This is a genomic window from Streptomyces sp. CA-179760, from assembly GCF_050937045.1.
Classification (GTDB): Bacteria; Actinomycetota; Actinomycetes; order Streptomycetales; family Streptomycetaceae; genus Streptomyces.
Genome location: NZ_JBNJLZ010000001.1, coordinates 9,220,384 through 9,333,931, shown reverse-complemented (window position 1 = coordinate 9,333,931; position 113,548 = coordinate 9,220,384). Strand labels below are relative to the sequence as shown.

At 69.5% G+C, this 113,548-nt stretch carries 97 protein-coding genes and 11 pseudogenes (1 of these 108 cut by a window edge); 50 read left to right on the top strand and 58 right to left on the bottom strand.

The genetic code is table 11. The features are described 5' to 3' along the window. Positions 1 to 487: 487 nt before the first annotated feature. Both ACQEV8_RS42225 and ACQEV8_RS42220 read left to right on the top strand, forming a co-directional pair. On the top strand, positions 488 to 1,381 hold the full coding sequence (locus ACQEV8_RS42225; RefSeq protein ID WP_432972208.1) for an alpha/beta hydrolase: 894 nt from the start codon (positions 488 to 490) through the stop codon (positions 1,379 to 1,381). 407 nt (positions 1,382 to 1,788) lie between these two features. Continuing rightward, positions 1,789 to 1,968, top strand: a complete 180-nt coding sequence (locus ACQEV8_RS42220) for a hypothetical protein (RefSeq protein ID WP_432972205.1) — start codon at positions 1,789 to 1,791, stop codon at positions 1,966 to 1,968. A 383-nt stretch (positions 1,969 to 2,351) separates the two neighbouring features. Here the strand turns inward: ACQEV8_RS42220 and ACQEV8_RS42215 are convergent, their stop codons facing one another. Continuing rightward, positions 2,352 to 2,567: a hypothetical protein gene (locus ACQEV8_RS42215; RefSeq protein ID WP_432972202.1), complete on the bottom strand. Its 216-nt coding sequence runs from the start codon at positions 2,565 to 2,567 to the stop codon at positions 2,352 to 2,354. A 933-nt stretch (positions 2,568 to 3,500) separates the two neighbouring features. Here ACQEV8_RS42215 and ACQEV8_RS42210 point away from each other — a divergent pair. After that, on the top strand, positions 3,501 to 4,166 hold the full coding sequence (locus tag ACQEV8_RS42210) for a hypothetical protein (protein WP_432972199.1): 666 nt from the start codon (positions 3,501 to 3,503) through the stop codon (positions 4,164 to 4,166). Positions 4,167 to 4,178: 12 nt separating this feature from the next. On the opposite strand, the pseudogene ACQEV8_RS42205 reads toward ACQEV8_RS42210, so the two are convergent. Beyond that, positions 4,179 to 4,456 (bottom strand): annotated as a pseudogene (locus ACQEV8_RS42205) (IS5/IS1182 family transposase); the annotation flags it as partial. A gap of 154 nt (positions 4,457 to 4,610) precedes the next feature. Here ACQEV8_RS42205 and ACQEV8_RS42200 point away from each other — a divergent pair. Next, positions 4,611 to 4,721 (top strand): annotated as a pseudogene (locus ACQEV8_RS42200) (IS21-like element helper ATPase IstB); the annotation flags it as partial. Between the two features lie 147 nt (positions 4,722 to 4,868). Here ACQEV8_RS42200 and ACQEV8_RS42195 read toward each other — a convergent pair. The 3 genes from ACQEV8_RS42195 to ACQEV8_RS42185 form a co-directional block, all read right to left on the bottom strand. Further along, on the bottom strand, positions 4,869 to 5,321 hold the full coding sequence (locus ACQEV8_RS42195; RefSeq protein ID WP_432972196.1) for a hypothetical protein: 453 nt from the start codon (positions 5,319 to 5,321) through the stop codon (positions 4,869 to 4,871). 392 nt (positions 5,322 to 5,713) lie between these two features. After that, entirely contained in the window at positions 5,714 to 6,229 is a 516-nt protein-coding gene (locus tag ACQEV8_RS42190) for a DUF4760 domain-containing protein (protein ID WP_432972193.1), read from the bottom strand. Between the two features lie 107 nt (positions 6,230 to 6,336). Next, positions 6,337 to 7,197 (bottom strand): hypothetical protein, encoded by an 861-nt coding sequence (locus ACQEV8_RS42185; RefSeq protein WP_432972190.1) that lies wholly within the window; start codon positions 7,195 to 7,197, stop codon positions 6,337 to 6,339. 174 nt (positions 7,198 to 7,371) lie between these two features. Between ACQEV8_RS42185 and ACQEV8_RS42180 the strand changes: the two genes are divergently transcribed. Next, positions 7,372 to 8,187 (top strand): SAM-dependent methyltransferase, encoded by an 816-nt coding sequence (locus tag ACQEV8_RS42180; RefSeq protein ID WP_432972187.1) that lies wholly within the window; start codon positions 7,372 to 7,374, stop codon positions 8,185 to 8,187. A 977-nt stretch (positions 8,188 to 9,164) separates the two neighbouring features. Here ACQEV8_RS42180 and ACQEV8_RS42175 read toward each other — a convergent pair. From ACQEV8_RS42175 to ACQEV8_RS42160, 4 genes and pseudogenes are all read right to left on the bottom strand, one after another. After that, positions 9,165 to 9,560, bottom strand: coding sequence for a hypothetical protein (locus ACQEV8_RS42175; RefSeq protein WP_432972184.1), 396 nt, complete (start codon positions 9,558 to 9,560; stop codon positions 9,165 to 9,167). Between the two features lie 707 nt (positions 9,561 to 10,267). Continuing rightward, a pseudogene (locus ACQEV8_RS42170) lies at positions 10,268 to 10,363 on the bottom strand (IS5/IS1182 family transposase); the annotation flags it as partial. A 314-nt stretch (positions 10,364 to 10,677) separates the two neighbouring features. Next, positions 10,678 to 11,004: a hypothetical protein gene (locus ACQEV8_RS42165; RefSeq protein WP_432972181.1), complete on the bottom strand. Its 327-nt coding sequence runs from the start codon at positions 11,002 to 11,004 to the stop codon at positions 10,678 to 10,680. Between the two features lie 278 nt (positions 11,005 to 11,282). Then, positions 11,283 to 13,592 (bottom strand): FG-GAP-like repeat-containing protein, encoded by a 2,310-nt coding sequence (locus ACQEV8_RS42160; protein ID WP_432972178.1) that lies wholly within the window; start codon positions 13,590 to 13,592, stop codon positions 11,283 to 11,285. Positions 13,593 to 14,116: 524 nt separating this feature from the next. Between ACQEV8_RS42160 and ACQEV8_RS42155 the strand changes: the two genes are divergently transcribed. Next, positions 14,117 to 14,494, top strand: a complete 378-nt coding sequence (locus ACQEV8_RS42155) for a nuclear transport factor 2 family protein (protein WP_432972175.1) — start codon at positions 14,117 to 14,119, stop codon at positions 14,492 to 14,494. 127 nt (positions 14,495 to 14,621) lie between these two features. Here ACQEV8_RS42155 and ACQEV8_RS42150 read toward each other — a convergent pair whose 3' ends face one another. Both ACQEV8_RS42150 and ACQEV8_RS42145 read right to left on the bottom strand, forming a co-directional pair. Then, positions 14,622 to 14,882: a hypothetical protein gene (locus tag ACQEV8_RS42150; protein WP_432972172.1), complete on the bottom strand. Its 261-nt coding sequence runs from the start codon at positions 14,880 to 14,882 to the stop codon at positions 14,622 to 14,624. Then, positions 14,879 to 15,184, bottom strand: coding sequence for a DUF6247 family protein (locus ACQEV8_RS42145; RefSeq protein WP_432972169.1), 306 nt, complete (start codon positions 15,182 to 15,184; stop codon positions 14,879 to 14,881). The genes ACQEV8_RS42150 and ACQEV8_RS42145 overlap by 4 nt, the downstream gene beginning before the upstream one ends. A 191-nt stretch (positions 15,185 to 15,375) precedes the next feature. Between ACQEV8_RS42145 and ACQEV8_RS42140 the strand changes: the two are divergent. Continuing rightward, positions 15,376 to 16,011, top strand: a pseudogene (locus tag ACQEV8_RS42140) (class I SAM-dependent methyltransferase); the annotation flags it as partial. A gap of 74 nt (positions 16,012 to 16,085) precedes the next feature. Here ACQEV8_RS42140 and ACQEV8_RS42135 read toward each other — a convergent pair. From ACQEV8_RS42135 to ACQEV8_RS42125, 3 genes are all read right to left on the bottom strand, one after another. After that, entirely contained in the window at positions 16,086 to 16,409 is a 324-nt protein-coding gene (locus ACQEV8_RS42135) for a hypothetical protein (RefSeq protein WP_432972166.1), read from the bottom strand. A 364-nt stretch (positions 16,410 to 16,773) separates the two neighbouring features. Beyond that, positions 16,774 to 17,745, bottom strand: coding sequence for a phosphotransferase family protein (locus ACQEV8_RS42130; RefSeq protein WP_432972163.1), 972 nt, complete (start codon positions 17,743 to 17,745; stop codon positions 16,774 to 16,776). Positions 17,746 to 18,232: 487 nt separating this feature from the next. Continuing rightward, entirely contained in the window at positions 18,233 to 19,000 is a 768-nt protein-coding gene (locus ACQEV8_RS42125; RefSeq protein WP_432972160.1) for an AraC family transcriptional regulator, read from the bottom strand. 111 nt (positions 19,001 to 19,111) lie between these two features. Here ACQEV8_RS42125 and ACQEV8_RS42120 point away from each other — a divergent pair, with 111 nt between their 5' ends. Continuing rightward, positions 19,112 to 19,903, top strand: coding sequence for a sulfite exporter TauE/SafE family protein (locus ACQEV8_RS42120; protein WP_432973388.1), 792 nt, complete (start codon positions 19,112 to 19,114; stop codon positions 19,901 to 19,903). A 281-nt stretch (positions 19,904 to 20,184) separates the two neighbouring features. On the opposite strand, the pseudogene ACQEV8_RS42115 reads toward ACQEV8_RS42120, so the two are convergent. From ACQEV8_RS42115 to ACQEV8_RS42105, 3 genes and pseudogenes are all read right to left on the bottom strand, one after another. Beyond that, positions 20,185 to 20,922, bottom strand: a pseudogene (locus ACQEV8_RS42115) (MFS transporter); the annotation flags it as partial. A gap of 33 nt (positions 20,923 to 20,955) precedes the next feature. Beyond that, positions 20,956 to 21,426: a transcriptional regulator gene (locus ACQEV8_RS42110; protein ID WP_432972157.1), complete on the bottom strand. Its 471-nt coding sequence runs from the start codon at positions 21,424 to 21,426 to the stop codon at positions 20,956 to 20,958. A 271-nt stretch (positions 21,427 to 21,697) separates the two neighbouring features. Next, on the bottom strand, positions 21,698 to 22,720 hold the full coding sequence (locus tag ACQEV8_RS42105) for an ArsR/SmtB family transcription factor (RefSeq protein WP_432972154.1): 1,023 nt from the start codon (positions 22,718 to 22,720) through the stop codon (positions 21,698 to 21,700). Positions 22,721 to 22,950: 230 nt separating this feature from the next. Between ACQEV8_RS42105 and ACQEV8_RS42100 the strand changes: the two genes are divergently transcribed. The 5 genes from ACQEV8_RS42100 to ACQEV8_RS42080 all read left to right on the top strand — a co-directional run bounded on the left by ACQEV8_RS42100 (position 22,951) and on the right by ACQEV8_RS42080 (position 25,449). Continuing rightward, positions 22,951 to 23,247 (top strand): hypothetical protein, encoded by a 297-nt coding sequence (locus ACQEV8_RS42100; protein ID WP_432972151.1) that lies wholly within the window; start codon positions 22,951 to 22,953, stop codon positions 23,245 to 23,247. An 87-nt stretch (positions 23,248 to 23,334) separates the two neighbouring features. Then, a complete protein-coding gene (locus ACQEV8_RS42095) occupies positions 23,335 to 23,742 on the top strand; it encodes a VOC family protein (protein WP_432972148.1) in 408 nt (135 codons plus the stop codon). A 70-nt stretch (positions 23,743 to 23,812) separates the two neighbouring features. Further along, positions 23,813 to 24,202: a hypothetical protein gene (locus tag ACQEV8_RS42090; RefSeq protein ID WP_432972145.1), complete on the top strand. Its 390-nt coding sequence runs from the start codon at positions 23,813 to 23,815 to the stop codon at positions 24,200 to 24,202. Between the two features lie 111 nt (positions 24,203 to 24,313). Then, positions 24,314 to 24,862, top strand: coding sequence for a winged helix-turn-helix domain-containing protein (locus ACQEV8_RS42085; RefSeq protein WP_432972142.1), 549 nt, complete (start codon positions 24,314 to 24,316; stop codon positions 24,860 to 24,862). Further along, on the top strand, positions 24,859 to 25,449 hold the full coding sequence (locus ACQEV8_RS42080) for an IS630 family transposase (protein WP_432972139.1): 591 nt from the start codon (positions 24,859 to 24,861) through the stop codon (positions 25,447 to 25,449). The genes ACQEV8_RS42085 and ACQEV8_RS42080 overlap by 4 nt, the downstream gene beginning before the upstream one ends. Positions 25,450 to 25,555: 106 nt before the next feature. Here ACQEV8_RS42080 and ACQEV8_RS42075 read toward each other — a convergent pair whose 3' ends face one another. Beyond that, on the bottom strand, positions 25,556 to 25,927 hold the full coding sequence (locus ACQEV8_RS42075; protein WP_432973385.1) for a winged helix-turn-helix transcriptional regulator: 372 nt from the start codon (positions 25,925 to 25,927) through the stop codon (positions 25,556 to 25,558). 169 nt (positions 25,928 to 26,096) lie between these two features. Here ACQEV8_RS42075 and ACQEV8_RS42070 point away from each other — a divergent pair, with 169 nt between their 5' ends. Both ACQEV8_RS42070 and ACQEV8_RS42065 read left to right on the top strand, forming a co-directional pair. After that, the gene (locus tag ACQEV8_RS42070) at positions 26,097 to 26,942 is read left to right on the top strand and encodes an NAD(P)H-binding protein (protein ID WP_432972136.1); all 846 of its coding nucleotides are present in this window, start codon (positions 26,097 to 26,099) and stop codon (positions 26,940 to 26,942) included. Positions 26,943 to 27,115: 173 nt separating this feature from the next. Beyond that, positions 27,116 to 28,360 (top strand): IS630 family transposase, encoded by a 1,245-nt coding sequence (locus tag ACQEV8_RS42065; RefSeq protein WP_432972133.1) that lies wholly within the window; start codon positions 27,116 to 27,118, stop codon positions 28,358 to 28,360. On the opposite strand, the gene ACQEV8_RS42060 is transcribed toward ACQEV8_RS42065, so the two are convergent. Further along, complete coding sequence (locus ACQEV8_RS42060) at positions 28,321 to 29,139, bottom strand: IS5 family transposase (RefSeq protein WP_432972130.1); 819 nt, start codon at positions 29,137 to 29,139, stop codon at positions 28,321 to 28,323. The genes ACQEV8_RS42065 and ACQEV8_RS42060 overlap by 40 nt on opposite strands. Positions 29,140 to 29,217: 78 nt before the next feature. Here ACQEV8_RS42060 and ACQEV8_RS42055 point away from each other — a divergent pair. Next, positions 29,218 to 29,430, top strand: a pseudogene (locus tag ACQEV8_RS42055) (IS5/IS1182 family transposase); the annotation flags it as partial. A 9-nt stretch (positions 29,431 to 29,439) separates the two neighbouring features. Here the strand turns inward: ACQEV8_RS42055 and ACQEV8_RS42050 are convergent. Next, entirely contained in the window at positions 29,440 to 29,742 is a 303-nt protein-coding gene (locus tag ACQEV8_RS42050) for a hypothetical protein (protein ID WP_432972127.1), read from the bottom strand. A gap of 259 nt (positions 29,743 to 30,001) precedes the next feature. Between ACQEV8_RS42050 and ACQEV8_RS42045 the strand changes: the two genes are divergently transcribed. Next, positions 30,002 to 30,841, top strand: coding sequence for an arginase family protein (locus tag ACQEV8_RS42045; RefSeq protein ID WP_432972124.1), 840 nt, complete (start codon positions 30,002 to 30,004; stop codon positions 30,839 to 30,841). Between the two features lie 461 nt (positions 30,842 to 31,302). Here ACQEV8_RS42045 and ACQEV8_RS42040 read toward each other — a convergent pair whose 3' ends face one another. From ACQEV8_RS42040 to ACQEV8_RS42025, 4 genes are all read right to left on the bottom strand, one after another. Then, positions 31,303 to 31,428 carry a DUF6336 family protein gene (locus tag ACQEV8_RS42040; RefSeq protein WP_432972121.1) on the bottom strand — a complete coding sequence of 42 codons (126 nt, stop codon included), beginning with the start codon at positions 31,426 to 31,428 and terminating at the stop codon, positions 31,303 to 31,305. Further along, the gene (locus ACQEV8_RS42035) at positions 31,425 to 31,706 is read right to left on the bottom strand and encodes a DUF6336 family protein (RefSeq protein WP_432972118.1); all 282 of its coding nucleotides are present in this window, start codon (positions 31,704 to 31,706) and stop codon (positions 31,425 to 31,427) included. The genes ACQEV8_RS42040 and ACQEV8_RS42035 overlap by 4 nt, the downstream gene beginning before the upstream one ends. A 627-nt stretch (positions 31,707 to 32,333) precedes the next feature. After that, positions 32,334 to 32,948 carry a class I SAM-dependent methyltransferase gene (locus ACQEV8_RS42030; protein WP_432972115.1) on the bottom strand — a complete coding sequence of 205 codons (615 nt, stop codon included), beginning with the start codon at positions 32,946 to 32,948 and terminating at the stop codon, positions 32,334 to 32,336. Positions 32,949 to 33,096: 148 nt separating this feature from the next. After that, complete coding sequence (locus ACQEV8_RS42025; RefSeq protein ID WP_432972112.1) at positions 33,097 to 33,729, bottom strand: TetR/AcrR family transcriptional regulator; 633 nt, start codon at positions 33,727 to 33,729, stop codon at positions 33,097 to 33,099. 132 nt (positions 33,730 to 33,861) lie between these two features. On the opposite strand from ACQEV8_RS42025, the gene ACQEV8_RS42020 reads away from it, so the two are divergent. Beyond that, positions 33,862 to 34,983 carry a serine hydrolase domain-containing protein gene (locus ACQEV8_RS42020; protein WP_432972109.1) on the top strand — a complete coding sequence of 374 codons (1,122 nt, stop codon included), beginning with the start codon at positions 33,862 to 33,864 and terminating at the stop codon, positions 34,981 to 34,983. 1 nt (position 34,984) lies between these two features. Here ACQEV8_RS42020 and ACQEV8_RS42015 read toward each other — a convergent pair whose 3' ends face one another. From ACQEV8_RS42015 to ACQEV8_RS42005, 3 genes and pseudogenes are all read right to left on the bottom strand, one after another. Next, a complete protein-coding gene (locus ACQEV8_RS42015) occupies positions 34,985 to 35,551 on the bottom strand; it encodes a transposase (RefSeq protein ID WP_432972106.1) in 567 nt (188 codons plus the stop codon). Between the two features lie 102 nt (positions 35,552 to 35,653). Then, positions 35,654 to 36,073, bottom strand: a complete 420-nt coding sequence (locus ACQEV8_RS42010; protein ID WP_432972103.1) for a RacP protein — start codon at positions 36,071 to 36,073, stop codon at positions 35,654 to 35,656. Positions 36,074 to 36,075: 2 nt separating this feature from the next. Then, positions 36,076 to 37,061: pseudogene (locus ACQEV8_RS42005) on the bottom strand (DUF6192 family protein). Positions 37,062 to 37,172: 111 nt separating this feature from the next. On the opposite strand from ACQEV8_RS42005, the gene ACQEV8_RS42000 reads away from it, so the two are divergent. Further along, positions 37,173 to 37,604: an NAD(P)-dependent oxidoreductase gene (locus tag ACQEV8_RS42000; RefSeq protein ID WP_432972100.1), complete on the top strand. Its 432-nt coding sequence runs from the start codon at positions 37,173 to 37,175 to the stop codon at positions 37,602 to 37,604. 33 nt (positions 37,605 to 37,637) lie between these two features. On the opposite strand, the gene ACQEV8_RS41995 is transcribed toward ACQEV8_RS42000, so the two are convergent. From ACQEV8_RS41995 to ACQEV8_RS41975, 5 genes and pseudogenes are all read right to left on the bottom strand, one after another. Beyond that, positions 37,638 to 38,381, bottom strand: coding sequence for a VOC family protein (locus ACQEV8_RS41995; RefSeq protein ID WP_432972097.1), 744 nt, complete (start codon positions 38,379 to 38,381; stop codon positions 37,638 to 37,640). A 186-nt stretch (positions 38,382 to 38,567) separates the two neighbouring features. Next, on the bottom strand, positions 38,568 to 39,125 hold the full coding sequence (gene tpg, locus ACQEV8_RS41990) for a telomere-protecting terminal protein Tpg (protein WP_432972094.1): 558 nt from the start codon (positions 39,123 to 39,125) through the stop codon (positions 38,568 to 38,570). Positions 39,126 to 39,128: 3 nt separating this feature from the next. Next, positions 39,129 to 41,246, bottom strand: coding sequence for a telomere-associated protein Tap (gene tap, locus ACQEV8_RS41985; RefSeq protein ID WP_432972091.1), 2,118 nt, complete (start codon positions 41,244 to 41,246; stop codon positions 39,129 to 39,131). A 147-nt stretch (positions 41,247 to 41,393) separates the two neighbouring features. Next, positions 41,394 to 41,986 (bottom strand): annotated as a pseudogene (locus ACQEV8_RS41980) (response regulator). Continuing rightward, the gene (locus ACQEV8_RS41975) at positions 41,983 to 46,326 is read right to left on the bottom strand and encodes a HAMP domain-containing protein (protein ID WP_432972088.1); all 4,344 of its coding nucleotides are present in this window, start codon (positions 46,324 to 46,326) and stop codon (positions 41,983 to 41,985) included. Before ACQEV8_RS41975 ends, ACQEV8_RS41980 begins: the two are co-directional and overlap by 4 nt. Positions 46,327 to 46,489: 163 nt before the next feature. On the opposite strand from ACQEV8_RS41975, the gene ACQEV8_RS41970 reads away from it, so the two are divergent. Next, a complete protein-coding gene (locus tag ACQEV8_RS41970) occupies positions 46,490 to 48,322 on the top strand; it encodes a SpoIIE family protein phosphatase (RefSeq protein ID WP_432972085.1) in 1,833 nt (610 codons plus the stop codon). A 30-nt stretch (positions 48,323 to 48,352) separates the two neighbouring features. Here the strand turns inward: ACQEV8_RS41970 and ACQEV8_RS41965 are convergent, their stop codons facing one another. Next, the gene (locus ACQEV8_RS41965; RefSeq protein ID WP_432972082.1) at positions 48,353 to 48,727 is read right to left on the bottom strand and encodes a transglycosylase family protein; all 375 of its coding nucleotides are present in this window, start codon (positions 48,725 to 48,727) and stop codon (positions 48,353 to 48,355) included. Between the two features lie 213 nt (positions 48,728 to 48,940). Between ACQEV8_RS41965 and ACQEV8_RS41960 the strand changes: the two genes are divergently transcribed. Then, positions 48,941 to 49,612 carry a pyridoxamine 5'-phosphate oxidase family protein gene (locus ACQEV8_RS41960; RefSeq protein ID WP_432972079.1) on the top strand — a complete coding sequence of 224 codons (672 nt, stop codon included), beginning with the start codon at positions 48,941 to 48,943 and terminating at the stop codon, positions 49,610 to 49,612. 173 nt (positions 49,613 to 49,785) lie between these two features. Further along, the gene (locus ACQEV8_RS41955) at positions 49,786 to 50,064 is read left to right on the top strand and encodes a hypothetical protein (RefSeq protein WP_432972076.1); all 279 of its coding nucleotides are present in this window, start codon (positions 49,786 to 49,788) and stop codon (positions 50,062 to 50,064) included. 132 nt (positions 50,065 to 50,196) lie between these two features. Here the strand turns inward: ACQEV8_RS41955 and ACQEV8_RS41950 are convergent. Beyond that, a pseudogene (locus ACQEV8_RS41950) lies at positions 50,197 to 50,840 on the bottom strand (DUF998 domain-containing protein). Between the two features lie 62 nt (positions 50,841 to 50,902). On the opposite strand from ACQEV8_RS41950, the gene ACQEV8_RS41945 reads away from it, so the two are divergent. The 3 genes from ACQEV8_RS41945 (at position 50,903) to ACQEV8_RS41935 (ending at position 53,739) form a co-directional block, all read left to right on the top strand. Further along, entirely contained in the window at positions 50,903 to 51,697 is a 795-nt protein-coding gene (locus tag ACQEV8_RS41945) for a DUF817 domain-containing protein (protein WP_432972073.1), read from the top strand. Positions 51,698 to 51,847: 150 nt separating this feature from the next. After that, on the top strand, positions 51,848 to 52,678 hold the full coding sequence (locus ACQEV8_RS41940) for a PP2C family protein-serine/threonine phosphatase (protein ID WP_432972070.1): 831 nt from the start codon (positions 51,848 to 51,850) through the stop codon (positions 52,676 to 52,678). Positions 52,679 to 52,737: 59 nt separating this feature from the next. Continuing rightward, positions 52,738 to 53,739 (top strand): MASE1 domain-containing protein, encoded by a 1,002-nt coding sequence (locus ACQEV8_RS41935; protein ID WP_432972067.1) that lies wholly within the window; start codon positions 52,738 to 52,740, stop codon positions 53,737 to 53,739. Between the two features lie 480 nt (positions 53,740 to 54,219). On the opposite strand, the gene ACQEV8_RS41930 is transcribed toward ACQEV8_RS41935, so the two are convergent. The 3 genes from ACQEV8_RS41930 to ACQEV8_RS41920 form a co-directional block, all read right to left on the bottom strand. Continuing rightward, on the bottom strand, positions 54,220 to 54,882 hold the full coding sequence (locus ACQEV8_RS41930) for a YceI family protein (RefSeq protein WP_432972064.1): 663 nt from the start codon (positions 54,880 to 54,882) through the stop codon (positions 54,220 to 54,222). Positions 54,883 to 55,069: 187 nt separating this feature from the next. Beyond that, a complete protein-coding gene (locus ACQEV8_RS41925) occupies positions 55,070 to 55,882 on the bottom strand; it encodes a transferase (protein WP_432972061.1) in 813 nt (270 codons plus the stop codon). Then, a complete protein-coding gene (locus ACQEV8_RS41920) occupies positions 55,879 to 57,144 on the bottom strand; it encodes a glycosyltransferase family 4 protein (protein WP_432972058.1) in 1,266 nt (421 codons plus the stop codon). Before ACQEV8_RS41920 ends, ACQEV8_RS41925 begins: the two co-directional genes overlap by 4 nt. A gap of 218 nt (positions 57,145 to 57,362) precedes the next feature. On the opposite strand from ACQEV8_RS41920, the gene ACQEV8_RS41915 reads away from it, so the two are divergent. Then, on the top strand, positions 57,363 to 59,081 hold the full coding sequence (locus tag ACQEV8_RS41915; RefSeq protein ID WP_432972054.1) for a VanW family protein: 1,719 nt from the start codon (positions 57,363 to 57,365) through the stop codon (positions 59,079 to 59,081). Between the two features lie 117 nt (positions 59,082 to 59,198). Further along, entirely contained in the window at positions 59,199 to 60,587 is a 1,389-nt protein-coding gene (locus ACQEV8_RS41910) for a Tat pathway signal sequence domain protein (protein ID WP_432972051.1), read from the top strand. A gap of 45 nt (positions 60,588 to 60,632) precedes the next feature. Here the strand turns inward: ACQEV8_RS41910 and ACQEV8_RS41905 are convergent, their stop codons facing one another. The 4 genes from ACQEV8_RS41905 to ACQEV8_RS41890 all read right to left on the bottom strand — a co-directional run bounded on the left by ACQEV8_RS41905 (position 60,633) and on the right by ACQEV8_RS41890 (position 65,415). Beyond that, positions 60,633 to 61,406: a carbonic anhydrase gene (locus ACQEV8_RS41905; protein WP_432972048.1), complete on the bottom strand. Its 774-nt coding sequence runs from the start codon at positions 61,404 to 61,406 to the stop codon at positions 60,633 to 60,635. Between the two features lie 165 nt (positions 61,407 to 61,571). Beyond that, positions 61,572 to 63,788 (bottom strand): catalase/peroxidase HPI, encoded by a 2,217-nt coding sequence (katG, locus tag ACQEV8_RS41900; RefSeq protein WP_432972045.1) that lies wholly within the window; start codon positions 63,786 to 63,788, stop codon positions 61,572 to 61,574. 51 nt (positions 63,789 to 63,839) lie between these two features. After that, positions 63,840 to 64,277 (bottom strand): Fur family transcriptional regulator, encoded by a 438-nt coding sequence (locus ACQEV8_RS41895; protein ID WP_432972042.1) that lies wholly within the window; start codon positions 64,275 to 64,277, stop codon positions 63,840 to 63,842. A 256-nt stretch (positions 64,278 to 64,533) separates the two neighbouring features. Beyond that, positions 64,534 to 65,415: a hypothetical protein gene (locus ACQEV8_RS41890; RefSeq protein ID WP_432972039.1), complete on the bottom strand. Its 882-nt coding sequence runs from the start codon at positions 65,413 to 65,415 to the stop codon at positions 64,534 to 64,536. A gap of 146 nt (positions 65,416 to 65,561) precedes the next feature. Here ACQEV8_RS41890 and ACQEV8_RS41885 point away from each other — a divergent pair, with 146 nt between their 5' ends. After that, positions 65,562 to 67,007, top strand: coding sequence for a glyceraldehyde-3-phosphate dehydrogenase (locus ACQEV8_RS41885; protein ID WP_432972036.1), 1,446 nt, complete (start codon positions 65,562 to 65,564; stop codon positions 67,005 to 67,007). Between the two features lie 52 nt (positions 67,008 to 67,059). Here ACQEV8_RS41885 and ACQEV8_RS41880 read toward each other — a convergent pair whose 3' ends face one another. Beyond that, positions 67,060 to 70,221, bottom strand: coding sequence for an RICIN domain-containing protein (locus tag ACQEV8_RS41880; RefSeq protein WP_432972033.1), 3,162 nt, complete (start codon positions 70,219 to 70,221; stop codon positions 67,060 to 67,062). A gap of 217 nt (positions 70,222 to 70,438) precedes the next feature. Between ACQEV8_RS41880 and ACQEV8_RS41875 the strand changes: the two genes are divergently transcribed. Genes ACQEV8_RS41875 through ACQEV8_RS41860 form a run of 4 tightly spaced genes read left to right on the top strand, consistent with a single transcriptional unit; the run spans position 70,439 to position 75,890 of the window. Continuing rightward, positions 70,439 to 71,980, top strand: coding sequence for an ABC transporter substrate-binding protein (locus ACQEV8_RS41875; protein ID WP_432972030.1), 1,542 nt, complete (start codon positions 70,439 to 70,441; stop codon positions 71,978 to 71,980). Between the two features lie 13 nt (positions 71,981 to 71,993). Next, on the top strand, positions 71,994 to 72,920 hold the full coding sequence (locus ACQEV8_RS41870; RefSeq protein ID WP_432972027.1) for an ABC transporter permease: 927 nt from the start codon (positions 71,994 to 71,996) through the stop codon (positions 72,918 to 72,920). Between the two features lie 14 nt (positions 72,921 to 72,934). Then, entirely contained in the window at positions 72,935 to 74,896 is a 1,962-nt protein-coding gene (locus ACQEV8_RS41865; RefSeq protein WP_432972024.1) for a dipeptide/oligopeptide/nickel ABC transporter permease/ATP-binding protein, read from the top strand. Next, complete coding sequence (locus ACQEV8_RS41860; RefSeq protein ID WP_432972021.1) at positions 74,889 to 75,890, top strand: ABC transporter ATP-binding protein; 1,002 nt, start codon at positions 74,889 to 74,891, stop codon at positions 75,888 to 75,890. The genes ACQEV8_RS41865 and ACQEV8_RS41860 overlap by 8 nt, the downstream gene beginning before the upstream one ends. Before the next feature lie 9 nt (positions 75,891 to 75,899). On the opposite strand, the gene ACQEV8_RS41855 is transcribed toward ACQEV8_RS41860, so the two are convergent. From ACQEV8_RS41855 to ACQEV8_RS41830, 6 genes are all read right to left on the bottom strand, one after another. Further along, a complete protein-coding gene (locus ACQEV8_RS41855; protein WP_432972018.1) occupies positions 75,900 to 77,000 on the bottom strand; it encodes an XRE family transcriptional regulator in 1,101 nt (366 codons plus the stop codon). A 163-nt stretch (positions 77,001 to 77,163) separates the two neighbouring features. Further along, a complete protein-coding gene (locus ACQEV8_RS41850; protein ID WP_184586600.1) occupies positions 77,164 to 77,337 on the bottom strand; it encodes a CsbD family protein in 174 nt (57 codons plus the stop codon). A gap of 107 nt (positions 77,338 to 77,444) precedes the next feature. Then, positions 77,445 to 77,822, bottom strand: coding sequence for an antibiotic biosynthesis monooxygenase family protein (locus ACQEV8_RS41845; RefSeq protein ID WP_432972014.1), 378 nt, complete (start codon positions 77,820 to 77,822; stop codon positions 77,445 to 77,447). A 58-nt stretch (positions 77,823 to 77,880) separates the two neighbouring features. Next, a complete protein-coding gene (locus ACQEV8_RS41840) occupies positions 77,881 to 78,990 on the bottom strand; it encodes a serine hydrolase domain-containing protein (RefSeq protein ID WP_432972011.1) in 1,110 nt (369 codons plus the stop codon). 538 nt (positions 78,991 to 79,528) lie between these two features. After that, the gene (locus ACQEV8_RS41835) at positions 79,529 to 80,404 is read right to left on the bottom strand and encodes a sigma-70 family RNA polymerase sigma factor (protein WP_432972008.1); all 876 of its coding nucleotides are present in this window, start codon (positions 80,402 to 80,404) and stop codon (positions 79,529 to 79,531) included. Beyond that, entirely contained in the window at positions 80,401 to 80,784 is a 384-nt protein-coding gene (locus ACQEV8_RS41830) for a VOC family protein (RefSeq protein WP_432972005.1), read from the bottom strand. The genes ACQEV8_RS41835 and ACQEV8_RS41830 overlap by 4 nt, the downstream gene beginning before the upstream one ends. Before the next feature lie 697 nt (positions 80,785 to 81,481). Between ACQEV8_RS41830 and ACQEV8_RS41825 the strand changes: the two genes are divergently transcribed. The 5 genes from ACQEV8_RS41825 (at position 81,482) to ACQEV8_RS41805 (ending at position 87,776) form a co-directional block, all read left to right on the top strand. After that, positions 81,482 to 82,498: a LacI family DNA-binding transcriptional regulator gene (locus ACQEV8_RS41825; RefSeq protein WP_432972002.1), complete on the top strand. Its 1,017-nt coding sequence runs from the start codon at positions 81,482 to 81,484 to the stop codon at positions 82,496 to 82,498. 46 nt (positions 82,499 to 82,544) lie between these two features. After that, entirely contained in the window at positions 82,545 to 83,504 is a 960-nt protein-coding gene (locus tag ACQEV8_RS41820) for a 2-hydroxyacid dehydrogenase (RefSeq protein ID WP_432971999.1), read from the top strand. After that, positions 83,501 to 84,730, top strand: coding sequence for a D-mannonate dehydratase ManD (gene manD, locus ACQEV8_RS41815; protein WP_432971996.1), 1,230 nt, complete (start codon positions 83,501 to 83,503; stop codon positions 84,728 to 84,730). Before ACQEV8_RS41820 ends, manD begins: the two co-directional genes overlap by 4 nt. A gap of 1 nt (position 84,731) precedes the next feature. Further along, on the top strand, positions 84,732 to 86,255 hold the full coding sequence (locus tag ACQEV8_RS41810; protein ID WP_432971993.1) for a mannitol dehydrogenase family protein: 1,524 nt from the start codon (positions 84,732 to 84,734) through the stop codon (positions 86,253 to 86,255). Between the two features lie 132 nt (positions 86,256 to 86,387). Further along, positions 86,388 to 87,776, top strand: a complete 1,389-nt coding sequence (locus tag ACQEV8_RS41805) for an MFS transporter (protein WP_432971990.1) — start codon at positions 86,388 to 86,390, stop codon at positions 87,774 to 87,776. Positions 87,777 to 87,829: 53 nt separating this feature from the next. On the opposite strand, the gene ACQEV8_RS41800 is transcribed toward ACQEV8_RS41805, so the two are convergent. Then, a complete protein-coding gene (locus ACQEV8_RS41800; protein WP_432971987.1) occupies positions 87,830 to 89,512 on the bottom strand; it encodes a hypothetical protein in 1,683 nt (560 codons plus the stop codon). Between the two features lie 147 nt (positions 89,513 to 89,659). On the opposite strand from ACQEV8_RS41800, the gene ACQEV8_RS41795 reads away from it, so the two are divergent. Together ACQEV8_RS41795 and ACQEV8_RS41790 are read left to right on the top strand one after the other, a co-directional pair. Beyond that, positions 89,660 to 91,039 (top strand): GH1 family beta-glucosidase, encoded by a 1,380-nt coding sequence (locus ACQEV8_RS41795; protein WP_432971984.1) that lies wholly within the window; start codon positions 89,660 to 89,662, stop codon positions 91,037 to 91,039. Positions 91,040 to 91,177: 138 nt separating this feature from the next. Next, complete coding sequence (locus ACQEV8_RS41790; protein WP_432971981.1) at positions 91,178 to 92,005, top strand: SAM-dependent methyltransferase; 828 nt, start codon at positions 91,178 to 91,180, stop codon at positions 92,003 to 92,005. Between the two features lie 66 nt (positions 92,006 to 92,071). On the opposite strand, the gene ACQEV8_RS41785 is transcribed toward ACQEV8_RS41790, so the two are convergent. Continuing rightward, a complete protein-coding gene (locus ACQEV8_RS41785) occupies positions 92,072 to 92,986 on the bottom strand; it encodes a helix-turn-helix domain-containing protein (RefSeq protein WP_432971978.1) in 915 nt (304 codons plus the stop codon). A gap of 107 nt (positions 92,987 to 93,093) precedes the next feature. Continuing rightward, a complete protein-coding gene (locus ACQEV8_RS41780) occupies positions 93,094 to 93,324 on the bottom strand; it encodes a DUF397 domain-containing protein (protein WP_432971975.1) in 231 nt (76 codons plus the stop codon). A 229-nt stretch (positions 93,325 to 93,553) separates the two neighbouring features. Here ACQEV8_RS41780 and ACQEV8_RS41775 point away from each other — a divergent pair, with 229 nt between their 5' ends. The 6 genes and pseudogenes from ACQEV8_RS41775 to ACQEV8_RS41750 all read left to right on the top strand — a co-directional run bounded on the left by ACQEV8_RS41775 (position 93,554) and on the right by ACQEV8_RS41750 (position 100,730). Further along, positions 93,554 to 94,006, top strand: coding sequence for an ATP-binding protein (locus ACQEV8_RS41775; RefSeq protein ID WP_432971972.1), 453 nt, complete (start codon positions 93,554 to 93,556; stop codon positions 94,004 to 94,006). A gap of 28 nt (positions 94,007 to 94,034) precedes the next feature. Then, complete coding sequence (locus ACQEV8_RS41770; RefSeq protein ID WP_432971969.1) at positions 94,035 to 94,580, top strand: hypothetical protein; 546 nt, start codon at positions 94,035 to 94,037, stop codon at positions 94,578 to 94,580. Positions 94,581 to 94,876: 296 nt separating this feature from the next. Next, a pseudogene (locus ACQEV8_RS41765) lies at positions 94,877 to 97,506 on the top strand (SpoIIE family protein phosphatase). A 128-nt stretch (positions 97,507 to 97,634) separates the two neighbouring features. Next, the gene (locus ACQEV8_RS41760; protein WP_432971966.1) at positions 97,635 to 98,999 is read left to right on the top strand and encodes an FAD-dependent oxidoreductase; all 1,365 of its coding nucleotides are present in this window, start codon (positions 97,635 to 97,637) and stop codon (positions 98,997 to 98,999) included. 148 nt (positions 99,000 to 99,147) lie between these two features. Continuing rightward, the gene (locus ACQEV8_RS41755) at positions 99,148 to 99,642 is read left to right on the top strand and encodes a lamin tail domain-containing protein (protein WP_432971963.1); all 495 of its coding nucleotides are present in this window, start codon (positions 99,148 to 99,150) and stop codon (positions 99,640 to 99,642) included. Between the two features lie 107 nt (positions 99,643 to 99,749). Further along, entirely contained in the window at positions 99,750 to 100,730 is a 981-nt protein-coding gene (locus tag ACQEV8_RS41750) for an alpha/beta fold hydrolase (protein WP_432971960.1), read from the top strand. Here ACQEV8_RS41750 and ACQEV8_RS41745 read toward each other — a convergent pair. From ACQEV8_RS41745 to ACQEV8_RS41725, 5 genes are all read right to left on the bottom strand, one after another. Then, positions 100,702 to 102,276, bottom strand: a complete 1,575-nt coding sequence (locus ACQEV8_RS41745; RefSeq protein WP_432971957.1) for an FAD-dependent monooxygenase — start codon at positions 102,274 to 102,276, stop codon at positions 100,702 to 100,704. The two genes, ACQEV8_RS41750 and ACQEV8_RS41745, sit on opposite strands and share 29 nt — an antisense overlap. A 99-nt stretch (positions 102,277 to 102,375) precedes the next feature. Continuing rightward, a complete protein-coding gene (locus ACQEV8_RS41740) occupies positions 102,376 to 102,750 on the bottom strand; it encodes a hypothetical protein (protein ID WP_432971954.1) in 375 nt (124 codons plus the stop codon). Between the two features lie 103 nt (positions 102,751 to 102,853). Beyond that, complete coding sequence (locus ACQEV8_RS41735; RefSeq protein WP_432971951.1) at positions 102,854 to 103,375, bottom strand: roadblock/LC7 domain-containing protein; 522 nt, start codon at positions 103,373 to 103,375, stop codon at positions 102,854 to 102,856. A gap of 38 nt (positions 103,376 to 103,413) precedes the next feature. After that, positions 103,414 to 104,256, bottom strand: a complete 843-nt coding sequence (locus ACQEV8_RS41730) for a hypothetical protein (protein WP_432971948.1) — start codon at positions 104,254 to 104,256, stop codon at positions 103,414 to 103,416. Beyond that, positions 104,253 to 104,657, bottom strand: a complete 405-nt coding sequence (locus ACQEV8_RS41725; RefSeq protein ID WP_432971945.1) for a hypothetical protein — start codon at positions 104,655 to 104,657, stop codon at positions 104,253 to 104,255. The genes ACQEV8_RS41730 and ACQEV8_RS41725 overlap by 4 nt, the downstream gene beginning before the upstream one ends. Before the next feature lie 546 nt (positions 104,658 to 105,203). On the opposite strand from ACQEV8_RS41725, the pseudogene ACQEV8_RS41720 reads away from it, so the two are divergent. Next, positions 105,204 to 105,470 (top strand): annotated as a pseudogene (locus ACQEV8_RS41720) (IS630 family transposase); the annotation flags it as partial. A gap of 276 nt (positions 105,471 to 105,746) precedes the next feature. On the opposite strand, the gene ACQEV8_RS41715 reads toward ACQEV8_RS41720, so the two are convergent. Next, positions 105,747 to 106,655, bottom strand: a complete 909-nt coding sequence (locus ACQEV8_RS41715; RefSeq protein WP_432971942.1) for a squalene/phytoene synthase family protein — start codon at positions 106,653 to 106,655, stop codon at positions 105,747 to 105,749. 1,074 nt (positions 106,656 to 107,729) lie between these two features. On the opposite strand from ACQEV8_RS41715, the gene ACQEV8_RS41710 reads away from it, so the two are divergent. Both ACQEV8_RS41710 and ACQEV8_RS41705 read left to right on the top strand, forming a co-directional pair. Continuing rightward, positions 107,730 to 107,864, top strand: coding sequence for a hypothetical protein (locus ACQEV8_RS41710; protein WP_432971939.1), 135 nt, complete (start codon positions 107,730 to 107,732; stop codon positions 107,862 to 107,864). A gap of 328 nt (positions 107,865 to 108,192) precedes the next feature. Beyond that, on the top strand, positions 108,193 to 109,227 hold the full coding sequence (locus ACQEV8_RS41705; protein WP_432971936.1) for a ketopantoate reductase family protein: 1,035 nt from the start codon (positions 108,193 to 108,195) through the stop codon (positions 109,225 to 109,227). 318 nt (positions 109,228 to 109,545) lie between these two features. Here ACQEV8_RS41705 and ACQEV8_RS41700 read toward each other — a convergent pair whose 3' ends face one another. Beyond that, positions 109,546 to 111,645 carry an alpha-galactosidase gene (locus ACQEV8_RS41700; RefSeq protein WP_432971933.1) on the bottom strand — a complete coding sequence of 700 codons (2,100 nt, stop codon included), beginning with the start codon at positions 111,643 to 111,645 and terminating at the stop codon, positions 109,546 to 109,548. 239 nt (positions 111,646 to 111,884) lie between these two features. On the opposite strand from ACQEV8_RS41700, the gene ACQEV8_RS41695 reads away from it, so the two are divergent. Together ACQEV8_RS41695 and ACQEV8_RS41690 are read left to right on the top strand one after the other, a co-directional pair. Then, on the top strand, positions 111,885 to 112,955 hold the full coding sequence (locus ACQEV8_RS41695) for a LacI family DNA-binding transcriptional regulator (RefSeq protein WP_432971930.1): 1,071 nt from the start codon (positions 111,885 to 111,887) through the stop codon (positions 112,953 to 112,955). Positions 112,956 to 113,217: 262 nt separating this feature from the next. Beyond that, positions 113,218 to 113,548: the 5' end (the start) of an extracellular solute-binding protein gene (locus ACQEV8_RS41690; RefSeq protein WP_432971927.1), read on the top strand. The gene runs 836 nt beyond the window's last position; only the first 331 of its 1,167 coding nucleotides appear in the window; its start codon is at positions 113,218 to 113,220; its stop codon lies beyond the right edge, outside the window.

Below are 113,548 nucleotides of genomic sequence, written 5' to 3'. Positions count from 1 at the left end.
GCACGGCTCTATCGATCGGGGGCTGGTGGAAGGGATTCAGCGGGCATTTCGTTCTCGCCGCCGCCCGGCCCGACCTGCTGCGCCGTGAACCGCCCGCCCGCGGCACCTGAGGCGAGGGCGAGATCGCATCGGCCCGTGAGATCACTCCTTCACAGTCCGCCGCCTTCACAGTTCGGCTGCTCAGAGCCTCGCTCCTGCTTCATGTCGCAACGGCCCACGACGCATGCCGAACTGCTGCGTCCCATGGCGATTCGCCCACCCCGCCTCCGGCAACACCATCGGCGCTTCACGAACTCGGCAAGGTCGACGTGCTGTCGCTCTGCCTCTCCCCGACCGTCTTGCTGATCACCTTCCTCACATCGCCGCCTTTGCCGCGTCCCGCCGTCTGGTTTCGCCCGGCTCCCTATCCGCCTATTGCGCGAAGAAGGGTGAGCGTCCATTATCAGGAATCCTGTTATTTTAAAGTTGTAGCGAAGGGGGCCGAATCATGCCATTGAGTCCGCGAGTCCAGGCCAGAGGGATCCAATTGCTGCTCGGTCGGATGATGTCGCGGGTCCACAAGGACCTGCGCTTCGCGGACATCCCGCAACGCACCGAAGCCCTCCTCGTGGAGACCGGCGCCGGCCCGGTGCCGTGCACGGTCTACCGCCCGCCGTCCGACACCGGAACCCCTCCCCCTGTGTACGTCAACTTCCACGGCGGCGGCTTCGTGGTCGGCCGCCCGGAGCAGGACGACCACATCTGCCGTTACATAGCCGCCACGGCCGGCTGTGTCGTGATCAACGTGGACTATGCCGTCGCCCCGCAGCGGCAGTTTCCGGTGCCCGTCACTCAGGCGTACGACGTCACCGCGTGGGTCGCCGAGAACGGTCCCGCGGGCGGCTGGGACGGCTCGCGCCTTGCCGTGGGCGGACACAGTGCCGGGGCCAATCTGACTGCCGCGGTCTGCCGCATGGCCCGGGACCGCGGAACCTTCTCGCCCCGGCTCCAGATCATCGACTCCGCACCGCTCGATCAGGTCGCCGACCCGGCCACCAAGCAGTCCCTCATCGCCAAGCCGCTGCTCAGCCCTCAGCTCATGCGGGTCTTCACGGCCGCCTACGTCCCCGACCCCGCCCACCGTGCCGATCCCCTTGTCTCACCGGCACTGGCCGATGATCTCGCCGGGCTCCCTCCCGCCCTGGTCATCACGGCGGAGAACGACCGCTTGCGCGAGGAGAACGACGCCTACGCCAAGGCTCTGGAGGCCGCCGGCGTTCCGGTCATCCACCGTGTCTTCGAGGGAGTCGATCACTACTTCACCCACACCGGTCCGGTACCGGCGGGGAAGGCCGCCATCGACATGATGGCAACCACCTTGCGCACCGCACTCAGCGTCTGATGCCAGCCGGCCGAGTTAGGCGAAATGGTGCTGGGAAGGCGCGCGGCTGACGAGTGCGGCCCATGCGCCGGCAGGGAGTTACTCCGGCCGGGTCAGCACGCGGAAGGCACCCCGTTCGTCCACGCATGTTCACCTCCGTGCATGAGCACAATCCCCCTCCCGACGGCGAGATTTCACACTCGAAGCTGGCCGAACCGCCCTCGAACGGCGAACTGGTCGCGTCCATCCGCGCGACTCCCTGACCGTACGTGGTCGGCATACCAAGATCGCTCCATTGAGGCCATGCGCATCACCTCCCACGAGTCCCACATCGAGATCCGCGCCCAGGCCCCAGATGGTCACGGTCAACGCACTGCTGCTGGTGCTGACCGTCGTGATCGCGTGGCAACCCTTCGGCCCGTACTACCGTGCCGCCGGCCGACAAGACTCAAGAGTGGCTGGACCTCGCCACCCGCGTCCTGGCCTACCGCGCCACCTACGAGATCACCGATCAGGTGGTCGCGCTCGGACCAGAACCCGACGACTACGTGCCACGCCGGACACTGTGGTTCAACGACCTGACCCGGGAACTGAAGAACTGGGCATAGCCCCACCTCACCGCACGGGCTTCGACAGGTGCCGTCGGCCCCGCACGACGTGAGGGGGCAGGTGCGGCATCGGGCGGCTGCCGCAGCCGCCGCCCCACGGCAGCGGGTGCTGGTTCAGAGGAGGGAGGTGAGGTGACGCAGTTGTTCGACGAGCGGCAGCTGGGGGAGGGACAGCGCCAGGTCGCCCTTGGGCGTCCCACCAGGCCGCACCGCGACACCTCGCCGTGGGTCCCCTAGCCGGTCCTTGCCCGAGCCGCTCGTGTCACGCGCTGCGGTTGGCTGGCCAGAACTCCAGCAAGTAGGCCTCGCTATAGGTATACAGCGAAGGCTGATGGTTCGAGGATGCCCGGCTATGGGGACGGCAGGAAGACAACCCCGCCGATCTAGGCGGCGCTGCCGTGGCCGGCTTCGCGCGGGTCCCCCATCGGCCGCGTCAGCCCGGTGTCCTCGACCACCCGGCGGCCGCGTTCCGTCTCGTCCAGCTCCCAGTGGTGCTGGCACTCCTCACACCGCGGCCCCTCCCCGATGTCGAACTGCTCTCCGTTCGGGCAGTCCGTGCCATCCCCACGCCCCGCACACGCTTCCCCGGTATCCCCCATGCGATCGACCGTGCGGCCCGTCTGAGCGTGCCGGAAGGGTGCCTGTGGGGGCGCACGGGCGCTCGGCCCTGGTGCAACGCCTCAGCGGTCCTCAGTGATCCCACAGGCGCGTGACGGGACGTCAACGGCCGGTCGTTCGCCGGGGATCCTAGACCCGACCCCGTCCAGCACATTGCAACGCCACGCATCACGGGGTAGGGGCGCCGAACCTCCGGCACCTTGAGAACCAACGGGCGGAGGTTGCGCGGCTAACCGCGGCATGCCACACGCTTCCTGTCCGTCGTAGGCGTTCGACTCGCTCGGATCTTCTCGACACCAGGGAACGGCAGAGGACTTGCGCGCCTAACTACGGCCTGCTGCACAGTCCGGGCCCGTCGCTGGCGTTCGACTCGCTCAGTACTCATTGAGAGGTGCTGTCCGGAGCGCACCCCACGACGCAAAGAGGCAAAGGGACGTACTCCTTCGCTGTCCCACCGTTCCTGAGACTTGAGGGGAAACCACGATGACCACGGCTCAGCCGACCCTGCCGCGGGTCCCGGATCCCGAACCGCACCGACTGCTGCACCGACTCGTCACGGGGCTGCTGGTGCTCGGCTTCCTCGCCTACGGCAACGTAGCGTGCAGGTCCGACACCCCTCCCTCGACCGTTCAGCACTTCGGAACTACTCGTCCAGGCCAGCGGGGCCCTCCCCAACTGCGGCACATGACATGCCTATTAAGGTGACAGGCGCTGCACAAGGCGGGCTGCTGGGATCTCTTCCCAGGGCAGGATGGAGGGGCATAACTATGGCAACGCCAGGAAACAGGAGGGCAGACAGCAACGCGGTATTACGTCGCGCCAGACAGCCCCACCCCTCGAAAAGGGAGCCAGGGGTAGATCGTACGAGCGTCTTCCGCAGTAAAACGTTCTGGGCTGGAGTCGTCGGTGCCGCGGTGTCTGGGGCCGGCGTCGTCGTATGGCAATCTGGGTGGGGTTGGTTTCAGGAAGAGATCGCTGGCCCGCCAGAACTCAAGGTCTACGCAACCGATGCCCTTGGATGCCGCCCGGGCTATTTTGGTGAGTCGATAAGCTCACTGCAAAAGCACGCAGATGAAGTTGGGGCGAAGGGCGGCGTACGCATACCGACTGCGGACGATCCCGTAACGATTCACGCCACTCTGCAAGGCGAGTCGGGTCAGGCCATCGTTGTGACCGGCGCCGAGGTGACCGTCCTCTCAAGCGAGCCGCTGCCCAAGACCGGCTCCGTGATCGACGGTGAATGCGGAGGAGGGATCGATGAGCGGACTTTTGACGTTGACTTCAGTCAAAGCCCGGTGACTGTCGAACCGCAGATACGTAGCGTGGCGAATGGAACCACTATGGGTCGAAATTTTCCATTCAAAGTGTCGTCCGGAGATCCCGAACAGTTCACATTCGACCTGAAGAATGTCAGCCGTGACGTGAGTTTCGCCATTACGTTGAAATGGGTTTCCAATGGAGAGCCCGGAAGTACCAGGCTTGACAATGGAGGGCGAGGGTATCGGGTAATGGGATTGCCTACCAAGGTGCCTCGGTACCCACTGGGTGCCTTGCATAAAGAAACAGACAATAAGGACTAACAGTGGCAACGGCTAACGCAATGAGCCGAGTTGTCGGTAGGTGATGAGACGACAGGCGCGTTTGAAGAACGCTTCGCTGATGTCGGCTTCCCATCGGATGCGCAGATCTCGGAAGCTGTGCAGCGCGCAATACTCCTCTCGATGCCCCCGCGGTAGGTGCCCCGTCCCGTGCCGTGCAGGGTGCCGCGGCGGGCGGTTGCGGGCACGATGCCGCAGGCACGGACCTGGTCGCGGTAGATGTCGTGGTCATAGCTGTGGCCGGCGAACAGCGACTCCGGCTTGCGGCGGGGCGCCCGTCGCCGGACTGCCCTCACACCAGCAGACCGCCACTCTCCACCGGCCTTCCAGCATGAGGATCGTCAGCACCGCAACCCTCGCGCCCACGCCAACCGTGCACGAGGTCGTTAGGGCTCGCAGAGAATCAACATGCTGATTTGATCTCCGTACGCGGGTTTCCTCGCCGAGTTGCTGATGGCCGAGTGCGAGGACCGGGACCGGCGCCGGGCCGAACGCCGCATCAGGGCAGCTCACTTCCCCCGCGAGAAGTCGTTGCGGGAGTGCCACTGGGCCGCTGTGGAAACCTGCCAGGACGGCTGCAGCGCCAGAGATGACGCGTGCGCATGCACTCCCGAGGAGGCCCATCTGGTCACGAGGATAGCTGGCCTGTCCGGTTAGGGCCCGTCGCACTGAGTGCGATCACCCCTATCCGCAGCTTTCCAGTGATGCGGCAGTTTTCCCCTTGCGCCAGGGGTTAGCCTTGGGTGCGATATTTTCTCGGAAGAAGTCTTCTTCGGTCTTCTCGACTTTCCCGGACTTGTCTCGACGCCAAAGCTGGTCGGTGGAGTCCCTGAAGTAGAGGTATGAGACGCTGATCCATCCAGATAGTGGCTCACTCTCCTCCGAGCAGGCATTTACCAGGTCAAATCTCCAGGGCTGGGGAGGACGCTCGCCCTCCTCCGCATAAAAAACTACGTGGACGTCGCGAACCGGTGTTGTTCCGGTATTCCTGACGACCAATTTATCGAAGGCTCGTCCGCCGTTTTTGAAGGTGACAAGGTGGACCACCTTTGACGCTTCCCTCTTCTCAGCAGATGCCGCCGCCTTGTGCCCGTCCTGGTACGCAATGATGGAAACAACAAGGGCGGCTACGGACACGATAGCCGTCGCCACCGTAGCCACCGTGTTATTACGTTGGTACCGCCGTTCCCACCTGATCGACGGCTGTGCCGGAGTCATGCACTAGTTGTAGCGGAACCGCTCGCCTTCTGACAGCAGTTCACATTGATTGCCTCGCACAGGTAGACCGCGACCAGACCAGTAGGCACTGGCCATCCGCCTCCACCGTGCCGGTCTCCAACACGCTGCGATATACCACCGCGGTGACCCGAGGGACCGCAGCCTACAGATGACCGGCACCCCCAGGCACCATGCGAGCGATGCCAGAGTGAATTGCGCTGCACACGTCGAGAGCATCCCGACGACTACGTGACCACGCGCCCCTCGCACCGGTTCAGCCCGGTCACGGCTTGCGCTGGCGGGAGCACCAATCACGAACGGGGGAGCCGCCACAGGTGAGTTCCCGCGCGCGCCTTCTCCGCCGGCAGCTCGCGCACCAGGTGGTAGAGGTTTTCGAAGTACTCCTGCCACCGGTTCGGGTCGGGCAGATCGTTCCTCGCCCGCTTGGCGCGCTCAGCCTGCACCAGCGGCTCCAGTCGCTCCCATACCGAGATCACCGACCCTCCGAGGTAGCCGGAGACGGGCTCGATGTCTACTACCCCGTGCGTGACCAGCGCCCCCAGGTTGTCGTAGAACCAGGCCAGTTCACGCATCAGGTCCCGCTCGGACTCGGGTAGTCCCTCCAGCCCCGCGGACAGATCCCAGGTCGGCGACTGCTCATACACCACTTGCCGGGCTTGGGCAAGACGCGCACTGCGATGCTCACGGAACAGATCAACCAGGACGGGCAGCGTGTTCGCATGCTCCGTCAGCCGCAACTGCCGCACGGAAACGAGGCCGGACACCCCCAGCGCCACGACCGATACGAGCACCGCCGCAATCTCCACATCGTCCCCTGGCCCTTCTCACGCCTCACGCCCGTCGTTCCCCTACCACGACAGCGCCAACCCTCCTCCGAATGCCGTTGCAGCCCTTGCCCAGTCGTCGCCACGTACTACCTCTGGCGCGCGTTCTGGCTGGACCAGCAGGACCGCCCTGCGGCCGACACCAACAAGGCCCTGGCCGGCAAGAAAACCGGGCGGCCGGCCGCCTCGGCAACGTCGCGGCGGGCCATTTTGCCAACCCGGCGGGCCGCCAGCATCCCGACCGGTGCGGCTGACGTCCCTCCTAGACGGGCACTTGCTCGCCAGGGGTGAGACCGACCCACGTGTTCGCGTCTTCGAGGACGACGTAGATGGGGTCCTTGCCTGCGTCCCAGTCCGTCGGTACGACGAGGTAGCGGCCGTTGCGTTCCTGGAGCAGCCGTAGGCCGGTGTCGCGGTAGCGATGGCGCCATCCTGGCTCCCTGGCTGTCTGCCTCGCGGCGCATCAGGTCCGGGCGGCAGTCGGCGAGAGCGAAGGCCCGTTGGAGCCCTTCCACCAGAGCACGGTCGATGCGGTAGAGCCGCGCCTGCTCGTCCCGCTGAAGCAGTTGCCCCGCGCCAGCCGGGCCGACGCGGCGCTGCACCACCTTGACACTCGTCAGGGAGCCGCCGATCTTCGCTCGCGGTATCCGGGCCGTCGGGTGCTCGGCGAAGTACTGCTGGACGTCGTCATACGACGCCGTGCCTCCCACCTCCACGATGCGACGCAGCACCGCCCGGGCCCCAGGCATCAGGGACGCGATCATCTGGAACAGCAGTCGATCCGTCCAGCCATCCCCAAGGTCGTCACCGCCGAGGCCTTCCGGGCCCGTACGGCGCTCGGCCGTCGGCGCGTCCGACCAGTCGGCACCAGGACGGAGCCCGTAGGCCGCCTGCACAGCGGCGATCGCCTGCTCATAGCTGTCGGCCGCCATGTCGATGATCAGCCGCACGCCCCGCCCCTTCGTGGTTGCTGTGGCCATCCTGCCGCACGAACCAGGCCTCACCGCTCCTGCCCTCGCTGCCGCCCAGACCGCCGGATATGTGAACTGGCGTACGGGGCACGAGTGTCGGGCCATAAGTTGTGACCAGAACTCCTCTCTTCGGCTGAAAGACAGACGGAAGACATGACTGACCACGCGACCACGCCTGGACCGGCGGCGCATCAGAAGATCGACACCTCGGTGCCGCACTCGGCTCGTATCTGGAACTACTGGCTGGGCGGGAAGGACAACTACCCAGTCGACGAACAAGCCGGCGATGCCTACACCGCCCTGTTCCCCGGCATAGTGACCATCGCCCGCAGCAGTCGTGCCTTCCTGCGCCGCAACATCACGTACTTGGCCGCCGAGGCGGGCATACGCCAGTTCCTCGACGTCGGAACAGGCCTGCCGACCGCCGAGAACACTCACGAGGTCGCCCAGCGGATCGCCCCAGAGACCCGGATCGTGTACGTCGACAACGACCCGATGGTCCTGGCCCACGCCAGAGCCCTGCTCTACTCCACTCCGGAGGGAGCGACCGCCTACATCGACTCGGACGTGCTCGCCCCAGACCGCATCTTGGCGGCCGCCGCCGACACACTGGACTTCAGCCGCCCGACGGCCCTGATCCTCAGCAACATCCTGGGCCACGTCGCGGACTACGACCAGGCACGCTCGATCGTCACCCGCCTGATGGGCGCACTGCCGCCCGGCAGCTACCTCTCCATCAACGATGGTTCGCGCTTCATCGACCCAGTCTTCGAGCAGGCTCAGGACGCGTACAACGAGAGCGGCGCCGTCCCATACAACCTGCGCACCGTCGATGAGATCACCTCGTTCTTCGACGGTCTGGAACTCCTGGACCCCGGCGTCGTCTCGGTCCCCCACTGGCGGCCCAGCCCCACCGACCCGGCCCAGGAAGTCATCGCCGAACACGGCGGCCTCGCCCGCAAGCCGTGAGGCCACGCTGTGATGCTGTGATGTGACACCGACATAGGGTGCGGGTGCTGCTGGACCTGCTCATCCAGCCAGGCAAGAGCCTATCCAGTACCGGGTCGCCTTCGGCGCGGCTCATGTACGTGAGGTCGATGAGTACCGATCCTGGGATCGGTACTCATCGACCTCACGTACATGAGCTCTGGTTCTGGGAACCGTTCAGGTTGCGCGGCGCAGCGGCACGACGACGTCCTCGCCGGTGCATTTTGCGCTGACCCTTGGTGCGGCCACTTCCTCAGGACTCCAGGGGCGGGAGGGGAGGTAAGGTCCCCCGTTCATGGTGTTCAACTTGCTCAACCAGCCCGCCACACGCTCGTGCAGCAGTCCCCTCGCCACGTATGCCTCCATCAGCCCTGCCGGACCTCAGCCACGCGGCTCGTTGACACCCCAACAAGCCGCGCCCGCCTGAGCAGCGGCGAGCCCCGTCGGTGCACCGGAGGCTCCCTTGGCCGACGGCGTACCGACCCGTAGGCGCGTAGAGCCGCCTACAGCGCTGGAACCCGCAGGAGCCGTGCTTCCTCCGGCCCCTGCAAATGCTGCGCTGCGACGGACGACACCACAGCCGCTACCCAACAACCGCTACTAGGACCACGAGGGGCACCACCCGGATGACTCCGCTCCGACCGAACAGCACGTCCAGAAGCAGCATTAGCCGGCCGGCACACCCGCCCCACTCACCTGCTGAAACAAGCTGTCTGCCTCACCGCAGCACCGGTTACAGGACGGTGCCACCGTGCACTGCGCGGGCGCTGACGGGTACAGGGTCCGCGCAGTGCCGGGTCCCACACCACTCGGACCGATTCAGCAGACTCCCCGCCGTCCCCGGGGAAACAGCGGGGCGTCGTCGGCAGTTCCCGTGCTGCGGTGTGAGGGTTCCCGCTGGCGCGCTGGCGCGGTAGACGGCGGGCATAGCTGGGCGGCCGCGCGGGGCGCGGGGCTTTTCAGTCGGCGGCCGTACCGGGTATGTGCTTCGCGACCTGGTTGATTGGTCCGATGAGAAGCCAGAGCGCTGCCACACAGGCGAGTGCACCTGTCCAGGGAGCCTGCCGACCGGACAGCCACGGCACGGCAAGCAGGAATGGCACCGCGTACACCATCAGCCGCCGCACGGCACCGCGCGGCGTCCAGCACCCCTCGCTGGAGGCCACCAGACCGAAGGCCAAACCACCGATAATCCCGCCCATGAGCCCGGTCATCAGCAGGCTGAACCCGGAAATCCCCCACCGTACCCAGCCGGACCACGCTCCCGCCTCCTCGGGCATCACCGCGCTCACCAGCGCAAGGACCAGCCCGGCCAGCGGGACACACAGCAGCACCAGGTGCGCCAGCCGCAGCATGTCCCACAGCCAGTCGCGCTCCCCTGGTTGTCAGGCTCCAGCCCGGCTACAACCTGCGGCTTGCTACCCCTGTCGGCGATCATGCCGCGCCTCACCCAGCAGGCCGCGCACCAAAGCACCATCACCCACAGCACCCCGCAGCCCAGCGCCGCACCGCCAGTGGCCAACGCCTGCTCCTGCCCTGCCTGGTCCGGCCGCCACCACAACAACGCCCCGGCCAGTAGCCCCAGCAGCACCGCGGCGGCCGCAACGAGCCGGGCGGCCGCGATGAAGCACACCCCGGTCCGCCGCGCACGACCCCTGTCGGCGTGCAGCCGGCCCACCCGGTACAGGCTGACCAGCTCGCCTCGCTCCCGCCGGCGCCGCTCGCGCAGCCGCGCTTTCACCATGGCCCCGCCCCCTCCACGCAGCGACTCTGACCTACGCAAGACCGGATGCAGAGTACGGCTCCAACCTGCCAGTCCGTCAGTACACAGCATGAACTTCCGTACCCCGGTATCGTCGGGAAGAGCAGAAGCAGCCCGAGGGCGGCCCGGTCAACGTGATCGGCCAGGCCGCGGCCTGCATGAGCCAGCCGACGCCGGACAACTGACGGCCATCAAGCAGGGCAGGGCGACCTGTCCGGGATCTAGTCGCTGCAAGAGGCGCAGGTAGCGCCTCCGGGGGCGACCAAGATTCGCAACTCCCCCGACTCAGCCGGAGCCCGAGCGGGTGGGCACCAGGATGCCGTCCACGATCAGCACTACGTCCTTCGCGAACCGTTTGCGTGGAACGAGCGCGAGTTTCGGGCCAAGGTGGTCGAGGGTGTGGGCCGTGTCCACTCGGGGCCACGCGGCCCGGACGATCCGAGGCTGCCGGCCAGGGTGGAGCGGCTGGTGCTGTTCCAGCGCAGCACGCGGCCGATGCTCACCCCTGCGGTACTGGAACGCCCTGCCCCGGCACTGCGGCTGCCTGGGCAGGGCCACGTTGCAACGGGCGGCTACCCGATCCAGATGACGTCCAGGACGGACAGGTACCGGGTGAGACGGTTGATCACGTAGACGACGGACAGCTGCCCAACCGACGCGGCGCGGACATCCTCGCCTTCCGGGTCGCCGGCGTTCCACTGGGGCCAGCCTCACGGGGAGCACACCGCGATGTCCAGGACATCACGGACCATCTCTTTCCCCGGCAGCTGCATGCCGGGAACAGGGCGCCTTGGTGTGCGGGTCAGGCCGTGACTCGTTCGATCGCGATGGCGAGGACGCCCAGGGCCTCCTTCTCCAGGCGGTAGAAGCGGCAGATGTTCGTCATGCTGATCGCGCAGGGAGTCGGGGTTGACGTTCTGCGGGCCCTCGGTGTCGAGCATCTCCTCGAGCGCGGCGTAGCGGGCGACGCGGACCAGCCAGACCATGGCGCCGACGTAGTTGTTCACGCTGCCGTCCCAAGCGGTGGCGTCGAGCATCCACGGCGTGGCGCCCGGCGGGAGTGAAGATGCGGGGCGGGGCGCCCACCACTTCTTCGGCAGGTGACGTGGACGCTCTCGCACCAGGTCTGGGTACCCTGCTTGCCGGTCACCACCTTCCACGACGCGTTGGCGGTCAGCGCCGACTCGTTCACGCCTTCGGTCAGGCCAGGTCCGAGGAGCCGTAGTAGCCGGTCTTGCCCCGCAGGATCACGGTGAATCCGGCTGGGACGGCATGGGCTTCGAGCCGGGCCTGACCGCACCCGCGGTGACGGGCCCTACACGTTGCCGCCCCGGTTGAGCCAGCACCGGACGGCGCCGCCGTCGTAGACGACGATGTAGTCGGCCTTTCCGTCGCCGCTGATGTCGCGGAACGTCGACTTCTCACCGGGGTAGTCGGTCTCGTTGACGAAGTACCGGTGCTCGGTGAACCCTCCGGCGCCCCGGCCGCCGTCGTTGACGTACGCGTGGACGGCACCGGTGGAGCCGACCATGAGGTAGTCGGCCTTGCCGTCGCCGTTGACATCCGCGAGCCGGAGCTTGTCCCGGGAACCGTAGGAGACGCCAGGGGCCCAGTTCAGGATTTCCTCGAAGCGGTACCCGCCGTCCTGCGCTGGGTGGTTGACGTAGGCGTGCACGGCCCCGCTGTCACCGACCCGGAGATAGTCGTCGCGGCGATCGCCGTTGATGTCGGCGAACCGGACGGCTTCGCGCGGCACACCGGCGGCCTTCGGATTGACGGCCAGGACTGCTCGGCTCCACGTGACCCGGCCGCTACGCACCCCCTCGTTCACGTAGTGGATCAGAATCTCGGTGGAGCTCCCGGTCGGGCGGACCTCGACGAGGTCGTCGCGGCCGTCGCCGGTGAGATCGGCGAAGCGGAGGCTCTCAGCCTCGGCGCGGTTGTCGATGTCGAAGTCGGATTCCACTTCCACCCAGTGCGGTTTGCCGGGCTCGGCCGGGGTGTTCAGGGCGATGCGCATGCGGCCGTCGTCGGGGACGCGTATGTAGTCGTCGCGGCCGTCACCGTCGATGTCCGCGAGGTCGGTGCGGCCCTGCGGAGACGTCATCCCTGGAGCGACGACGCCCAAGGCGCGCCAGCCCGGACCGGCCGCGCTTCCCTCTTCCACGTTCGGGGCACCGGCGTCGTCGCACCGCGAGCCGGTCCCTGTGACGGGTTCTCGCAGCCACCCCTCGTCCTCGACACGCAGCAGCGCCTCGGCGAAGGCCTGGGCCACCTTGCGGTAGCCCTCGTCATCGGGGTGCGAGCCGTCGACGTCCTCGGTCGTCAGCTCGCCCATGCTGACCAGCCTGACGTGTTCGCCCTGCCGCTGGCGCTGCTCGACGATCCGGGGCAGTTCGGCGTTGTACCGGTCGATCTTGGCCTGCATTCCCGACTTCGTGGAGGGGACCAGCGTGGCAACCAAGACCGTGGCCTCTGGGGCGTCGCGCAGGATCTGGTCGATGAGAGCGCCGAGCCGCTCTGGGGCGCCGGCGAGCTCGTGATCCTGGTTCATGTCATTGGTCCCGGCCATCAAGGTGATCACATTGGGCCGGTACACCTCGACGGTGCAGTCCAGCACGCGGGCGATCTGGTCGATCCGGTACCCCGGGTGGCCCTGGTGGTCGTGGTCGGCACCGTCCGTCTTTCCCGAGCGCTGGGAGCCGACCATGTCCACGTCCCGCTTCTGGAGCAGGCCCGTGTCGTCTGCGACATATTTGTACTGAGTGGACTGTTCGAATTCGGCGCGGTACCCGTCGCCGTGGGTGCTGTTGACCCCGTTGCTGATGGAGTCGCCCGCCGCCATGACTCGTGCGGGAACGGGCTGCCACACAGGCCTGGACGGCGGGGTCTCGTCCGCGGACTGGTCCGGTCCCACCTGTACGCCCCAGTGGTCCGAGCCGACCTGGTCCAGCCGCCTCACTCTGAGGTCGTAGAACCACTGGTCGGCGACCACGTAGTCCAGTTCGTGGCCGCTGTTCTGCGTCCGCTGACGGGTGCGGTAGATCGCTGCCGAGGGGAAGTCCCTACGTGTGATGAGGGTGTCCGGCTCGACGTTGAAGTCGCCACCTACCGCCCACCGGTAGACCTCGCCGTCCTGTCTTGCCCATTCTTCGACGTGGTCGTCGATCTCGTTGAGCATGGCCGCGGAGTCACCGCCGCCGCCGGACAGGCCGTGGAAGGTGAAGTACCAGTGCTGTCCGAAGCGCACGCCCAGGGCCCGCCGGCCGGCGTCCACCGGATTCTGGACCACCCGAACCTGGTCCGCCGCCCCGCGGACCACGATCGCGATGTTCACCCGGCCTCCGGTGTTCGTCCCCCCATTGGTGTCCGTCTGGAGGAAGTAGACCTCGTACGGCCCGCCTTCGTGCGTCTCGGTCTCCGGGTTCCAGGTGCTGTTCTCGTACGTGTCCCCGTCGACCGTCGTACGGGTGATCGACCTGACGCGCTCTCCTGTGTCGTCGACCAAACTGGACGGCGGCCCCGCGCCTGCTTCCTGCAACAACAAGACGGACGTCCGCGTCATGTACTCACGGACCCGTTGCCACTTGATGCCCGCCTCACCGGCCAGGCCCTCACCCTGCATGTTCCAGGTGATAACCGTCCTACGGTCGATTCCTGCGGCACGCGCGGGGCCCGCTGTCAGGGCCACCACGGCCATCGACGTCGCCAGCATGGCCATCATGAGGGCAGCCGTGAACAGCGCCCGTAACGGCCGGGAACGTAGGTATATGTGTCTCACGCCAGTCTGACGGTCCCCCGACCTCATCGGTTGTCCCCCGTCCACCGTGACGGCGCTCACAGTGAACAGGACGGCTCGCCCGGTTCCTGCCCAGGCGGTGAGCGCGGCCCGGTTATGTCCCGTGGACGCGGCTCCACCAGGGAAAACGGGGTGTGCGGATCAGAGTAGGAGTCGGTCAGTGAGCGGCGGCGGTGGCAGGATGGGAGCAGGTCGTACGGGCCCAGGTCAGTTTCACAACTCACCCAACCCGTACGGCCTTTCTCATGTCACGGTCCAAGCCGACCCGCATTGCCCCGAGGGCGTAACGACCTCGGGAGCGATCGACTCCCGGTGCGGCTTCTGTCAGACCGCTGTGGGAGGCTCCGTCGATGGAATCTTCAAAGGTGATTGAGGCACTGTGGGACCGGATCCAGGCTCGGGACTGGGCAGGCGTCGCCGAGTTGATCGCGGAGGATGTCGTTGTCGAGTGGCCGATCAGCCTCGAACGCATCATTGGCCGGGACAACTTCGTCGCGGTGAACCGTGAATATCCGGAGGGCTGGTCGATTCGGGTGCTCAAGGTGGTGACCGAGGGCGACGAAGTCGTCTCCGAGGTCGAAGTGCCACATGACAGTCTTGGCGTCTTCCGCGCGGCATCGTTCTGGACTGTCCGTGACGGGCAGGTCGTCCGTGGGACGGAGTACTGGACGAGCATGGGAGCGGACCCGCGGCCTGAATGGCGGGCCGCCCTCGTCGAACCGATGTAGCACGGCGGGCCCCTCTGAGCCCGGACCTCTATTGCTCCCAAGGTCGTGGTTGGTGGGCCCTGGCTACGATGCGAGACGCCCTGACTCCGGCAGTTGCGATGCCGGGTCAGGGCGTTGTCACCGGTGGCTATCCGAGCCAGGTGATGGTGAGGACGGACAGACGGCGCAGGGGCCGGTTCACCCAGTAGGTGAGAGAGAACTGGCCGACGGAGGCGTGGCGGACATCCTCGCCCTCAGGGCCGTCGGCGTTCCACTGCCGGAAGCCCCACGGGTCACCGGCGGCGGCGTCCAGGACGTCCCACACCATGTCTTCGACGTGCTCGGGCAGGGTGGCGAGGACCTTCGCGGCCGAGGCGGAGAAACGGACCGCGTACGGCTGATCGGTCACCGGCGTCGCCCGCGGAGCTCCGCCATGTCGATGAACTCGCTGTCGTCGTAGCCGGAGGCGACGAACGCGTCGACGGCCGGGGCGGAGGCGAGGCGGCCCTGCCAGTCCCGAACGACCTCGTAGAGCCCGGCGAGAGAGAACGTGCGTCGCGATTCCTCGAGGGCGGCGGCCCACTCCCGTTCGAAGGCCGGCACCCACGTGTTCGCGCGCTTGTCGGCGCGCAGTTGGACGAGAAGTTCGGCCGGTGCCCCGGGGGCGGGGGCGTACGGCGTGACGGGTGCGTGGTCGGGCTGCGCGCTCATCTGGTCCTCCCGACAGGGGTCATGACCACAGTACTCGCGACGCAGTCTGTGGTTGTCCTACTGCTGAGGTTGCGGGGTGGAAGTGCTCTGTTCTGCTGGCTGGTCAAGCTGCTGCTGCCGTCGCCGTTGCTCGTTTCGAAGGGATTCGACGCGTTGTGCGAGCCGTCACGTTGGGGGCTGGGTTCCGGCATCACCCATTCGATTGTTCGTGCGGAACCGGACAGTTGGCGGTTGGCCTCGCCGGTCGTGGCATGCAGGTTGTCGCAACTGACGCCAGCGATTCGATGGTTCCTCGGACTGCAGAGTTGTCTGAGGAGTTCGGGGCATCCGTCCGGGCCGTACAGGCGAACTGGGGTGAGTTGCCCGACCATTTCCAGGACAACACGTTCGACATGGTGTTCTGCGTTGGCAACTCGCTTCACCATGCCGCGGGCGCGACAGGCAGGGGTGCTGCTCTGGAGTCGATGTCACGGCTTCTGCGCCCCGGCGGGCGCTTGGCACTCACATCCCGCACTTGGGAACTCGTGAGGGCCAGAGGTTCCCGGCTGGAGATCAGTGACCGACTCGTCCGCCGGAACGGTCGCGATGCCGTCGTGGTCTACCGCTGGGAGATTGCGCCGCATTGGGAGGAGGAGCACCACATCGAGATTGCGATCGCGCAAGTTGATGCGACCGGGTTGGTTCTTGTCCGCTCGGAACTGCTGTCCTGCTGGCCCTACCGGTACGAGGAACTCGAAGTCGAGCTGCACCGGGTCGGACTCCAAACGGAACTGGGCACGTTCGATCTTGAGGCCGAGAACTACATGGTGGTCGCGAGCAAGGTATAAACACCGGACTCTCAGTCCCTGGCCGGACCGCGCGGTTGCCCGCAGGACGCTTGCGCCCTCTCATCGGTGCGGGTTCAAGTGGTCAACGCAACGCCTCGGACGAGGAGTGCTCGTCGATCAGATGGCGGTAGATCCGGGGTGACGGTGTGGCGCTGTTTCCTGGTCGCGTCCAGATCAATGAGCAGGATCTCGTCGATCAGCAGTGTGAACGGATCCAGCTTCGACGGCCGCGCCGAAGCGGTTGTCGTGCGTGGCTGCGGCCAAGCCGAGGTCAGGGCCTTGTTGACCGTGCTCCAGGTGACGCCGTACTTGCACTGCAACGCCCGGTTCGACATGCCATCGCGGGAGTCGCGCGGAAGCGCGGCGTACAACTCGACCTTCGACTGGCCAGGCGGCATCGGGTGCTCCTTTACAGAGCACATCCAGCTTGACACCGCAACCCCGATGGTGACGTCAGAATTCGCGAACATCTTTCTGGGCCATCACCTGGTGCCGTCAGCTTTCACGGGCGACTGACGTCACCAACTAGGCTCTGGTCCACTTCGTGTGGTCGAGTACGCAGGGTGACTGTTGATCTTCGTGTGATAGCGCTTCAGGTCGCCCGAAAATCGCCCGGCTGGATGGTGGTACGTAGTCGTCCCCGCGCCCGCGGGGGTAGCTCTTCTGATGGGGATTTCCGAAATTCCCCAGGGTCTGCTCAATTTCCCCACTTGGTTGAGCGGTGAATGATGAGGTCGAGGCCGCGCCCCGGACCGCCTTGGATCAGCCCAGCGCGTCCATCAGGGAGGTGACATAGGCATCCAGCCGCTCCTCCACGGCTCGTGTCTTCAGCTCGGTCCGTCCTACCTCCCGCCACGGCTGAGCCACCGACTGCACTTCTTCCGAGAACGCCAGTGGCTCCCGCACCTGCCAGTACAGCCGCTCGGCCGCGGCCGCGGCCAGCCTCCCGCCGGCCTCCTGGTACGCCTCGGTGAAGCGCATGCCCCACTCCGGGCCGTGCAGCAGCGCGAGATTGGTGGAACAGTGCGCCACGTCGAGGTCCGCCGGGCCCCAGGAAGCCGCCGCCCAGTCGACGACGCCGGTGATCCGGGCACCGACGGCACCGGCCGGGTCCTCGGGCGGCAGGTCAAACAGCAAGTTGGTGGGCTGGAAGTCCCGGTGTAGGAACCGCCCTTCGTAGCGCGGCGCGGGCTTGCGGATCACGTCGATGGCGGCGGCCCAGACCGCAGCGTCGGCGCCCTCGGGCGTCACGACCGTGTCGGCGGTCGTCAGCGCCACGTACTCCCGGGGCCGGTCGGCCGGCCGCACCGCGTGGACCGCCACGAGTTGACGGGCCAGCAGGGGCAGGCGCGTCTCCAGCCCCTCGTCGCCGAGGACCGTCCGGCCCGGCAGGTGCGTCATGAGGAGCGAGGGATACTCACACAGCGCGGCGGTCGGGTCGACGGCGACGAGTCCGGGAGCCGGCACGCCGGTGCCGGTGAGCGTGGTCAGGGCGTCGGCCTCCCTGTGCAGGAGGTCCTCGGCCGGCCCCTGCCGGGTCGGGCCGACGAAGGAGCGCAGCACCAGGTGCCGGGTGCCTTCGTCCCGCGTGCCGATGGTCAGCCTCCGCATGTCGGCGGTGGCGCCGCCGTACAGCGCCTCGGCTCCGACGATTCTCTCGCCGGCCTCCAGGTGCCGGCGCACCCAGGCCAGTGTCAACGGTCGGACAGTCGCCGCCTCATCATGATTGGTCACCGTGCCACCTCATCATCCGGACGGCGGCACGCACGAACCCTTACGGGCCTGTCCGCAAATCAGCGTGCAGGTGGCGGGTGGGGAAGTTGGGCGAGCAGGTCTGGCCGCACTCATAGCGAGGGGTGGGGAATTTCAAAGAGCCCTATCACTTCGGCGTAGTCGACGACGGGAGCCGCCTGGACGTCGTCCCCGCGCCCGCGAGGGTAGCTCGCCGATCCACTGGGCGTCCGCGCGAGTGGGAGCCGTGCTGCACCTGCTGGAGTGCCGTGGCTGTCTGGCGCGGCGGACCCTGCCCGACCGGTACCACGTCGCCCTCGCCCAGAAGCATCTGGAAGCGACCGAGCACCACCGTCACCGCGGCCACCGATGCCGACGTCAGACATGGGTTCGGCACGTGGACTCGCCCACGGCGCACATCGCTTCGGGCTGGAATGCTGGGGGCACAGCGAGACGTGGACGAAGGGCGTCACGGTGCCCGAGACCGTGGCTATCCGGCGGCCCGGTAGGCGCTCGGTGGGCGGCCCAGCAGGGTGCGGAAAGCGGTGGTGAACGCCGCCGGGCTGTCGTAGCCGAGGCCGGCCGCGATCCGGGTGACCGGCGCACCGGCGGCCAGGTGCCGCAGGGAGTGCACGATGCAGGCCCGTTGCCGCCACTGCGCGAAGTTCAGCCCGGTGGCGCCGCGGAACCGCCGGCCCAGGGTGCGTTCGCTGATACCCAGGGCCGCGGCCCAGCGGGCGGGCGGATCGTGGACGTCGGGGTGGCGCAGGAACGCGTCACACAGCCGCCGAAGTGCCGGGTCGGCGGGCAACGGGATGCCCAGGGGCAGCGGTGCCAGGTCAGCCAGTTCGTGCAGGAGCAGGCCGACCAAGGCCGCATCGCGGCCGTGCTCCGGATAGCGCGGCTTCATGTCGACGGCTGCCAGGAGCAGTTCGCGCAGCAGCGCGGAGACCTCGACAACCCGGCAGCGGGTGGGGAACCACGGCACGGCAGCGGGCTCGATGTAGAGGCTGCGGGTGCTGACCCCGGGCATGGAGACCTGGTGCCGGGTCCCGGCCGGGATCAGCACCGCGCGATCAGGGGGCACCGTCCACGTGCCCTCCGCCGCCGCCAACTCCATGACGCCGGTCGCGGCGTACAGCACCTGGGCCCGGCGGTGCTTGTGGTACGGCAGCAGGTGGCCGGGCGGGTAGTCGGTGCCGATGGCCAGGACGTCACGGTCGAAGCCGTCGACCTCGTCGATGCGGACGTTGCGCACACCGCCAGACTAGGGCTCCGCTGTCGGATCCACAAAGGTATCTGGCGTTCATTCGATTGCCCGCCATACGGCCAGGTCCGTAGCGTCGTGGAAGTGCTGACCTCATACCTCATGCTTCTTCTGTTCGGCTGCTTGACCGGGATTACCACGGTGCTCTTCGGGTTCGGCGGTGGCTTCGTCACCGTCCCCGTCGTCTACGGCCTCTGGAGCGTCACAGCGCACTCCGGCGCCGACGCGATGCACGTGGCGGTGGCGACGTCGACGGCGGTCATGGTCGTCAACTCAGTCCTCGCCACCCTGGCGCAGTGGCGCCAGGGTCGGCTGCGCCGGGAGTACATCTGGCCGATGGCCGCATTCGTACTGGTCGGCGCGGTGGCCGGGTCGTTCGCGGCGACCCAGATCGGCGACGCCGCGCTGCGGGTGCTGTTCTCCGCGTATCTGCTGGCGACGATCACCGACAGCCTGCTGCGCAAGGGCTTCCTGTCCGTCCCGCAGGCCCGAAAGCCGCGTCCGCTGAGCCGCCCGGCCAGGACGCTGGGCGGGGTCGGGATCGGCTCGGTCGCCGCGTGCCTGGGCGTGGGCGGCAGCGTGATGACCGTGCCGCTGCTGCGCCGCCGGGGCCTGCCGATGGCCGAGGCGACGGCGATGGCCAACCCGCTCAGCGTGCCCGTCGCCGTGGTCGGCACCGCCGTCTACGCCCTCGCCGCCCCCGCCCTGCACGCCAAGGCCGGACGGCTCGGCTACATCGATCTGCTCGCCTGCGCCGCGCTGCTCGGCGGCTCGCTGCCCACCATCGCCCTGGCCCGCCGGGCCGCGGCCCGCGTCCCGGACCGGGTGCACTCCGTCGCCTACGTCGCCCTGCTGGTGATCGTCCTGCTCGTCATGCTTGTCATGGGGATCTGAACGGCAGGTTGAAGGTCACCACGTCCTCGTCGTCGACGAGGACGTGGTGATGTACCCCAGGCAGTGCGGGCTTGGTCATGGACACGTCGGCAACTCGCAGCGGGCGCTGCATGGAGTATGTACAGGCAACTCGCCAAGGATCGGCGCCGCTGGCAGGCAACACGCAGCCTCCTGAGTCCACACTCCTGAAGCAGAGGTTCCAGCGCTCGTGAACCCGCCAGTCTCGCACGAATGCAGCCCAGGGTTCAGAAACACGTACTGAGCTTGTTCCTTAAGGTCTGGCCCAGTTCACAGATGGCGCCAGCGGCGACGAGCGGGCCGAGGAGGCGGTGGCGGCGGATGTAGCGCAGGCCGTCGAGCAGGTCCTGCCGCGCGGTGCCGAGCTCCGTCCGTTCGGCATCGCGCGTCACGAGGGGCCGTATCCGTATCGTCAGCAGGAGCGGCAGAGACAATGCGATGAGCAGGCCAGCGACGGTGAAGGCGGCAGCGGGACCCCCAAGTCCCATGGCAAGGCCGCCGATCGGCGGGCCCGCGATCTGACTGAGGCGCGTCGAAAGCGAGCGCATGCCGGTGACCCGGGCCAACTGATCAGGGGCGGTGATCCTTGGCGGAAGGGCGCCGACCGCAGGTACGAACAGCGCGTCGACGGCGCCGAAGACGAGCGCCACCGTGACCAGGATCCACAAGGCGGGCGCCGTCAGTGCGATGCCGGCGGCTACCGCCAGGATGAGGAGACAGCGCAGCGCGTCACTGCCGAGAATCACCCGACGGGGATCAAACCGGTCGGCCACCACACCTCCGCCGAGCATGAGTAATGCCCGTGGTAACGCCCCGGAGGCCATGACGAGGCCGACTTCGGTAGGACCGGCGGCCTTCTGGGCGGACCAGCCCAAGGCGACGAAGTACACGCTGTCGCCGATGAGAGAGACGGTGTATGCGGTGAGCCAGCGCAGTACGTTGCCGTCGCGGTGGGCCGGTGTGGGAGCGCGTTCGGGCAGGACTGTCTCTGTGGCGTCCATGGCGGGCTCCAGTAAGTCGGGGAGACGGCCGGATCAGGGCCGGAAGGGAAAGCCGTAGAGGTGCACGGACACGTGCTCGCGATCGTCGGTGTCACCGGCCGCCTTGGCGGCCTTGCCGCGATCCCGCCAGCGCCGGGCCAGCTCCTCAAGTTCGTCGCTCATCTCGGCGAGTTCGGCCGGGGTGAGGTCGAGCAGCCACTCGGAGCTGAAAGAAGCGTCACTCCACGCTTTGCCCCAGGCGGCCTTCTGGTCGAGATACGAGCGGTACTGGGCGACACGGGTGTCGAAGATGCCGCGGGTCACCGCGCCGACTGCGGCGGCACCCTCAGGTGTGTCCGCGAAGTCCGAGTCACGAAAGCCCCAGCCCGCTTCGGATACCACCTTCCACCACCGCTCGCGCCCGTCGGCGCCCTGGCCGCTCGCCTGGGCTACGAAGCCGTGCTCGGCCAGCTTGCGCAGGTGGTAGCCGAAGGCGGCGGTCACCGCTTCGACGTCGGTCTGCATGACCAGCACCGTCACCGCCCGTTGCGGTCACCGGATAGGTGGAACACAGAGCTGACAGAACGTCACTCCCCGCTGCAAGGCGGGAAGGCGTACGCGGTCTCACCCGAATCTGGGTCCTTGCAATCGAGCGCCGCGGTGACGCTCCGCGACCGCTCCCCAAGATCTGTGCCAGAGTCCGCTACTCACGCGCATAGCCACCCGCCCTCTGGGTAGCGGGTGGTCACCGTGACGAGCCCGCCTGCCTCTGTCGTCCAGACCGCCGTCATACCGCTCACGGATTCGGCAGCTCGGAGGGTGGAGTGGTCAGAAGGGCGGGGCGCAGGATGGTGCGGGCCCGAGCGGTGTGGCGGTAGTGCACGTGCCGTCCATCCCGTCTGCGTTCGACCAGGTCGGCGGCCAGGAGACGGGAGAGGTGGAAGGAGACCGTCGCGGGTGCGAGGTGGTGCAGCGTGGCCAGCGCCGTGGTGGTGCGCGGTTCGGCCAAACTGTGCAGGATCGCCAGCCGCGTTGCACCGAGAACCGGGGCGATGTGGGGAATGGCGTGGGCTGAGGCGGCGATGGGTATCGCGAGTTGGGCTTCTCCGGGGAGAAGAGGCGCGTGCAGGCCCACGCGGTCCAAGAAGAGGCTCGGGATGAGCGTGATGGGGTGCTCACCGCGCACCTCCCCGTCGAAGTCGGAGGCGACCTTCAAGGCACCGTCCTGCCAGAGCAAGGAGGAGTGCAGGGCCGCGAGGGCGCTGCCGAGCCCTTCACGAGCCGCCATCGCGCCGTGCCGTTCGACGAATCCCTCGAAGCCCGCCGTGATCTGCGACCAGTGCGGTGCTATCGCCTTCGACCAGAGCCAGTGAAGCTCGCACGCGAGCCGCTCTCTCAGCTCGCTCTCGCCGACCTCGAGACGGGGCCGCACCCGTTCGTCAGCGCGTGCGAGCTGCCCGTCCCGCAGCCACGGGCAGCGGCCGCTGCGTGCGTTTCCTCCGGTGAGGAAGGCGGTGAACTGGGTGCCTACCGTGCTCGCCGGTGTCGTGGCGACAGCATGTAACTGGTCCTCGACAGTCGGCAGGAAAGTACGGGGTGCCGGGGTGAGGAGTTCCGGCAGGTAGGTGGTGTATCCGCGCACGACGGCCGCGAGGGTCGGCAGGTGACCCGAGGACAACAGCGCCCGGATGTGGCGGTGCCTGCGAGATGCCTTCGGTGCCTCGGAGACGGCGACCAAAGCGGCGGCTAGCTCCCCCACAGGTGAGACGGCCCAGCGAAGACCGGCCAGCCGTTCAGCAGGCATGTGCAGGTCGATCACGGAAACGCCCGTCCTTTGCGTGGCTCAGTCGCGCGGTCACGTCGCAGGTCAGTATTCGAACCTGATCGAATCAACGCCTGAGAGGAAGCCCCGGTTCCTAGGCTCCAGGGGCCGTAGGTGGTGCGCGTGACGCGTGCCTCTCACTACCGAGAGCGGGACGGGGCCCATGCCCCTGTCCCGGAAAAGGATGATCGATGAGGTGGCGGTCTTGACCGCGGTGACCGTGCTGGGTGTTCCCGTCCGCTCATGCGGCACCCGCGAAGAACTCCGTGTCCCTGGCCTGGACGGCCGCGGCCTGTCAGATCGGCGACGGGCACACCGATTTCAAGGGCACGAACATCAATATGCGCAATAGCCCCGGCGGCACCATCATCGGGCGAACCGGCCGCGGGGACTACGCCTACATCTACCAGACGGACTCCGGCCCGCGAGTGACGTGCCCTGACGGCTCCTCGACCCTTGCCTGGCATCTGGCGGTCAACAAGCGCACCCGCGTCGTCGGCTACGTCTCCGCATGCTTCGTCTGACGCAGTCCCAGCAGGTGGTCTCGCGAAACCCTTCGTCCACTCCCCCCGTTCGCCTCACCATCGCACCCAAGGGAAAGGCCCAACTTCGTGCACCAGCAGATGATCTTTGTGAATCTCGCCGCTCATGACCTCGCCGCATCGAAGAAATTCTTCACCGCGCTGGGGTTCTCCGCCAACGACCAGTTCAGCGACGACACGACGGCCGCGATTCCTCTCAGCGACACCATCAACGTCATGCTGCACACCCACCAGAAGTACGCCGAGTTCACAAAGAAGCAGATCGTCGAATCGAAAGCGTCGAGCGAAGTACTCCTTGCACTGAGCGCCCCCAGCCGGGAGAAGGTCGACGAACTGGTCGACAAGGCGATCGCTGCGGGAGGCTCACCAACCGGCGAGCCTCAGGATCACGGCTTCATGTACGGCCGTGCCTTCGACGACCTCGACGGGCACACCTGGGAGGTCATGTGGATGGACCCGACGGCAACGCAAGGATGAACGAGGACAGCATGGCGGCCGGCTCACCCAGGCCGCCCGACAGCTGGCCACCTTCCAGCCGCCTGAGCCGGTGACCACCGCCCAGCAGCTCACCAACGAGCTGACCAACTGGACCCTCATGCTCGCCCATGTACTGGCCCGCGGCGAGATCGCCCGCGCCCACGCCCTGCTGCACACCGTCATCGCGCCCCAGCAACTGCAGCTCTGCCGCCTGTTGCGCAACAGCACAGCCCACTGGCTCACCCCCAGCCGCGCGCTCGAACAGGACCTGCCCGACACCGACCGCCATCGCTACGCCGCCACCACAGCTGCCGCCCGCGACCAGGACGTGCGCACGGCGGCACGCAACAGCTGGCGCTGGAGCCGCGACCTGGCCGCCGAGGCCGCCGACCGCTGGACCATCCACCTGCCGCACGAACTCCACGAACAAATCAGCAGCCGCCTGAACGACCCTCGCTGACCACATCCGGTGGGGCTACCGGACTCATCCGGTAGCCCCAGCCTGGCGGCCCCGGTCGCCGCACAACGCCAATTGAGATCACCTCTACTGATCTTTTCGTAAGTTCGGTGGGTGTGGTGGGCGTGTGGGTGGGAGGCTGTCGGGGTGGCATATCAACCTTCCCCTTCGGTTGCCGGCTCCTCCCTTGCTCCTTTGTCGCGGCCTCAGTTGGCGGAGGCGCGTCGTGTCCGGGCAGTCGAGTTGTTAGAGGGCGGCGTCTCGAATGCGGAGATCGCGAGGGCGGTGGGGGTGTGTGCCGAGAGTGTGCGGCGTTGGCGGCGGGTGTGGGAGCAAGACGGTGCTTCGGGCCTGCGGAGACGGGCAGCCACCGGACGCCCACCCAAGCTGGACGACACCCAGGTCGAGATGGTCCGGGCCGCGTTGGAGCAAGGCGCCCAGACTCATGGTTTCGAGGCCGAGCTGTGGACCCTGGAACGAGTCGGCGCGGTCGTCACCCGGACAACGGGGGTGGCGTTGTCAAGGGCGTCGGTGTGGCGGCTGCTGACCGGCCGGCTCGGATGGAGCCTGCAACGGCCCGAGCGGCGGGCGGTCGAGCGGGACAAGTCGGAGATCGCCCGCTGGATCGCGCACGAGTGGCCGCGCATCAAAAAGGGGCCGTGAACACACGTGCCTGGATCGTCTTCCTCGACGAATCAGGCGTCTCCCTGCTCCCTCAGATCCGCCGCACCTACTCGCCCCGAGGGCGGACTCCGCTTCTGCGGCACCGCCTGAACTGGAAACGCGCTTCGATGGCCGGAGCCTTGGGCTACCACTCCACCGACCCCGATCGCGGGGCCCGCCTGTGCTTCCACCTCAAGCCCGGCAGCTACGACACCGCCGGGCTCATCGAAGTCCTGGAGCAGGTGAAGGTGTTCTACCGCGGCGAGCGAGTGGTCCTGGTCTGGGACGGCCTGTCCGCCCACTGGAGCCGGGCGATGCGCGCCTGGGTCGCCGAACAGGACTGGCTCACCCTGGGACGATTACCCGCCTACGCTCCCGAGCTGAACCCCGTGGAACTGCTGTGGTCCTCACTCAAGAAGCGGGAACTCGCCAACCTCGCCGGCGACCACCTCGCCGATGTCGCCGACGCCACCGAGCAAGGCATCCACCGCATCAACGCCAACCCCCGACTGCCATGGTCATTCCTCGCCCATACCGGTCTGACCATCCGCCCACCACACCCACCGAACTTACGAAAAGATCAGTAAGTGGTCGGCTCTGGAAGTCCTTCGGGGGTTGATTCCGGAGCCGGTCGAGGGCATGTGTGTTGTGAGGTGTCGAGGGCTGTGAGGTGGAGCTGGGTGGCGCAGCCGACTACCGCGCCGAATCGGTGTCGTAGTCGTCCCGGGCCCGCTCGACCTTGTCGAGGTTGGCGGCGGCCCATTCGGCGAGATGGGCGAACAGCGGGGCGAGGCTACGGCCGAGTTCGCTGATCTCGTACTCGACCCGAGGCGGGACCTCCGGGTAGTAGGTGCGCACGACCATGCCATCGCGTTCGAGTTGCCGCAGCCGCTGAGTCAACACCTTGGGTGTGATCGCGGTGATCCGTCGTTCCAGCTCAACGAACCGTTGCCGACCATGCGCGTTGAGGGTCCACAAGATCGGCGTGGTCCACCGGCTGAACACGATGTCCACCACTGGGCCGATCGGACACGCCTGTTCAGGGTCGGTCGGCGCAAGTGCCATCCAGGTCGCATTATCGGCCACTTGGTTCCCTTATCCATAGTCACTTTCCTGTAGGTACCTACTATACCGGCGGTGTTAGCTTCACCAGGTCGCGACGAGGCCCCCCGGCCTGCGATGTTCTCGCCTGCTCGGGCGTGAAGAACACAGTGAAGTGACACGGGAGTTGTTCATGATCGTAGTGCTGGGCGCGACTGGCAACGTTGGCCGACCGCTCGTGCAGGCGCTCGCGGCATCCGGTGAGCAGGTGATGGCGGTGTCCCGAAGGGGCTCGGACGCGGCCGTGCCGGCGGGCGTCCGACACCGGCAGGCGGACGTGACCGACCCTGAGAGCCTTCGGCCTGTTCTCGACGGCGCTGACGCGCTGTTCCTCCATGACGGCGGTGGCAGTGCGCACCCGTTCAACCCACGAGACATCCTCGACGTCGCGAAAGCCGGCGGAGTCGGACGCATCGTGTTGCTGTCCTCCCAGGGAATCGCGACCCGACCGCAGTCGTCGTCCCATGGCGTCGTGGGACGGTCCGGGGAGGACGCCGTCCGGCAGTCGGGCATGGACTGGACCATCCTGCGGCCTGGTGGCTTCAGCTCCAACGCGTACGCCTGGGTCGAGTCGGTCCGCTCCCAGCGGACGGTTGCCGCGCCGTTCGGTGACGTCGGCCTGACGACCATCAACCCCGCCGACATCGCTGAGGTCGCCGCAGCGGCCCTGAGCGAGGACGGTCACGCCGGGCAGTTCTACGAGTTGACCGGGCCCGCCCTCAGCACACCCCGGCAACGAGCCGAGGCGATCGGCGACGCGCTCGGCGAGCCCATCCGGTTCATTGAGCAGACCCGCGATGAGGCCCGCGCACAGATGCTGCAGTTCATGCCCGAGCCTGTGGTCGAGACCACCCTCGACATCCTCGGCGAACCCAACCCCGCCGAGCAACGGATCAGCCCCGACGTCGAGCGGGTCCTGGGCCGCGCACCCCGTACTTTCGCTGACTGGGTGCGGCGCCACATCGCCGCCTTCCGGTAAGACCTGCGCTGTCGGCTTCGGCCGAAACTCCCGGCGGCCTGCGCCGACGGTGCCACCCTGATGCCCCGGTTCAAGCGGACAGCGATCCCGGTCAGGCAGAAAGCCCCGGCGCCGCCCTCCAGGAAAGGGCGACCGCCGGGGCACCCCTTCTACTACTGATCGGCCTGCCTGCCTTGCCCGTTGCCGCCGCCCGTCCGATAGTCCTGACCGCCACCGAGCGGCACCGGTTGAAGAAGGCGGCCTTCGGCCACAAGACCCCGCACCAGGCCCGAGTCCGGGCGCAGATCGTGCTCTTGGCGGCTCGGGGCAGGTCCAATGCGCACACCGCCGTCGAAGCGGGCGTGCACGTGGACACCGTGCGCACTTGGCGGGGCCGGTTCGCCGACCTGGGCCTTCCAAGCCTGGTCGACCGCAAGCGCCCGGGACGGCCCGCATCCTTCACCGTGCTGCAGACCGCGCAGGTCAAGGCCCTGGCGTGCCAGCTTCCCAATGAGGCAGGCGCGCCGCTGGCCCGCTGGAGCTGCCCTGAGCTGGCCCGCGAGGCTGTCGCGCGCCGCATCGCCCGCGCCCTGTCGGCCTCCACCGTGCGCCGCTGGCTGGATCAGGACGCCATCAAACCCTGGCAGCACCGCTCCTGGATCTTCATCACCGATCCAGACTTCCGCCCCAAGGCCGAGCGCGTCCTGGACCTGTATGCCCGCACCTGGCGGGGCCGGCCGCTGGGCGAGGACGAGTACGTCGTCAGCGCGGACGAGAAGACCTCCATCCAGGCCCGCTGCCGCTGCCACCCCACCCTCGCGCCGGGACAGGCACGGGCGATGCGGGTGAACCACACCTACGGGCGCGGCGGCGCGCTGGCCTACCTCGCCGCCTACGACGTCCACCACGCGAAGGTGTTCGGCCGCACCGCACCGCGCACCGGCATCAACCCCTTCATGGCGCTGACCGCCCAGGTCATGAGCCAGGAACCGTACGCCAGCGCCAAACAGGTGTTCTGGATCGTAGACAACGGCTCCTCCCACCGCGGCAAGAAGGCCGTCGATCGGCTGGCCGCCGCATTCCCGAACGCGGTGCTGGTGCACACCCCGGTCCACGCCTCCTGGCTGAACCAGGTGGAGATCTTCTTCTCCGTCGTGCAGCGCAAGGTCGTCTCGCCCAACGACTTCACTGACCTTGCCCAGGTCGTGGACCGGCTCCGAGCCTGGATCGCCACAACGCCACGGCACAGCCGTTCCAGTGGAAGTTCACCACCTCCGACCTGGACGATCTGCTGGCCAGGCTCGACCGGCACACCGCCGATCACCCAGAAGAATCCTCCATCGCCCAGACAGCTTGATCAACCCCCGAAGGACTTCCGGCCGACCACTAAGGGGTCCTGTCAGAATGCCGGGTGCTTGCGGGCGAGGGTCATGCAGTGAGCGAGCTGGAGGAATGCGTCATGCATGTCGTCTCGGGCTTCCCAGCGAGTGCGTAAGCGGCGCGGGCCGTGGAGCCAGGCGATGGCGGACTCGGCAACCCATCGCACACGGCCCAGGCCCGATCCATGCGGCTGACCGCGGCGGGCGATCTTCGGGACGACGGCACGCTCACGCAGGCGGCGGCGGTAGATGTCGTGGTCGTAGCCCCGGTCGGCGTACAGGATGCGGGGTTTGTGCCGGGGCCGGCCCCGCTTGCCCCGTACCGGCGGCAGGCCGTCGACCAGCGGCAGGAGCTGGGTGACGTCGTTGCGGTGCCCGCCGGTGTGCGACACCCGCAGCGGGGTGCCGTGCGCGTCGGTCAGCACGTGGTGCTTCGAGCCCGGCCGTGCACGGTCAACCGGGCTCGGACCGACTTTTGGGCTGCTTCGCCCCCGCTTGGCCTGCACGTGCGAGGCGTCGACGGTGACGCGGGAGAAGTCCAGGCGGTCCGCTGCCCGCAGCCGGTCCAGCAGCACGCGTTGGAGTTCTTCCCACACCCCGGCCTGCTGCCACTCGGCCAGCCGCCGCCAGCAGGTAGGGCCGGAACCGAACCCCAACTCCTGTGACAGGTACTCCCATTGGATCCCTGTGTAGAGGACGAACAGCACACCCTGCAGCGTTTTGCGGTCATCGATCCGCCTGCGCCCCGGGTGCCGGAGCCGCCGTTCATGCTTCGGCAGCAGCGGCTCGATCACCGCCCACAGCTCGTCACTGATCTCCCACGGCTTCCGCCGTGCCACAGGTCACCCCCACAAGGACGAGATCACTTCCACCTCCACCGTGCCACAAGAAGATCATTCTGCAAGGACCCGAAGACCGACCAGCAACGGCACCGGCTGAGGCGCGGGCGCCACGGCGGCCGACCGCCAGGGTTCGACCGGGAGACCTGCCGGCGGCGCAACATGATCGAGCGCTGCTTCAACCGACTCAAGGGCTTCCGCGGTATCGCCACCAGATACGAAAAGACCGCCACCTCCTACGAAGCGGCGGTCACCCTCGCATCGTTCCTGCTCTGGGCAAGATCCGTTTGAAGACGGACCCTAGTACCAAAGACCCCCGGCCAGGGTGCAGCGCCCGGACACCGTCGGCGGCTCAATGGCCTCGGCCAGCAGGACTTCGGCGCGGGTGTTGCAGCCGTCGCGGTCGGCGTCGATCCAGTCGCCGAAGGCCTGCTTGCGGTTGTAACCCGTGCGGTCCTCCGCGGCGACGGGGATCGTGTTCACCGCGTTCGTGAGCGGCAGGGTGTAGGAAGGCTCCGCGGCCTGGGCGGCGGGCATGGTGTGGAGGGTGGACAGGACAGCGAGAGCGGCAGCCCCGAGGGCGCGCACAACGGTCTTGATCACCTCACCTTGATAGCCAGCCGCCACCACGGCGCGGGAGTGAACAGCCGCAGAATCACCCGCCCGTGCACAACAGTCGTACCGGCGAAACGAAACGCCGGGCACAACCCGGATAGCGGGGCTGCCGCAGCCCGCACTGCGCCGCCCCGCGACGAGACTGCGGCTGCGCACACCTCTCCATCCGTGCTGGACAACCTGGAGGCTTGCAAGAGGGCCGGTGACGCGGCATAGGCTGAGTTGATCACCGTGAGGGGAGATCTTCGTGTCCGGTCAGGTCGTACTCGAGGTGGCGCAGTGGCAGGGGTCGGGGGCCACGACCGCTGGTCGATTGCGCAATGGTGCTGCCCGGCTTGCCGAGCTGATTCCCGAAGTCCGGCGGCGCACGGTGGCGACCGACAGCGGCTCCGGGAACTCGCGGGGCGGCGTACGAAACGCCGACGTGCTGGAGCGGCACCTGCGAGCAATGCGCGAAGCCCTGGCGGAGGTTCCGCCGGGTGAAACGACGGTGACCATCGGCGGCGACTGCGGGGTGGACCTCGCCCCGATCGAAACCGCGCTCTCCGTCTACGGGGACCGGCTGACCCTGGTGTGGTTCGACGCACACGCCGACCTCAACACGCCGCAGTCGTCGCCATCCGGAGCCTTCCACGGCATGGTGCTGCGCGCGCTCCTCGGCGACGGACCCGAGGGCCTACGCCCCGTGCGGAGCCTCTCGGCCGACCGCGTGGTGCTGGCGGGCGCCCGGTCACTGGACCCGGGCGAACGGGACTTCGTGGAGCGTCGCGGCATGCGGCACATCGGCGTCGAGCACCTTACCCAACCGGGTCCGCTCCTGGCCCTGGTACGCGCGACCGGGGCCGAGGCCATCTACGTCCACATCGACCTCGACGTCCTCGACCCGCAGATCTTCCCGGCCGTCGGCACTCCCGAACCCGGCGGCCTCGGCGTCGAAGACCTGCTCGCAGCGGTACGGGCACTGACGAACGAGTTCACGCTCGCCGGCATCGCGCTGACCGAGTACGAGCGGACGGAAGACACCGGCCAGGAGGAAGCCGTACTGCGGCGAATCGTCGACGGTCTGTTCGGATCCGCCCGACGCTGAGCGCTGCCCCGGTACTCGCACTCCCCCGTCTGCCGTGGCGTGGGAGTGGTGCGCCTCGGGTGGACTCGGTGCGGTGGAGCGGGCCGGTGAGGGCGGCGCGTTTGCCCTTGGCACAGGCCGTGGTGAAGGGGAGATGTGACGGGTGCGCATCGGATGGATGCACGGCATCGTCCCGGCGAGGTCGTCCACTCCCAGCCGGTGGACTCCACTCGAGGTGGAGTGGATGCCGTGCATCGCCGGTGCACACTACGGCATCGAGTGCGCGGCTCGGGTGCACTCAGCGGCCCGCCTCCCGGCCGAGGTGCGGTCCATGCTCTTGCGGGCGGTGCGCCTGCTGATTGTCCTCGCGCACCGGGTGCGCTCCGTCGGCATCGTCCTGTTCGGCGTAGCGGTCCGCGCGGGCGCGGGAGTCGTCGGCCGCCTGCGTGAGAGCGTCGCCTCCGCGCTGCCACGCGCGTGGCTCAGTCGCAGTAGAGCCAGCTGTCGTACCCGGCGCCGTCCACCAGGTGATATATGCCGAAGGCGCCGGGGAACAGCACCAGGGCCAGCACCCCGATCCGCAGCAGGACCGGGGCCGCGACGGTCACAGGCCCGGCCTGGCCCCTGACGGTGTGTCAGTCGTGGCAGCGCCGGATGTCTCCCCCGCAGGCCCACCAGAAGAAGCGCCCGGCGAGCATCCCGACCCAGCCATGGCGGCGGCGAACCCTCCGGCGACGGCGAGGAACGTAGTCCGGTCGTGGTGGTCGCCGACGAACAGTGAGGCCACCCCGGGCTGGGGCACGGCGGCCAGCCCGTACAGGGCTCCGCACACCGCCACGTCCCGGATCCGGAGCAGGGGTCGGATGATCGCGTCCTCGGTGCGCATACGCGGCACCGTAACCCAGCCCCGCGCCGCGATCACACCGCCTCCGGCCGCCCCGGCTTGACCTTCGAGTTGCTCGCGGCTCGACGATGGCGGGGTGGCGCGTCGGGAATCCAAACATCACCGGGCGTGGCTGATCAGTTACACCCGGGTTGTGAAAGGCGGCTGCTGGTGCACCGCCACACGGCTGTCCGGGCATGCGCGAGCGATAGGGAGGGGTGCCCGGGCGCAGGACCAGACCCGCGCTTAAGCCTCATGCTTCGCACTGCCCGGCGGGGTGGCGCCTTTGGCCTCCTGCGGTGCCACCCCGGTCCGGTTCTGGCTGCGGGCGGGTTGTCCTCGCCCTCAGTTATCCATCTCCTCGATGCCGCCCTCGGGCTGGACGGGGTCCGGCGGCCAGAAGGCGATGGCCTGTTGATGATGGGGCGGATCGGGCCCGGCAGGTAGAAGGCGATGGGCTCTGCCCATCGGCCTGCCGAACCACGGGGCGAGGAACACGGACAGCTCCGCGACGACCAGGTCGCTCGGTCCCGGACTCCGCGCCACCCATGGCCAATAAGGAGGAATCGGCACAGAGAATCACACAGCGTTCAAACCGCCCCAGATGGTGAACCCGGTCATCGTGCCGGCTCAGTGGGCGGGTTTCTCCCAGGTCAGCGAGTAGCGGCGCAGCACATGTCGGCGGTAGCGCACGCCGGGCAGCAGTCGCCGGGCGGCAGCCCGCACCTGCCCATAACTCATCTGCGGGTCGGCGACCGGCATGCCCTGCGGGCCACGCGCGCGACGCAGCACCTTCGTGATCCGCACGATCGGGGCAGCCGCGATCAACGCCGCCCACTCCGTCAGGCTCGCCTCGCGGGCCAGACCGACCACCACCAGCGTGCCGCCAGGCCGCGGCAGCTCACGCATGCGGATGAGGGCCGCCTCGAAGTCCATGTGATGGATCGTGCTCACCGAACAGACGAAGTCGTACTCCGCACCGGGGAGTTCTGCGGTGAGGAAGTCCCCCTCGATGAAGGTGAGGTGCGGGTGGCGGGCAGCGGACTCGCGTGCGCAGGCGATCATCTCCGGCGACTTGTCGATCCCGGTGACGTGTTTCGCCCGCCCGGCAAGCTTCCGTGCCAGCAGCCCGCCCCCGCAGCCGACGTCCAGGGCGTCGCCGCACCCCTCGGGAACAGCCCGGAGGATGCCCGGGTGCCGGGCAACGTTGGTGTTCCAGTACGGCTCTGCGGCGGGCCGGCGCATCGGATCATCGTAGGGGCCGGTCATAGTCTGCCGAGTGCACACCGACGGATTCGCCGTCCCCATGGGGAGTCGTGATCGCCGGGATGGGGAACTACGTGAAGCTGATCATGTAGATCGTGGGGAATTGCCTGATCGTCGACACGGATCTCTAACTGAGCTGGGCGCGTCGGCAGGTTCCGGTGAATACGCGGCTGAGTTGGTCGCCCAGCGCGGCGAGGATCGCCGGCTTCGGTGTGCCATCGGGGTCGATGTGCGTGTGCAGGGCGAGTCCTTCGGCGAACGCGACGATTTGCAGGGCCTGGTCAGCCGCGTCGATCCCTTGAGCGACCTCGCCGCATACCGTGCCATTTTTGATGGCTTGGGCGACGCGTGAACGGATGCCCACGAGGGTCTCTCTCTGGACGTTGGCAAGGCGGGCGTTGTGCGCGGCCTGGTCCGCGAAGGCGAGACGGACCAGGAATTCGGCGCGGCGGGCGTCGTCGAGCGGTATGAGCTCGGTCAGCGCCTGCCGCAGCATCTCGGCGATGGTGCGGCCCTCGGCCTCGCCTCGGTTCACCAGCTCGTCCACTCGTGCGGTGAAACGTCCGTTGACGCGGGTGAACGTGGCCAGCAGCATCTCGTCCTTTGCCGTGAAGTAGTGCTGCACCAAGCCGACGGACATGCCCGCTTCTGCGGCAGTCCGCGCCACGGTCACGGAGGTGAGGCCGTGTCGCACGATCAGGCGTTGGACGGCGTCGGTGATCTGCCCGTGGCGGGCGTCATGGTCGGCAACTCTCGGCACGTGAGGACGGTATCGCGTGCTATAACCGTACGTCTATATTGCTACCGGAGAGGGGCCCTTGCGATGATCCGACGACGCTCAACCCGCTTGTTAGGCCTGGGACTTGCTCTTGCTCTCCTGCTGCCACCTGGTATGGCCTCCGCGGGCCAGGCCAGTGACGGACAGACTGTTGGCAGCCGCCGTGACCCGGCCCTGCAGGCTTTGGTCGACCAGGTCGTGGCCGACCCGAACCCCAACCCAGGCGCCTTTCTGCGAGCCCGCCGCGGCTCGGACGACCGCTTCGGCGCGGCCGGCGTCGCCGACCGGTCCACCGGCACGCCGATGGCACCGGACCTGAAGTTCCGCTCCGGGAGCATCACCAAGACCTTCACCGCAACGGTCGTCCTGCAACTCGTCGCCGAGCACCGGCTGCGACTCGATGACACCGTGCAGAGCCTGCTGCCCGACCAGGTCCGCACTGACAACGCATTGTCCGGTGCGCCCATCACTGTCCGCCAGCTGCTCAACCACTCGAGTGGGCTGTACGACTACATCGAGGGGCTGCTTCCCCACTTCCGCAGGCTTGACCAGTACTGGCCCCGCGACCAGCTGATCAGCATCGGTCTTGCCCAGCCCCGGTACTTCCCAGCTCCCGGCACCCGGTTCCGGTACTCCAACACCAACTACCTGCTGCTCGACCTGATCGTCGAACGGATCACCGACCGCGACCTGCGCACCAACCTCGAACGCCGCATCTTCGCCCCCCTCGGGCTGCGCGACACTTCGTACCCGTTGGCACAGACCGCCATCGACGGAGCCCATGTACACGGCTACGCGGACGTCTCGCTCCTGCTTCCGAATGCGCCGGACGCAACCCGTTTCGACGTCACGGCGTTCAGCCCATCCGAGGCCGGTGCATCGGGCGCCCTCGTCTCGACTGCGGCCGACATCGCACGCTTCTACCGGGCCCTGCTGCAAGGACGTCTCCTGCCCCCAGGCCTGCTTCGCCGGATGCTCACCGACACGGTCCCCACAACCGGCAGCGCCCCGCCCGCTGTCGCCTACGGCCTGGGTGTCTACGTCTATGCCACCAGCTGCGGCCGTGCGTACGGCCACGGCGGCAGCGCGCCCGGTTACCTGACCTATGTCCTTAACAGCCGCGACGGGCGCGACCAACTCGTCGCCCACACCAACTGGAACTCGTTTACCGGCACCGGGATCGACGAGGACTTCTGGGCTGCCTTCCAGCAGGGTTACTGCGCAAAGCCTGGTTAGATCAGGCTGCCTCCGGCGCCCGGTAGTAGGGACTGACGTCGCGAGGGGCTACGGTGCGGCTCAGCTGGCCGGCGCGGGCTTTCTTGTCCAAATGGGAGTGGCGCCTTTCCGGGCGAGGCGCCTGCTCATAAGGGCAATGGCTGCCCAGGTGATCAGGGTTTCGGAGTGCTGGATGAGCCGTTCGTAGTCCCTTGCGTGGCGGCGTGCATGCATCATCCACGCAAGGCTGCGTTCGACGACCCACCGGGCGGGGCAGCACGACGAAGCCGGAGGCGTCCTGGAGGCGGCTGACGGGCTTGATGGTGAGGTTGAGGTGCTGTTTTGCCCAGTCGACGAGCTTTCCGGCGTAGGCGGAGTCGGCCCAGACGATCGTGATCTCGGGGTGCATGAGGCGGAGGCGGAAGAGGACTTCCTTGGCCGCAGCGGCGTCGTGCAGGTCGGCGGGGGTGACCATGACTATGAGGGGGAGCCCGCGGGTGTCGACGACCAGGTGGCGCTTGCGGCCGTTGATTTTCTTGCCCGCGTCGTAGCCGCGGGTGGCCATGGAGACGGTTTCCGCGGCCTTCACGCTCTGGCGTTGGTGGTGTCCGAGGGGTAGCGGCGTCGGCGCATGGCGGGGTGCCTTCGAGCGAGTGCGGCGAGGCCGCCCGCAGGGCGGTCCCGCCGCAGGTCAGGAGCTGTTGATGAGGTCGAGGGTGGACTCGATGGAGTTGAGCTGGGCGACGATGTGCTTGACCCATTTGTCGCCAGGGTGGGCAGCGGCGTGCGGGGCGACGGTGCCGTAGATGAGCCGGCGGAACTCGGTCAGCTTCTCCCTGACCACCGCCCGTTCGTATGCCTCCAGCACCGCCCGCTCCGCGCCGAGTTGGTAGCCCGCCTGCCGGGTCCAGGTCAGCGGGGTCCAGCCCTTCTCTGCGGCCTGGTCCTTCAATGCCGCGAGCCCGGAACGGACCTGGCTGGGGGACAGATCGCTGGCGCGTACCAACTGGCGGAACTCAAGGCCGACGGGTCTGGGCTCGAACAGCACGAACCGGACGGTGTCCGCGTGACGTTTGGCTGCGTCGCCCCGCCGCCGTGAGGCGCGGGACATGCCTACTCATCCTTCAGTAGACGCGCCAGCTCGTCGTCCACGTCCACCTTGCCCGTGTCCACGGCCGTCTCGACCCAGTCGAGCGTCGCCCGGCAGCGGGCGACGTTCTCGTGCACGATCGCGCGCTCGTCGTCGCCGAAGACATGGTTGCGCAAGGAGGGGACGATACGGCCGGCGGCCGCGACGAAGGAGTGCAAGGCCGTGACCAGGTCCAGGAACTCCATGCTCCGCTCGATGTGCCTCACTGCCAAAGTGACAGGGCTGGTGCGGTCGAAGCCCTCGCGGGCCTGTCGGCTGCGTTCGTTCTGAGCGTGGTTGACCTGGAAGCGGGCGGTGTCGTCGCCCATCGCCTTGAACGCGACGTCCGGCCTGCGCAGCAGGCTGGTCGCGGCGGTCGCCGCGACCTTCTCGTCGCGCGTGAACTCCTCGACCGCCCTAACCTTGTTCTCTGTGGAGACTTTGGCCGCGACCTGCGGACGCTTCAGGAAATCGGTGGTCACGGTCGCGGCTACTTCCTCGTCCTGGGCCAGGTGGTGGATCGCGGTGATCTTTTCCTGCGGGGTCTCCGGGCTGTCGACTGTCCACCCCACCCGCCGCTTTGCGTCGTCCGCCGTCCAGCGCGGCCGTCCCTTGGGCGCGGCCTTGACCGCCGCGAACCGCTCCTCGTCATCCTCGATCCGCGCCAGAATGCGGTGGATCGTGAACGACACACCCGCCTGACGCTGTTCTTTCGGCCAGCGTGATGCGGCCCACCTGGCGTTCTTGACCGTGCTGAACGTCAGGCCGATGTCCTCGGCCAGCCTCATCAGGGACTGCTTGATCGTCCATTCGGTGTCCGGGACGCCCCGCGGGACCTGACTGGCTCGACCTCCAGGGCGCGGTCACCGATCGTGAACGAGCCCCGGCTCTGCTGTTCAACGACTCCACGCAGTTCGGCGACGATCTGCTCGTAGCGAGTCTGGCTGACCGACCCGATCGTGCTGGGCATGGCGATCACCACCCCTGCATGCCGGGGGCGGCTGATACCGACGGTGACACCGGCATGCGAAGTGGCGCCAGTCTGGACCCGCGGATTCCGGGTAAACAAGCCTTACCGCACATGGCGGCGATGAGCCGACATGGCCTGCGGCGGCTGGTGTGCGTGACCTCGATCGGCGTTCACCCCGAGCTCCCGCCTGAGGAGAGGTTCTTTTTCCGTAAGGTGATCGGGCCGATTCTGCTGGCCATGGGGCGCCCTCTGTACGAGGACGCGCGCCGCATGGAGGAGATCGTGCAGGCCGCCGATCTCGACTGGACGATCGTCCGCCCTTCCGGACTGTTCGACGCCACGACCGTCACCGAATACCACATCGCCGTCGCGCCACAACGGCTGCCCGGCATGTTCACCTCCCGCGCCGACCTGGCCGACGTGCTCCTGCGCGAAGCCGCGGACGACCGGCACGTGCGCGCCTGCATCGAGGTGATCACCACCCAGGGCACCCCGAACTACGCCACCGTGTTCCTGAAGGAAGCGTTGCACACGGGTAAGTGATCCGGTGCCGGGAGATGGTCGTGGGGCTTGGTGTCAGGACGAGCCGAGGACGCAGAACTCGTGGCCCTCCGGGTCGGCCAGGCACGTCCACGGGACGTCGCCCTGGCCGAGGTCGAGGTCGGTGGCGCCCAGGGTGCGCAGCCGGGCCACCTCCGCCGCCTTGTCGTCACCGGCGTACGGCAGCAGGTCGATGTGAACGCGGTCCGGCACACTCTTCACGCCGGGTGTGCGGAGGAACTCGAGATACGGGCCGATGTTCTGGGCGGAGCGCAGCACCGCCTGATTGTCCGTCACCTCGTGCAGGGACCAGTCGGTCGCCTCGCCCCAGAACCGGGCCATGGCCCGCGGATCCACGCAGTCGACCACCACCGCGGCGATCGGCCCGGTGTCCCGGTAGATCTCCCGGGGCTCCAGCACACAGAACTCGTTGCCCTCCGGGTCGGCGAGAACCGTCCACGGCACGTCGCCCTGCCCCACGTCGGCCGGGGTGGCGCCGAGATCCTTCAGGCGCGCGACCAGCTCCGTCTGATGGGCCACCGATGTGGTGGCGAGGTCGAGGTGCGCACGGTTCTTCGTGGCGGTCTTGGGCTCCGGGACCGTGACGACGTCGACGCAGACGGCTTCCGGGTCCGGCCATACGTAGCCGCCGACCGGTTCGACGTTGGTCACGCCGGGTCCCTCGCTGGAAACACCCCAGCCGAGCGCCTCCGCCCAGAACCGGCCGACCACCGAATCGTCGAGAGCCTTCATGTTCACGTTGACAGGTCGCAGCGCCATACCGACGATCCTATGCACCCGCACCGCCGGACGTCCGCAGGCACCGTCGCCCAACGGGGATCAGAAGCCCCGCAGCTGTCGCTGTCGGCGGCTGCTGACCTGTGGCTCCGAGGGGGTCGAGGCCTGGTGGGCACTCGGCGCCGTCGCTCAGCGCCGTGTGGTCAGCTGTGCTGTCCGGGGGCCGCGTCAGTAGTCGAGATCCAGGTAGTCGATGTCATTGAGGGCGACACCCGACAGACCCGTCGCGCGGACACCGCCGTCCTGGAAGTACACGTCCTTGAAACCGTCGGCGATGATCTGCCGCATCTGCTGATCACCGGCTCCGGCATCGCGAGCATCGAACAACCGGCCTGCGTACTCCGGGGGAAGATGGACCGTCAGGCGGCGGAAGCGGCCGTCGTCGGTCGTGCCGACCGGGGCGGTGTAGCCGAACCGGGCCCTCGTCTCCACCGTGATGCCGCCCGTGGTCGCGGCCTGCCGCCTGCGGCGGGCGCGTACCTGCGGCTGCCAGCGCGCCCGCACCGCCTCGTCGATCTTCGCGGCGACGTCGGCTCGGGGGTGTTTGCGGGCGCCGCGGCGGTAGCGGTTCACGGAGTCGGCGGTGACACCGATCTCCCGCGCGACGGCCTTCGCGCTGCCCAACTGCCGGATCAGGTAACCGATCTGCGCCTTCGGTGTCTTGGGTGGCTCACGGGTGAAGGACTCCCGGTCCGCGCGTTCGATCGCATCCTCGATCTCCCCCACCGGTCACTCCCCTTCTTCCAGGACGGCGTCGCCGCCCTTGATGTGCCGGGCGGGGTTGTAGCCCGCTTCCATCGCATCGACCGCCCAGGACATCTCCTGGACACCCTCGAACTTCGCCAGGCCCGGGGTGGGCCCGAGACGGAAGGTGCCGGGGATGGGCTTGCCCGATGCGCTGTAGGGGATGATGTCGATCGGTGAGCGGGACGGCGAGGGGTAGACCACGCAGTCGGACAGCACCGCCAGCGGGTACAGGCCCGTCATCCTGGCCATGTTCAGCAGCTTGCGGTGCATGTTGACCCGCGCCTTGGAAATGACCGCGGCACGGATGTCCGGACGCCACGTCGGGCGCTCCATCGCCGGCCACGCATCACCCTCCCGGTACTCCTTGCCCTGCGGCCGCTCGCGGAGCTTGCCGATCCCGCCCTTCACCGTGGCCTTGATCGCGGCCAGCACGGCGGTCAGAGCCGGATCAGCCGTCCTGTGCCGCTCCATCGCCGCCAGAAACGCCCGGTCATCGAGATCCCGGGTGACACCCAGGTCCGCCATCGTGTCGACATACGCAGTCCGCAACCGATCATGCCACGGGTCCAGGAACGCCCCGGTCTCCCGCCTCAGATACGCCTCCAACGGCTCGACGTTGTAACCGAGTTCCTGCGCGTAGGCGACAGTGTGCGTCTGGTACCAAGCCGGACCCGTGGGAGGCAGACCGGACGGCGTGAACGGGCTGGGCAGACGCGGGTCCAGCTCAACGTGCGAGAGGTCCACCAGCCAGGAGCCCGGAATCTTCGGGTTGAACTTCGGGGCACGGAAGTGGTCCGGGGCCGAAAGGCCGACCACCAGGCGGCCCGCGGAGGCGAGGAAGGCGGTGTTCAGGTCGAGACCGAGTGCCCAGGGCAGGGACACCTCCTCCCCCGTGAGCAGGTTGACGTCGCGCACCCACTGATAGGCCTCCTCGTCGAGGAAGCCTCCCTGCCAGCCGCCGTGCACGACCAGAGGGTGTTCGGGGACGCATTCCGGCGGGGCCGGGTCGACCGGTTCCGTGCCGAGCGAGCCGGGATTGCGGCCCGCGCTCCACTGGCCGGTCGTACGGTCCTGCACCGCGCGAGTGGGCGGGCGCAGCGCCGTCATCAACTCCAGGCCCGACACGGCCGTCGAGCCGCGCGGAGTGACGACCCGCCGCGCGTACACCCCGAGGACGCGGGCGATGCCGGCCGGCTCCAAGTCCGCGACACCTGGCCAGGACCGCTCGTCGAGGGCGTCCCAGGGCAGGACCGCGAACTGCACGCACTGGCGCTGACTTCCCTGGGCCGGGCGGTACACGCGGGCCCACGGGCCGAACCCACGCTTCGTCAGCTTCCACTTCGCCCTGGTGACCTCCTTGACGACCGGATGATCTTCAGCCAGCCGCAGACCCCGGCGGTCCTCCAACCGCTCGGGCAGCCCGAGCTTCACGGCGGCGGCCGCGGTGAGCACGATCAGCGGGTCGGCGTCACGGCCGCTGCGGTGCAGTCTGGACGCGCCGAGCCCGGACTCGCGCAGCGTCCACTCCACCAACTCCGCGATGGTGGAAGCGGGGCAGTCCAGCACGATCCCGTCGACGCCGTATGCGCAGCCGTCGCCATCCAGGACAGCCAGCGGGCCATGCGGGTAAGCGGCATCGGCGGCGGCCTTCGGAGCTTGCGCGGCCGCGCGCCGCGACGACGTCACCGGACGGCCGGCCGGACCGGCGTTGCGATGCGCAACGGGCGCGGCCTCGACGGCGGGTGTCTCCACCGGCACGGCGCTCCCGGGCGCTGAGGCGGGCGTGCCAGTGAGCCTGGCCGGTGTCTCCGGCTGCGGCGGCGTGACAGCCGGGGCACTCGGAGTACCGTGAGCGGGATACTTCACCGCCCAGCCGTCCAGCAAACGCCGATACGCCTCCAAACGCGGCGGCTTCGGCTCACTCCTGCCGTTCTCGTAGTTCTTCACCGTCTGCGTCGACGTCTTCAACGCGACAGCGAGACGGGCCTGGGTGATACCGGCGGCCTCGCGCAGCCGGGCGCGTTCCGCCGGAGGCGGGAGCTGCGGCTCCTCTTCCAGCAGCGCGTCGACGGACGCGAACAGCTCTTCCTCGGTGGCCATGCGGATCTCCCTTCGCATGGCCACCCTAGCAACCCTTACCTCGTCATTTAACCTGCTTCTTTAACCCAATCAGGGGTCGGCTCCGCCCCCCCCCCCCCCCCCCCCCCCCCCCCCCCGTGCGTACGTGACGGCGGCAGCCGAATGCAGCTACTCAGTGGGGCTGCGGCCCGAGAGGATGGTTCCCACGGCGCGCTCCACCTCTGCGACGCGGTCGGCGAGTGCTGCCATGCCGGGTTCGGCTTCCGGGCTGTTGCGCAGGAGCAGTTTGATCTCGGCGAGCTGTTGGGTGATCTCTGTGAGCCGGCTCGTGTCCGGGCCGGTGGCGCGCATCGCCAACTGGCGGGTCTTGCGGTGCAGATCGAGGAACACGGTGACCTTGGTGCGCAGGACCCATGGGTCGACCGGTTTGGCGATGAAATCGGCGGCGCCGATGGCGTACCCCGGTAGGCGTAGTCGGCGCCGCCTTCGGTGCCGGTCACCAGGATGATGGGGACGTCTTTGGTCTGGTCGAGGCGTTTGATGTTGGCTGCGGTCTCGAAGCCGTCCATGCCGGGCATGCGGACGTCGAGGAGGACGACGGCGAACTCCTGGCGCAGCATGGCTTTCAGGGCTTGTTCTCCTGAGCGTGCGCGGACCAGGTGCTGGTGCAGTGGGCCGAGTACGGCTTCGAAGGCGATGAGGTTCTCCTCCATGTCGTCGACGATGAGGATGCTGCACGGGTTGGCCAGGTTGGTGTTCATCGTGCGTCCTCGGGCGGATCGTCGGCGGTGCCGGGGACTGGTGGGGGTGATTCGGGGGCGTCGGCGGTGTCCGGGTCCGGTGCGGTCGAGGGTGGCGGCGGATCGGTGGGCGGGTCGAGCAGGTCGCAGATCGCGGAGAGCAGGCGGTCGATGTTGACCGGTTTGGGCACGTAGTCGTTGGCGCCGCTGTCGATCGCCTTGTCGCGGTCCTGGGGCATGGCCTTGGCGGTGAGGGCGATGATCGGCAGGTGGGCGAGGCGAGGGGTGTCCCGGATGGCGCGGATGGTCTCGTATCCATCCATTTCGGGCATCATGATGTCCATCAGGACCACGGAGACGTCAGCGGCGCGTTCCAGGACTTCGAGGCCTTCCCGGCCGTTCTCCGCGTACCGCACGGTGATGCCGACCCGGCCCAGCGCGTGGGTGAGGGCGAAGACATTGCGGATGTCGTCGTCGACGATGAGGATGCGGCGCCCCGCCAGGACGCGGCCGGGGCGGCCGCTGAGCCATTCCTTGAGCCGGGTGGTCTCCGGCCAGGTGTCCTCGCGGCCGTTGGCGGGTTCGGTGGTCTGGCCGTCGCTCGTCAGGTCGTCGGGCAGGCGATGGGGGGACGTCGTGTCGGGCTGGAGGGCTTCCGTGGCGTCGAGCATGTGCTCGGGTGAGGTGTCCCCGGCGGCGGCCGGCGGCGGGCCCGGTTCCGGGGGAAGGGCGGGCGCGGTGCCGACGGTGCGCAGGTCCGCGGGGCCCTGCACCGCGGTGGCGCCCGGGTGAAGGGCGGGGATGTAGAGGGTGAAGCGGGAGCCCACGCCCGGCTCGCTCTCGGCGACGATCTTGCCGCCGAGCATTCCGGCGATCTCCCGGCTGATGGACAGACCGAGGCCGGTGCCTCCGTACTTGCGGTTGGTGGTGCCCTCCGACTGCTGGAACGCTTCGAAGATCATCGGAAGCTTCTCGGCGGCGATGCCGATTCCGGTGTCCTTCACGGAGAACGCGATGACGGCTGCGGCGTTCTTGAGCGTCTCCTCGGTGAAGCGCATGCCCAGCACCCGGCTGACGCGCAGCTCCACATGGCCGTCATGGGTGAACTTCACCGCGTTGGACAGCAGGTTGCGCAGCACCTGCTGAAGACGCTGCTCGTCGGAGTACAGCTCGCCCGGTACGTCCTTCTCGACCGCGATCTCGAAGCCCAGCCCGCGGTCGATGGTCAGCGGCCGGAAGGTCGCGTGGACGTAGTCGAGCAGCTTGATCAGCGGGAGGGTCTTGGGACGCACGTCCATCCGCCCGGCCTCGATCTTCGACAGGTCCAGGATGTCGCTGATCAGCTGCAGCAGGTCCGAGCCGGAGCGGTAGATGGTGGTCGCGAACTGCACCTCCTGTTCGGCCAGATGGCCGTCGGGGTTGTCGGCGAGCAGCCGGGCCAGGATCAGCAGCGAGTTCAGCGGCGTGCGCAGTTCGTGCGACATGTTCGCCAGGAACTCCGACTTGTACTGCGAGGCGGTCGCCAGCAGTGCGGCCTTCTCCTCGAGTTCGGCGTTGGAGCGCTGTAGTTCGTCGGACCGCTCACGCAGCTCGGAGGTGAGCCGCTGGGACTCCGAAAGCAGCGACTCCGTACGGGAGTTGGCGATGATCGTGTTGGTCGAGACGCCGATCGTGTTGACGAACTGGTCGATGAAGGCCAGGTGCACATCGTTGAACTTGCTGAGCGAGGCCAGCTCGATCACTCCGAGCACCTGGTCCTCGAAGAGGATGGGCAGGATGACGATGCTGGCCGGACGGGCCGTGCCCAGCCCGGAGTTGATGGTGATGTAGTCGGGCGGGACATCCGTGATGAGGATGCGCTTCTTCTCCTGCGCGGCCTGCGCGATCAGCCCGCGGCCAGGGGTCCCGGAGCCCGGCAGCGGATTGCCCCCGCCGGCCTGGTCGGTGCCGTACCCGGCGATGAACTGCAGGCCCTCGCCGGGCGGCGCCCCCGCCTCGGCCAGGAAGAACGCACCGAACTGTGCGTTCAGCAGCGGGGTCAGCTCGCGCAGGATCAGGTCGGCGACCTCCACCAGGTCGCGGTGGCCCTGCATGAGCCCGGCCATACGGGTCAGGTTCGACTCCAGCCAGTCCTTGGCGCGGGTGGTCTCGCGGAGGTTGGAGACCATGAGGTTGATGTTGTCCTTCAGTTCGGCGACCTCACCCTGGGCCTCGACCGTGATGGCGCGGGACATGTCGCCCTGGGTGACCGCGCTGGCCACCTCCGCGATCGCCCGGACCTGGGTGGTGAGATTCAGCGCCAGTTCGTTGACGTTCGTCGTCAGGCGCTTCCAGGTGCCGTAGACGCCCTCGACACGCGCCTGGCCGCCCAGCTGCCCCTCGCTGCCGACCTCGCGGGCCACGCGGGTGACCTCGGAGGAGAACGAGGAGAGCGTGTCGACCATCGTGTTGATGGTGGTCTTCAGCTCCAGGATCTCGCCGCGCGCGTCCACGTCGATCTTCTTCGACAGATCGCCCTGGGCGACGGCCGTGGCGACCTGAGCGATGTTGCGGACCTGCGAGGTCAGGTTGTACGCCATGAAGTTGACGTTGTCCGTGAGGTCCTTCCACACCCCCGACGCCCCGCGGACCTGGGCCCGGCCGCCCAGGCGCCCCTCGGTGCCGACCTCGCGGGCGACCCGGGTGACCTCGTCGGCGAACGCCCGCAGCTGGTCGACCATCGTGTTCACGGTCTCCTTCAGCTGCAGGATCTCGCCCCGGGCGTCCACCGTGATCTTCTGACTCAGATCACCGGTGGCGACCGACGTCGTCACCTGGGCGATGTTGCGAACCTGCGAGGTCAGGTTCGACGCCATGAAGTTGACGTTGTCCGTCAGCTCCTTCCACACCCCCGACACCCCGCGGACCTGGGCCTGCCCGCCCAGGTTGCCCTCCGTGCCCACCTCGCGGGCGACCCGGGTGACCTCGCCCGCGAACGCCGACAGCTGGTCGACCATCGTGTTGATCGTCGACTTCAGCTCCAGGATCTCGCCCTTGGCCTCCACCGTGATCGTCTTGCCCAGATCGCCCTGGGCGACGGCCGTGGCCACCTGAGCGATGTTGCGGACCTGCGAGGTCAGGTTGTCCGCCATGAAGTTGACGTTCTCGGTGAGGTCCTTCCACACTCCCGACACCCCGCGGACCTGGGCCCGGCCGCCGAGACGGCCCTCGGTGCCGACCTCGCGGGCGACCCGGGTGACCTCGCCCGCGAACGCCGACAGCTGGTCGACCATCGTGTTCACGGTCAGCTTCAGCTGCAGGATCTCGCCCCGGGCGTCCACCGTGATCTTCTGGCTCAGATCACCGGTGGCGACCGCCGTGGTCACCTGGGCGATGTTGCGGACCTGCGAGGTCAAGTTCGACGCCATGAAGTTGACGTTGTCCGTGAGGTCCTTCCAGACCCCGGACACGCCCGGTACCTGCGCCCGGCCGCCCAGTTGTCCCTCCGTGCCGACCTCCCGCGAGACCCGGGTGACCTCGTCGGCGAACGCCCGCAGCTGGTCGACCATCGTGTTCACGGTCAGCTTCAGTTCCAGCAGCTCGCCGGTCGCCTCCACCGTGACCTGCCGGGTCAGATCACCCCGCGCGACCGCCGTGGTCACCACCGCGATGTCGCGCACCTGGGCGGTCAGCCGGGACGCCATCGTGTTGACCGCCTCGGTCACGTAGCGCCAGTCACCGGCCAGGCCCTGGACCGTGGCACGCCCGCCGAGACGGCCCTCCGTCCCGACCTCCCGGGAGACCCGGGTCAGCTCGCCGGTGAACAGCGACAGCTGCTCCACCATCCGGTTCACCCCGCGCCCCAGGCGCCGCAGGTCACCGCGGAGCTGGCGCCTGCCGTCGTGCAGCTCGGCGCGCTGCGTCAGATCACCGTCGGCGACCGCGTCCAGGACGCGCGTGGCATTCACGATCGGGACGGACATTGCTTCCAGCAGCGCGTTGGCGGCGTCCACGCTCGTCGTCCATCCGCCCGCCCCGGGACTCGCCCCCAGCCGCTCGTCCAGCCGTCCCTGCCGGCCCACCTCGCGGCGTACTCGCTCCAGCTCCGAAGCCAGGTGCGCGTTCCGTGTGGTGATCTGGTCGAACTTGCCCGCCAGCTCCGCGAGGATCCCTTCGGGCACGTTACCCATACGTACCGTGAAATCACCGTCGCACAGAGAACTCATGGCCGCCAGCAGCGGACGCAGCTCGGCGGTATTCACCCACTCACCCCCCGGGCCGGGCGCAGGCCGTCCCACGTCCGCGGAACGGGGTGCAGCGGGCTGCCGCTCCCCGGATTCCGGCTCAGTGCCAACGAGTTCAGAGCGAGCGACAGAATCCATGGCAACACACTTCTCTTGGCACAAAAAAATATGACCAGTCACCATTTAGGCTACATTCGTCCTGTACTGGTCCGCAGTGAGCTGGGCAGGGGATGCCGTGAGGCCACAAGCGGGGTCGCAGACACGACGGGCCTTCGGCCCGCGTTCGACAGCACCAGCACGAATGCATGTACCCGCCAACGAACTCGCGGCCGCGGCGGCACGCAAGTTCGTGCGTGCCGCACTCACCGAGCGAACCGCGCCCCACTACCCCGAGGCGCCGGTGATCAGCGACCGGTCCGTCGACGATGCCGTGCTCCTCGCCGGCGAACTCGTCACCAACGCCGCCGCACACGCCGGGTCCGGTCTCGAAGTGGCCTGCCACCTCGAGACCGGGGACGCGCAGACCGGTGCCGAGGCCGGCTGGGTGGGTGTCGTGGTCGAGGTACTGGAGCACGGACCCGCTCGCCGTCCCAGCGGCAGCACAAGCCCTCACAGCCCCGTGCACGGTTACCGCCGGCAGCTCATGCACACACTGGCCGAGTCCTGGGGCGTGACCTGCCGTCGCGACGGGAAAGCCACGTGGGTCCGCCTGGAATGCGCGACGTCGGCGCCCCCGCCGGCCGACCCCGAGCGCCGCGTCGCCGGTCTCCCGGTCGAGGTCGACCGCCGCCCGCCGCCTCCCCCGGAGCCCACCCTGCCGCGCGGGCACCCCGGCCACAGAGCCCAGTGGGCCGAACGCGAAGGACAGTGGTTCCTCGCCGAGGCCGGAGAGCTCCTCGCCGGACAGCTGGACGAGGACATGGTCGCCGCCCTCGCCGGACAGCTCCTGGTCCCCAGGCTCGCCGACTGGTGCGGCATATGGCTCACCACCGACCACGCCGGCCTGAGGCTCTCCCGCGTCTGGCACACCGACGAACAGCGCATCCGCACCCTGCGCCGGTCCCTGGAGAAGGATCCCCCGAGCGCCGCCCTCAGCACGAGCGGTCTCCCCTGGCCCTGGCCCGAAGGCGAAACCACTCACAACTCAGGCGGCTCAGCCCTGGCCTTCCCCCTCGTCGCGGGCGGCCGCTACCACGGCACGCTCCTCATCGGCCAGGCAGGGCAACCCGAACTGACCGACACTGTCGTACGGCTCGTCGAAGACGTCGCCCGCCGCACGGCCCAGGCGGTGGTCACCGCCCGCCACTACACCCGCCAGGCGACCATCAGCCGCACACTCCAGCGCCGGCAGCTGCCCACCTCGCTCGCTGCCATGCCCGGCATCGACACGGCGATCGTCTACGAGCCCTGGGCGGAGGGCCAGACCGTCGGCGGTGACTTCTACGACCTGTTCCCCATGGGGCGCCACCGGTGGTGCTTCCTCCTCGGCGACGTCTCCGGCCACGACATGGAAGCCATGTCCGTCACCGGTCTCGCCCGTCACCTCGTACGGCTTCTCGCGCGCGAGGGCCACGGCGTCGAGACCCTTCTCAACCGCCTCAACCGCGCGATGGCCGAGGAAGCCACCGAAGCCGCCGCACCCCGCGGCGAACACGAAGGCCCCCGCCTGCTCAGCCTGCTCTACGGAGAACTCGAACCCGACGCCGCCACCGGCAGCACCCGATGCACCATCGCCAGCGCCGGACACCCGCCGCCCCTGCATCTGACGACCAACGGCACGGTGACATCCGCCGCCCGCCCCCAAATACTCCTCGGCGTCGAGGAACACGCCAGCTACCACGCCGACACCATCACCCTGACACCAGGCGAAACCCTGCTCTGTGTCACCGACGGCGTCACCGAACGCCGCAACGGCACCCAACAACTCGACGACAACAACGGCCTCGCCCGCATACTCGCCACCTGCACCGGGCTCGGCGCCAAGGCCATCGCCGAGCGCATCCGCCAGACCACCCACGACTTCAGCACTCAGCCCATCGCCGACGACATCGCCATACTCGTGCTCGAAGCAGTGCCGGTGCTCGGGAGCGCGGGAACCATCACGACCAGCCAGCCTCTTGGGTCGCCCTCGTAGGGGCTCCTGTTCCGCAGAGCTGCCGTCGCGCTACTTCACCCGCGCGCAGGACCACGCGGACATCCCCTGCAGCGCGGCCAGACGCCTGGCCACAGCGATCTGTTCCTTGCGGGTGGCGAGGTCGGCGCGCGGGGCGAACTTCCGTCCCCCGGCGGCCACCCAGCTGGACTGGGTGAACTGCAGGCCGCCGTAGTGGCCGTTGCCGGTGTTCGCCTTCCAGTTCCCACCGGACTCGCACGCGGCGATGGCGTCCCAGTCAGGCCCGAATCGAGCGGACGGCACGGCCTCCGCTCGGGTGGCAACGCCCAGTATCAAGGCGGCCGCGAAGACTACGAATGCCGGACTCGCCCTGCGGCGGCGACAGTCGCGCGTTCTGACCGTTTCAGCGTTCTGTGACGAAATCATATGTAGACCGTTGCACCGCGTCACATAAGTGGCGAATTGAGAACATGAACTCCTACGCCAAAAGAAGGCAGCTCCGCTGCGGCCTCGTTGCCGTCCCCCGAAGTGCCGTACGAGCGACTGCTCTACCCTCTCCTGCATGGCCGGTGGTGCTTTTTCGGCCTGGCAGATGGCTGATTCAGTCACCTGCGCCGAGGTGAACCGTCAGGAGGACCGTTGCACCAGGATGAGCGGGCGGACCGGCCCGGAAGTCAGGGCGAGCACCAGATCCAACGTGAGTTGGGCACCGTCGGCCGCGCTGACCGGTTCTACGACGAGCAGGTGCTGGACCGGCTCAATCCACGCATGCGGGAGTTCGTGGCCCGCCAGGAGATGTTCTTCCTCGCGACCTCGGACAGCCACGGAGAGTGCGACAGCACCTTCCGGGCCGGCCCGCCCGGCTTTCTCCAGGTACTCGATGAAGTACTCCTGGCCTACCCGGAGTACCGCGGGAACGGCGTCATGGCCTCGCTCGGCAACATCCGGGAGAACCCGCACGTCGGCCTGCTGATGATCGACTTCGCCCGGGACCGTATCGGCCTTCATGTCAACGGCCGGGCGCGGCTGGTCACCGACGGCGCGATGCGCCAGAGGTATCCCGGCCTGCCGGTGGATCCGGTACCCGGCCGTCGCCCTCATGTATGGGTGGAGGTCGAGGTCGAGGAGGCGTACATCCACTGCTCGAAGCACATACCGAGGCTGGTCGGAGCGCCACTGCGGCAGAACGCCGACAGGGCGGACGGTTCCGCCGCCGACGGCGAGCAGGCATGGGGCACGGACGACGTCAAACGCAAGGGCGGCGACTACTTCGGGGCGGCGGCCCAGGAGCGGGGGCTGGCTTCCCGCTGAGCGCCCGCCGGCCTCGTCTCAGGGAGTCCTCTGAGCGCGGTTCGGCCATCACCGCGTCGGCAGTCCGGCATGGCGCGAGGCACTCGCCGCGTGCGGATGAGACGGGGAGGCGGCCGCCGACGCCCGGGGGAGGGTGCGTCGGCGACCGCGGCGGGCAGCCGGGCCCCGGCTCCGTGGACCTGTCGACCGCGGCGTCCGGCGCGGCGGTCGTCGCGGTCGCCCTGGCCCCCAGCGACCGCACCCTTTACGCCACGCGCAGGCTTGCCGTCGGCGAGCTGAGCAACGAGGCGTGGGACACCGTCAGCGGACGGCGCCACGGTGCCGTCACCGATTCCCGGCCGGCCGGCACTCATCTCGTGGTACGCCCCGACGGGCGGCTGATCGTCGGCGACAACCGGGTGGCCCGGCTGCCTGACGGGCCGAGTACCGCCCGGGACCTCGTCCCGGGCTAGCAGATTCAGCACCCTCGCGTTCAGCCTCGACGGCCGCACCCTCGCCGTCGGCGGCGACAACGGCACACTCCAACCCGGTGGCGGACGTACACAACCGGAGACGGCGTACCGGAAGGTGTGCGGGGACTGAGGTCAGCCTCGGTACTCGTCGCGCGCGGACCGGGGGAGGGAGAAGCAGGACAGGACCACGGCGAAAGGCCAGACCGACTGGATCGTGGTCACCGCGCGTTCGGCCGCGCCAAGGGAACCCCGCTGGTGGAGTTCGGCCAGGAACCACGCCGCGCCCAGCGCCATCACGACGGTCGCCCCCAGAGACGGAAACGGCCGTAGAGCCCAGGGCACGGCGTCGCCCCTTCTGGCGGCCAGGACGGGCCAGACCGCGAGGACGACGAAGCCCACGACGGCGACCGAACCGTGGGTGAGAGAGCCGCCGTTGCTCGGCGCCGGAAACAGGGCCACGGCCAGGGCCGACACACCCCCACCGCCAGGGCCGCCCGTCCCGCGGGCGCGGCCGGGCGCAGTCCCCACGCGGTGAGCAGGTGGCAGATGCCCAGGGCGATGAAGGCGGCTGTCATCACCCAGTAGCTGGAGCCGCCGGGAGCCGCGAGGACGCTGATCGTCTGGGCGGCGGGGTCGTAGGAGGGGCCTTGCAGGGATGCCGCCACCGCCCAGCCCAGGATCAGCACGACGGGCGCACAGCCGGACGACAACAGGACCCATCTCGGAACAGATCGCACCAGGACACCGTAAAGCGGATCTTCGGCTTCTCGCCCCATGAGCGGCGAGTGGGAGCGGCGCCGCAACCGGTCGGCGTGCGATGCCCGTCCTAGAGGGCACCATGATCCGTTCAAGCTTCGCCGGCCCCTGGGCCGCACCGGTGCGTCAGCTGCTCGACTTCGCCTGGACACAGACGCGGGCCTGCGCGTTCGCCATCGCGCTGCTGTGCGGCGTGGCCGTGTCCGCGCTGCCGCCTCACCTCCCGGTGGCGCGCTACGACCTGCTGGTGGTCTACGGCGTGCTGCTCACGCTGGTGTTCTGGATGCGTGGCTGGGAGAGCGGGCGGGATGTCGCCGTCATCGCGGTCTGCCATGTCATCGGACTGGCCTTCGAACTGGTGAAGGTGTCACTCGGGTCCTGGAGCTACCCGGAGCCGGCCGTCCTGAAGTTCGCCGGTGTCCCGCTGTACGGCGGGTTTCTCTACGCGGCTGTCGGCAGCTACATCTGCCGTGCCTGGCATCTGTTCGACCTGGAGATCGTGCGCTATCGGCCGCGCGCGACCGCCGCGGTGGCCGCGGCGGTCTACGTCAACTTCTTCAGCCATCACTGGCTGCCCGATGTGCGGTGGGTGCTGGCCGGGCTGCTCGTGGCCGTCACGATGAGGACGTCGGTGCGCTTCACGGTGCGGGGCGTGCGCCGGCAGATGCCGCTGGCCGTGTCGTTCGTCCTGATCGGGTTCTTCCTGTGGGTGGCGGAGAATCTGGCCACTCTGGTCGGCGCGTGGCGCTATCCGTACCAGGAGCACGGGTGGGAGCCCGTGGGGGTGGCGAAGTTCGGCGCCTGGGCGTTGCTGATCAGTGTGACCTTCGTCCTGGCGGCGGTCGGTCGGCGCGCGGGCTCCGGGGCGACCCGGTAGGCGCGGTGAGCGAGCCCGGGGAGCACGGCTCTGCCGGGTGCGCGAGTCGTCGCCGGAGCTCTCGACTGAGTATCATCCTATGGACGTATTTGAGGTAATTTGCAACCGAGGGTTCTTCACCGACCGTGACCACCCTCGCCGGAGTGATCAATGTCCCGCACCGGCACCACGGACGACGGCGACGAGCTGCTGACCAGGCTCGGGGACCTGACTGCCCAGGCGCGAGCGCAGGCCGAGATGCAGCGCTCCCGGGTCGAGCTGGCCCTCGCGCTGCAGAGCGACATGCTCCCGCGCGATCTGCCCGTCGCCCGGCGGCTGCATCTGGCCGTGCGGTACGCCCCCGCCTGCCAGGGCCTCAACGTGGGCGGCGACTGGTACGACGCCTTCACACTGGGCGACGGCCGTATCGGCCTGTCCATCGGTGACGTCCAGGGCCACAACATCGAGGCGGCCGCCTTCATGGGGCAGGTGCGGGCCGGGCTGCGGGCCCTGGCCTCCGTCACCAGTGAGCCGGGCGAGGTCCTGGCCCGGACCAACGATCTGCTGCTGTCCCTGCGCTCTGACCTGTTCGCCACCTGCACCTTCATGCGGCTCGATCCGTGCGCCGGGGTGCTGGAGAGCGCGCGGGCGGGACATCTGCCCTGCATCTGGGCCACGGCCGACGGCAAGTCCGGACTCACCGCGGACGAGGGCGGTCCACCTCTGGGTGTCCAGACGGGGGCGCGGTATCCGGTGACCCGGTACGAGCTCACCACGGGCGGAGTGTTCGTGCTGCTCACGGACGGTGTCGTGGAGGGGCCGTCGATGCCGCTCGAGGAGGGACTGGACCAGGTGACCCGGCTCGCGGGCATCGCCGCGGTGGCGGGCATGGACGTGGACGCGCTCGCGGCCGCCGTGATCAAGGGGGCCGAGCGTGTGGGGCACGACGACGACGCCGCCGTCCTGGTGGTCGGCCTCGACGGGCCGGACGCTCAGCCATAGGGCCGCAGAGCCCCGCTCCCGCCTCGCCGACGCGGCGACCTCGGTGTCTGATGGCTGCTGTGGTGGGTAGCCAGGATCTGCGCAAGCCGGTCGTCCTCGCTCTGCAGACGCTGGCCGTCGCCGCCTGCTATTACGTGTCGGGGAAGCTGGGCCTGCTGCAGGAGCTGGTCGTCGAGGGCGCGGTCGTCACCCCCATCTGGCCCCCCACCGGCGTCTCGGTCGCCTTCCTGCTGATCCTCGGGCTGCGCTGCTGGCCGGGGATCGCCCTGGGCGCCTTCTTGGTCATCGTGTCCATCACCTCCCTCACGCCGTCCTCGCTCGGCGTCCTGGCGGGCAACACGGCGGCGCCCGTCGTCGGGTATCTGCTGCTGCGCCAAGCCGGATTCCGGACCGATCTCGCGCGGCTGCGGGACGGTCTCGCCCTGGTGTTCCTGGGGGCGTTCACCGCCATGCTGATCAGCTCGACCGTGGGCGCCGGGCTCCTGATCGCCACGGGGAAGCTCGACTGGCCGAGCTTCTGGGCCGTGTGGCTGGCCTGGTGGGTGGGCGACGCGATGGGCGTGCTGATCATCACCCCGGTGCTGCTCCTGCTGGCCCGCCTCCGCCCGCCCCTGCTTCTGACGCGCTGGAAGGAGGCCTCGGGCCTGGCGCTGATCGCCTGTTGTGTCGTGCCGCTGGCCGCTCACAGCTGGCTCAGCCTGCTGTTCCTCGTCTATCCCCTGCTGATCTGGGCTGCGCTGCGTTTCCAACTGGCGGGCAGCATGCTGTGTGCCCTCTTCGCCTCGATCATGGTCACGGCGGCGGCGACCGACGGGAGCGGGCCGTTCGACGGGCTCAGCCGCGTGGAGGTGATGCTCAAGCTGCAGGCCTTCAACGGGGCGATGGCCCTCACGGCGCTCATCCTGTCGGCCGTGATCACCGAGCAGATCAACACCCGGCGTTCAGTGGAGCGCGCATGCCAGGAACTGGTCGAGGTCCTGGAGCACCTCACCGCGGGCGAGTCCGCGGACGGCCGTGCCCCTCCGGAGGAGGGCGGGCTCGGGCGGAGGCAGGACGAGTGACGGCCCCGGGGCCGCGCCGTCGCCGGAACGCAGGGTGGGCGTCATGGCCGAGGTGGAGGTGCCGCAGCTGCTGGTGTCGCCCGCGCACCGGCCGGCCGGACGGCCTGCGGACGGACCCTCCCCGGCCCGTCGGACGAGCGCGTGCCCCGGGTGGAGGTACGCCGCGGTCTGGGACTGGTCCGCGACCGCTACTGCGCCCGGCCCGCCCACTGGAACGCGCCGGTGACCATCATGGCCGCGGAGAGCCTCCCGAAGGACGCCGGCCTTCGCCACACACGCCGGAACACCCCGCTCGGCGGCGACGACATCGACTCGTACATCGGTACGACGATCTCCCTGGACTGCGGCGGCGGGCCGGTGGAGTTCGCCGTGCACCGGCCCGCCCGGCCCTGCGCCTGGATGGACGTCCCGATCGGACCCGGCGCCCAGCGTGACCGGGGCCGACGCCGTGTCGTGAGCCGCACGGCCGCGCCCGGACGCTCAGCCGGCCGACGGAGCCATGCGGATGGCGGCGATGTCGAGCTGCAGACGCACCTTCTCGCTCACCATGGCACCGCCCTCGGCAAGCCTGCTGTTGTACGTCAGCCCCCAGTCGGAGCGGTTGATGGTGGTGGTGCCGTCGAATCCGGCCCTTTCGTATCCGAAGGGGTCGGTGACGTGTCCGATGTAGGTCAAATCGAGCACGACGGGACGTGAGACGCCTTTGATGGTGAGCTCGCCCGACATGCGGAAGAGGTCCGAGCCCGTCTGCTCCACGCCGGTGCTGGTGAAGCGCATACGCGGATAGGCCGCGGCGTCCAGGAAGTCACGGCCGACCAGGTGGGCGTCGCGCTGTTCCACCCCGGTGTCGACGCTGGAGGTGAACAGGGTGATGTCGGCCCGCGACCGGGCGGGGTCGCGCGCGTCGAAGTAGAGCCGGCTTTCGTACTCCAGGAAACAGCCGCGCACGGTGGTCACCATGGCATGCCGGACGGAGAAGCCGATCCTGCTGTGAGCGGGGTCCACGACCCATTCACCGGTGAGGTTCGTCAGGTGGGGGTCCGGCAGCACGGCAGTGGGGGATGCCGGTGCGCCGGCCGGGCGCTGTGGGGGGACAGGCGGCGCCTGCCGACGGGACGACACGACGCGGTTGAACAGGTTCATGATTCATCTAGGTACTTGAGTTTGGTTATTGCCGCAAGTCCCCTTCCGGTTTGCGGCTGTTGAGAAGGCACCCGTGACCTTTTTGCCGCCGCTTTGCACAAAACCCACACACGCCTGTCGCGGCGCTTTGACGAAATAACCACCCGAAACTCCATGGAATTTCATTTCGGGCATATCGGTATTCGGCTTACGTCATCTCGATCGCGAGGTCGTTGTCGACGGTGTAGTAGGGACGCGCGGCAGTTCCGTCCGCGGTGATCGCCGGATAGACGTACACGTGCTTGCGGTCCGCCACGTCGTCGAGGAGCCGGCCGATCCTGATCGGCCGCGCGTCGGCGGTGGGCCGGACGAAGGCGTCCCAGAACCGGCCCGCTCCCCCGCCGTCGACCGTCAGGTCCTTCCGTTCGGCGGTGAAGGAGAAGCCCTTGCCGTCCTCGGCGATCCGGGGGCTCAGGCTCCGTACCGTGTCGCTGCCGCGCAGGCGCAGGCGCACGGTGGCGTCCTCGTGGAGCCTGGCGCCGTGCAGACGGGCCTCGACCGTGACGGCCCGGTCGGTGACGTCGATGGTGCGGGCCTCGGCGTGGGCGGTGCGCAGCCATGCCCGCAGGGCGAGGAAGCTGTCCTTCGTGACGTACGGGATCCGGACGGCGACGGGTGAGGGCCGGTCGCGGAGGTGTCCGTCGACGAGGACGCGCAGGTCCCGCAGGCCGGGGCGCAGCCGCTGCCGCCCGGCTCCCGCTTCCGGCAGCAGAAAGAGGTCCCAGCGGCCTTCGTCGAGGGCTTGGTGCGGTTCCAGCACGGTGTGCCAGGTGCCGTCCGCCGGGTCGGGTTCCAGCTCGAAGTGGTGGCGGGTCGTCTCTGGACGGCCCTTCTTGGGGCGCAGCACCAGGAGCAGCTCGGGGCGGGCGGACGAGGCAGCGGGCAGGCGGAAGGTGATCCGGCCGTCCGTGTCGATGGCGCAGTCGGTGCGCACGGGGGTGTCGTGGTGGTGCTTGCTCATCGTTGTCCCTTCCGTATCGCGCGCAGGGCGCCGGCGGCAGCGGTGTGGGCGAGGTCGCGGGCGGCGTGGCCGCGGCCGGCCAGCGGACTGTCCGTACGGCGGTGCTGACCGGTGGCCCGCCGGCCCGTGTTCTTGGCCGTCATGGCCTCGTCGATGATGCGTTCGGCCTGTGCGACGACGGGGTCCGGGGCGAAGCGGTGGGCGTTCTCCAGGGCGGTGCGGCCCATGCGGCGGCGGCGTTCGTCGTCACCCACGAGTTCCAGCAGGGCCGAGGCGAGCGCGTCGCGGTCTCCGACCGGCACCAGCCGGCCGTCGGCTCCGTCCTTGATGATCTCGCCGGGGCCGTAGGGGCAGTCGGTGCTGACGACAGGCAGTCCGCAGCGCATCGCCTCGACGATCGTCATGCCGAACGGCTCGAAGTCGGACGTGGCCGCGGCGATCGAGGCCTTGGCCCATTCGGCCTCCATCGGGGTGGCGGCCCCCATCAGGAACACGTTGTTCCACAGGCCCAGGCGTTCGATGAGCTGCCGCAGGGCAGGCTGTTCCTCTCCCTTGCCGTAGATGCGCAGCTGCCAGTCCGGGTGCGCGGCGGCGACCTGGGCGAACGCCTCGACGAGGAGGTCGTAGCGCTTCACACGCACGAGCCGACCGGCGGCGATCACGATCTTGGCGGTGCCGTCGGCGGGAGGCAGCGCGGGGTCGGGGACGCTGTTCGGGAGGGCTTCCACATGGACGCCGGGCAGCCACATCTTGCGCCGGTAGGCGGCGGCGTCCGCTTCCGTGACGGTGGTGACGACGTCGAGGCGGCGGTAGGCGCGGCGCAGCGCGGTGCGCAGCCGCGGGGAGTGGTTGTCCAGCGTGAGGTGCTCCTGACCGACGCGCAGGACGCGCTGCGGGGCCTGACGGGCGATGTGCACGTTGAGGCCCGGGCGGGTGCCGATGACGACGTCGGCGTCGAGCGAGGCGAGGTGCTCGCCGATCCGCTGGTCGGTCAGCTCGCTGTACTGGTGGTGTCGGTACTCGGCGGGCGGGTACACCCGCGCCGGTCTCCGGTGCAGCGGATGGTCCGCTTCCTTGCGCAGGTCCACCAGCGGCCGCAGCCGCACCCGGGGATGCGGGGTGAGGTTGGGGTGCTCCCGGTGGCGTAACGCGGAGACGATCTCCACGTCGTGCCGCTCGGCTAGCGCCCCGGCCAGGTTGAACGTGGTGGTGATCGTGCCTCCGATTCCATAGGCGTTGTGGATCAGGAAAGAGATCTTCATGGTGGCCTAGACCGCGTCAACGATCGAAGCGTTGTTCGTCGTTACCACTCTGTGGCCGTGGCAGGGCAGGGCGGGCGTTCCTGCCGGATCAGACATGATCTCGGACATAAGTGGTCTGGGCCATACCCGTTGCCGCCCGGTTGTGAATAGCTTGACGTGTTTGCCCGCAGCAGCGTCGCGTCATCGGGTGCACCCGCGTATCGATCTTCAGGAGACCCATGCGCCCCCGCATAACCTCCCTCCCGCGCATCACCTCCCTCCCGCCCTTCGCCCTGGCCGGCGGCGCGCTGGCCGTGGGGGTCGGCGGGCTGTATCTCGCGGGGCTGATGCTCACGGGCGGGGAGATCGACACCGGCACCACCGTGCGCGGGGTGGAGATCGGAGGGCTGAGCCGCGCCGAGGCGGTACGGAAGCTGGAGCGGCACCTGGGTGCGGACGGATCGCGGGAACTGCCTGTGAAGGTCGGGGAGCGCACGGGCACGGTCGATCCGCGGCACGCCGGGCTCTCCTACGACGCCCGGGAGACCGTCGACCGGGCGGCGCGCACCGGTACCGATCCGTTCAGTGTGTTCGGCGGGTTCTTCCGCTCGGGCGGTGTGATCGAGCCGGTCGTACGCCTGGACGAGGACAAGGCCCGGGCGGCCCTCGGGCGGCTGGCGAAGGGGCTCGACCAGAAGGTCCGTGACGGTGCCGTCTCCTTCGACGGCGGGCGGGTCGAGGAGGTCGCGCCGCGCACGGGGTACGCGCTGGACGTGAACGCCGCGGTCACTCCCCTGCGCGACTCCTTCCTGCGCGGGGACGGCGACGCGGTCACATCGCTGCCCGCCCGTGAGACCCGGCCCAAGGTCACGGCCGACGAGGTCGGGCGGGCGGTGCGCACGTTCGCGGAGCCGGCCGTGTCGGCGCCCGTCACACTCACCGCGGCCGGCAGGCGGTTCACGGTCGGCCAGGACGTGCTGGGCGAGCATCTGACGATGCGGCCGGACGGCAGCGGCAGACTGAGACCGGAGCTGGACGCCGAGGGGCTGCGCACCGACCCCGCCGTGGCCGGCCCGCTGGACGAGGTCACCACCACCGCCGAGAACGCCAGGCTGAGCTCGGACGGCGACAAGGCCGTGGTCGCCGAGGACGCCAGGGTCGGCCGAGAGGTCACCGACAAGGCGCTGGGCAAGGCGGTGCTGCCACTGCTCACGCGATCGGGCGGCGACCGCGACGGCGAGGTCGCCGTACGCGAGACCCAGCCGGAGGTGACCCGGGAGAACGCCCCGGAGCTGGGGCTGACGGAGAAGATGTCCTCCTTCACGGTCCACTTCGAACCGGCCGAGTACCGCACGAAGAACATCGGCCGGGCGGTGGAACTCATCAACGGCTCCCTCGTCAGGCCGGACGAGATGTGGAGCTTCAACCGGACCGTCGGCGAGCGCACCGAGGCGAACGGCTTCGTCGAAGGCATCATCATCCTCGACGACAAGTTCACCAAGGCGTCCGGCGGCGGCGTCTCGGCCGTCGCGACGACCATGTACAACGCGCTGTTCTTCGCCGGGGTCAAGCCCGTGGAGCACGGCGCGCACTCCTTCTACATCGAGCGCTACCCGGAGGGCCGCGAGGCCACGGTCGCCTGGGGCAGCCTGGACCTGCGATTCACCAACGACTCCGGCAAGGCGATCTACATCCAGGCAGAGTCCACGGACACGTCGGTGACCGTCTCCTTCCTCGGCACCCGCAAGTACGACGAGATCAAGTCGGTCAAGGGGCCGCGCACCGAGGTGAAGAAGCCGTCGAAGAAAAAGAGCAAGGACAAGGAGTGCGTGCCGCAGACTCCGCTCGAAGGGTTCGACGTCACCGTGGAGCGGATCTTCTACAACGACGGCAGGGAAGTGAAGCGGGAGCCGTACCGCACGCACTACACACCGCGTGACGAAATCATGTGCGAGTGATCCACCCGTCGTTCGTCCGCACTTGGAACTCTCCTTTCCTGCCAGGACGTTGACCCCTCCCTGAGCCGTCAGCAGAATGAGCGCGCAGTGAGCTGAGAGCGCTCTCAAGGGAGATTCATGACTGGCAGACAAGGCCCGGCGTTCAGCCGGCGTTCGCTCATCGGTGCCGGACTCGGTATCAGTGCCATGGGGCTTGCCGCGGCCGGCCCAGGGCAGGCCATGGCGGCCGGTGCGGCCGTCGCCGGCCGGGAATCGGCCCCGGTCCGGGGACGGGCCTTCCTCGCCGCGGCCATGGACGCCTATCCCGACCACGGCGCCATCCGCCTGACCCAGAGCTACACCGACCAGGCCGGCCTGTTCAGCACCGCGTTCACCTACGACAACGCCCTGGCGATCCTGGCCCACCTGGCGGCGCGGACCTCGGGTGGTCTCAGCAGGGCAACGGCGTTGGGCGACGCCCTGCTCTACGCCCAGTCGCACGACCCGGTGCATGACGACGGCAGGCTCCGGCAGGCATACAACGTCGGGCCGTACACCTTCTACGACGGCTCGCGGCAGCCCGACGGCTTCGTACGGGCGGACGGCAGCGCCAACGTCGGTACGCAGTTCGGCTTCACCGGCACGGCCGTGGGCGACATGGCCTGGGCGGGGATCGCGCTGAGCGCCCTTGCCCGCCGCACCAAGGCACGCCGCTTCCTCGCCGGTGCCGTACGCATCGGCGAGTGGATCGAGCGCACCGGCCGGACCGACGAACCGCTCGGCGGCTACAAGTTCGGAGTGGACGGGGCGAACCAGAGGCTGCCGTTCACCTCCACCGAGCACAATACGGACCTGGTGTGTCTCTTCGGCCGGCTCGCCCGGCTCACCGGGGACCGGGTGTGGCCGGAGCGACGCGGGCGGGCCGAGGCGTTCGTGCGGAGGATGTGGGAACCGTCCGGGGGCTTCTTCTACACCGGCACGAACGACGGAGTGACCGTCAACAAGTCCCCGATCCCGGAGGACACACAGACCTGGACCCATCTCGCGCTCGGTTCCGCCGGCCGCTCGCGTTCGCTGGACTGGGCCGCGGCCGAGCTGGCCGTTGTTGATCATGCCGAGCGCAGGAACAGCACGGTGCCCGCAGGGTCGTACGAGGGGGTCACCTTCAGCTCGGCGAGTCTGGTGGCGGACGAGGACGCGCCGATCGCCGAGGGTCAGCCCAAGCCCGACCGCAACGGGGTGTGGTTCGAGGGGACGGCCCACCTCGCGCTCGCCCTGCGGGACCGGCGGGACCGTGGTGACGAGGCACGCGCCCGGCGCCTGATCGCCTCGATCGAGCAGGCCCAGGAGCTGCTGGGCGGGGGTCAGACCCTCGGTGGCAAGGCCCTCCCCGAGCGGGCCGGAGTCGTGTCCGCGAGCAGTCCGCTGGACACCGGGTTCGGCTTCGGCTACTACCCGTACCGGCACACGGGGGCGACCGCCTGGTACCTGATGGCCGCGGCGCGCTTCAATCCGCTTCAGGCGTGACGGGCTGCCCGGTCCGCCCACGCGTGCGACGGACCGGGCAGCTTCTCAACGGACGCGGTGAACGGTCTGGTCGGTCAGTTCGTAGCGGGCGCCCACGATCGCCAGCTTGCCGGTGGCGATCCTCGTGGCGAGGTCGGGCTCCGCTTCCAGCTTGGAGCGTACGAGACTGACATTGGCGTCGACGGTCGCGTCGATGCGGGCGTCGCCTTCCTTGCTGTGGTCTATGGCCGGGCCTATCTGGTCGGCCAGGTACTGGATGTGCGCGGGCAGGTGGCTCCCGGACTGCTCGGCCTCGACAGCGGCACGCACCGCGCCGCACGACTGGTGCCCGAGCACGACGACCAGGGGTATGCCGAGTTCCAGAACGCCGTAGGCGACGCTGCCGAGTACGGCCTCGTCCAGGACCTCACCGGCCGTGCGGACGGTCATCAGGTCGCCCAGTCCCTGGTCGAAGACCAGCTCCGGGGGGACACGGGAGTCGATGCAGCCGAGCACGACCGCGAAGGGGTGCTGAGCTGTGGCCAACGTGCGCCGGATCTCCAGGCTTTCGTGTGGGTGGCGTTCACGGCAGGCGCGCCAGCGACGGTTGCCGGCGGCCAGCTCTTCGAGGGCCTCGGCCGGGGTTTCGGGCCGTGAGCCTTGGGTGGGGGCGGCGGCGGCCGGCCGGGCGGCGCCGAGGCCCGCGCCGAAGGCTGCGGCCCCGGTCAGCGCGGTGCGCAGGAGCGTGCGGCGGACGGTGCCACCGGTGGTCGGCCGTGGACCGGCGAAGGGGTGCGGTTCACGGCCGGCGCCTCTGTGGGCAGCGGAATCTGTCTTCACGACCAGAACGTATGCCCGAATGTGCGCCCGGCCGCGTTTCTTGCCGTTTCATGGTGAGAGTTGGGTAAGTGATGTTCTTACCTTGAACCGTTTTTGACAGTCCTTCAGGGGAAAGCAGAACGCCCCGGGCCGGCCGGCCCGGGGCGTTCTGTCTGGCGGAGTCGATCAGACCAGGTCGAACCGGTCCAGGTTCATGACCTTGACCCACGCGGCGACGAAGTCGTTCACGAACTTCTCCTTCGCGTCGTCGCTCGCGTAGACCTCGGCGAGCGCGCGCAGCTCGGAGTTCGAGCCGAAGACCAGGTCGGCGCGGGAGCCGGCCCACTTGACCTCGCCCGTGGCGGCGTCGCGGCCCTCGAACGTGGTCTGGTCCTCGGACGTCGACTTCCACTCGATGCCCAGGTCGAGCAGGTTGACGAAGAAGTCGTTCGTCAGCGAGCCGGGCGTCTTGGTGAAGGCGCCGAGCTGGGACTGCTGGTAGTTGGCGCCCAGGACACGCAGGCCACCGACCAGGGCGGTCGTCTCGGGGGCGCTCAGGGTGAGCAGGTTCGCCCGGTCGAGCAGCAGGAACTCGGCCGGGAGGCGGTTGCCCTTGCCGTGGTAGTTGCGGAATCCGTCGGCGGTCGGCTCGAGCGCCTCGAACGACTCGGCGTCGGTGTGCTCCTCCGTCGCGTCCACACGGCCCGCGGCGAAGGGAACCCGCACCTGGAAGCCGGCTTCCTTGGCGGCCTTCTCGACGGCGGCGGAGCCACCGAGGACGATCAGGTCGGCCAGGGAGACCTTCTTCGCGCCGGAGTTGAACTCCTCCTGGATGCCTTCCAGGACGCGCAGGACCTGCGCCAGCTCGTCGGGCTCGTTGACCTCCCAGCCGCGCTGCGGCTGCAGGCGGATGCGGGCGCCGTTGGCGCCGCCGCGCTTGTCGCTGCCGCGGAAGGTGGACGCCGAGGCCCACGCGGTGGACACCAGCTGCGAGACGGACAGGCCCGACTCGAGGAGCTTGGTCTTGAGGCTCTCGATGTCCTCGGCGCCGATGGTCTCGCCCTCGGCCTCGGGCAGCGGGTCCTGCCAGATCAGGGTCTCCGCCGGGACCTCCGGGCCGAGGTACAGGGACTTCGGGCCCATGTCACGGTGGGTCAGCTTGAACCAGGCGCGGGCGAAGGCGTCCGCGAACTCCTGCGGGTTCTCGTAGAACCGGCGGGAGATGGGCTCGTAGATCGGGTCGAAGCGCAGCGACAGGTCGGTGGTGAGCATCTTCGGACGGTGCTTCTTCGACGAGTCGTGTGCGTCCGGAACGATCTCCGGGGCGTCCTTCGCGACCCACTGGTTGGCGCCGGCCGGGCTCTGCTCGAGCTCGTACTCGAACTCGAAGAGGTTCTTGAAGAACCCGTTGCTCCACTGCGTCGGGGTGGTGGTCCAGGTGACCTCCAGGCCGGAGGTGATGGCGTCCCCGCCCTTGCCCGTGCCGTAGGTGCTCCTCCAGCCCAGGCCCTGCTCCTCCATGGAGGCGGCCTCGGGGTCGGCGCCGACGTTGTCGGCCGGGCCGGCACCGTGGGTCTTGCCGAAGGTGTGACCGCCGGCGATCAGGGCGACGGTCTCCTCGTCGTTCATCGCCATGCGGCGGAACGTCTCGCGGATGTCGCGGGCCGCAGCGATCGGGTCCGGGTTGCCGTTGGGGCCCTCGGGGTTGACGTAGATGAGGCCCATCTGGACCGCGCCCAGCGGGTTCTCCAGCTCGCGGTCACCGGTGTAGCGCTTGTCGTCGAGCCAGGTGGTCTCGGGACCCCAGTAGACGTCCTCCTCGGCCTCCCAGACGTCGGCGCGGCCGCCGGCGAAGCCGAAGGTCTCGAAGCCCATCTGCTCCAGGGCGACGTTGCCGGTGAGGATGAGGAGGTCGGCCCAGGAGATGGACTGGCCGTACTTCTTCTTGACGGGCCACAGCAGGCGGCGGGCCTTGTCGAGGTTGCCGTTGTCCGGCCAGCTGTTGAGCGGGGCGAAGCGCTGCTGGCCCGCGCCGGCGCCGCCGCGGCCGTCGCTGATGCGGTAGGTGCCCGCACTGTGCCAGGCCATACGGATCATCAGGGGGCCGTAGTTGCCGAAGTCGGCGGGCCACCAGTCCTGCGAGGTGGTCAGTACCTCGGCGATGTCCTGTTTGACGGCGTCGAGGTCGAGGTTCTTGAAGGCCTCTGCGTAGTCGAAGTCCCCACCGAGAGGGTTGGCCACCTCGGGGTTCTTGGCGAGGATCTTCAGGTTGAGCCGCTCGGGCCACCACTGGCGGTTGCCGCCGCCCTGGGTCGGGTGCAGGGCGCGGCCGTGCGCGACCGGGCAGCCGCCTGCCTCCTCCGACTTCGAGTCGGTGACGATCGCGTCGTGGTTCTCAGTCATGGAAATCCTTCCGGACGGGGTGGATCACGGTGCTCGGGTGGATCACATTGCTCAGGAACTGCGGGCGGTGGAACAGGCGGGGCACAGGCCCCAGTAGATGACCTCGGCCTCGTCGACGGCGAAGCCGCGGTCGTCGGAGGCGGTCAGGCAGGGGGCGTGGCCGACCGCGCAGTCGACGTCGGCGACGGTCCCGCACGACCGGCATACGAGGTGGTGGTGGTTGTCGCCGACCCGTCCCTCATAGAGAGCCGGGCTGTTGGGAGGGTCGAGGCGGCGTACGAGTCCTGCCGCGGTGAGTGCGTGGAGCCCCTCGTACACGGCTTGGACGGAGATGTGGCCGACGCGGCCGCGCACCTCGGAGGCGATGACCTCGGCGCCGAGGTGGTCACCGTCCCGCACGGTCTCGAGCAGCGCGACGCGGGCGGCCGTCACCCGCAGGCCGGCACCGCGGAGCTCCTCGGCGGTGGTCGGGTTCTGGGATGCGGTCATGCCGGACAACCTAGTGCCATAAACACGACCGATTCAAGAAAACGAACGGTTCAATTTTGGTGTCGTGTTCGTGAGGCCTTGCGTGGCGGGCTTCATCGCAGCTTTGTGAACTCCGTCACAGGGATTGTGCCGTGGAGTTCTGCCGGCCGGGTGGTCAGCCGTGCCCGTGGCGTGTCAGTACCGCTCGTGCCGTCGCCCGCCATCGTGATGACCGCCGGTGCCCTCCTCACCGGCGCTCTTTCTCCCTGACGGAGGCTCAGGCGTTCGTGGAGGTCAGGCGTTCGAGCTTGGCGGTGGCCGTGGCGGCCTTGCGATCGGCCTCGCGGACGCGGCGGTCCGCAGTACGCGCCCGTTCCCGGGCCGACCGCTGGGCGAAACGGGCCTGCTCATGCTCGCCCCTGATGCGTTCCAGTTCCTCGGTGAGCTCGCCGACGCGCCGCTGGAGGCGGTCCACCTGCTCTTTCGCCTCCTGCACGTCCCGGGCGGCGGCCGCCGCCTCGTCCTGCAGCGTCCCCAGCTCCCGCTCGGCGGCCTCGGCGTCCCGCCGGGCCTCGGCCAGTCGCCGCCGCTCCACGTCCGCCTTCCGGTTCGAGCGGGAAGGGGCAGCCGAGGCAGACGGGCGGCGCCGGGCCCCGGTGCCCTGCGGGACGGCTCGCTCCACGGCGGCCGGAAAGCCGACGGTGGCGCTGAGCGGCTTGACCAGCCTCCCGCACGCCCAGGCCCGGGCGGCTTCGGGGTCGGCCAGGACGGCGTGCAGGGTGTTCTCGACCTCGCGCAGCACGCTGTCGCCGACCGGGTGACCGGCCTCCGCGGCGAGCTGCCGGGCCTGGGCGGACAAGGCGCGCACGATCGCGTGCCGCTGCCGGCTCAGCTCACGCAGCTCGGGGCCGTCCAGGTCGTGGTGGGCCTGCCGCAGGCCTTCCCCCAAGCGGAGCAGGGGCTCGACCTCGCCGGGGAGACCGCGGACCAGGAGATTACCCACCCAGGCCGCGAGACTGGGCTTGCGCAACGCGCCGATCCGCTCGGCGAGCTCCCGGTCACCGGCGGTACGGGCGGCGGCGACGGCCGAGGCCCGGGCCGCGGTGAACTCGTCCGGCCGCAGGGCGTACAGCTCGTCGGCCACGGCGTCGTACTCCATGAGCGTCCCTTTCGCGCGGAAGCTCCGCTTCGATCGTCTCAGGCCGCGCCGACCGGGGCTCGCGGAAGGCTCCGGAGGTACCCCGTTCATGATCGGGAGATCGACCGTTTAACATATGAGCGCCGCCTAGCTCGAAAGATGGATCTGTGACTGTCAACGACGACTCGTTCACCAACTGGAAGAACCGCGAGGAGATCGCGGAGTCGATGATCCCGATCATCGGGAAGCTGCACCGGGAGCAGGACGTGACCGTCCTGCTGCACAGCCGCTCCCTGGTGAACAAGTCGGTGGTCAGCATCCTGAAGACCCACCGGTTCGCCCGCCAGATCGCGGGTGCGGAGCTCTCCGTCACCGAGACGCTGCCGTTCCTCAAGACCCTGGCCGAGCTCGACCTCGGGCCGTCGCAGATCGACATCGGCATGCTGGCCGCGACGTACCGCGAGGACGACCGCGGTCTGTCGATCGCGGAGTTCACCGCCGAGGCCGTCGCCGGTGCCACCGGGGCCAACAAGATCGAGCGCCGCGAGGGCCGCGACGTCGTCCTGTACGGGTTCGGCCGCATCGGCCGCCTCGTGGCCCGGCTGCTCATCGAGAAGTCCGGCTCGGGCAACGGCCTGCGCCTGCGGGCCATCGTCGTCCGCGGCGGAGGCGATCAGGACATCGTCAAGCGCGCCTCGCTGCTGCGCCGCGACTCGATCCACGGCCAGTTCCAGGGCACGATCACCGTCGACGAGGCGAACAGCACGATCGTCGCCAACGGCAACGAGATCAAGGTCATCTACGCGAACGACCCGTCCGAGGTCGACTACACGGCGTACGGCATCAAGGACGCCATCCTCATCGACAACACCGGCAAGTGGCGCGACCGCGAGGGCCTGTCGGAGCACCTGCGCCCGGGGATCGACAAGGTCGTGCTGACCGCCCCCGGCAAGGGCGACGTCCCGAACATCGTCCACGGCGTCAACCACGACACGATCAAGCCGGACGAGCAGATCCTGTCCTGCGCGTCGTGCACCACGAACGCGCTGGTGCCGCCGCTGAAGGCGATGGACGACGAGTTCGGGGTCCAGCGGGGCCACGTGGAGACCGTCCACTCGTTCACCAACGACCAGAACCTGCTGGACAACTACCACAAGTCCGAGCGCCGGGGCCGCAGCGCGCCGCTCAACATGGTCATCACCGAGACCGGTGCCGCCTCCGCCGTCTCCAAGGCGCTGCCCGAGCTGAAGGCGAAGATCACCGGCAGCTCCATCCGGGTGCCGGTGCCGGACGTCTCCATCGCGATCCTCAATCTGCAGCTCGCGCGCGAGACCACCCGCCAGGAGGTGCTCGACTACCTCCGTGAGGTCTCCCTGACCTCGCCGCTGAAGCGCCAGATCGACTTCATCAGCGCCCCGGACGCGGTCTCCAGCGACTTCATCGGCTCGCGCCACGCCTCGATCGTCGACGCCGGCGCGACCAAGGTCGAGGGCGACAACGCGATCCTCTACCTCTGGTACGACAACGAGTTCGGCTACTCGTGCCAGGTCATCCGTGTCGTGCAGCACGTGTCCGGCGTGGAGTACCCGACGTACCCGGCTCCGGCGGTCTGATCCCGGCGATCCGGTGAAAGCGCGGGGCGTGCGGGCCCCGCGCTTTCCTGCGTCAGGAGCGCGAGAGCTGGACCCTGTACTCCCGTGTCCGCGAGCCGTCCTCGCCGCTCACGGTCACGACGGCTACGCGTGATGCCTCCTTGCGGACGGTCACGGTCGCGTACGGGTCACGGGCCGTCGCGGTGATCCTCGCCCGGTCCGGGCGGTCGGCCGCCACGCGGTAGCTCGTCCGGTCCGGGTCGAAGCCGTCGAGCGGCTCGCCGTCCACCTCGATCGACGCGGCGGCGGAGTCGGAGGAAGCTCCCGGTGCCTTGGCGCGCAGCTCGATCTCGCCGAGGGTGATGTAGCCGCCCGGGCGTGCCGTCATGGCCACGCGCACCCCGGTCACCGGGCCGGTGGCGCGCACCGGGACGTCGACCACAGGTGTGCCCTCGGTGCCCACGGCGACCTCGTCGCTCGCGTCGGCCCAGGTGCCGTCGGCCCCGCGCACCTGCACCTTGAGGGACTGCGCGAAGCTGACGTTGCCGCCGTCGCGGTGGAAGTGGGTGACGACCCGGGTGAGATCGCGTGCCTCGGGCAGGGTGAAGGTGATGGTGTCGGACGGGTTCTTCGTGCCTGATCGCCAGTTCGACCAGGCCTTCTCGGACGTGTTTCCGTTGCGCAGGCCCTCGGCGGAGTACCCGCTCTCGGTGTACGTCGCGCCGGCCGTCACGCCCTCGTCGAGCGCGGTGTTCGTCTCCCGGGGTGCGGTGACCTGGACGCGTACGGCCGCCGCTGCCGTCGTTTTGCCGGGGACGTGGGCGGTGCCTCGCAGGGTCACCACTCCGGTGTCGTCGAACGCGCCGTCGGGTGCGGGGTCCCAGGTGACCGGAAGGTCGGCACTTCCGCCGTGCCGTCCGATGCCGGTGACCGTGGCGGGCAGGTCGGGGCGTCCGCCGGTGTAGGTCTTGGCGCGGGCCGGATGTGTCGAAGCGATGGTGTCCACGGTCACGACCGCTTCGGCCCGGACGGTCCGGCCGAGCGCGTCGGTCGCCCGGCCCTTCACCCGGACGGTTCCGGGCTCGCGCCACCGTGACTCGGAGGGCAGCGTCCACCGCACGGGGAGCGATCCCCGGGCGCCGTCCCGGTAGACGGGTGTCACGGTCCCGGGCAGTTCGGGCGTGCGGCCGGGGACGGTGAACGCCTTGGCCTGCTGGGTACGGAGCACGGTCTCGTCGGTGACGGCCCACCGCTGGTTGGCGTTGGAGGTCGGGAGGAAGGCCGATACGCGGGCGCCGTCCGCCGTCGACTGCCCCACGACGTCGAGCAGTCGGCCCGTCGCGGCGTTGACGAAGGTCCAGGTCCCGTCTCCGGTGGTCGACATGATCCACCGCGCGGCCGGCGTGTCGCTCTCTTCCAGCACCGCCTCGTTGTCGCGCACGGCGAGGCGTGTGCCCGTGGCGGCGTTGACGAGGGCGTAGCGCTCCCGGTTGCCGTCGCCCCTGGTCAGCTGCTTCACGGACCACAGCTGGGACTTGGCGGCCGGGTCGGCCGTACGGACGACGACGCCGTTGCCTTCGCCGGACGGGGCCAGGGACTTGCCGCTCTGGGCTCCCTGGAGGCGGTAGACATGGCCGGGCTGGACGAGTGCGGCGTCCTTGCCGGTACCCGAGACACCGTCGACGAGGAAGCTCGTGACCGACTTCGCGGGGACGGTCAGCGTGGCGGAGTCGTCCTTCACCTTCACCGGGGCGCCGCGTACCAGGGCGCCGTCGGCGCTGGTCACCACGGGGGTCACCTCGGCGCCGGGTGCGACCCGCCCGAAGCGTGAGAGGTCCAGGGTCACGGCGCGCGGGGCCGTGCCGCTGTTGACGTGCACCACGGTCGCCCCGCGGCCGGACTTCCGTACGGCGGCGACGCTGGAGGGATCGTCGGCCTTCACGAAGTGGTCGCCGGGGCGGATGTGGTGGGTGAAGTTGCGCAGGGTGTGGAACTTGGTGTTGGCCTTGACCGGGCAGCTCTCCAGGGTGTCCTTCGCGGTGCAGTTGAACGGGATGTGGATGCTGCCCCAGTTCTTGCCCGCCTGCGCCTGGGGGATGGAGTCCTCCACGGGCTGCCACAGCACCCAGGCGGACGGCTCCAGTTCACGGATGTCCTCGACGACCCGGGTGGCGATGCCGAGCCCCGGTTCCATGCCGGTGAAGTCGGTGCCGGTCCCCCAGGTGCCCTCGACCTCGCTCATCCAGAACGGCCGGTCGGCGGCCTTGGCGCTGTCGCGGGCGCTGGTGCGCATGCCGGTGCCGTAGGTGTGCACGTTGAGCTGGTCGACGGCGGCGCGGGCGGAGTCGTCGTAGGCGTTCCAGTTGCGGACGAAGGTGCTCGGGTTGGTCTCGTCCATGGCGGAGACGGTGGCGCGGGTCTTCGCCTTGTCGAGGGCGCGGCGCACGGCCAGTACGACCTTCTGCTGGAGCTCCGGGCCGGCGTGGGCGCCCTCCTGGCGGCCTCCGGTGGGCTGTCCGTCGGGGCCGATCTGCGTGCCCCAGTAGTTGGTGTTGGGCTCGTTGAGCGGCGCGAGGGTGTCGAACTTGATGCGGTGTTTCTTCTCCAGCTGCTCCGTCACCTTGACCAGGTAGGTGGCGAAGTCGTCGACGCGGTCCGGGCGTATCTGGTCGGTGTTGGCGTCGAAGCCTCCCGAGACATAGCCGCTGACGGTCTGGAACCAGGGGGGCGAGTTGCTGAAGGCCTCCCACTTGGTCACCTTCTTCTTGACCCGGTCCACCCACCAGCGCTGTCCCGGGTCGGCGGACCAGTCCCAGTGCTCGGGGTCGCCGGGGTTCCACCAGTCGGTGTCCTCCCTGGTGGTGCCCGCCGGGGCCTTCCAGAAGCCGTCCATGGTCGCGCCGGTCTTCATGTAGTCCTTGCGGACGTCGGGGGCGTTGCCGCCGCCGATGTTGTAGCGCGCGATGTTGAGGCGGAGGCCGTCCTCGCCGAACAGCATGTCGGCGAGCTTCTGGCGGATGGGTTCCGGGTAGCGGCCCGTGATGTTGGCGAACCAGACGAGGCTCGTCCCCCACCCTTCGAACTCCTGCTGCCGGTAGGACGGGTCGATCCGTACCGTGACCGCGCTGCCGGGCGGTTCGGCGGCAGCGGCGGGAGGTGCGGCCAAGAGCCCCGCGCCGAGCACCAGGGGGGCGGTGATCGCCCAGGCCGGGGCGAGGCGATGTCTGCTGGACATGGATTCCCTTCGGGAGTGAACAGAACCGCGCAGAACCAATCGAGTTTCCCGAATGTTTTAGGACGGCAATCAACACGTCAAGAGGTGCGGCGAGTTGGGAACCGACGCACACCCCTTGACGCGTTCCGCCTCGCCGCCTCAATAATGACCATCCACCCACTGTCCACATATCTAAACGACGTTCTCTGTTGTGTACGCGAGCGAGCACGGAGGCGCAGTGACCGGTTTAGGCACCATCCGCAGTCGTCCGATCGTCGCCTCCCTCGCCGCCGTGCTCGCCGTCTCCGGCTGCTCGGTGGCCGGCGCCGACCCCATCGGCGGCGGTCCGGACACCCTGCGCGTCGTCCTTCCCGAGGAACCGCCGACCCTCGAACCCTGTGACGCCTCGCTGACCGCGACGGGCCGGGTGACTCGGGCCAACATCACCGAGGCGCTCACCGAACGCGAACCGTCCACCGGACGCCTGGAACCCGCCCTCGCCACCAAGTGGACCCGGGAATCGGCCACTTCGTGGACCTTTACCCTCCGCGAGGGCGTCAGCTTCCACGACCAGACGCCCTTCACGGCGGCCGCCGCCGCGTTCTCCATCGAGCGCGCCACGGATTCCGGCATCGACTGCAACGTCGACGGCTACATCTTCGCGGACAGCGAGCTGACCGCCACGCCCGTCGACGACACCACTCTCCGGGTCACCACGGCGAAGCCCGACCCGATCCTGCCGCTGCGCCTGTCCTTCGTCGAGATCGTGCCGACGAGCACCGACCCCGACTCCCGGGTGCGCGAGCCGGTCGGCACGGGGCCCTACCGGATCGACGACTGGAACCAGGGCCGTCACCTGCGGCTGAAACGCTTCCCCGGATACTGGGGCAAGGCTCCCGAGTTCGCCGCGGCCACCTACGTCTGGCGTGCCGAGGGCAGTGTGCGCGCGGCCATGGTGACGAACGACGAGGCCGACGTCGCGATCGGGCTCGCCCCCGAGGACGGGGCCGGTGACCGCGCGGTCGAGTTCGCCACCAACGAGGTGTCGTACCTGCGGATCGACGCCACCGAGCCGCCCCTGGACGACATCCGGATCCGACGGGCCGTCAACTACGCGATCGACCGGGAGGGGCTGGTCACCGCAGTCTTCGCCGGCCGGCCCAGCGGGCAGCTCGTGTCCAAGGGCGTGACCGGCTACAACCCGGGCATCGAGCCGTGGCCGTACGACCCGGAACGGGCCCGAAGACTCGTCGCCGAGGCCCGCGCCGACGGAGTCCGCACCGACGCCACCATCACCCTCATCGGCCGCAACGGCATCTACCCGAAGGCCGCCGAGGCGATGGAGGTCGTCCAGGACGGTCTGATCAAGGCCGGGCTGAAGGTCAGGATCAAGATGCTGGACGTCAACGCCTGGCTGGAGTACCTGCTGCGCCCCTTCCCGGCCGGCGACACCGGCCCCACCCTGCTCCAGGCCCAGCACGGCAACCAGGCGGGCGACGCCGCCTTCACGATGGGACAGATCTACGGCAGTCAGGGCGCCCAGAGCAGCTACGGCACCGAGGCGCTCGACACGCTCATCGAGGAGGCGCAGCTCGCCTCGGGCGGGAAACGGCAGAAGGCGTTCGCGGACGCGTTCACCCATCAGAACGACAAGGTCGTCCGGGACGCCGTCATGGCCAACATGACCGGCCTGCTGGCCCTCTCCCCCAAGGTCCGCTACCGGCCCGACTCGGCCACCAGCGACGAGATGCGGCTCGCCGACATGCGCCGCGCGGACTGAGGGAGGACTTCACATGCTGACCTTGCTGCGCCGCCGCGCGGTCTCCAGTGTCGTGCCGCTGCTCGTGGTGGTCCTCGGTGTCTTCTTCCTGGCCCGCCTCACCGGGGACCCCGCCAACCTGTATCTGCCGCTGAGCGCGACGCCCGAGATGCGGGCCGAGTTCGCCGCCCGCAACGGCTTGGACGAACCGCTGATCACCCAGTTCGGCGACTATCTCGCCCAGGTCGCCCACCTCGACTTCGGCGAGTCGCTGCGCACCGCCCAGCCGGCGGGCGAGGCCGTCCTGCGGGCCTTCCCCGCGACGCTCCAGCTGGCCGGCTGGACGATGCTGCTCGCCATCGTGGGCGCGGTGGTCATCGGCAGTCTGGCGGCCTATCGCCCGAACTCGGCGACCGACCGGATCGCGAGCTTCCTGTCCTCCACGGCCGCCAGCGTCCCAGACTTCTGGATCGCCATCATGGGCGTGCTGGTCTTCGCGGTCACCCTGGGCTGGCTGCCCACGTCCGGCACGAGCGGCGCGGCGGCGTGGGTGCTGCCTGTGGCCACGCTGCTCATCCGCCCGTTCGGCGTGCTGGTCCAGGTGGTGCGCGGCGCCATGGTCTCGGCGCTGTCCGCCCCGTATGTGAAGGTGGCGCGCGGCAAGGGGGCCTCCGAACTCCGGGTGGTTTTCGGGCACGCCCTGCGCAACGCCGCCGCACCGGCGCTGACCGTCGCGGGCGATCTGGCTGTGGGGCTGGTCAACGGGGCGGTCGTCGTCGAGACCATCTTCGGCTGGCCCGGTATCGGCAAGCTCATGATCGACTCGGTGCTGCAGCGCGACTTCGCGGTGCTTCAGGCGGCGGTCCTCCTGACCGCCCTGGCGATCTTCGCCCTCAACATCCTGGTCGACCTCTGCCACGCGCTCCTCGACCCACGGGTACGGCAGCGGGCGGCGGCATGAACCAAGGACGGGACATGCTTCAGAAAGCCACATCCCAGACGGACGCCACGACCGTACGGCGGCGGTGGTTCGCCCTGCTGCTAGGGGACCGGTTCGCCTGCGCGGCGGCCCTGCTGCTGCTCCTGGTCGCGCTGAGCGCCGTACTGGGGCCGCTTCTGGCCGGGGACCTGGCGACCCGTCAGAACCTGCGTGACCCGGGCCGGCCTCCGTTCACTCTCGACCACGGCTGGGCCTTCGTCCTCGGCAGCGACTCCCTCGGCCGGCCCGTAGCCGCGCGGCTGCTGGCCGCCGCCGGGACGACCCTGGCCGTCGCGGTTCCCGCCGTGCTGTGCTCGCTGGTCATCGGCTCGGTGTGGGGCATGTGGGCGGGCTATCACGGCGGTTGGCGCGAGAGCGTGTCGCTGCGGGTGGCCGATGTGATCCTCAGCTTCCCCTCCCTGCTCCTGGCCGTGGTAGTGCTGTATGTGTTCTCGCCGAGTGCCGCGAGCATCGTGCTGGTGCTGGCGGTTGCCCGGATCCCCGTGTATCTGCGCACCGCCCGGGCCGAGGCCGCGGAGTTGCGCAGCCGCCTGTTCATGGACGCGGCGCGGACGTTCGGCACGGGCAGCTGGGCGGCGATCCGGCGCCATGTCGCGCCGAGCGTGCTGCCCACGCTGCTCACCGTCGCCGCGCTCGACTTCTGCTTCGTGATGCTGGCCGAGTCGTCGCTGAGCTTTCTGGGCATCGGCATTCAGCCTCCGGATGTGAGCTGGGGATTGATGGTCGCCCAGGGGCGGCAGGAGTTGCAGAGTGCGTGGTGGATCGCGCTCTTTCCGGGCCTCGCGATCGTCGTCACGACCGTGTCGGCGACCGTGCTCGCTTCCTGGGCCAGGCTGACGACGGATCCGGGGCAGCGGTGGCGGCAGGGGCAGGGACGGCGTTCCCGCGGGTCACGTGCGGCGGGCGGGAGCGGCAAGGGTTCGATGGCGGGGGGCGCGGCCGCTGCGGACGACCGTACGGCGAGCGCGGGCCTCGTCGTGGAGGACCTGTCGGTCGACGTGCGTACTCCCGCCGGGCCCGTGCACGTCGTCCGCGGCGTGAGCTTCGCCGTGCGGTCGGGCGAGACGCTGGCGCTGCTGGGCGAGTCGGGCTGCGGCAAGAGCATGACCGCACACGCTGTCGCCGGTCTGCTCGACCCGGTCGCGGAGGTGGTGGGCGGGCAGGTCAGGCTCGACGGCGAGAACCTGCTCGGGCTCGGAGCACGGGCCAGACGCCGACTGGCCGGACCGGGTCTGGCCATGGTCTTCCAGGACGCGCTCAGCGCGCTCAACCCCGTCCACACGGTCGGAGCGCAGCTGGCCGAGCCGTTCCGCATCCACGAGGGCGTGTCCAGGCGTGCGGCGCGGGCCAGGGCGGTGCAGCTGATGGAGCGCGTGGGCATCCCGGAGGCCCGCTCCCGGGCGGACGCCTATCCGCATCAGTTCTCGGGAGGCATGCGGCAGCGCCTGCTCATCGCGATGGCGGTCGCCCTGCGGCCCAAGGTCCTGATAGCCGATGAGCCCACGACAGCCCTGGACGTCACCGTGCAGGCGCAGATCATGGACCTGCTCGGTGAGTTGCGCGGCGAGCAGCGGACAGCGCTCGTCCTCATCACGCACGATCTCGGGCTCGCCGCCGAGCACGCGGACCGGGTCGCCGTCATGTACGCGGGGACGGTGGTGGAGACCGGGCCGGTGGCCGAGGTGTTCGGCAGGCCCCACCACCCGTACACCCGGGGCCTGTTGGAGTCGGTGCCGGCCGAGCAGCACCGGGGCTCCCGCCTGACGTCGATCCCCGGGAGCCCGCCGGACCCGGCCGCGGTGCCGGCGGGCTGTGCCTTCCGTACGCGCTGTCCCCTGGCCCGGGAGCGGTGCGTGACCCACCGACCGGTGCTGACCGGCACCGGCAGCGGCCGGGCCGCCGCCTGTCACTTCGGGAAGGAACTGGCCGATGCCTGAACGCGGCACCCTGCTGGAGGCCACCGGTCTGGCCAAGAGCTTCACCGTCCGCAGGACCGTTCGGGGCGGCACCCGGCTAAGGGCCCTCGACGGGGTGGACCTCCTCCTCGGGCGCGGTGAGACCCTCGGCCTCGTCGGCGAGTCCGGCTGCGGCAAGTCCACGCTGGCCAGGATCCTCCTGCTGCTGGAGCGGCCCGACGCGGGGACCGTGCGGTACGAGGGCGTCGACCCGTTCGCGTTGTCGGGTGCGGACCTGCTCGCCTGGCGGCGCAAGGTGCAGATGGTCTTCCAGGACCCGTTCGGTTCGCTCAACCCCCGCCTCAGCGCGGCGGATCTCATCGGGGAGCCCTGGCTGACCCATCGCGACCTGGTCCCTCCTTCACGGCGGGCGGCGCGCGTGGGCGAACTCCTGGAGATGGTCGGTCTGCGCGCCTCGGACGCGGGCCGTCATCCGCACGAGTTCTCGGGCGGTCAGCGGCAGCGGATCGGCATCGCCCGGGCCCTGGCTCTGGAACCCGAAGTGATCGTCTGCGACGAACCCGTCTCCGCGCTGGACCTGTCGGTACAGGCGCAGGTGCTCAACCTCCTGTGCGATCTGCGGGACGAGCTCGGGCTGTCGTACGTGTTCATCTCGCACGACCTGTCCGTGGTGCGGCACCTCGCCGACCGGGTCGCCGTGATGTACCTCGGCGGGATCGTGGAGACGGGCCCGACGGAGGAGGTCTACGAGCGGCCGCGCCACCCGTACACGGAGGCGCTGCTGTCGGCGGCCCCTTCGCCTGTGGCCGGGAGCGGGCGCCGACGGCAACGGATCGTGCTCACCGGTGAGATCCCGTCTCCCGCCGACCCGCCGTCCGGTTGCCGGTTCCGGACCCGGTGCCCTCGGGCGCGGGACCTGTGCGCCGAGGCCGTGCCCGAACCGCCGCCGGGTGCGCCCCTCCACGGCGCCGCATGCCACTTCCCCCTGGAGGAGGCACCCTCGGTCGCGGTTTGACGGGTGGTGTCATTCGGCGGCGTTCACCAGGAACTCCTGGTCACGGGCGCCCGTGCACCGCTGCTGGGCGATCTCGGCGCCGGACGCCCGGTCCTCGGTGCCGTTGACGCCGAGACACATTCCGTTCTGCACCACGTGGATCCGATAGCCGTCGGCCTCGGAGCCTCCGGCCGGGTCGAAGAAGAAGTGCTGGCTGGTGCGGTCCGCCGAGCAGCTCTCCCAGGGCCAGGGTTCGAGGAGTCCCTCGACGACGTGGCCGCTGCCCAGCGCGGTGAGACAGCCGTCGCCGTACACCGGGTGGCGCCACTGGATGTAGTACGAGCCTGTCTTGCCGACCGGCACGAGGGACAGGTCAGGCGGTGTGGCGTCGGCACAGGGGCGCTGGACGGCGACCTGGCTCCGGTAGCGCCCTTTGCGGTCGTGGCCTTCGGTGACGCACAGCTCGGGCGCCGGGGCCGGGCGGATCCGGGACTGTCCCGGGGGCGGGCCTTCGACGTCGGTGGTCGAGGAGGGAGCCGCGGAGGGGTCCAGGCCCTGTCCGGCACCGGCCGCGCGTGTTCCCGTGCCCCGGTCGTTCGTCTCGTCGGGCAGCAGCGCCCAGGCTCCGACCGCGGCGAGCAGGAGTGCGGCGACGGTGGAGGCGGCAAGGGCTCGTCGGTTCTTGACCCGGCCTGCGGCCCTGGCCGTGACCGGGCCGGGGCCCGCGGGCGTGGCCGGGGGTCCGCTGGGGCGTTCCCGGGCGGAGGCGGGTGTCGGAACGGGCGTCGGTCCGTCGGCGGCGTGTGCTGACCCGCTGTTCATGGGCGTAGCCCCACCGTCCGCTTCGGACGGCTCGGCGGCGGCCAGTCGGTCCCTGGCCTCCAGCCAGACGGCGACGTCCTCGCCTTCTCCGCACGCGCGGACGAACGCGACGAGCACCTCGGCACGCGGCAGCGAGTCCCGGCGCAGCGCGTCGGCCGCGGTGCTCCGCGCGAGCACGTCACCGCGCCGTCCCGCGTTCCTTTCCAACTGCCGGTAGGTCAGGCCGGACTGTTCCTTGAGTCGTCGCAAGCAGGCCACGAACTCCGCGGCGCTGCGCGCCCCGTGCGGCAACGGACGCTGTCTCCCCATTGTCCGGCCATCCTCGTCGTGCCGCTGGCCATGGACAATCCGGAATTCTGCCAATCCCCGTGCCTGCGCTCTCGTGTTCCGGACTGTGACGCCGCGTGCGCGCGAGGCTCCCGACGGACACGTGTCAGGGCCCTGCGGCAGCGTGCCGCAGGGCCCCACGCACTCAGTGCTTGAAGACGTCCTTGGTCTTCTCCTTGGCCTGCCGGGCGTCTCCCTTGGACTGTTCCGCCCGGCCCTCGGCCGTCAGCCGCTCGTTACCCACCGCACGGCCGATCGTCTCTTTGGCCTTTCCCTTGGCCTGCTCGGCCTTCGCCTTGGACTTCTGCTCTCCAGCCACGATTCGTTCACTCCAAGTCGTGTTCGACTTCGGGGTCACCTGCCGAGTGACCCGGGAGGGACGGTCAAACGTGAGTGAGGAACGGAGTACGACACACCACAGTGTCGCTATGCGGTCACGGAACCGCCGTCCTGCGCTCGTGTGAACCCGTGGCTCCGCTCCACCTTCGCCACATGCAGGGTGTAGCTCTGGTACCACTCGGCCTGCCCGCGCTTCTGCGCCGCGCGATGCTCGGCGTTGGTCCGCCACTCCGTGAGGGCGTCCGCGTCGCGGAAGTACCCGACGGTGATGCCCAGTCCGCCAGGAGTCTGCGCGTGGTCCATCCCCAGGAACCCCGGGACGTCCTTCACCAGGTCTTCCATCCGTGCGGCGGTCTCGCTGTAGCCGCTCTGGTCCTGGGTGCGCACCGTGGTGAAGACGGCCACGTAGTAGGGGGGTTCATAGGCCTCGACGGGCGTGACAGGCGCTTCGGAGTGGGTGCTCATGGCGCCAATGTAGGGCAGGGCGCGCCCGGCCAGAGGTCCATCGAGCGCCCAGGTCCGTTCACCCGGGCGTCCTGCCCGGGTGAGGCTCACAGGGCGGCACCGCCGACGACACCTCGGCCAGGAGCCGCTCCACCTCGCTCCCCCAGCGTGAGGCGATCACCAGGTCGCGTGCCGGGTCCACCCACAGCAGATGGTTGCCACCGTTGCCGCGGGCGCAGCGGCCGGTGCGCGGGGCCCGGGGCCATACCGTGCCGTGGTCGTTGAGCCACCAGGACAGGCCGTACTCGGGCTTGACCGGACAGGGCGTCCACAACTCCTCGATCCAGCGCCGCGACAGGAGCCGACGCCCGCCCCACCGCCCGCCCCGCAGACAGAGCAGGCCGACGCGGGCCAGGTCCAAGGCGCTGAGCCACAGTCCGCCGCCCCAGTGCGCGCCTCCGGAGACCACCGGTACCTCGGTGCCGTCGAGGGCGATCACGGCGTGGTCGTAGCCGTGCCAGGACCAGCCGTCGGAGGCACCGGTCGGTGCCATGACGCGCTCGCGCAGCACGTCCGGCAGAGTGCGGCGGAACAGGGCCGTGAGAGCCAGCGCGGCCAGGTTGACGCGCACGTCGTTGTAGGCCCAGCCGGCGCCGGGTGGTCCGCCTGCCGACTCGGTGCCCTCGCGGGTGCTCTGGGCGTCCGCCCAGGTCGGCTTGGACCACAGCTCCCCCTCCCACTGACTGGTCTGGTCCAGCAGGTGGCGCCAGGTGATCGTCCGCCCGTGGGGGGTGCCGAACTCGGGCAGGTCCACGGTCTTCGACACCGGCTCGTCCAGGCGCAGCACCCCGTCGTCGTAGGCGATGCCCGCCACCAGCGACAGCACGCTCTTCGTGGCGCTGTAGGCCATCTCGGCCCGTGCGGGGTCGCCCCACGAGGCGAGGACCGTGCCGGCCCGGACCACGACACCACTGGCCCCGTGCCCGTCGAGGAGCGGGCCGATGACCTCCCGGTGCGACGCGTCGGACACCTGGCCGGCGAGATACGACGCCATGTCGTCGATGCCCGCCACCGGCCGCCCGGCCTGCGCGCTCACGGCCCATCCGAGCGCCGCCGCGTCCACTCCCTCCCAGGGGTCCACGGTCCCGTCGCTGTCCTCCAAAACCTCTCCGCCGTATCGCGTCGTCACCGAGTCCATGCCTCTTCGTTCACACCACTCCCCCGTCTCCGGCCGCACAGATCTTCAACAGCCGTCATTGTCCGTCAAGTTCGGGCAGGACGACGCCCCGGCCCTCAAGCCGAGGAACGGCTCTGCCGCGTCCGGCCCGGGCCACGGGCCAGGGCCCGGCGAGGGCCCGCGAGGGCGGTGGGAGCAGGACGGCGTCCTCAGGCCGCAGTAGGCCGGGCGTACCTTCGGCGGGGTGTCCGGGCGACGGTGCGCAGGGAGGACCATCGGCGCTGCTCACACTGGCCGAATGGCCGACGCGTCTCCAGCAGGTCCGGATTCGGAATGTCCATCTGCATGGTGCGGCCAGCCCGCTTCGGTCCCACGCCCCTGTCTCCCGCGGTCCGCTGCGGACGAGTGTGCTGTCTCGGAGGCGTGGCGCCGGGGCACAGCCCGTGCGGCCGGCCACGGCGGATGGCGTGTGGACTCGATGCCGGAGGAGCGTGGTTCCGCCATCGCACCGGACACCGTCGTGTCGGTGTGTGAGGTGCCCGACACCGGCTCAGGTCTCGGCCGGCAGATGGATCGAGGCGAGTTTGGCCGGGTCGACGACGATGTGGATGTCGGTGATCCGGCCTTCGGTGACGGTGAAGGCGATGAGGGAGAGAGGGCTTCCGTCGGGGCTCCAGGACATGTGGCCGGGGATGCCGTTGACCAGCACAGGCCGATTTCGGGCGACCTCGCGGGAGAACATGCGGGCCCCGGAGGCGACCTTGGTGGCGCCGAGGGTGACGACCACGCCGTCGGGGGTGTCGACGGTCAGCTTCACGTTCGGGTCGAGGACACGCAAAAGTGCTTCGAAGTCGCCGCTGCGGGCGGCGGCGCCGAAAGCCTGGACGACCTCTCGGTGCTCGCGGCCGGAGCCCGCGGGTCGGTCCGTGGCGTGGACCTTGCGGCGGGCACGGCTGGCGACCATCTTGGTGGCGGCGGTGGACTTGCCCAGGATCCGGCCGATTTCCTGGAACGGGACGGCGAACATGTCGTGCAGGACGAACGCCAGGCGCTCGCTCGGGGTGAGCGAGTCGAGCACGACGAGCAGGGCGAAGCCGAGCGAATCGGCCAGCGCCGCCTGCTCGTCCGGCGCGGGGTCGTCGTCGGGTATCACCACGAGGTTCGCGAACTCCTGCTCGTAGGCGATTTCGGGGTGGGCCCGGCGGGATCTCAGGAGGTCCAGGCTGATACGGCCGACCACCGTGGTCAGCCAGCCCGCCAGGTTGCCGATGGACGCCGCGTCCTGGCGGACGAGGCGCATCCAGGCTTCCTGGACCACGTCCTCGGCATCGGCGTGCGAGCCCAGCACGCGGTACGCGACGGCGCGCAGCCGATCGCGCTGGGCTTCGAACGCCTCGGCCACAAGGGCGGACGGGTGGGCGGTCACGGCTTCGGCTGCTGACGGAGCGACACCCTGTTGCCGTCCGGGTCCACCGCCTCGATGCGGACCCCGAACGGATAGTCCTCGGGCTCGGGCTCTTCGAAGACGACTCCGCGCTGACGCATGCTCTCAAAATCCTTTCGCAGGTCGTCGGATTCGAGGATCAGCGGACCGGGCGCGCCCGCTTCCCCCGGCTGCCCCGCAGCCGCCGCATGCGACCACAGGATGATCTGCACCGGACTGTCGGGAACACCGACGGTGAGGAACCGTCCGTCGGGCCCCGGGAAGTCGAGACGTTTTTCCAGACCCAGTCCCTCGGTGTAGAACTCCAGTGCGCGGTCCTGATCCGTGACGTAGACCGTCACGTACATGATCTGGTTCAGCATCCTGCTCTCGATTCACTCGTTGATGCGACCGTTCGTATGCGGTCGTCGCTCTCATGACGAGTGCCGACGGGAGAAGGTAACAAGACCGATCACACTCCGGGCTCGTCAGCGAGGCCGTGCTGCTGATGTGCGCCGGTGCGCTGACCCTGTGGCAGCACGGCACCGAGGCGGCCGCCGACGCCGGTTCCGATCGCGGCACTGTCGCCCTCGTCGCGCTGGCCATGGGGGTGCGTACCTCGACCGTGCTGCGGATCCACGTGCCGGGGATGCCGACCCTGCTGAGCCGGACCGCCATCGCCGAGCTCATCAACGACGTACTGAAGTGCCCTCGGGCGGCACTGCTCGGGATGTCGGCCAGGCAGCGGCTGGCCCGTACACGGTGGACCGCCACCGCGGGGGAATCTTCGCGGGCGGGGTGCTGGGCACGCTGCTGGTGCCGCTCGGCACCGAGCGGGCCCTGCTCGTCATCGCCGTCGTGGTGCTGCTCCTCGCGGCGGCCACGTCGGACGTACCGCCGCCAAGGGAAGCGAGGGGCAGGACCTCAGGGGCCAGTAGACGCCGCCCTCACAGATACCGCGTGCCCCACCTCGCCGCGTCGACGACTCCTTCCTTGCCGCAACCATTGACAAGCTTGCGCAACCTTGCCCAACATTGCAGCACCGTTCAGACAACGTCGTCGAGGAAACGGAGTACCAGTGTGGCTCCCACGTTGACCGAGGTGGCGAAGCGTGCGAACGTCGCGCTCTCCACGGCGTCCCGGGCATTCAGCGACCCGCAGCGGCTTGGGCCGGCAACCTTGCGCAAGGTTCTGGATGCGGCCCATCAGGTGGGGTACGAACCGCCTCCGCCACGCCCGGTCGAGATGCCGACGGACACGGCCACGGTGGCCGTGATCGTCCCCGACATCGCCAACCCGGTCTTCGGCACCTTCGTCAAGGCCGCGCAGGCCCAGGGATGGCATCGACGACAGACCATCGTGCTCGCGGACACCGACTTCGACCCGGACCACGAGCGAGAGGTCATCGCCCATCTCAGCGCCAGGTCCGCGGGGCTCGTCGTGTGTTCGCCCCGTCTGGACGCCGAAGAGGTGCTCGACCTGTGCGGTGAGACTCCCGTCGTCCTCGTCAACCGCGAGACCACGACCGCCGACTGTGTCCTCGCCGACGCCACCGACGGACTGCGCCAGGCCCTCGACTACCTGACCGCGCTGGGACACCGGCACATCGCGTACGTCCAGGGCTCGCAGCACTCCTGGTCCAACAGCCACCGCGTCGACCTGGCCCGGGCGCGGGCCGAGCGGTCGGGGGTGGAACTCGAGGTCCTGGGCTGGCAGTCCGAGACGGTGGCGGGCGGTACCGCGGCCGCTGCCGGGGTGAGGGCCTGCGGTGCGACGGCCGTCATCGCGCACAACGACCTCGTGGCGCTCGGAGTGATCGCCGGAGCCCGTCAGCTCGGGGTGCGGGTACCGGAGGACCTCAGCGTCATGGGCATCGACGACATGCCGCTCGCCGCGACCTCGTACCCGTCCCTGACCAGCATCGCGGTCCCGATGGACCGAGCCGGTTCGCTGAGTCTGGAGATGCTCGCCCCCTCCATGTCCGGCGAGCGCCAGGACCCGCGCACGCTGCGGCTGCCCACCCAGCTCGTCGTCCGCGGATCGACCGGCCCGGTCGCCGGTCACGCCCGAACCCTCACAAGGGAGCAGCACGCATGACGGCCGAAGCGCGGCGATCGAGGCCGAGGACGGAAGCGGTCTGACCGTGGTCGTCAGCGATCCCCATCTCCCGGAGTTCCGCGAACAGTTCGAGGCTTGCCTCCCCAGTACGACCACGGTGCGCTGGCCCGCCGCCGGGGATCACGACGCGCTGCTGGCGGCCGTCGGCGACGCCGATGTCCTGGTGTCGGGGGCCTGTCCCGCCGAAGTGGCCGCCGCCGCGAAGGGCCTGCGACTCGTGCACTCCGCCGGTGCGGGCACCGACGGGATCGACGTCGGCGCTCTGCCGCCGGGCGCCCTCGTCGCCAACACCTTCCACCACGAGGACGCGATCGCCGAGTACATCGTGGCCTCCGCGGTGCTGGTGCGCCGCGGCTTCCTGCACCAGGACACCGCGCTGCGCGAGGGCACGTGGGAGCCGCCGGCGTACTCCCCCCTCCTCGGCGAAGCCGTGGTGGGCTTCGTCGGCTTCGGACACATCGGCTCCCGCGCCTGGCAGCGGCTGCGCGCGTTCGGCGCGCGTGGCGTGGCCGTCACCCGCAGCGGCGGCGTGGACGCCGTGGCGGAGCGACTGCTCTGGGCCGGCACCCTCGACGATCTGGACACCCTGATGGAAACGGCGGATGTGGTCGTGGTCAGCGCACCGCTCACCGAGCGGACCACCGGACTGATAGCGGCGAAGGAACTGGCCCTGTTGGGGGAATCGGGTGTGCTGATCAACGTCGGCCGCGGTCCGGTCGTCGACGAGGACGCCCTGTACGCCGCGCTGCGCGACGGTGTGATCGGGGGCGCGGCTCTCGATGTCTGGTACGACTACCCGTCGGGCAGCCGGACCGGACAGCCCAGCCGGCACCCGTTCGGCTCGCTGCCCAATGTGCTGATGACGCCGCACTCGTCCGGGCTGTCGCGGCACACCTTCGTCCGGCGTTCGGACGACATCACCGCCAACATCCGCCGTCTCGCGCTCGGCCGGAGCCTCGACAACATCGTGGCGGTGGCCCGATGAGCAAGCCGGACACCATCGTCGCCGCGGATGTCGTCGTCACCAGCCCCGGCCGCAACTTCGTCGCTCTCAAGATCACGACGGAACAGGGGCTGACCGGCTGGGGCGACGCCACCCTCAACGGCCGTGAACTCGCCGTCGCCTCCTACCTGCGCGACCATGTCGCACCCCTGCTCCTGGGCCGTGACCCGGCACGGATCGAGGACACCTGGCAGTACCTGTACCGCGGGGTCTACTGGCGGCGCGGCCCGGTCACGATGACCGCCGTCGGCGCGGTCGACCTGGCCCTGTGGGACATCAAGGGAAAGGCCACCGGTCAGCCGGTGCACCAACTCCTGGGCGGTCCGGTCCGCGACCGCGTGCTGACGTACACGCATGCCACCGGCTGGGACGTACCGGAGCTGCTGGATTCCGTGGACGCGCAGCGCGAGCGTGGCTTCCTGGCGGTCAGGGCGCAGATGGGCGTGCCCGGTCTGGACACGGTCTACGGGGTGAGCAGGACGGCGCCGGAAGCCGGGTACGAGCCTGCCGGGCGGGGCTCCGCGCCGAGCGTCGAGGTCTGGGACACGGCGGCCTATCTGCGGCACGCGCCCGGAGTGCTGGCCACGGTCCGGGAGCATGTGGGGCCCGGGCTTCATCTGCTCCACGACTCCCACCACCGGCTCACCCCGAACGAGGCCGCGCGCCTCGGGAAGGCGTTGGAGGGGGTGGACCTGTTCTGGCTGGAGGACGTCACTCCGGCGGAGAACCAGGACGTACTGCGGCACACCCGCCGGCACACCACGACTCCGCTCGCGCTCGGCGAGGTGTTCAACACGGTCTGGGAGTGCCAGTCGCTCATCACCGAGCAGTTGATCGACTACGTGCGGACGTGTGTCACCCATGCCGGCGGGATCAGCCATCTGCGGCGCATCGCCGCGCTGGCCGAGGTGTGGCAGGTCAAGCTCGGCCCGCACGGGCCCTCCGACGTCTCCCCGGTGGCGCTCGCCGCGTCCCTGCACGTCGGTCTCGCCACGCCCAACTTCGCCATCCAGGAGTACATGGGCTACGAACCGCTGGTCCACGAGGTGTTCCGGCACGACTGGAGGTACGCCGACGGGCATCTGCATCCGGGCGACGCCCCCGGACTCGGCGTCGAGGTCGACGAGACGCTGGCGGCGCGCTTCCCGTACGAACCCGCCTACCTGCCGGTGGCCCGCCGCCGCGACGGCTCGATGACGGACTGGTGAGATGACCACCACGACCTCGCTGCCCCGCCTGGGCTGCGGCACCATCCCGGAGTACGCGCTGCCGCACCGGTGCGCGGTCGCCGAGACCGGCATCGTGCACCTCGGCCTCGGCAACTTCCACCGCGCTCATCAGGCCGTCCACACCGCCGCCGCGCTGGCACACACCGACGGCCCCTGGGGAATCCTCGGCGTCGCGAGCCGTTCCGCCGCCGTCGCCGACGCACTGCGCGCACAGGACCACCGCTACACCGTCGTGGAGATGTCCCCGGAAGGCGAGCGGCTCACCGTGCCGGCGGTGCACACCGGCGCGCTCGTCGCCGCGCACGACCCGGACGCCGTCCTCGACGCCATCGCTGCCCCGCGCACCCGGATCGTCTCCCTCACGGTGACCGAGCACGGGTACACCTTCTCGCCTCGCACCGGGCACCTCGATCTCGATCGCGACGACGTACGGGCCGATCTGCGCGGCGACGCGCCCCCACGCACGACGATCGGTCAGGTGGTCCGCGGCCTGCAGCGCCGCCTGCGCTCGTCCACGACCCCCGTGACCGTGCTGAGCTGTGACAACCTGGCGGCCAACGGTTCCCAGACCGCGCGGCTGGTCCGGGAGTTCGTCCAGGCCCTGCCGCCGGCCGAGCGGGACGAACTGTCCGCGTGGCTGGACGAGAGCGTGGCGTTCCCCGACACCATGGTGGACCGGATCGTGCCGGCCACCACGGACGCCTGCCGGGCCACCGTCGCCGACCGGTTCGGGGTGCGGGACGAGATCCCCGTCCCCGCCGAGCCGTTCAGCATGTGGGTCATTCAGGACCGCTTCGTCGCGGGACGGCCCGGCTGGGAGCACGGCGGGGCGCTGTTCGCCGACGACGTCACGCCGTACGAGTTGCTCAAGCTCCGTCTGCTGAACGGCACCCACTCGCTCATCGCCTACCTCGGCGCATTGGACGGCAGAGCGACCATCCCCGAGGCCGTCGCGCGGCCTCACATCTCCGAGGCGGCGCACCGGGTGCTGCACGACGAGTACCTCCCCAGCCTGACCGTCCCCGACGACATCGACCTCGACGCCTATGTCGCGCAGCTCTTCGGCCGCTGGGCCAATTCCGCGCTGGGCCATCGCACCCGGCAGGTGGGCTCCGACGGCTCCGTCAAGCTCCGCCAGCGGGCCCCGGAACCGGCACTCCTTCAGCTGCGGGCCGGGCGAATGCCTCACCACCTCGCCCTCACCGTCGCCGCGTATCTGTGCTGCATGGCACCGCCGGCGGGCCTCGACGCGGGGCCGCATTCCGCCGCCATGGCGGACCCGGCGCGCGGCCGTCTCCAGCAGATCGCCGAAAGCTCCGCCTCCGTACCCGACTTCGTGACCACCGTGCTCGACACCGGTCTGCTGGGGGAAGGTCTCGCCGAACACCCCGCCTTCGCCGATCGGGTCGCCGAACTCATCGGTGTCCTCGTACGGCACGGCACGGCCGCGGCGGCGCGCGCCGCGGCCGAAGCCACGGACTCGAACCGGCTGCCAGGCGCCTGAGTCACCTCGAGCTCGTCGTCCGCCCCGGCGGCATGACCGCCTGAACCACATCCCTTCCCCGAGCCTTCCTCTCAGAACCGCACCTCGACGTCCCCCAGCGTGCTGAGGCCATCCCCATCCAAGGAGGCATGGATGATGGACACTCCCACCGAATCCCTGAAGAATGAGCCGACCCCGCCGTCGGCACCCGCCGAGCCCCCGGCCACGGACCCCGCCGCGGTCCGCCGGGCCGCCTGGGCGGGGCTCATCGGCACCGCCCTCGAACAGTACGACTTCGTCATCTACGGCACGGCGTCGGCCCTGGTCTTCGGCCATCTGTTCTTCCCCGACGTCTCGCCGGCCGTGGCCCTGCTCGCCAGCTTCGCCACGTACGCCGTGGGGTTCGCGGCCCGTCCGCTGGGCGGCCTGTTCTTCTCCCGCTACGGCGACCGGCTGGGCCGCAAGTGGGTCCTGGTCGCCACTCTGCTGCTCATGGGCGGCTCCACCCTGGCCATCGGGCTGCTGCCGACGTACTCCCAAGTCGGCCTGCTGGCACCCACGTTGCTCGTCGCGTGTCGCTTCTTCCAGGGATTCGGGGCGGGCGCCGAACAGGCCGGCGGCGCCACACTGCTCACAGAAACCGCGGCGCCCGGACGACGCGGTCGCCTGGCCTCCCTGGTGATGACCGGCGCCGCCCTGGGCACCCTGCTCGGAGCAGTCGCGTGGATCCTCGCGCAGAGCCTGCCGGAGGACGCCCTGATGAGCTGGGGCTGGCGTCTGGTCTTCGGCAGCAGCCTGCTGGTCACCCTCGCCGCCCTGGTCATCCGCCGCCGGCTCACCGAGAGCCCGGTGTTCCAGGAGTTCAAGGAGCAGCACGAGAAGCCGAAGTCGCCGGTCGGCGAGGTCTTCCGGCACGGCCGCAGGCCCATGCTGCTCGTCCTGTTCATGAACGTCGGCGTCAGCGCCCAGTCGTACACCTACCAGGTCTTCATGGCCTCGTACCTGGTCTCCAGCGTCGGTGTGGACGCCTCGCTCGTGCCGAAGGTACTCATGATCGGCGCCGCCTGCGGCGGGATCGGTGCCATCGGGTTCGGCATCCTCTCGGACCGCGTCGGGCGCAAGCCCGTGTACTCCGCGGTCCTCCTCGCGATGGTGCTGCTTCCCGGTCCGTCGTTCATCGCGCTCGACACCGGGTCGCCGGTCGCCATCACGGTGACGATGATCGTGGGCTTCGTCCTGGCGGGTCAGGGCGCGGTCGGTGTGCAGATGAGCTACTTCCCCGAGCTGTTCGGCAGCCGCTACCGGTACGCCGGTGTCACCCTGGGCCGTGAGTTCTCCTCCGTCCTCGGCGGCGGTGTCGCTCCACTCATCTGTGCCTCCCTGCTCACCGCGTTCTCCGGATCGTGGATCCCCGTCGCGGTCTACATGACCCTGATGATGATCATCAGCCTGACAGCCGCCCGCATGGCCCCGGAGACCCGCGACCGCGACCTGACCGCTGTCACGGACGCCACGGCGACCCGGCCGCCGGCCACCACCTGATCGGGCAGGTCACGACCATCACCCCCGGCCGTGGTCCTGCCGGGGCCGGCGGGTCAGTGGCAGCACCCGTCATCGGCCTGAGGGCCGGGGCCGGTTTCCAGGCGGCAGAAGCAGGACGCCTCGACGGGGACGTCGGCCAGTGCGGTCGCCATCTTCAGCTGCTGGGCGACGAGGGCCGCCTCGCCTGTCTTGCCCGTTCGGAGCAGGCATTCGTGGAATCCGTGCAGGGACCAGACGTTGCCGGGGTGCTGTTGGGCGCGGGGCAGGGTGGCGTCGAGGCCGAGGTCCGCGCGGTAGACGGCCTCGGCCTCCGCCACGCGGCCCTGTTCCAGCAGCAGCGCGCCGTAGGCGTGGCGGGTGGGCTGCATCCAGCCCCACGGCTCGTCGTAGGGGAGGCTGTCGTCCAGTTCGATGGAGCGCTCCAGGGCGGCGAAGGCGAGGCCGTGGTCGCCCCTGCGGTAGTCGAGCTCTCCGTCGAGCATGGCCGAGGCGACGGCGAGGATGTCGTGGCAGGTGTTGTTGAACAGCATCCGCGTCTCGGGCACCCGGCTCACCGCCTCACGGAAGAGCTCGCGCTCGGCCTCCGCGAGCCCGACCTCGCCGGTGGCCGACAGGGCGACGCCGCGGGCGTAGTGCCGCATGGCGGTGGTCACCGCGTAGAGCTCGGGGTCGGCGGGGGCCGGCAGGGCGAGGATGTCGGTCCAGCGGCCGAAGCGGATCAGCACGTGGACGCGCATGGCCAGGAAGCCCTCGAGCCAGTCGGCCATCGGGGGGCTCGGCACGCGGAGCAGGTCTTCGGGGATGGCCGCTTCCAGCTGAGCGGCGGTGTCGAGGGCGACCTGCGCCTGGCCGAGGAACATGGCCCCGTAGATCTTGAAGTGGTAGTTGTGCGCCCGGTAGAGGGTGTAGAAGTTCATCGCGCCGGCGCGCCGGTGGTACTTCTCGTCGACGGCGATCGCGTCACTGTTCGCCGCGACGACCCGGCGGTAGTCGCCGCACAGGACGTCGAGGTGCGAGGGCATGTGGTGCAGGTGCCCGGCGTCGGGCACGATGCCGCGCAGGCGGTCGGCGACGGTGAGCGCCCGCTCCGGCGTCGGGGACATCTCCATCAGGTGGATGTACAGGTGCAGCACCCCTGGATGCCCCACGCCGGCTTCGGTGGCGAGGGCGCCGTCCAGGACTGCCTTGGCCTCCACGGTCCGGGCGCCCTCGGCCGGCTGCCCGGTCCTCAGGTCCCACAGTTGCCACGGGGTGAGGTTCATCAGGGCGTCGGCGTGGAGGGTGGCGATGTCCGGGTCGTGGGGTGCCAGTTCGTACACCGCGCGCATCGCGTCCGCGTAGGGCTCGTTCCAGACCGAGCAGTCCTCGACGGCTTCGGACTGCGGATAGCGGGCGCGCAGCGCGGCGATCAGGGCCTGTTCGACCGGGGTGGTCTTGACGGCCTTGTCGTGGGCCCGTTCGACGGCGCTGTGGGTGCGTTCGACGGTTCGCACCAACTCGTCGTCGTCGAAGAATTCCCAGGGCTTGTTGTAGTTGGGCCCGAGCGCGTAGGCGATGCCCCAATACGCCATCGCGCACTCCGGGTCGGCCTCAGCGGCCTTTTCGTAGCAGGCGACGGCTTCCTCGTGATGGAAGGCGTACGTCCACAGCAGACCGCGATCGAACCAGAGCTGAGCTGTGGAAGAGGACGTGGTGACGGGACGGCTGTAGGTGCCGAGGTCGTAGTAATCGTCCATGGTCATCTCCTGGAGAATCGGCCCGACCCGGTGAGAATAGCGGCCGCGCACCTCCTTTCCCCTCTCTGTCAATTCCGACTATTACCAGATCACCTTTTCGGATTTCGGTAAAGTGCACGGATGCAGCTTCCGGCGCACATGACTGGCATGACCGACTTCCCGGGTTTTCCGCCCGGCTTCGTGTTCGGCGCCGCCACCGCCGCGTACCAGATCGAGGGTGCGGCGCTGGAGGACGGCCGTGGGCCGTCGATCTGGGACACCTACTGCCACACCCCCGGCCTCGTGGCGAACGGGGACAGCGGGGATGTCGCCTGTGATCACTACCACCGGTATCCGCAGGACGTGGCACTGCTGCGCGAGCTCGGCGTGGACTCCTACCGGTTCTCGATCGCCTGGCCGCGTATCGTCCCGGACGGGTCCGGGACGGTGAACCCCAAGGGGCTGGACTTCTACTCGCGGCTGGTCGACGAACTGCTCGCCTCCGGCATCGAACCCGCGGCCACGCTCTATCACTGGGATCTGCCGCAGGCCCTGGAGGACCGCGGTGGCTGGCGGGTACGGGAAACAGCCGAGCGGTTCGGCGAGTACGCGGCCGTCGTCGCCGCCCGTCTGGGCGACCGGGTGCCACGTTGGATCACCCTCAACGAACCGTGGTGCAGTGCCTTCCTCGGCTACTCGGTCGGCCGGCACGCCCCGGGTGCCCGCGAGGGCCGGGGCGCGCTGGCCGCGGCCCATCACCTGCTGGTCGGGCACGGCCTGGCCGTACAGGCCCTGCGGGCGGCCGGCGTACGCGAGGCCGGCATCACCCTCAACCTCGACCGCAACCTCCCCGCCACCGGCTCCCCCGCCGACCGGTCGGCCGTCACCCGCGCCGACACCCTGCACAACCTGGTGTGGACCGAGCCGATCCTGGCGGGCCGCTACCCGGCCGCCGAGGAGGAGACCTGGGGCGAGTTGATCACCGGCCAGGACTTCCGGCGGGACGGCGACCTGAAGCTGATCTCCCGGCCCCTGGACTTCATCGGCGTCAACTACTACCGGCCGATCGTCGTCTCCGATTCCCCGTATCGCGAGAGCGACCCGGCGCTTCGTGTGGCGACCGACAACCGCTACGAGGAGGTACGGCTGCCCGGGGTGCGGCACACCGCCATGGGCTGGCCCGTCGCGCCCGGCACTTTCACGGACCTGCTGGTGGGACTCAAGGAGCGCTACGGCGACGCCCTGCCGCCCCTCCACATCACCGAGAACGGCTCGGCGGAGGACGACGAGGTGAGCGCCGGCGGGGCCGTCCACGACAGCGACCGGATCGCCTACCTCCGCGACCACCTCACCGCGCTGCGGGCCGCGATGGACGCCGGCGTCGACGTCCGCGGCTACTACGTGTGGTCCCTCCTCGACAACTTCGAGTGGGCCTTCGGCTACGACAAGCGCTTCGGCATCGTCCGCGTCGACTACGCCACACAGCGGCGGATGCCGAAGGACAGCTACCACTGGTACCGGGCCATGATCGCCGCGCAGCGCCGGTGAGGGTCCGGCCCGAGGAAATCATCTTGTCGTTCGATCCGGGGGATGTGCGCCGAGAGGCTGGCACCGCCCAACTCCCCCTCCCTAGGATGTACTTCCTGTCCAGCCAGGCCGTTGGCGCGGCACTTTGCAGGGGGAACGATGCACTCCGAGAAGCAGTTGTCCACCGAGATCGACGCGACCGTGCCGACGGCAGCGCGCATGTACGACCACTATCTGGGCGGCAAGGACAACTACGCGGCGGACCGCGCCGCGTGCGAGGAACTCGACAAAGTCGTGCCCAGCACACGCCGCCTGGCCCTCAACAACCGGCGTTTCCTCCAGCGCGTCGTGCGGACCCTGTCCGAGGAGTACGGCATCCGGCAGTACCTGGACCACGGCTCAGGCCTGCCGACGCAGGACAACGTGCACCAGGTCGCCCAGCGCATCGATCCCACGACCCACGTGGTGTACGTGGACAACGACCCGATGGTGCTGGTCCACGGCCGTGCGCTGCTGGAACAGGACGAGCGCACCACCGTGATCCACGCGGACCTGCGCGAGACCGACCTCATCTTCGACCACCCCGACACCAAGCGGCTCATCGACTTCTCCGAGCCGGTGTGCGTGCTCTTCAACTCGGTGTTCCACTGCATCCCGGACAGCGACACCGACGGGCCGCTCGCGGTGGCCCGCCGCGTCCGGGAGCGGCTCGCACCCGGCAGTTTCCTGGTGATGTGCCAGCTGGTCAGTGAGGATGCCGAAGTCCGTGACTTCGTCACGAACTTCATGGACCAGGCCACCCAGGGGCACTGGGGCCGTGTGCGTGAGCCCAAGGACGTCGAGGCGTACTTCGAGGAGTTGGAGATCCTGGAGCCGGGCCTCATGGAGGTGTCCACCTGGCGTCCGGACACGGAGGTGGCGCCGCGTCAGCTGACGCACGAGTGGATCGAGTTCGGTGGCGTGGGACGGATTCCGCCGGAGAAGTAGCGGGGCCGCCCCTCCCCGGAGTGCCTCTCGCGGGACGGCGACTGTCCGGCGAGAGGCACCCGTACGTCACGGGTAACGCTGCTCCATCGTCTGACGCAGCAGTTCCAGGGAGTCACGTGGCTTGAGTGCCTCATCCGCGAGCCGGTCCAGCGCGATCCGGTACTCCTCCGTCTCGTCGCGGTCCTCGAGGAAGTTCGCGCTCTTGATGTGCTCCAGATAGACCACGTCGGGCAGATCAAGGCCACCGAAGCGCAGGTACGTGACGGGGATGGCGGGCGCGGAGGCGTTCGTGACGCTCAGCGGCACGATCTGCACCGTCACATTCGGCCGCTCGGCCATCTCCACGAGGTGCGCGAGCTGTTCCCTCATCACGTCGGTGCTGCCCAGGACACGCAGCAGCACGGACTCGTCGATCATCGCCCACAGTTGCGGGGCTTCCTGCCGCAGCAGCAACCGGGCCCGGTGCCTGCGGAGTTCGACCCGTCGCTCCACCTCGCCGGCCGGTGCGTTCGGCAGTCCGCGCTCCACCACGGCCCTGGTGTAGGCGGGTGTCTGCAACAGGCCCGGCACGTACTGGATCTCGAACGTACGGATGGTCGCGGCGGCCTCCTGGAGTCCGACCAGCCGGTCGAACCACTCGGGCATCAGCCGCTTGTCGTACCGCTGCCACCAGCCCGGTTCTCCGGCCCGCTGCAGCAGCTTGACCAGCACCGACACCTCGTAGTCGTCGGTGTTGTACAGCCGCAGCAGCGCGCGGACGTCGCTCTCCGTCGGCGGGCGGCGGCCCTTGCCCGACTCGATGCGGGACAGCTTCGCGGGACTGAACCCGACAGCGCGCGCCGCCTGGTCCTGGGCGAGTCCGGCGTCCTCACGGAAGCCGGCCAGCTGCACACCGACCAGCATCTTCAGCAGAGTCGGCGCCGGCTCGGGCCTGTCCAGGTAGGGTTCCAGACGGGAGATGCGATGCGACGCGGCGGACATCCTGGCTCCCAGCAGACCGGCACAAGGGCGACCAACACTATCGCACCCGGCCGGGCTTCTCCGCATCGGCTCGTAAACACCCCACGGAAGTGGGGTGTTGGACTCCGCTACAGCAGGTGGTCGAACTCGCCGTCCTTGGCGCCGGCCAGGAATGCCGCCAGCTCCGCCGCCGTGTAGACGAGCGCGGGCCCGTCGGGATCACGGGAGTTGCGCATCGCGATCCCGCCGTCGACGAGCGGGGCGACTTCGACGCAGTTGCCCTCGGCATTGCTGTGCCGGCTCTTGATCCAGCAGGCGTCCAACTGGCTCGCCCGCACTCCGTTCCGCACTGGTGGCACCGCAGTCTCCTTGCTGTTCTCGCACCCCGCCGCGCACGGTGTGCCCGGCCGTCCAGCCGAGACCGGCCACATCCCACGGCCGCACTCGTCCCGGCTTGCGTACCCACAACGGCTTGATATTCACGCAATTTCTCGTGCAATTGCACGCGAGCACCGTCAGCGTGGATAATAGCTGCGGCGTCAACCCCTGGGCCGACGCCGCGTCCTGACGTCGCATCGGGGAGATGCCGTGTCATCACCTGCGCAGCACGTGCTCCGGCCGCCGAGCGGGGCCGCCGCACACGCGAGCACCACCCCGATGCCGGAGACGAGGCCGCAGCCCTCCGGCGCCCAGCCTTCCTCGACCGCCCCGCAGATCCGGTCGCTCGACCACTTCCGCGAGGACTCGGCCCTCGTCGTCACCGAGCTCGCCGCCGATGCCGCGACGCACGCGGCGCCGCGGACACCGGACGCGTCTGAGGTCCGGTTCGGTTTCCGCCTGAATCCCACCCACCCGCTGGTCACCGTCTCCGACCCCGACGACCGTTCGCCTGTGCACGCGCCCGCCGCCGGCTCCGCTGTCGAGGAGCACGGCCGGGGCCTGCGCATCGTCGACGCCCTGTCCGAGGAGTGGGGCTGGACCCCCGTTCCTCGGGCGGGCAAGACGGTCCGGGCCAGGTCGTCGACCCGTCCCCCCATCTGACACAACTGCCGCGGAAAGGCCACTCGCCATGCGCAGCGCTTCGACGGAACACCCGAGCAGCGAGCGCCCACAGCGCCCCGACGACCCGGCCGGTGTGGCCCGGGCCACACCACTCACGGCAATGCACCGCGTGCCGTGGGGCGACATCCAGGACTCCACGGGCTCGGCGGCGGCCATTCCGGTCCTGCTCAGCGGCATCGCCTGGGGTGACGCCGAAACGGCACGGTCCGCGCTCGACGACCTCCGGAAACGGATCTGCCAGTTCGGCTTCGTCGTGGAGCAGGCCACCGCCGCCACGGTTCCGTTCCTGTGGGAGCTGGCGAAGCTGCCGCAGGTGACCTGCCGCCCCCAGATCATCCAGCTGCTCAAGAACATCGCCGACGCCCGGCAGTGGGAGAGCACCGCCGCCGTCTACCCAAAGTTGCTGAACCATCGGGAGAACCCGGTGGTGTGGGAGCGCGCAGCACGTCAGGCGGTGCGTGCGCGGCGCGGAGAGCTGGGCCGGCTGATGGACGACGAGGACACGGAGATCGCCCGGGCCACGAACGAGCTCGCGCGCTCCCTTGGAACCTGAGACCCGGGACCTTGAGGCCGGCGAGATTTTGCGGAAGGTTTCCGATCGGGCCAAGGTGAGTGTGCGCGCCCGGCCGTAGGGCGGCTCCCGTGTGCTCATGACGCCGGGAGACGTGACGAAACCGTGAGGGCCCCTTGTCACCATGGGTGATGCCCCTCGCCTCGCGGGGCCGGGCAGTGTAGACATGGCACATGGTCCGACTCTTGGGTCGATCCGGGACTCGATCGCCCCTGCGGCCCGGCGCTGCGCCGTCCGCACGGCAGCGGCGGGAGGCGGGTTCGTCGCGGTGGCATCCGATGGCGGGGCTGCGATCGGTCGTGGGCGGACGCAGCGTCGCCGGACAGGTGTTCCTGCTCGTCGTGGTGATCGTGCTGCTGCTGGTGGTGGCCGCCGTAGTGGCGCTGGTCCTGCAGGTGCGGCACGACACGACCCAGGAGGCCCGTAACCGCTCGCTCGCCGTCGCGGAGACCTTCGCCAACGCGCCGGGCACGGTCGAGGCGCTGCAAGGTCCCGATCCCACGGCTGTGCTCCAGCCCCGTGCCGAGGCCGCCCGCGAGCAGTCGAAGGTCGACTTCATCGTCGTCATGAACACCGACGGCATCCGCTACACCCACCCCAAGCCGGACCGCATCGGGAAGCAGTTCGTCGGAACGATCGCGCCGGCGCTGGCCGGGGAGTCGGTGACCGAGGAGATCCAGGGCACGATCGGCCACCTCGTGCAGGCCGTGGTGCCGGTGAAAAACCCGGACGGCCGGGTCGTGGGCCTGGTGTCGGCGGGGATCACGACCGAGAACGTCGGCGGCACCGCCGACCGTCAGCTGCCGCTCGTGCTGGCCGCCGCCGCGGTGGCCCTCGCCCTGGCGACGGCGGGCGCCGCGCTGGTGAGCCGTCGGCTGCTGCGCCAGACCCACGGGCTCGGGCCGCACGAGATGACCCGGATGTACGAACACCACGACGCCGTGCTGCACGCCGTCCGCGAGGGCGTGCTCATCCTCGACGGCTCGGGCACCCTGCTGCTCGCCAACGACGAGGCGCACCGCCTGCTCGGACTGCCCGCCGACGCCGAGGGCCGGCATGTCCTCGGTCTGGGGCTCGACCTCGGCACGGCCGATCTGCTGGCCTCCGGACGCGTCGCCACGGACGAGGTGCACCTCGTCGGGGACCGGCTCCTCGCCGTCAATCAGCGGACCACGGAGAGCGCGGGCGGTCCGCCCGGCAGCGTCGCCACCCTGCGCGACTCCACGGAGCTGCGTGCCCTGTCCGGCCGGGCCGAGACCGCGCGGGAACGGCTCAACATGCTGTACGACGCCGGCGTGGGCATCGGGACGAGCCTGGACGTGACCCGTACCGCCGAGGAGCTGACCGAGCTGGCCGTGCCCCGGTTCGCCGACTTCGCGACCGTAGACCTGTTCGACGCGGTGCTGGGCGGCGGGCAGCCGGACGCGGCGGCCGCGCTGAGCCGTACCGCGCTGAGCGGGATCCGCAAGGACGCTCCGCTCTACCCCGTCGGCGAGCGGATCCGGTTCGTCGGTTCCTCTCCGCAGGGCCACAGCCTCGACACCGGGCGAGCCGTCCTGGAACCCCGGCTGGGCGAGGCCCCCGGCTGGCAGGCACAGGACCTCGAGCGCTCCGCGCAGATCGTGGAGTACGGCATCCACTCCCTGATCACCGTGCCGCTGCGGGCCGGCACCCTGGTGCTGGGCGTGGTCAGCTTCTGGCGGTTCGAGAAGCCGGAGCCCTTCGACACGGACGAGCTGGCCCTGGCGGAGGAGCTGGTCGCGCGGGCCGCCGTCTCGATCGACAACGCGCGCCGCTACACCCGCGAGCACAGCATGGCCGTGACGCTCCAGCGGAGCCTGCTCCCCCGGAACCTGCCCGAGCAGGGGGCGCTGGAGATCGCCTACCGGTATCTGCCGGCGCAGGCCGGGGTGGGCGGCGACTGGTTCGACGTACTGCCGCTGTCGGGGGCCCGGGTCGCGCTCGTGGTCGGGGACGTCGTCGGCCACGGGCTGTACGCCGCGGCCACCATGGGGCGGTTGCGGACCGCCGTGCACAACTTCTCAGCCCTGGACCTCCCGCCGGACGAACTCATCGCCCTGCTGGACGAGTTGGTCGGCCGTATCGACCAGGACGAGACCGAGGAGGACGGCAGCGCCCCGGTCACCGGCGCGACCTGCCTGTACGCCGTCTACGACCCGGTCTCCCGGCGCTGCACCGTCGCTCGGGCCGGGCATCCCCGCCGGCGCTGATCCACCCCGACGGCAGTGTGGAGTTCGCGGAGGTGCCCGCCGGTCCCCCGCTCGGGCTCGGCGGTCTGCCGTTCGAGACGGCGGAGCTGGAGCTGGCGGAGGGCAGCCGGCTCGTGCTCTACACCGACGGGCTGGTCGAGGACCGGGAGCGGGACATAGACGTCGGTCTCGAGATGCTGCGCGAGGCACTGAGCCGGGCCGGCGAGTCCCCTGAGGAGACCTGCCAGGAAGTGCTCGACTCGCAGCTCACGGCCCGGTCCAGCGACGACATCGCCCTGATCGTCGCGCGCACCCGGGCGCTCGCCGCCGGCCAGGTCGCCGAGTGGCCGGTGCCGGCCGACCCGGCTGCCGTGGGCGAGGTACGGGCGGCGGTCACCCGGCAGCTGGCCGAGTGGGGACTGGACGAGCTGTCGTTCACCACCGAGCTGATCCTGAGCGAGCTGGTCACCAACGCGCTCCGGTACGGCGACGGCCCCATCCATGTACGGGTGATGCGCGACCGCAACCTGATCTGCGAGGTGTTCGACAGCAGCAGCACCTCGCCGCATCTGAGGTACGCGACGATGACCGACGAGGGCGGGCGGGGCCTGTTCCTCGTCGCCCAGCTCGCGGAGCGCTGGGGGACGCGCTATCTGCCTGCCGGGAAGGTGATCTGGGCGGAGCAGCCGCTGCCATAAGCGGCACTTGGAGGAACTCATAAAGTTGGCTTATGAGCTCATAGACCGGACCCGCGTACCGACTTAGGCTTGCCTTAGTTTAGGCTTCCCGGTGAGATCGCTTGTCGCCGCTCGAAGGGAACCTGACCATGCCCCGCCCCCTGCGGGTAGCCATCGTCGGATCCGGCCCCGCCGGGATCTACGCCGCCGACGCCCTGCTCAAGTCCGAGGTGGCCGCCGACCCCGGTGTGTCCATCGACATCTTCGAGCGCATGCCGGCGCCGTTCGGCCTGATCCGCTACGGCGTGGCGCCCGACCACCCGCGGATCAAGGGCATCATCACGGCCCTGCACCAGGTCCTCGACAAGCCGCAGATCCGGCTCTTCGGCAACGTGGACTATCCCTCCGACATCAGCCTGGACGACCTTCGCGCGTTCTACGACGGTGTGATCTTCGCCACCGGCGCGACGGCCGACCGCGCGCTCCCCCTCCCCGGCATCGAGCTCGACGGCTCGTACGGCGCCGCGGACTTCGTGTCCTGGTACGACGGCCACCCCGACGTGCCGCGCACCTGGCCGCTGGAGGCGGAGAAGGTCGCCGTGCTCGGCGTCGGCAACGTCGCCCTCGACGTCGCGCGCATCCTGGCCAAGACGGCGGACGAGCTGCTGCCGACGGAGATCCCCGCGAACGTCCACGAGGGCCTGAAGGCCAACCGGGCCAAGGAGATCCACGTGTTCGGCCGCCGGGGCCCGGCGCAGGCGAAGTTCAGCCCGATGGAGCTGCGGGAGCTGGACCACTCCCCCAACATCGAGGTCATCGTCGACCCCGAGGACATCGACTACGACGAGGGCTCGATCGCCACCCGGCGCGGCAACAAGCAGGCCGACATGGTCGCCAAGACCCTGGAGAACTGGGCGATCCGCGACGCCGGCGACCGGCCGCACAAACTCTTCCTGCATTTCTTCGAGTCGCCGGTCGAGGTCCTCGGCGAGGACGGCAAGGTCGTCGGTCTGCGCACCGAGCGCACGGAACTCGACGGCACGGGCAACGTCAAGGGCACCGGAACCTTCAACACCTGGGACGTCGGCTCGGTCTACCGCGCGGTGGGCTACCTGTCCGACAAACTCCCCAAGCTGCCCTGGGACATCGACTCCGGCACCGTCCCCGACGCGGGCGGGCGAGTGATGCAGGAGTCCGGCGAGCACCTGCAGTCCACGTACGTCACCGGCTGGATCCGGCGCGGCCCCGTGGGCCTCATCGGGCACACCAAGGGCGACGCCAACGAGACGGTGTCCAACCTGCTGGACGACTACGCGAACGGCCGGCTGCAGACGCCCGCCACGCCCGCTCCCGAGGCCGTGGACGCGTTCCTCGCCGAGCGGAACGTCCGCTTCACCACCTGGGACGGCTGGTACAAGCTGGACGCCGCGGAGAAGGCACTGGGCGAGCCGGAAGGCCGCGAGCGCGTGAAGCTCGTCGAACGCGAGGACATGCTGCGGGCGAGCGGCGCCTGACGCCCTCCCTGTACGCCTGTGGGGCGGGTCCGGTGGCAATGTCACCGGACCCGCCCTTATGCGTGTTTGAAGCGTGTACGATCCGGATGCTTCACCGAATCATCACGCGGCCTTCACAAGAAGGCCTTGCAAGGGGGGACGAACGTCCATGCACATACGCCTTGTCGCCACCACGGCGGCGATTGCCGGAGCCCTGACCGCCCTGACGGCGGTTCCGGCCCAGGCCGCCGAGTACAGCTCCGCACTGAAGATCCGCGGCATCCAGTACGACGCTCCCGGCCGGGACTCGAACCGCTGCTCGGGCGGGAACACCGCCGAGGAGTACCTGACGATCAAGAACTACTCGCGGTCGACGACCGTGAATCTCAAGGGATACGTCGTCAAGGACGCCGCGGGCAACAAGTTCACTTTCACCGCCGGCCACACGCTGCAGCCCGGTGACTACGTGAAGCTGCGCGGCGGCAACGGGTCCGACTCCGACACGAAGAACGTCGTCTACCGCGACAACTGCAACTTCATGTGGAACAACGACAAGGACACGATCTACGTGTACAAGCCGTCCGGCAGCCGCGCCGACGTGCACTCGTACACCAAGAGCGGCTCCGACAAGGACGGCAACGGGTACATCACGTACCACGGCTGACCTGTCTCTTACGTGAGGCCTGTTGCCGTTCCGGCAACAGGCCTCACGTTCTTTCCGCCGGGCACAGCATGATCAGGGGAGCCGACCGAGTGCCCACGGAGGGTCCCATGCCGAAGCCGTCCGCCGTCGACCTCACCCACCGCCTGGTGCCTTCACCGGCCGGCCGCACACACCTCGTGGAGCAGGGGGACGGACCTTTGGTCCTGCTGCTGCACGGGTTCCCCGAGTCCTGGTACACGTGGCGTCACCAGCTGCCTGCGCTGGCCGCCGCGGGCTACCGCGCGGTGGCCGTAGACGTACGCGGCCACGGGCGCTCGTCCCGGCCCGTGACGGTGGAGTCGTACCGGATGCGGGAGCTGGTGGAGGACACCGTCGCCGTGGTGGAGGCGCTGGGCGAGCAGTCCGCGGTGGTCGTGGGACACGACTGGGGTGCGAGCATCGCCGCAGCCTCCGCGCTGGTCCGGCCCGAGGTGTTCCGCGCGGTGGGGCTCCTGAGCGTGCCCTACACTCCGCCCGGCGGCCCGCGCCCCAGCGAAGTCTTCGCCCGGATGGGCGGCGACGAGGAGTTCTACGTCTCCTACTTCCAGGAGCCCGGCCGGGCCGAGGCCGAGATCGAACCGGACGTGCGTGGCTGGCTGGCGGGCTTCTACGCCGCCCTGTCCGCCGACACGATGCCCGAAGCGGGCGCCCCCGACCCGCACTTCGTCGGCCGCGGCGGAAGGCTGCGCGACCGCTTCCCCGTCGGCCTGCTGCCGCACTGGCTGGACGAGGCGGACCTCGACGTCTGTGCCGGGGAGTTCGAACGTACGGGGATGACCGGCGCCCTGAACCGCTACCGCAACATGGACCGGGACTGGGAGGACCTGGCCGGATTCGCCGGCGCTCCCGTAACCCAGCCGTCGCTGTTCATCGGCGGCAGCCTGGACGCGTCCACGACCTGGCTGGCCGACGCCATCGAGGCGTACCCGACCACGCTGCCCGGACTGACGGCTTCTCACATCCTGGACGGCTGCGGTCACTTCCCGCAGCAGGAACGGCCCGGTGAGACCAATCGGCTCCTCATCGAATGGCTCGGCGGTCTGCGCTGACCTGGAGAGTCGGGCCCGGGAGCCAGCGGTCGAGGTAGGCGCGCAGACCGGTCAGGTCGGTGCCGCGCGCCACGTAGCCCACGTATCCGTCGGGGCGTACGAGGGCGTGGGCGATGTCCGGCCAGGGACTGTCCGTACCGAGGTGGTGCACGCTGAGCAGGTCGTGGCGTCCGTGCGTCGGCAGGGCCGATGGCCAGAGATGGGCGGGGCCGGTGAGCAGAAGGTGGTAGCCCGGTGCGACGGTCCGCTTGTGGAGTCCGGGTGGGAGGTCGGGAAGCCGGTCCCCCGCCTGCGGGCCCTGCCGCGGTCGGCGCGGTCCGCTGGTCGAGGCAGGTCCGCGGCGGTAGTGAATGCCGAGTTCGGAGACCGTGCGGAAGAGTCGTGCGCGGGGACGGGCCGCACGCAGCAGCACAGGGGCCAGCCGCGGGGCGAGATGGGCGCGGGCGAGCCGGAGGGCCGGGTTGCCGCTCGTGCCGACGGTGAACGCGCGGTCGGTGAGGCGGCGCACGCCGTGACCGACCGGGGCCCGCTCCGCCTCGTACGTCTCGAGCAGTTCCTCGGGCGCCGCGCCCCGGCAGACATGGGCGAGCTTCCAGCCCAGGTTGAGGGCGTCCTGGATGCCGGTGTTCATGCCCTGTCCCCCGGCCGGGCTGTGGATGTGTGCCGCGTCCCCGGCGAGGAAGAACGGGCCCTTGCGGTAGTGGGTGGCGCCACGGTTGTGGATGCGGAAGGCGGTCATCCAGACCGGGTCGCGCAGGATCAGCCGGTGGCCGTCGCGGCCGGTGTCACCGGTACGGTCGCGGGTCCAGTCGTCGGCGATCTGCTGGAGGAGACCGAGTGTCACCTCGCCCCCGCCCGGCGGGCGCATCGCGATCATCCGCCAGGTCGCCGGTGTGCCGAGCGGGAAGAAGAACAGCATTCCGGCCGAGGTCATGTACGTGTGCGCGGCACCCGGCTCCAGCCCTTCCACCTCCAGGTCGGCCAGGAGGAACGTCTGCGGATAGGCCTGCCCCTCGAAGGCGATGCCCGCCTGGGTGCGCACGGTGCTGCGCGCCCCGTCGCAGCCGACGACACAGCGGGCCCGCACGGTCTCCTGCCTGCCGTCCGGGCGCCGGAGCCGGCAGCTGACGTACCTGCCCTCCCGCTCGGTGCCCACCAGTTCCGTGCCCCGTTCGACGGTCACGTCCCGCGAGGCCAGCCGGGCCGCCAGGACGGCTTCGGTCTCCGACTGCGGGAGGAAGAGCAGGAAGGGGTACGGGGTGTCCTCGCAGCCGACGTCGAACACCGGCACCTCCAGCTCCCGTCGGGGCAGATGCAGGTGCAGCCGGACCGCCATGCTGCCGCGGTCGACCAGGTCGTCCGTCACTCCGAACCCGGCCAGCATCTCCAGGGTCCGGGGCTGGATCGCCGGTGCGCGCGATTCCCGGGCACGGTCCGGCGAGCGGTCCACGATCCGGAACGGGGTGTCGTACGCGCGCAGTTGTGTCGCGAGCGCGAGTCCGGTCGGACCCGCGCCCACCACCAGCACGTCCAGGGGTGCCGTCATGGACCCAACCGTAGTCCCGGCCGTACGACAGGCCGGGGCCCTCCGCGCCGTGTTACGCCCGGAGGGCTCCCGTGGTGCCGGTGCAGGGTGGTGCGGGGCTCAGACCTCCAGGTCGGCCTCGATACGGCGGAGCTGGTGGCGGGCCATCGCCAGGTTGGACCGGCTCCCGTCGAGCACGAGGTAGAGGAACAGCCCGCTGCCTCCGCGGCCCTTGATCAGGCGGATGAGGTGGTACTGGGTGTTCAGGGTGATCAGAATGTCCTCGATGTCCTCCTTCAGGCCCAGAAGCTCCATGGTGCGCAGCTTGGCCCGCACGACGTCGGTGTTGCCGGCGGCGGCGACTTCCAGGTTGAAGTCCTTGGTACCGCCGAGGGTGCCGAGGGCCATGCCGCTGGTGTAGTCGACCAGGGCCGCGGCCGTAGCCCCCTCGATGGAGCTCAGACATTCCTTCAGCGCGGTCTCGGTGTTCGCCATGCGCTCGGTTCCTTTCGTTCCGTACTGCTTCTGTCGGTCGGTCGGTCGGAAGGTTCGGTGATCCGGTGGTCCGGTGGTCCGGTGGTCCGGTGGTCCGGGCGGCTCAGATGCCGGTCTGCGGGCGTGGCTGGTGGGTGGGACGCTGCGGTGTGCGGACCGGGAGGGTGCCGATGGGGCGGGCCGTGGCCGGGGGCGCTGCTGCGCGGTGTTCGGCGGGCGCGGGCCGGTCGGCGTGGCGGCCGTTGCCAGGTCCGACGCGTGTGGCCACCAGGTCCGCGATCCGGGCGCCGCTGCGCCGGCCTTCCAGGTGCAGCCGGCCGACGTTGACGCGGTCCTCGGCGAGAAGGGTGAGGACGGCGGTGGTTCCGGCCGCGTAGGTCGCGACGTAGCCCCGGGAGCCGCGTACCAGCAGCTCGCGGAAGTCGCCGCGTCCGGCGGCGTCGGTCAGGCGGTATGCGACACCGAGGGCGGCGGCGGTGAGTGCCGCGAGTCCCTCAGGCTCGGCCTCCGGCACGTCGTGGGCGAGGACGAGTCCGTCGACGGTGGCCGCGAGGGAGCCCGTCAGCCGGGGTACGCGGGTGCGGAGCCGACGCAGTTCGTCCAGGACGTCGGTCTCGACGGCCATGAGCATTCTCCTTTCGGCACGCTGTCTTCGCGCGCGGATCACAGTGCCTCCAAGGCGTGCAGGAGCCGTCGCAGCAGTGCGGTGTCGGGCTCGTCCGGTACCACCACCGGACAAGGAGCGGGGGCCGGCTCGGCGGACGCGAGGTCGGGGGCTGGGGCGGGGGATGCGGCGGGCGCGGGGGATGCGGCGGGAGCGGGGGATGTGGCTGCGGGGACGACCATCCCGGCGGCGGCCAGGCGGCGGAGTTCGACGAGGGTGTGGAAGGTGCGGCAGGCGAGGGCCGTGGCGATCTGGGCGGCGGTACGGACGCCGTCGACCTGGGCGAGGGTGCGACTGCGGCGGGCCGGCAGGTCCGAGGGGGCGTCGTCGGAAACCCGGGCGAGCGGGACGAGGTCGACGCAGGGTTCGGGCCATATGCGGTGCAGCAGTTCGCGGCGGCGCCTCGACTCGCGCAGCACGGCGTCCACCGGTACGGAGCGGACCGCGCCGAGCCAGTGCGCGACTCCGGGACGGAAGCGGAGTACCGGCCCGTCGTGCGCGAGGACGAAGTACGCCGCGTCGAACAGGGCTCCCAGGTGGCACAGTTCCAGCGCGCCGGCGGCGAGGTGGCCGCTGTCGACCAGCTGCCTGCCGACCCTGCAGCGGCGGCCCGCCTGGTCGATCGCGGCCCACCAGCCGTCCGGGGCGAGCGCACCGCTGTGGGTGAGCAGGTCGCCGAGGTCGGGTGTGACGGCGGATTCGACGTGGACGACGTGTCCCGAGGCCAGGTAGACGACACCCGACTCGGTGGACAGGGCGCCGCTCGCGCCCTGCGCGGCAAGGGTGCCGAGCAGGGCCGAGGCCGGTTCGTCCGTGCGTGAGGTGCGGGTCGGCGTCATCATCCGAGCACCAGTCGGTCCGCCATCTCGGCCAGCCGGATGCGGGCCAGTGCCAGGTTGCCGTCACTGCGGTCGAGCCATAAGTGCAGGAACACGGTGCTGTCGAACGTCGTGCTGACGAACCTGAGCAGGTGGTACGAGTCGGTGTTCGTGATGATCAGATCCTGTACGGGCGGTTCCTTTCCGGATATCTCTCCCGCGTCGCCGCCGGCTGGTGCGAGGAGGCCACTCTCCGTGGCGAGGCGGGCGAGTTCGGCGGTTTCAGCCGCCGTCGCCTCCAGGTCGCCGCCCGGTGCGTCACCCACCGCGCCCAGGGCGAGACCGCTGATCCAGTCGACCACCGACGCCCCTCGCGCGCCGGGCAACCGCATGGCCTCCAGCAGACTCTCGTCAATTCCGGGCACGCCGAATCCCCCTCCCCTGCACGGCCGTTCCCGCGAACGTGAGCACGACACTACGGTGTGTGCTCGGCGCAGGTGAACGCTTTGGCATTTTCCAAAGGAATGTGCAGTGGAGTGGGCAGAGGGGCGTGCGAGATCGATCCGAAGCGAGCACGAGGCGTCCCGCCGTGCTCCAGGAGTCTTCAACAGAGTCTTGACCTGGCCTTTAGCGATTCGGACCCCGCATCCAGCCCTCCGTCGCGCGTCGCATGCTCGAGCAGCTTCCACAGGGTGCCCGAGGACTCATACTGACCTCTCGCTGCCTTACTGATGAGTAATCAGATCGACTCGGATCCCCGACCCGCCCCGAAGACTCTGTCCGCGTCGATACCGAAGCGCGCCCCGAGCACTCGTCCCAGAGTCTGAGCGGTCCAGTCCACGAGTCGGCCGGCAAAGCCCTGGTCCGCCGAGACCTTACAAATTCCGGGGTGGTCAGCCGGGTCCACAGCAGCGGACGCCGGGTGCCATCACGGTCCTGGACATCTGTAATGCTTCGTCAGGCCGGCCTCCCTGGCCTGCCTTGCCCCTCGGTGGCCGGGAGGCCGTCCCCGCCTGCTCAACCGTGACGACGAGGACTTCGGCGTCCAGGCGGCCACCACCCGGCCCACCAGGCTCGGCCAGCCCTTCACCCGCTGGTCTCTGCGCAAACTCGTCGCCTACCCGCGGAAATTCCACGGTCGGGTCATCCGGATCGGCCGCGTGGCGTTACGCGGCCTACTCGCCCTCCGCGGCGTGACCTTCCAGCGCACCAAGACGTGGAAGCCCCCCGGCCGCCCCGGACCGTGAGCGCGTCAATCGGTTGAGCCGCTGGAGAAGGACCTCGGTGAGGCTGGAGGTGAGGTGGCGCCGACGCAGCGGCGCCGGGCCGAGGCGTGGATCGCGCGTCTGAATGTGCCGCAGTTCCGTCCTGTGACTGACCGGCCCGAGAGCATCGGTGAGCGCAGCTGGAAGCTCAGCCGATCAGGCGAAAGAACGCGACGGTGAGCAGCCCGCGCCGGGCTACCGTACGCACCGCGCCCCGAGACAGCAGAAGTCCTGAGGACACAGGACAGTTCAGCCCTGCCTGCGAGCCCTTCGACGAGCGCCCAGCATCACTCGTAGCGAGCCCACCATCGGCGGTGATACGGACCCGCGCAGCAGCCGGGCGCCATGCGCGAGCGCCGCGTCCGCAGTGAGCAGCTCGATCCCGACGACTGCCTCCAACAACACGCCGTTGCGGTGCGCGGTCAGGGCGGGCAGTGTCTTCGCCGCGAGCAGGGAGGTGCGCGCCTCTTCGACCTGGCGCTCCACCAGTTCTCGTACGCCCGGCGATTCGCGCCCCTGCGCCAGGTCCTTCTCCGTCACCGAGAAGCGTGCCAGCGTTTCCGCCGGGATGCCCAGCCGCCCTTCCGCCAGGTCCTCGGCGAGGTCGTTGATGAAGTCCAGTCGCTGGCTGCCGTCGATGAACATCCGGCACCCGGCCCGGAAGTCCCCGTCTTCGTGCTCCGGCCTCAGCAGGGACGCGACCAGCATGAACGCGGGCAGCGAGTAGGCGTCCACATAGGCCTGGTAGTCGGCCTCGGTGGCGAAGCCGGCGAACTCCAACTCGGCGGTGGCGGTGGCCAAGTACTCCTCCACCACCTCCCGCAGCCGCGGGTACGCCGCCGTGGTGTGCAGCAGCGTACGGATCAGCGGATCGTCGCTCCCCCCGCTGTCCAGCGACTTGCGCACCTCATGCTCCCATGATGCCCACCCCGCAACTCGCTGTGGCTTCGGACCGGTGTCCAGCAGGTTGTCCCCGTGATGCATCACTGCTGTCGCCGCCACCACATGGGGCAGCACCGCTTTCGGCAACAGCAGACGGGCCGCAAGGTATGAGGCCCGTCTGAAACGCGCGACTGACTCCCGCTGGGCGCTGTAATCCCGCCGTAGCTCCGGCTCCCGTATCCCCGCAGCGTCCAAGCTCTGATTCCACGCACTCATGCGCCGATCGTAGGCAGGTCGGGCCTGCCGGTCAGCCGGCCCAGCCCATGCCACGGACCTCGATCGCGCCGGCGTGGAGTGGATCCAGCAGCGGCGTCCGAACGCCTCCCCGATCTCTTCGACGGAGCGGGGAAAGACGGGGACCATCCCCGCGCGCGGGGGTGGTCCCTAGGGCAGCGTCACCGACTAGCCCCCTCACACGCACGGTGGCCTAGGCAATCGAGCGCGGCCAGGACCTTCTTGGCGTGCGGCAGGAAGACCTGCCCGTCCAAGCTCAGCCGGGAGCCGCGAGAGGTGCGCACCAGCAGCCTTTCTCACTCTCGGATGTGCACTGATCTGTTGGCGACGTCTGAACCGCGGCGGCACCAGTTCGTGGACCTGGGGCCTCGTTCAGGAGGGGGTGAGGCACGTCAGGACCTGGGTCGTCCAGGTCCGGGGCGGTGTGGCCCTGTCAGCGGTTGAGGGACCGCCTCGATCTTGGCGGCCACGCGCTGGGCCTGGATGTCATGGCCATGCACGCAGAGTGACGCCCCCAGTGATCGTGAACCGCAACCGGGCGTTCTCGGACAATCGCTTCGCGCATGCCCATCTCGCCTGTTCGGAAGAGGTGTATGACTGGCGCGTCCGGACGTGATCACGACCCGAAAGAGGCGGAGCCCTCCCGTCCGCCACTCGGGCTCGGCAGCGAGGCCGTGCGCTCAGGAGCCGAGGGAGTCTCCGGGCGGCCGACGACGCCGCACGGGCGGACGGCTGTCGAAGATCAGTTCCGTGGCTGAGGTATCTGCTTCCGCATACTCGGCCGGAAGCCTGTCAGCGGTCTGCATCGAGACCCCCCAGTGGCTTCAGCGCGCCTACCCTGCTGTAGCCCTCCCACCGGCTCGGACGAGGGGCCCTTCGTCGAGGCACTGGAACCCGTTTCTGTCGCCATGGGCCACGGAATGATCGTCAAGACGTCTGGGCCCGGTCACCAACATCAAGGCCGCTCGCCGTCCTGCCGGCGCCCTCGCCCTCCCGGCGACAGCCACCGTCGCCACCCTGCACTTCACCCACGTCATCCAGGACAGCGACACCCTCATGACGCTTGGCCTCACGGCACTCACCGTCGGGCAGGACGCCGTCATCGCCATCTGCCGTACCTGGCACAAGACCGCCCTCGCCGACAGCAACACATCCCGGCAGTACACGCCCCACCATCGCACCGCAGCCTGAAAGCAGCCCCGCCCAGTCAATCGGGGTGCTCCGACGTCGTCGGGGCGCCCCTTCTCATATTTCACCCCGGCTCAGCGCCGGCGGGCTACGGTGGGCACGGCGTACCAGAGGGGAAGCGAAGTCCGGTGTGTACGTGGCGGGTTGCGTGCTGACAGGCTCCGACGACCAGGGAAGTCGAGCGGCGGGCTCAGGACCTCGCCCGGTGGTACGCCGCGAGGGTGCGGTGGACCCCACACCATGGCGAGGACGACCGCGCGACTGTCGACCGACGGCAGATCAATCCTGCTTCGAGCCGTACGCCACCTGAAGCGGAGAGCCAGGGAGCGGAATGCGCTACATCATCATCGGGTCCGGAGCCATCGGCGGTTCGATCGGGGGGCGGCTGCACGAGAGCGGCCGGTCCGTCGTCCTGGTCGCCCGCGGCGCACACTACGAAGCGCTGCGCGACAACGGGCTGCGGCTCACGGTTCCCACCGGCACACTCATTCTCGACGTGCCGGTCGTGGCACGACCGCAGGACGTCGAACTGCGCGCAGACGATGTGCTCGTCCTCGCCGTCAAGACCCAGGACAGCGTGGCCGCCCTGGACGCGTGGGCCGCGCGTCCGGTGACGGGTGGCGGTACGGCCGGCGAACGCCTGGCTCTGGTGTGCGCCCAGAACGGAGTGGAAAACGAGCGTCTGGCGCTGCGCCGGTTCCGCGAGGTGTACGGCGTGTGCGTCGTCCTCCCCAGCACCCACCTGAACCCGGGTGAGGTCGTCGCCCCCTGCGGCCCGTACACCGGCGCCCTGGTCCTCGGCCGGTACGGCACGGGCACGGACGAGACCGCCCGGCAGATCTCGGACGACCTGGAGAAGGCCAACTTCCTGGCTCCGGTAGCGACGGACGTGATGCGCTGGAAGTACGGAAAACTCCTCGGGAATCTCGCCAACGTGGTCGAGGCGGTGTGCGGCTCCGCCTCGGACGCCGCCGCGCAGGACCTGGTGGCCCGGTCGAAGGCCGAGGGTGCCGCGGTCCTCGGTGCCGCGGGCATCGCCTACGCGAGCGGGGCCGAGATCACCGAACTGCGCAGCGGGACGGTCGATCCGCAACCGATCGCCGGCGAGCCCACTCGCGGCTCGTCCTGGCAGAGCCTGGCGCGGGGCACGGGGTCGATAGAGACGGACTACCTCAACGGCGAGATCGTGTTGCTCGGCCGGAAGCACGGTGTGCCCACTCCGGTGAACGCGGCCCTTCAGCACGCCGCCCGGGAGAGCGTGCATCTGAGCCGGGAGCCGGGCGGCCTGACGGCTGCGGAGCTGAGCAGGCGCATCATGGAGAGCGGTACCGGTCGAGGTCGCGAGTCGTCGCCGTGGCCCGGGTGAAGATCGAGACGCGCCCCTGTTCTCCGTCATCACCGGCCGCTCCTGCCTTGCAGGGCCGGGGCGGTCCTGCAAGGCCGGCTCGACCACACCGGCCCTGCCGCCTGGCCCGGCCTCGCCCCGACCACCGTGCCCGCCACCCGCACCCTCAAGAGCATCGGTGCGGAACGGCAGGTGCTGATGGGCGACTTCTCCCCCTAGGACTGCGACGACTGCCTATCTCGCCGCCTCACCCGCGACGGCCAGGCAGCCGGGCCACCACACCCTCTGCCGCCCTCGTGCGGGGAGAAGCGTGGTGGCCCCGGTTCTTCACGCTCCGCGTCATTCCGACGAGTGCGCCCCAACCGAGCTCAGCCGGAGGAGAACGGCGGTGTTCCCGCGCGGCAGCGAGACGGTGAGCCGCCCGGCGTCCGCGTCCCATTCCGCGGCGGCATCGGTTGTCGCGGGATACAGCACCGTGGGCTGGACGCGAGCACCACGCAGGTGGGGGATGGTGAGGGTGCGGTCGGTGCGGTCGGTGCCGGCGGATCCGTTGCGGTCGTGTCCGCTCACGGTGGGCGCTGCGCCGTTGCCCGGTTCCCTTCTCCAGACCGAGAGCAAGGTGGCCCCTTGGCCTCGAAGTCCATGGGCGACCCACTCGTCCTCCCAGCCGGGGAGCCCCAGAGGCCAGAACGGCCTCGCGCCGCTGAGCTCCGGCCGGAGCTCCTTGTACACGGAGACCGCCGAGCGGACGAGGCCGGACTGTTCGGGGCTCATCAGGTTGAGGAACCCGGAGAGGTGGACGCGGCCGAGCAGCGCCCCTGTGAGGGTGAAGGCGATCTCGTCGAGGGTGTGGTCCGGCTGGGGGTAGGCCCAGACCGCGGCCTGCTCCGGTGTCACGGCCGTGGCGGCCGCGGCGGCGATGGGCGGGTAGCGCAGAAGGTCCTGCTGGTCACTGGTGGACTGCAGCTGGGCCACGGCCAACTGCGCGTAGTCCATGCGCAGGCCACCCGATCCGCAGTTCTCCAGGACGAGACCGGGATGCCGGTCGAGGAGCGAGGCCATCCAGTCGAGGTGGGCACGGTGGTGCCCGAGCAGACCGGCACCCGGACTCTCGGAGCCGTTCTCCGTGCCGGGGCCGATGTTGATGTTGTAGTCGAGCTTCAGGTAGCCGACGCCCCACTCACCGACCAGCCGGTCCACCACCTCGTCGAGATGGGCGCGGGCGGCCGGGTGACGCAGGTCCAGGTGGTGCCGCCCGTGTTCGGTGACGCGCAGACCGCCGCGCCGGAAGAACGCCTCGTCAGGGAGGCTGCGGGCCAGGGGGCTGCGTACGCCGACGACTTCGGGTTCGAGCCAGAGCCCCGGGGTCATCCCGTGCTCTCTGATGGCGTCCAGGACCTCCAGCAGTCCGCCCGGGAACCGGCGGGGAGCGGGCTCCCACGCGCCGACGGCGTCCCACCAGCCCTGGGCGTCGTCGTCGTACCAGCCCGCGTCGATCACGAACACCTCGGCACCGGCCGCACCCGCCGCCTCGATCAGCGGCAGGAGCCGTTCGGTGGTCGGGTCGCCCAGCAGGGTGTTCATGTAGTCGTTGTAGATCACCGGCAGCGTGCGGTGGTCGGGGTGGTCGCGGCGGATGCTCCGGCGGTAGTCCGTGAGTTCGCCGAAGGCCGCGTCCAGTCCGCCGGTCTCCGTACGGACGAGAACCGCCGGGACGGTGTGGAACTCCTCGCCGGGGGCCAGGGTGTGCTGCCACTGGTGGTGCGCGTCGTCGGGGCCGAACAGGGCCACATAGGCGGCACCCTCGCGTTCACCGGTCTCGAAGCGCCAGCCCGCGCTGGACTCGATCTGCCACAGCCAGGCGCGGCCTTCCCCGTCGGTGAGGCCGGCCACGGGAAGGTGGCGGCCGGTGGACCAGCTTCCCTGCGAGTACCGCTCGAAGCAGCCCCGGCCCTCGTGGCCGTGGGCGGAGCGGCTCAGCGGGACCACCCGCTCGCGGAAAGCGTCCTGCCGCCACCGGCATTCGGCGAGCCAGTCGTTGTCCGCCCAGTGCAGGGTCAGGCCGTCGAGACCGCCGCCCGCGTCGACGATGCCGCCGAGGGCCAGGGTGGAGACGCTCTCCAGCCGGAGCGCCGAGGCGCCCTCGTTGGCCAGGCGCACCCGGGCCCGCAGGAAACCGCTGCCCGGGCGGGTCTCCAGTGTGACGTCGGCGGCCAGAGAGGTCGCGGAGTCCGCCAGCCGGATCGTCGTACGCTCCCTGCCGCCGTCCTGGACCGTCTCGTGGCCTCGGTAGGTCAGACGGTCACCGATGGCCGTCTCGATGAATCGTTCTCCCGACCACATGCGTCCGTGGCCGGTGGCGGTGACCTCGACGAGGGGGACCAGGCAAGCCCAGTCCTGGCCGGGTCTTCCGAGTCTCACCGCGCCGGTGTCATTCATGACGGCATGCAGGCCGGATTCCGGATGCGACCAGACCCAGGACCCCTCGGCTGTTTCGACGGCAGCGGTCAACGCGATTCCCCTTCCGGGATGTTTCGGTTCTGCGGTGGTCCAGGTGGAGCTGATCTGGGGATTCACAGTCGGCGGTGAGGGTGCGCCGCGTCAGCGGATGTGCCGGAGAGCTGAACCCGCGCTCACGGTCTCTTGACGACCGCGTTGTGACCGCTCACAATCCTCGCATGTTTGTGACCGGTCACACAAGGTCGGACAGCAGCGCCGACCCCCCTCAGGGGCAGCCGAAGGCCGCGAGCATCCGCGATGTCGCCCAGGCGGCGGGCGTCTCCTACCAGACGGTTTCGAGGGTCATCAACGGCCACCCGAACGTCCGGGAGGAGACGCGGGAGCGGGTGCAGGCAGCCATCGCCGCCCTGGGCTTCAGGCGCAACGCCACCGCGTTCGCGCTGGCCAGCGGCGTGACCCGGTCGATCACGGTGCTCACGTCGAACACTCTGCTCTACGGTTACGCAGCCACCCTGCAGGGCCTGGAGGAGGCGTCCCGCGCCGCGGGCCACACGCTCGGCGTGCGGGTCCTGACCCCCGAGGACGACCTGGACCGCACGATCGCCTCGGCCTCCGACGCCGGCGGCGGCCTGGTGGTCATCGGCTTCGACCGCCTCGGCGCGGCCGCTCTGGACCGCGTACCGGCACACGTGCCGTCCGCGGCGGTGGTGGAAGCGCCGCCGCCGGGACGATCACCCGGTCTGCCCGCGGTGTGGGCCGACGACCGCGAGGCGGCCCGTGCCGCCACCGAACACCTCTTGGCGCTGGGTCACGACACCGTCCACTATGTAGCGATTCCCGCCTCGACCGGAACCCGGCGCTCGGTGGGACCCCGCGCCGAAGGCTGGCGTCAGGCCCTGGAAACCGCCGGCGTCGCCGCTCCCGAACCGTCCGGCAAGGGCTGGGACGCCCAGGCCGGATACGAGGCCGGGCAGAAGCTCGCCCGGAAGCGGGACGTCACCGCGATCCTCTGCGGCAACGACGACCTGGCGCTGGGTGTCCTGCGGGCCCTGCATCACGCGGGCCGACGGGTTCCGGAGGACGTCAGCGTCATCGGATTCGACGACGCCCCGCACTCCGCCTACGTCACACCGTCCCTCACCACGGTCCGTATGGACTTCCAGGGGCTGGGTCGCAAGGCCTTCGAGCTGCTGCGCGCCCGGCTCGACACCGATCAGCAGGCACCCGCAGCGGTGCCGGCCGAACCCGCCCTCGTGCTCCGGGAGAGTTCGGGGCCGCGCCACACATGAGCCGGACCGGACGCTCGCGCTCGCCGTCTCCGTCAGCCACCTTCCCCACAGCCATCGCCCATCCCCGCAAGCCCGCCCCGTCTTCCCGCTCCTTAACGACCAAGGATCCCGCCATGAGAAGAGCCGTCTCCGTCCTTGTCACCGCCTGTCTGCTCGGGCTGACCGCCACCGCCTGCAGCGACAGCACCGCCGGGGGCACCGGCGCCGCACCCGAGGGGTCGGTCGACCCGACCGCCGACCTCAAGGGCGTCGAACTCACCATGTGGACGGCCCAGAACAGCGTCGGGCAGCCCAAGCAGGCCATCGAGGCGTTCGAGAAGGCCACCGGCGCCAAGATCAACACCGAGGTGATCCCCGACCCCTACGAGTCGAACGTCCCGACCAAGCTCGCCTCGGGCGTCAAGCCGGACCTGATGTTCTGGCAGCCCACGGGCAGCACGCTGCCGTTCATCCAGCCGCAGCAGAACCGAACCTCCTGCAGCTCGACAACGAGGACTGGGTCGCCAAGCTCGGCAAGACGGAGAAGGGCCTCGGCCAGGTCGACGGCCACCGCTACGCGGCCATCGTCACCAGCCCCGCGGTCCTCGGCATCT

What these genes read in the sequence shown, in the direction of transcription:
- ACQEV8_RS42225 (WP_432972208.1), top strand. Translation starts at nt 488, where the DNA reads ATGCCATTGAGTCCGCGAGTCCAGGCCAGAGGGATCCAATTGCTGCTC.
- ACQEV8_RS42215 (WP_432972202.1), bottom strand. Translation starts at nt 2,567, where the DNA reads ATGGGGGATACCGGGGAAGCGTGTGCGGGGCGTGGGGATGGCACGGAC.
- ACQEV8_RS42180 (WP_432972187.1), top strand. Translation starts at nt 7,372, where the DNA reads ATGACTGACCACGCGACCACGCCTGGACCGGCGGCGCATCAGAAGATC.
- ACQEV8_RS42175 (WP_432972184.1), bottom strand. Translation starts at nt 9,560, where the DNA reads ATGCTGCGGCTGGCGCACCTGGTGCTGCTGTGTGTCCCGCTGGCCGGG.
- ACQEV8_RS42165 (WP_432972181.1), bottom strand. Translation starts at nt 11,004, where the DNA reads ATGCTCGACGCCACCGCTTGGGACGGCAGCGTGAACAACTACGTCGGC.
- ACQEV8_RS42160 (WP_432972178.1), bottom strand. Translation starts at nt 13,592, where the DNA reads ATGCAGGGTGAGGGCCTGGCCGGTGAGGCGGGCATCAAGTGGCAACGG.
- ACQEV8_RS42155 (WP_432972175.1), top strand. Translation starts at nt 14,117, where the DNA reads ATGGAATCTTCAAAGGTGATTGAGGCACTGTGGGACCGGATCCAGGCT.
- ACQEV8_RS42145 (WP_432972169.1), bottom strand. Translation starts at nt 15,184, where the DNA reads ATGAGCGCGCAGCCCGACCACGCACCCGTCACGCCGTACGCCCCCGCC.
- ACQEV8_RS42135 (WP_432972166.1), bottom strand. Translation starts at nt 16,409, where the DNA reads ATGCCGCCTGGCCAGTCGAAGGTCGAGTTGTACGCCGCGCTTCCGCGC.
- ACQEV8_RS42120 (WP_432973388.1), top strand. Translation starts at nt 19,112, where the DNA reads ATGCTTCTTCTGTTCGGCTGCTTGACCGGGATTACCACGGTGCTCTTC.
- ACQEV8_RS42110 (WP_432972157.1), bottom strand. Translation starts at nt 21,426, where the DNA reads ATGCAGACCGACGTCGAAGCGGTGACCGCCGCCTTCGGCTACCACCTG.
- ACQEV8_RS42075 (WP_432973385.1), bottom strand. Translation starts at nt 25,927, where the DNA reads ATGGCACTTGCGCCGACCGACCCTGAACAGGCGTGTCCGATCGGCCCA.
- ACQEV8_RS42070 (WP_432972136.1), top strand. Translation starts at nt 26,097, where the DNA reads ATGATCGTAGTGCTGGGCGCGACTGGCAACGTTGGCCGACCGCTCGTG.
- ACQEV8_RS42035 (WP_432972118.1), bottom strand. Translation starts at nt 31,706, where the DNA reads ATGCGCACCGAGGACGCGATCATCCGACCCCTGCTCCGGATCCGGGAC.
- ACQEV8_RS42030 (WP_432972115.1), bottom strand. Translation starts at nt 32,948, where the DNA reads ATGCGCCGGCCCGCCGCAGAGCCGTACTGGAACACCAACGTTGCCCGG.
- ACQEV8_RS42020 (WP_432972109.1), top strand. Translation starts at nt 33,862, where the DNA reads ATGGCCTCCGCGGGCCAGGCCAGTGACGGACAGACTGTTGGCAGCCGC.
- ACQEV8_RS42010 (WP_432972103.1), bottom strand. Translation starts at nt 36,073, where the DNA reads ATGTCCCGCGCCTCACGGCGGCGGGGCGACGCAGCCAAACGTCACGCG.
- ACQEV8_RS42000 (WP_432972100.1), top strand. Translation starts at nt 37,173, where the DNA reads ATGGCGGCGATGAGCCGACATGGCCTGCGGCGGCTGGTGTGCGTGACC.
- ACQEV8_RS41995 (WP_432972097.1), bottom strand. Translation starts at nt 38,381, where the DNA reads ATGGCGCTGCGACCTGTCAACGTGAACATGAAGGCTCTCGACGATTCG.
- tap (WP_432972091.1), bottom strand. Translation starts at nt 41,246, where the DNA reads ATGGCCACCGAGGAAGAGCTGTTCGCGTCCGTCGACGCGCTGCTGGAA.
- ACQEV8_RS41975 (WP_432972088.1), bottom strand. Translation starts at nt 46,326, where the DNA reads ATGGATTCTGTCGCTCGCTCTGAACTCGTTGGCACTGAGCCGGAATCC.
- ACQEV8_RS41970 (WP_432972085.1), top strand. Translation starts at nt 46,490, where the DNA reads ATGCATGTACCCGCCAACGAACTCGCGGCCGCGGCGGCACGCAAGTTC.
- ACQEV8_RS41965 (WP_432972082.1), bottom strand. Translation starts at nt 48,727, where the DNA reads ATGATTTCGTCACAGAACGCTGAAACGGTCAGAACGCGCGACTGTCGC.
- ACQEV8_RS41945 (WP_432972073.1), top strand. Translation starts at nt 50,903, where the DNA reads ATGATCCGTTCAAGCTTCGCCGGCCCCTGGGCCGCACCGGTGCGTCAG.
- ACQEV8_RS41940 (WP_432972070.1), top strand. Translation starts at nt 51,848, where the DNA reads ATGTCCCGCACCGGCACCACGGACGACGGCGACGAGCTGCTGACCAGG.
- ACQEV8_RS41930 (WP_432972064.1), bottom strand. Translation starts at nt 54,882, where the DNA reads ATGAACCTGTTCAACCGCGTCGTGTCGTCCCGTCGGCAGGCGCCGCCT.
- ACQEV8_RS41925 (WP_432972061.1), bottom strand. Translation starts at nt 55,882, where the DNA reads ATGAGCAAGCACCACCACGACACCCCCGTGCGCACCGACTGCGCCATC.
- ACQEV8_RS41920 (WP_432972058.1), bottom strand. Translation starts at nt 57,144, where the DNA reads ATGAAGATCTCTTTCCTGATCCACAACGCCTATGGAATCGGAGGCACG.
- ACQEV8_RS41915 (WP_432972054.1), top strand. Translation starts at nt 57,363, where the DNA reads ATGCGCCCCCGCATAACCTCCCTCCCGCGCATCACCTCCCTCCCGCCC.
- ACQEV8_RS41910 (WP_432972051.1), top strand. Translation starts at nt 59,199, where the DNA reads ATGACTGGCAGACAAGGCCCGGCGTTCAGCCGGCGTTCGCTCATCGGT.
- katG (WP_432972045.1), bottom strand. Translation starts at nt 63,788, where the DNA reads ATGACTGAGAACCACGACGCGATCGTCACCGACTCGAAGTCGGAGGAG.
- ACQEV8_RS41895 (WP_432972042.1), bottom strand. Translation starts at nt 64,277, where the DNA reads ATGACCGCATCCCAGAACCCGACCACCGCCGAGGAGCTCCGCGGTGCC.
- ACQEV8_RS41890 (WP_432972039.1), bottom strand. Translation starts at nt 65,415, where the DNA reads ATGGAGTACGACGCCGTGGCCGACGAGCTGTACGCCCTGCGGCCGGAC.
- ACQEV8_RS41880 (WP_432972033.1), bottom strand. Translation starts at nt 70,221, where the DNA reads ATGTCCAGCAGACATCGCCTCGCCCCGGCCTGGGCGATCACCGCCCCC.
- ACQEV8_RS41870 (WP_432972027.1), top strand. Translation starts at nt 71,994, where the DNA reads ATGCTGACCTTGCTGCGCCGCCGCGCGGTCTCCAGTGTCGTGCCGCTG.
- ACQEV8_RS41865 (WP_432972024.1), top strand. Translation starts at nt 72,935, where the DNA reads ATGCTTCAGAAAGCCACATCCCAGACGGACGCCACGACCGTACGGCGG.
- ACQEV8_RS41860 (WP_432972021.1), top strand. Translation starts at nt 74,889, where the DNA reads ATGCCTGAACGCGGCACCCTGCTGGAGGCCACCGGTCTGGCCAAGAGC.
- ACQEV8_RS41855 (WP_432972018.1), bottom strand. Translation starts at nt 77,000, where the DNA reads ATGGGGAGACAGCGTCCGTTGCCGCACGGGGCGCGCAGCGCCGCGGAG.
- ACQEV8_RS41845 (WP_432972014.1), bottom strand. Translation starts at nt 77,822, where the DNA reads ATGAGCACCCACTCCGAAGCGCCTGTCACGCCCGTCGAGGCCTATGAA.
- ACQEV8_RS41830 (WP_432972005.1), bottom strand. Translation starts at nt 80,784, where the DNA reads ATGCTGAACCAGATCATGTACGTGACGGTCTACGTCACGGATCAGGAC.
- manD (WP_432971996.1), top strand. Translation starts at nt 83,501, where the DNA reads ATGAGCAAGCCGGACACCATCGTCGCCGCGGATGTCGTCGTCACCAGC.
- ACQEV8_RS41810 (WP_432971993.1), top strand. Translation starts at nt 84,732, where the DNA reads ATGACCACCACGACCTCGCTGCCCCGCCTGGGCTGCGGCACCATCCCG.
- ACQEV8_RS41805 (WP_432971990.1), top strand. Translation starts at nt 86,388, where the DNA reads ATGATGGACACTCCCACCGAATCCCTGAAGAATGAGCCGACCCCGCCG.
- ACQEV8_RS41800 (WP_432971987.1), bottom strand. Translation starts at nt 89,512, where the DNA reads ATGGACGATTACTACGACCTCGGCACCTACAGCCGTCCCGTCACCACG.
- ACQEV8_RS41795 (WP_432971984.1), top strand. Translation starts at nt 89,660, where the DNA reads ATGACCGACTTCCCGGGTTTTCCGCCCGGCTTCGTGTTCGGCGCCGCC.
- ACQEV8_RS41790 (WP_432971981.1), top strand. Translation starts at nt 91,178, where the DNA reads ATGCACTCCGAGAAGCAGTTGTCCACCGAGATCGACGCGACCGTGCCG.
- ACQEV8_RS41785 (WP_432971978.1), bottom strand. Translation starts at nt 92,986, where the DNA reads ATGTCCGCCGCGTCGCATCGCATCTCCCGTCTGGAACCCTACCTGGAC.
- ACQEV8_RS41770 (WP_432971969.1), top strand. Translation starts at nt 94,035, where the DNA reads ATGCGCAGCGCTTCGACGGAACACCCGAGCAGCGAGCGCCCACAGCGC.
- ACQEV8_RS41760 (WP_432971966.1), top strand. Translation starts at nt 97,635, where the DNA reads ATGCCCCGCCCCCTGCGGGTAGCCATCGTCGGATCCGGCCCCGCCGGG.
- ACQEV8_RS41755 (WP_432971963.1), top strand. Translation starts at nt 99,148, where the DNA reads ATGCACATACGCCTTGTCGCCACCACGGCGGCGATTGCCGGAGCCCTG.
- ACQEV8_RS41750 (WP_432971960.1), top strand. Translation starts at nt 99,750, where the DNA reads ATGCCGAAGCCGTCCGCCGTCGACCTCACCCACCGCCTGGTGCCTTCA.
- ACQEV8_RS41745 (WP_432971957.1), bottom strand. Translation starts at nt 102,276, where the DNA reads ATGACGGCACCCCTGGACGTGCTGGTGGTGGGCGCGGGTCCGACCGGA.
- ACQEV8_RS41740 (WP_432971954.1), bottom strand. Translation starts at nt 102,750, where the DNA reads ATGGCGAACACCGAGACCGCGCTGAAGGAATGTCTGAGCTCCATCGAG.
- ACQEV8_RS41735 (WP_432971951.1), bottom strand. Translation starts at nt 103,375, where the DNA reads ATGGCCGTCGAGACCGACGTCCTGGACGAACTGCGTCGGCTCCGCACC.
- ACQEV8_RS41730 (WP_432971948.1), bottom strand. Translation starts at nt 104,256, where the DNA reads ATGATGACGCCGACCCGCACCTCACGCACGGACGAACCGGCCTCGGCC.
- ACQEV8_RS41715 (WP_432971942.1), bottom strand. Translation starts at nt 106,655, where the DNA reads ATGAGTGCGTGGAATCAGAGCTTGGACGCTGCGGGGATACGGGAGCCG.
- ACQEV8_RS41710 (WP_432971939.1), top strand. Translation starts at nt 107,730, where the DNA reads ATGACGCTTGGCCTCACGGCACTCACCGTCGGGCAGGACGCCGTCATC.
- ACQEV8_RS41705 (WP_432971936.1), top strand. Translation starts at nt 108,193, where the DNA reads ATGCGCTACATCATCATCGGGTCCGGAGCCATCGGCGGTTCGATCGGG.
- ACQEV8_RS41700 (WP_432971933.1), bottom strand. Translation starts at nt 111,645, where the DNA reads ATGAATGACACCGGCGCGGTGAGACTCGGAAGACCCGGCCAGGACTGG.
- ACQEV8_RS41695 (WP_432971930.1), top strand. Translation starts at nt 111,885, where the DNA reads ATGTTTGTGACCGGTCACACAAGGTCGGACAGCAGCGCCGACCCCCCT.